Below are 115343 nucleotides of genomic sequence, written 5' to 3'. Positions count from 1 at the left end.
CGGATGTGGCCGACGTGCATTTGCTTGGCCGTGTTGGGACCACTAAAGTCCATCACCACGGTCTTGCCGCGGTAGAGGTGGTCCAGCCCGTCAGCGAGACGGTCCGGGTCATTAAATGCTGAAGTCCATGCGGTTAGGAATGCAGGCTTCAGTCGGATGTTGATGAAGCCCGGGCCGGCGATGGTCAGGTCGAAGTGCTCCTCACTGAGGGAGGGGTGCGCCGCGATTTTCTCCATCAGGGCCGTCGCGAGCTGCCGCGGATTCGTCTTCAATTGTTTGGCCAAGGGGAGGACTCCGTTGGCTTGAAAATCGCCAAATCGTGGATCGGCGGGTCGGACGACCGGATCAAAATTTTCGGGGAAGTCGGGCAATTCCTGCGCGCTTTCCTGGATCCATGTCGTGATGGAGTATTGGAGATCGAATGCTGGTGTCATAATTTAAAGCTGGACAAGGATATTTGTAATTTGCTAATCTGTCAGGCTTTACGGATTCAAAAGCGTCAGCCAGAAAGCAAGAAAAAGTCATTTAATGAGAAAGAAAATCGTTTCGCCTCGAAAGTTTGTTAAGCCAAGTTATTCGGCTCTAATCGAGAAAAAGCGCGACGGGAGCGAATTTTCCGAGGAAGAAATTCGCTACATCGTGGATTCGGTCCTGGATAAGGAGATACCCGATTCCCAGCTCGCAGCCCTTTTGATGGCGGTCTACTTCCAGGGAATGTCAGCTCTGGAGACGGCGACATTTGCCGAGGAGATGATGCTCTCCGGTGAAATGATCGACCTCACCAAGTTGAGCCGCCCGAAGATTGATAAGTTCTCCACCGGTGGGGTGGGTGACAAAACCAGCATCGTCCTCGCACCGCTCGCTGCAGCTTGCGGCGTGGTCATGCCGACGATCAATGGAGTCGATGAGGAGTTGGAGATCAGCACCTTGCAGAAACTCTCTTCGATCAAGGGGTTCAAAAAGTCGATGGACTTGGAGACCTTCGTCGAGCAGTTGAACAAAGTCGGCTGCGCGATCATTGAGCAGGACAAGGAGATCGCTCCGACCGATTCGACCCTTTATTCACTTCGCCAGAAGTGCGGGAGCATCCCGAGTTTGCCGCTCATCACCGCCAGTGTTCTCAGCCGCAAGTTGGCTGCCGGTGCGGAAAGCCTTGTCGTCGATGTGAAGTGGGGGAATGGATCCTTTATCCAGGATTTGGAGCAAGCCAAGCAGTTGGCTCGTTCAATCACCCGCGTCGGTCGCTCCATGAAGCGCCGTTGCGTGGCCCTCGTCACCGACATGAATCAGCCGTTGGGTGATTCGGTCGGCACGGCTCTGGAAATTAAGGAAGCCATTGAGCTCCTAAAGGGCGAAGGTCCGGAAGATTTGAAGGAAATGGTCCTGAAGCTCGGCATGGAAGTGGTTCGCCTCTCCGGTGTCGCGGGTTCGACCCTCTCCGCCAAGCAGACGGTTCAACGCCACCTGAAGGACGGCTCGGCTCTCGAGAAGTTCAAGGAGATGGTCGGTGCTCAAGGCGGCGACGTCAGCATGATCGACGATCCCGAGAAGTTGCCGAAGGCCAAGCATTGCAAGAAGCTGCCTTCTCCGAAGCGCGGTTATGTCCACACCATCAACGCCGGCATGATTGCCCGCGGAGTGCGGATGCTCGCTCAGCGCAAGAACGGCACCCTCGATCCAGCCGTTGGTATTTCGGAAATCAAGAAGGTCGGCACCCAGATGAAACAGGGAGAGCCGCTCATGATGATCCATTACAACGACGAAGGAAACTCGGAAGCCGCCCTCGAATTCCTCAAGGGAGCCTATCGTCTCGCACCGAAGCGTCCAAATACTCCGGACCTCGTAGTCGAGCGCGTCGCTTAAGCGATCCGAGCAGAAAATTTTCCAAGCGAGTTCCCGTTTTGCGGGGACTCGCTTTTTTTGCGTCTCCAGACTCGTGTCGTTCTAAGGGCAGGGCAGTTCTCTAAAATTCGAGGATGGTGTTTTTTGGATATTCGCTGATATTAAGTGGCCGAATTCCAATCACTTACAGGATATAATAAACCAGGTTAAAAATGATTGACTCGATGCGAGGTAGCTAATGATTCACTTACTGATTAAGCATAGACTTTGCGGGCTTTGACTTGAACGATCTCCATGTCCGGGAGGATGCAGGCAGTTAGGAATCCGCCGTAGGCACAGGAGGTGTCGATGCAGAGAGCGTGGGGAGCGTAACGGACTTCTGGGTTAGGGGTGTGACCGTAGACTACGGTAGCGGGGCCTTCCCAGAGCTCAGACCAGTGGATCGAGTTGTTGCCACGGCGCTGGGCGGGAGGGATGTCTTCCGGAGAGATCCACTTGGTCTTGCAGACCGTGGAAATGGATTGGGTCCGCCATGGCTGCCCGGGGCGAAATCCTCCGTGGACGCAGACGAATTCGGAATCCTCGGTCTCGTAAAAGGCCTCCATGTGTCGAAGATAATCCCAGTCTTCGAGGTGAAGTTGCTGGAGGGTTTCGTAGTCGTAGGATTTCAGAATGGAGGGATCCCGGTGCTCGCGGTAGGTGATGAGGCGGTGCTCGTGGTTGCCCATGATGCTGCGAAAGCCGTTTTCCCTCGCAATTTTCACCACTCGGTGGCTTTCCGGGCCTCGATTGATCAGGTCGCCGAGAAGGAGAACACGGTCATGCTTCCCGGGAGAGAGCTTATCGAGAAGGTCTTCCAGTTCGTGTGCGCAACCATGGACGTCACCGATGGCGATGAGTTTACCGGACATGCGGAAGTTTTAGTGCGATGGGGAGGCGAAGGTCACCATCAAATATTTGCGAAGGTTCATTCTTTCGGAGGATTTGCTTTAAAAGGGGAGCGCCCTTATCGCTTTTCCCTCGTCAATTTAGCTCCTCGGAGCTTGAATTGGATCCGTATGCAGGAATGGAGTCTCCAGAGTGGATCCCGTAAATCTACGGGTTCCGAGCAGCCGTTTACGGACGGCCAGCAGGTGAGGTCTGTTCTTTGCATCGTGGAAAAAGAGGGGTTGATTCGGCTCGATTTTGACCCGGATGAGGAATTGAACCTGGGAGAGGCCCGCCCTATCGCTCAGTGGTTGCGGACTTTTCGGTCAAACGAGGCGGAAAAAGAAGTGGCTCGGGAAGCGGTCGAAACGGCGGATGATTTGTTTGACCAGATGATGAACGATACGCCGGAGGGAGACGAGGATCTTGAGCGCGAAGAGATTCGCGGAGTACTTTGTTTCATTCTCGCCCTTCATCTTGAGCGTAAGCGCGTGCTTCGCCCGACCGGACGAATCGCGGAGGATGGGACGCAGACCTATCGACATCCGAAGAAAGATCGCGAATACGAGGTGCGGGCGGTTGAGGTGCGTCCAGATTTGATTCAGAAAATCGAAGATCAGCTCGATTTTGTTCTCATCTAAAAACGAATGGTCATTCGGATGAACTCTTGCCTTTTTGGGGAACTCGATTCGCAATAAGGGCATACTGCTCAGTGATGAAACGATTTCTAATCAGCTCCTTTCTCGTCGGTCTTCTCACGCTTGTGGCCGGATGTCGTTCAACTACCATCGAGGATCCACATGTTCCGACGATCTACCTCGAGTCGACCAGCTCGATTCCAGGTCGGGAAGATCCTTACGTTACTCTTCCCATCAGTGAATCTCGGTATCGTCTTCCGCAGCGTCCACTTTTCGGGCCCATGGATATTATTCGAATCGAGATGGTCCAAGTGGAGCGTGGGTTGGCGGTTCGCTACCTGTTGACGCCTTCGGCTTCTCGTCAGTTGCGTCGCACTTCGGGAGACGCGATTGGGTACTCCTTTATCTTTTTTGACAATCAGAGCCCGATCGGTGCGCGCAAGATCGACGGGATGATCGATGATGGGATTCTATACACCTTCCTGGAAGTTTCGGACGAAGATATGCCGCAACTGGTGGTGGATATGAACCGTACTCTCGTCGAGTTCCGGCGCAATAACCGGTGATTCGGCGAAGGGCGAATGCGGGATCGCACCAAGGCAAGACAGCGGAATCGGGGACTTAATTGAAAGCTAGGGAAATGGTACGGAAACTCCGGGGTAGATTCCTGGGGATTGGAGCGCTTGCACTTCTTGTGATGGGAGGGGGATCATCGAGTTGGGCCGATCGTCTGCCATTGGTCTGGCCCACACCCAACCGGGCGTTTTTGGAAGGAAAGCCTCTGGAAGATTTTATCCAGCCGACTTCTTCGGGGCGGGTGGAGTCCGGGCTTTACGGTTGTGTTCGGAATGGAGGGTATCGTTTTCACGAAGCCCTCGATTTGAAGCCGGTTGAGAGGGATCGCAATGGACGCCCGCTCGATCCAGCCTTTGCGGCGATGCCCGGGGAGGTCGTTTATACCAACCAAATCGCGGGGAACTCATCCTACGGAAAATATGTCGTGATCCGACATGACTATGAGGGAATTGAGTTTTACACACTTTACGCTCACCTGAGGTCGATCGATTCGGGAGTTCGGGCGGGTGTTTTCGTCGAGCAGGGGGCGACTCTCGGGATCATGGGTTCAACGGCAGGGGGCTATACGATTCCTCGCAGTCGGTCCCATTTGCATTTCGAGATCGGAGTGCAGCTCGATTCTGATTTTGCCTGGTGGTACAATAAGCAGCGTTATGGGTCCAAAAATCAACACGGCCCGTGGAATGGAATCAATCTGAGCGGCTGGGATCCTCTCGAATATTATCGTCTGGCGCTGGCGGGCAAGATTTCCGGTCCGCGGCAATTTCTTTTGCGTCAGCCGGCCGCAGTTCGGGTTCGCGTTCCTTATTCCGGGGTTCCGGATTTAGTAAGGAGAAGCCCCGGTATGGCGGGCGACGAAATCGGGGATTCGGGAGCCGGATGGGAAGTGGATTTCTCGGAGTATGGGGTACCTCTCCGTTTTCGTCGGATCTCTGCTGAGGCGATGAAAGGATCTGGATCTGGTGCGGAGGTCATCGCCTACGATGGTGATCTCGCCTTTGCTAAGTGTAAGGATCTACTGGACAAGAAGGGTGACGGATACGTTCCGGGTTCGGATTTGCGCCGAGCCCTTGAACTTATCTTTGGGCGCTAAACCGATTCTCGGTCCTTCCGTCCTATGTGGCCTTGCGGGTGTTGAAAAAGCCGAAGATGGCCACGACGACAAAGCAGATGAGCGGGAGAATGAAAGAGGCCCGCACCCCCGCGATGATGAGCCCGCCAATTTCGATCGAACCCGCATCGATGATCCGTCCCTGAAGAGGCGGCATCAGAGCGCCCCCGACGATGGCAAAGATCAGGCCCGCGCTCCCCAGTTTGGCGTCCTGCCCCATACCCTCCAGCGAAATGCCGTAGATGGTGGGGAACATCAGGGACATGCAGATGGAGATGCCGATCAAGCAGTATAGACCCGGCATTCCCGGGATGAAAATAACCCCGAGAGTCAGGAGTACACCGAGGCAAGCGAAAATACCAAGTAGCAGTCCTGGGTTGAGAAACCGCAGGAGGAAAGTGCAGAGGAAACGGCTAGAGACGAAAAGGATCATCGCTACAATGTTGTAGTTCTGGGCCTGAGACGCGCTCATGCCGAGCGTTCCCATCGCGTAGTGAATGATGAAGGTCCAGCACATGATCTGGGCACCGACGTAGAAAACCTGAGTGAGAACCCCGAAGATGTAGTGAGGCGTGGAAACCAGCCGTTTAACGGTCCCGAAGAAGTGGAGTGTTTTGCCTTCTTCGGTGTTCTTGGGAAATCGGGAGACCGCGAAGGCTAGGAAGGTGAGAAGAACAACTCCGGCAATCGCGACGTAAGGTGCTTTGATGGTCGAAAGGTCTTCGGAGCGGAACTGCGCATGTTCCTCTGGAGAAGTCTCCGCAAAATCGTGGAGCGAGGCAGTAATCTCCGCGTCCACCTCGCCCGGAAGCATCTCGGAATACTCAGGATGGAGCTCCATCTGCTCGGTGCGAAATTCGGAGACGTTTAACTGAGCGAGAACGAGATGGCTGGCGACCACCATTCCAATCAGCGAGCCGACGGGGTTGAAGGCCTGCGCGAGATTCAGCCGTTGGGTGGCAGTTTCTGGTGGTCCCATCGAGAGAATGTAGGGATTGGCCGTTGTCTCGAGAAAAGCCAAGCCAAAGGTCAGGATGTAGAGGGCGATCAGGAAGAGGGTAAACTCCATCTCTCCAGCAGCGGGGATGAACAGGAGGGCGCCTGTAGCGTAGAGACCCAAGCCAACGAGAATCCCGGACTTGTAGCTGAACTTGCGGATGAAAAGAGCCGCAGGGATCGCCATGGTTGCGTACCCTCCGTAGAATGCAGTTTGAACTAGCCCGCTTTCTGCGGCGCTGATCAGGAAGATCTGCTGGAAAGCTTTGACTAGGGGATTTGTGACGTCGTTCGCAAATCCCCAAAGGGCGAACAGAGTTGTGACAAGGCAGAAGGGGTAGATCATCTGCCGGGCGAGAAGTGGAGTTTTCTTCATGCGGGAGTTGGGAATTGGGTCAAGTCTTTGGAAGTGGCCAGAACTTGAGGGGCGAGTCAAGTCGTGCAAGGCACTTTCGATCAGGGGCTTCCTTCGATTTATCAAAATTAAACTAAATGGCGCGTGAATATTGCATGTCCTTAGAGCGGGATGCGGTTCTTCGATATAGAGCGCCAAACGATTGAGAGCAGAGTAGGTCGATCCCGGAGGGATTTGGCCACTTTCGGAGGGTTGGGATAAGTGCAAAAAAAGCGGCTCCGGAGAGAACTTTCCCCGGAGCCGCCTGAAACAATCAAGATTAAGAATCTGCGGCCGCTTGGATCGCGGTCACGGCAATGGTGTAGATGATATCATCGACGAGAGCCCCGCGGCTGAGGTCGTTGACTGGCTTACGGAGTCCTTGAAGAACGGGGCCAATCGAGATCAGGTTCGCGCTTCGCTGAACTGCTTTGTAAGTCGTGTTTCCGGTGTTCAGGTCGGGAAATACGAAAACGTTGGCACGGCCGGCGATTTTGCTGTCCGGAGCCTTCTTTTCGGCCACATCCGGGATGGCGGCGGCATCATACTGAAGAGGGCCATCCAGGAGAAAGTCCGGGTTCATCTTCTTGGCGATTTCGGTCGCTTCGCGGACCTTTTCCACATCGACGCCTGAACCGGAGGAGCCGGTGCTGTAGCTGATGAGAGCGACCCTCGGGTCGATGCCGAACTGGCGGGAAGTCGCTGCGCTTTGTATGGCGATGTCGGCCAGCTCTTCGGCGCTTGGATCAGGATTGACCGCGCAATCTCCATAAACGAGGACCTGGTCCTGCAGGCACATGAAGAACACGGAAGAGACCAAGCGGGCATCGGGCTTGGTCTTGATCAGCTTGAGAGCGGGCCGGATTGTATTGGCGGAAGAGTGGACTGCCCCGGAGACCAGGCCGTCCACTTCGTCGAGGGCGAGCATCATGGTGCCCAGGACGACTGTGTCCTCAAGTTCTTCCCGGGCGCGTTTGACGGTCAGGCCTTTATGGCGACGTCGCTCGAGCAATGGTTCGAGATAGCGTTCGGCGATCTCGGTGGGATCGTGAATTTCCAGACTATCGGGGAGATGGAGACCTTGCGCCGTAGCGATCCGTCGAACCTCATCGGGTTTGCCGAGAAGGACACATTTGGCGATGTTGCGGTTCGTGCAGGCAATTGCCGCGGCGATGGTGCGCGGTTCTTCGCCTTCCGGAAGGACGATCTTCCGGTTGGCTTCCCGGGCGGCCCGAGTCAGCTGAAGACGGAAAGCGGCAGGGGAAACACGACGCTCGATTTCCTTTGAAAGTCGGTTGTGGAACCAATCGAAATTCAAATGGCGGGCGACGTAGTCCATGGCCTGCTCCATTCGGTCGAGGTCATCGACGGGGATGTGCGGCGAGATCCGGGAGAGCGTCGAGGCGGTGAGGAAGCTCTCGGTTTGGACGCGAAGCACTGGAAGGCCGCTTTCCTCGATTCCCGGGCGGCAGAGCTCGAGCACATTCTCGCGCATGGGCACCTTGCCAGTGATGATCAGTCCGGCAAGCGGGACTTTGTTGATCGCGGAGAGGCAAACGGCCATGATGACGTCATCCCGGTCACTCGGGGTGACGATCAGTGCCCCCGATTTGAGAGTGTGAAGGAGATTGGTCACATTCCGGGCGCAAAGGGTGATCGCGCTTACGCGGCGGGATTCTAGTTCGCCTGGAAATAGGATTTCCGCTCCCAGAAATTCAGCGACATCTCTGGTGCGTACCGATTGAAGGGCTGGATTCTCCGGTACGCATCCGAGGATATCCAAGGTCCCATCGGTAAAGATTTCCGACTCTGCCTCAATGCGCTTCTGGAAATTGGCTTTCCACTCGCTTTGTGGATCGGAGAGCCATTTGTGGGACTCGTCATCACTGCTTGCCTCATCCGTGGGGAGGCGGTTGGCAATGGCTCCAACGACATTGGCGACCGAGACACCGCCATGAATCGAGGCGGCCATCTCAATCTCCTGCGAGAATGAACGAATATCGGAGCCCACGTACCGACCGACATAAATGATCTCGGCCCCGATTGCGCGAGCCACGTCGCGGTTTAGGCGGTTCTTGAAGGTTTGGGATTCCTCGGAAAGCAGCCCTTCAATGATGAGAACGTCGGCTTTCTCGGAGAGGCTCTCGATCATTTCAACGACCTGCTCCATGAGGTCATCGACCCGGTTCTCGCGAATGTATTGTTCGGCGACGGCGAGGTCGATCGGAGCCGGAGGCTTGATGCTCAGAAGCCTTTCAGCGAAGACGATGGACGGATCGAGGTTTTTTTCGGTGACCGGTCGCTGACTGATCGGTTTACAGAAAGCGACGCGGATGCCCCGGCGATCCAGGGCTCGGGCGGCCCCGAGTGAAGTCGTTGTCAGGCCCGCGTCGGCAGACGAGGCGCAGAGATAGAATCGATGTTTAGCCATAAGAAAGTTTGGTTCTGCATGGCTCGGTCTCTGCCCCTCTGACTCATCAGAAGGGGATGTCGTCGGGCGGCTCGTCTTGCGATGCCGGCTCGATGGAGTCGGGAGCAGAGTCGCCTCCGGAGACAGAATTGACCTGCCATGCGCTTAGATTAACGAAGTAGTTGCCTTTCCACTCGCGTCCACGGATGTCGAATTTGACTTTCACAGTGTCGTCGGCAGAAACGTTATCGAGTTGCTGGATCTTGTCCTGCACGCATTCGAATTTAATATCTTGCGGGTATTTACCGTCTTCGACGGTTACCACGAATTCCCGTTTGCGGAATCCGCTCCCGAAAGTTTGCTCGTCAAAGACTTCTTTTACTTTTCCTTCCAGTTCAAACATGGACCTATACCATTGGTCGCGAAGCTGCAGTGTCAATGCATGAGGAAGCCGATTAGGAACTTCGATCCCGAACCTATTGTTGGTTCAGGAGTTCCACATCGACGCCCTTTGCAAATTCTTCCAAGGTCGCCACGTCCACGGCGTTTCCATCCACGGAAATGAAGAATCGATCACTCACGGCGGCGGTGAGGGTCCCGGAAGAAGAATCCTCATCATAGGTCACGATTCCCTCAATCCCTTCTGCTTTGAATATCTTTTGTCCCAATTGTTGGACCATCGATGGATTTTCGAGAAGCATGGAAATCTGCCCGACCAGCGGAGAGTCGCTCATAATGCGGACATTTACGGAACTGTCGCCTTTACGATAGGTCTGGGACGCGGAAGTCATCCCTCCCATGACGGAGGCGCCAACAGCCTGTATCTCGGGTTCATCCTCCGTGGTCCATCCCTCTGGTGATGTGGGGAGGGCCTTGGCCAATGAGGCGCCTGACCGTTCGCGCAGGAGTTGGGCCGCCAGCTCGAACTGAGAGGCCGCTTGGGAATATTGTTCGTCGCCGAAGGCCGCGATGCCTTCATCAATCGCAGATTGAATCTCATCGGCGGTCGCCACCTGGAGACAGGAAAGAAAAAATAGAAGCGTTAAAGCTCTCATCGCTACCCTCAGTTGAGCAAAGTTCGGGCCGTTTGGCGAGTTCGAAGCCGATTTATTCCGAGTCATTAGAAGGTACCGAGAAGGATATTAGCCTCTTTTGTTTTCTGGGGAAGGGATGGACTTTTCGATTAAGTTTCAAAAAGTTCGCCTTGTTCTTGCGGTTTTCGGCCGGACGTTTCCAATAAGCGCATGCCCGAAGAGACCAGCACCTTCTTGGATATCCTGATCGTAATCGGTATAGCGGCCGGAGTTTTCCTCGCCGCAAAGCTAATCCTGAGGATCGGATGCCATCATCTCGAGAAGGTCAGTAAGAGGACCGAGACCATTATAGACGACCAGCTTCTGGTGGCCCTGAGGAATACCAAAACGCTCTTACTGGCGCTTTTCGCCGTATGGATGGGGACGGAATGGTTAGAGTTGGGGAGGGCGGAGAAATGGCTCGACCGCGGTGGATTTTTTGTGGTCGTCCTTCAAGCTGGAATCTGGGCGACCTCGTTTCTCGTGGGATTCATTATCTTCTACGGGAAAAAACGCTCGGCGACAGGCGAATCCGGCGCAGGAATTCTATGGTTTAGCTATCTGGCCCGAGTCGTGGTCTGGTCGATCGCCTTTCTCCTAATCGTTTCAAATCTTGGCTATGATGTTACGGCGCTCATTGCCGGATTGGGGATAGGGGGAATCGCGATCGGGTTGGCGGTTCAGAGTATCCTCGGGGATCTCTTCGCATCCCTCTCGATTGTCTTGGACAAACCCTTCGAAGTGGGCGATTTCATTATCGTGGGCGACCTGTTGGGGGTTGTGGAGAAGATCGGCATCAAAACCACCCGAGTTCGTAGCCTCTCCGGGGAACAGTTGGTTTTCTCAAATAATGACCTGACCTCGAGCCGGATTCGGAATTTTAAGCGGATGTACGAACGCCGCGTCGTTTTCGGTTTCGGAGTGATCTACCAAACCACTCCGGATCAATTGGAGTCGATTCCGGGCATGGTGAAATCATTCATTGAGGAACAGGAACAAACACGTTTCGACAGAGCTCATTTTAAGGGTTTCGGAGAAAGTTCTTATGACTTCGAGGTCGTATACTATGTCTTGGACCCGGACTATAACCTCTACATGAACATCCAACAGGCCGTAAATTTGGCGATGGTGCGTGCATTTGCAGAACACGAAATCGAGTTCGCCTATCCTACTCGCACGCTTTATCTATCGAAGAGCGAGGAGGAGGAAAGCCTCGATCCAGCAGAATCCTGACCATGACGATGTCGTTTATTTCTTTAGTGAATACAGATGAAACCCAATAAAATATAACTGTTCTATTTAGGTTTGACTATCTGAGTAGATTGGAAAAAGTAGGAGCCATGGGCAGGGTCAGGCGCAAGGAATTGGATCGTTTGTCTTATCATCATCTGATGAGCCGGACAGTGAATGGAGAGGCTCTCTTTGGGGATCGGGAGAGGGAGGTTTTGCGGAAGATGATCTGGCAGGTGGCTGAGTTTTCTGGGGTTCGGGTGGTTACTTATGCGGTGATGAAGAACCATTTCCATATTTTGGTGGAGGTGCCACCAGCAGGGACAGAGGTTTCAGATGCGGAGTTGGTTCGTCGGTATCGGAAGCTTTATCCTAAGCCTACTCCCTGGAATCCAATGCCTGCGGAGGTTTTGGAGGGGCATTTGAAGGATAACTTCCTTGATGGGAGAGAGTTGCGGAAGGACCTTACCCGCCGGATGCATGATGTTTCGGAGTTTATGCGGACTCTGAAGCTTCGTTTTACGCTTTGGTTTAACCGCTCACGAGATCGGTTTGGGCCACTTTGGTCGGCTAGGTTTAAGAGTGTTTTGGTCGAAGGGGATCGTTGGGCTTTGCGGACGGTAGCGGCCTATATTGACCTGAATGCAGTTCGGGCGGGGCTGGTCTCGGATCCTAAGGATTATCGGTTTTGTGGGTATGCGGAGGCTCTTGGGGGTGGGCGACTGGCTCGGGCCGGGTTGTCTGTTGTGGATAAGGACCTAGAGGGGTATCGGCAGACTTTGTATGGGGCTGGAGATGGTGAGAAAGAAGGGAAAGCGTCTATTTCCCACGAAGAAGCGGTTCGGGTTTTGCGGGAGGAGAAGGGGAAGTTGCCTCTTTCTGTGGTTTTGCGGTGCCGGGTTCGCTATTTTTCGGATGGGATGGTGCTGGGGTCGGAGGATTTTGTGAGAAAAGCCATGGAGGGCGAACCGGATGGGAAGCGGGCGCGAAGACCTCACCCATTGCGGGGTGCCGACTGGAAGGGGCTTTCGGTTGGGACCGGGTTGCGCAAGGGGTTGTTTGGCTGATCTTGTCCCGTGCCCTTGTGGCTTAATTTCGCTCGAATAAGTTACGAAAGTTGTCTTTGGATCGAATCACTTCGATAGTGATTTAGTCTTCGTCGATTGCATCAATCAGTTCCGATGCGGTTTGGGTGGTTTGGATCATCTGGTGTCCTAAGCGGTTCCGGAGGATGAAGTAGAAGATCATGGCGGGGATTCCGATTACTAGTCCGGTCGCTGTGGTGATGAGGGCTTCTCCGATGTCTCCGGCGAGGAGTTCAGGGCGGCCCATTCCGCCTTGTCCGATGGTTTGGAAGGCGCTGATCATTCCGCTGACGGTTCCGAGGAGTCCGATCATGGGGGCGACAGCGGCTACTACGTTCAGGTAATTGACCCACTGAGAGACGCTGTTTTCTTCCGCTTCCAAGTTTTCGACCAAAAGGTTCTCGGCTTGCTCCTTGTTGAGGTTGGGGCGGTCGCTCCGAAGTTTGAGGAGGGCTGGGGCTAGGCTGCGTCCGAGGACGGTGTTGGTGGCTTTGAGCGTTTCGGAGGTTGCCTGAACATCATGATTGCTGAGTGCCTCGCGGGTTTGGGGGAGGAGGGCGTCGGGGATGAAACGGCTGCGTCGGGTTTCGAGGTAGCTGTAGATGATGAGAAAGAGCATGGCCAGAGAGCAACCCGCCAGCGGGATCATGGCCCATCCACCTTGCTGAATCATACCGAAGAGACTGGTGTTGTTTGTCGAAACAGGAGCTCCCGTATCCTGCGCGAGCAGCAGGGTCGGAATTGCGGAGATGAGGAGGCTGTAGATAATTTTCATAATAGCTCGGGAATGACGTTGAATTATTTAGAGTGGAGCAAGCTCGACGGGATTGGGCGATGGCTCGCTATCGGTTGATTTTGAATTTAGCAGATCCTCCGACTTGTCCTTTTCAATGAGGACGGGCTGTAAGAAGCCTTCGGGGTTTTTAATTTCCAGGTCTTCCAGTCCCTTTGCCGCCGAAAGAAAAGCCTGGAGCGGTTTCCACTGGAGGTCTCGTGTCCACAATTCATCGAGGAGCTTGTCCCGTTCGATCGGATCATCGAGGAGATGGGCCGAGGCGATCGCGATCGCATAGCACTGATCGAGGTAGGCCGTGGGATTGGCGCCCGAAAAGACGATGGGATTCAATGCGGTATAGAGAGCTTGCTCAATGTCGCCGTTTTCAAATTGCAGGGCAGAGAGAATAAAAAAGCCAAGAGCGGATTGATCGAATCGGCTGGTCCGGTCGATCCAGGAACGAGCGCGGGTCTCCGCTTCTTCGGTGAGACGAAGTTGGTAGTAGGCGAGGAGTTCAATGTCGTCTAGCTCGTCCTGATCTTCGGGGAGAGTTAGGTAGGGGCGGATGGCTTTGGTGTAGGCAATGGCTTGGGCCGGGTTGTCGACCGAGAGTGCGGAAAGAGGGAGCGCGCGAAAGAATGAGAGTTTTTCTGGAGGGATCAGAGGGAAGAGCGGGTAACGAGTGCCGATTATCGATTCCAGATAGGGGAGGGCTTCGCTGAGTTGGCCGGCTTGGATCATCTCAATGGTTCTCTCGACGATTTCTCTACCCGGAAAATAAATTTCCTGAACCTCTTCGAATGGAAAGGAGAGGACGACTTCTCCTCCCTCTTGAACTATCCGGAGGTAGATCCGTTGGTCTTCCATATTGGAGAGGGTTCCGGAAAACCTACGACCTCCAAGAAGGGTAACCGTAAGAGGTTTTCGCAGCTCCAGATACTCGTCTTCGGGGATAGGACCTCCGATTGGGGGAGGGAGTCCTGACATGTTTTCGAGTAGCGCGCGGGTGGTCTCCTTCGAGAGAGATGGAGAGAGAGGTTCGCTCGCATGAGTGAGGAGCGACCCGATCAAAATCGAAAAGAGGAAAAGTAGTGATCCCTTCATGACGATTCCTCCGAAGTGCGATTTTGGGTTAATTCTTCTGGCGCCTCCGGGGTCCAGGGTGGAGGCCCGTATTTTTCCAAAAGGCTGCGCCGAATATCGTTAGCCGGAGCTGCCGAAGGGGTATTCAAGAGCCGCTCGTCGGCGAGCATTTCCTCGAGCGATCGATAGGCCGCTTCAGGGCGGTCGAGTTCTTGGAAATCGATGGCGCTACGGAGATAGGCTTCTGCGACGAGATCGGGGTAGGCTCGGTAGAGTGTGTAAATCCTTTGCCAGTAGGGGATGGCTCTTTCCAGATTGCCCCGTTTCTCATTCATTTCGGCCAGTCCAGCTAGTGCGCGGGCGTGAGGGATGCCGCGGGCCTGTTTGAGTTTGAGGATGTCTTCAAAGGTCTTCTCGGCGTCATCGTAGTAGCCGAGTTCAGTCAGGATGCGTCCTCGAAGAATTTTAACGCGAGGAGAGAGTGGGTGGATGGGAATCTGGGTTTCGAATTTTCGAAGGAAGTCGTCGGACTCCTCGAGTTCCCCTTCCTCGAAGAGCATCTGTGCTTTTCCCAGCCAGGCTTCGGCCCGGGCTGGATGGGTTGGATAGTTACTGAGAATGTAGTCAAAGTAATCGTTGGCGTATTGATATCCCGCTTCGGAATAGATGAGCCCGATTTGCCCGATGACTTGGGGGTCGAGATGATCCATTGGAACCTTTTCGTCGATTTCCTGAAGGATGGTTCTCGCCATGTCTTCGTCTCCTCGGGACCGTTCCCGGTTCGCTTGAAAATACTTGAGGCGGCTCAACCACGTCAGTCGATCGGTCGATTCGGCGTCGATGATTTGAGCGTCTATCCAAGACGAGAAGTTATCGGCTTCGAGGACGGGGTGTTCGGGCAAGTTTTCGATGTCTTCCCGCAAGAGTTCGGCCCTCATGGCCTCCAGGGAGGAGAGTAGGGCTTGGATCTCGGTTGCCGAGGGATCGTTGCCATACTCCTCGAGGGCTTGGTCGAATTGGGCGAGTGCTTCCTCGGGCTTCCCTTCTTGCAGGTAGGCCCATCCGAGCCAGTAGAGAGCTTCGCTTATGCGTGGCTTTACGGTGAGATCATCCCGGTTGAGATAATCGGAAAAATGTTCGACCATGAGGTCGTAGCGTTCGAGCGCTTTGAAAATCTTGCCCCTCTGAAAGATTGCGTAGGGAAAGAGGTTGCCGGCGTCTGGGGTGACTTGGGCAAAAACCGAGGAGGCTTGGATGAGCTGTCCCTGGCCCATGAGGATGTCTCCCTTCAGAACCGTAGCTTCGGCGGCTCGCTGGTGTTGGGGATAGAGGGCGAGGAAGTTTTCGATTTCCTCGGCGGCCGTATCGTAGTCCTGAAGGGCGTAGTGTGCGGTGGCGATCCGGTAGAGTATTTCCGGATACAGGTAATGGTTCTGGGATTGTTCGGCAAGAGGGACAAGCTCCTGCAAAGCTTCTTCATAGTTTCCTTCGAATTGATGAGTGAGGCCGTGCCAGAGCCGAGCCTGGGTGGCTAAGGGGTGCTCGGGGTACAATTCGGTGAACAGGGCGAAGTTCTCGCGGCTCTCCTCATATTGTTCAAGCATGGCGAGATTGAAGCCGAGGGTGAAGCGCCATCGGGGAGCGAGGGAGTGCTCGGGAAACCGTTCGAGGAGCTCTTCATAGACCTCGATGGCTTGGCGATATTTCTGCTGCTCCTGGTGGGCTTGAGCGATGAGATAGAGTGCTTCCGGCGCGAGCTCGCTATCGGGGTAGTTTTCCTCGAATTGGAGGGCGACCGTGAGGGTGTCTTCCCACTCTTGCAAAAGAAAGTTGGCGAGGATCCATCGATAGTGGGCCTGTTGGCGGATCGGGGCGGGGAGGGTGTCGTCCTCGGTGAGGTTGCGAAAGAGAATCAAAGCCTCGCGCCCGCGGTTGTTGCTGAGAAAAGCTTGCCCGTAACGGAGGAGGTAGCCCGGAGTGTAGTTCTCCATGCTTTCCAGCGCTTCGAGCTGACTCTGAAGGCGGGCGATGAGGCTGGCGTAGTAGGAATTCCAAACCGAGGCCATGGGGGAGGCGGAGTTGCGGAGTCGGTAGTCGAGAATTCTCTGGGCGATGTCCAGTTGGCGGCGTTGTCGATTCAGGAGGGTGGCGTAAGTGGGGACGAGTCGGTAGGCTTGGAGGGCGTCGGAGAAATCCTCGGTTTGCAGGAGGGCGTCGCCGGTTTGGAGGGCGGCGAATGCAAGGACGGTGAGTTCCGGCATTTGGCGGAAGTTCCACTCCGTGTCCAAAAGGAGTTCTGAGGCTTGGGAAAAATTTTGCTGCTCAAGAGCTTGTTGAAGGGCACGCAGGCGGGCCTGGTTGCGCAACCTTTCGGGGGCGGAGGATTGGTAGAGGGATTCGGTGATGGCCGAAGCTTTCTCAGTTTCCCCGGTGCGGAAGAGAAGATCGGCTTGCTGGAGGGCGGCGAGGGAGGTCTCGGGAGAACCGGGATAGGTTTCGACAAAGGCTCCAAAATGCTGGGCGGCTTCGGCGGGGTTGTCGTTGAGTTGCTCGGCCTGGGCGAGAGTGTAGAGAACGAATCCGTGAACGGGGCTGGGCTCGGGAAACTGATCGAGGAAAGCTTTGAATTTCTCGATTGCCTTGGGGTAGTCCTGAACGGCGAACTCGGAGTATCCTTGAGCGGGAAGGAGGATTTTCTGAATGGCGGGATCCTGCAGCTCGGGTTCGCGGCCAAAACTCTGATCCAGCATGTCGAAGAGCTCCACTGCCTGTGGATAGTCTCCTCCACGGAAAGCTGCTGTGGCCCGGGCTAGAACCTCTTGGAGCCTGAGCCTCTGCACGGCGACCTCCGCCTCGGCTTGAGCCGAAGGATATCCGACTCCCAAGGCGAGGAGGAGCCCGCAGAGCAAAGTCTGGAGCACATGCGATGGATTCATGACGATTTTAGGATCATAGAGGTAGAGGACTCTATAGCAGAAGGTTTTTCGTAAGTTTGCGAAAGAGTGAACGGGTTGGTGACGGAATCGTTGCGAAGGCGAAATGGGGAAAATCCCGGTTGGGGGCTAGCTGTAATTATGCCGAATTTTGCGACCCTCCTTGGATCGGAGCAAGAGGTGAGTTGCGTTTTGCGAGTGGATTGGGAAAGCTCTTGGTTTATGTGCGGTCGATACAGCTTCCATTTGACAGAAGAGGAGGTGTCCGAATTGACGGGTTCGGTTCCTCAGCCTTTTCCCGCCGCGGTTTACAATCAATCTCCGGGAGTCGAGGTTCCGGTCCTCGGTCCGGAAGAGGAGTGGGGTCCGATGCCTTGGGGCGCGGAAATGGCAGTGGGCCCGAGTCGGAACCGACTGGTAATCAATGCCCGCTCCGAGACGGCCGAGGAGAAGCGGGCTTTTCGGGAGGCCTTCGCTGTGAGACGTTGCGTGATGCCGGCTTCGGGCTTTTTTGAATGGCATCGGGAGCCGCCCAGTGCGCAGCCCTATTACTTTTCCCCGATTTCGGGCCCGGGGATTCTCTTGGCGGGTTTGGTGCTGCTTGCAAAGCCAGATGAGAAACCGCGAGTGGTCGTGCTGACCCGCGGGGCAGACGAATGGATGGAGGCGATCCATCACCGGGCGCCGGTTCGGATTCGGCCGGACCAGTTGCGAGCGTGGTTGTCTCCCGAGCGGGGAGGGGCTGCGGCGGTGCGTGATTGTGCCTTTCCAGACGAGGAAGGCTCGTTGAAGCGGCATCCGGTATCGAGTCGAGTGAGTCGGGTCGCGGAAAATGATTCGGGAATTCTTGAACCTGTAGCCCTTGAGCCGAGTCTTTTGCAGGGAGACCTCTTTTTATGAATCGTAGAACGAACTTTTTTTCCTGTTTTTGCCTATGGGCTGGGCTGGTCCTTGGATCTGGATTGGTCCCTCTCCGTGCTCAGGAAGCGGTAGTGGACGAAAGTGTTGCCGATCAGAGGTTGATTGAGATTCTGGCCTCGGAGCGCGACTTGGTGGCGGCGGCGGTGCAGGGAGTCGGTCAGGACGGGCTCCTCGTGCGGGCGCAGGACATTGCCCGAAGCTATGAGAGTTTTTTGGCGGATAATCCGGATCATCTGTATGGATGGATTCTTTGCGGGAAGTTTCTTCGATCGGTCGGGGCCGATAACAAGGCGTTTGCTGCGTTCCGCAAAGCGAACTCCCTTCAGCCGGATTTACCGGTGGTGCAGCAGCAGATGGGGCTGGTTTTGGCCGATTTGGGTTCCTATGAGGCTGCCCTCCCGTTCCTTTTGAGGGCGGTGGAGCTCGATCCCGAGGAGCCGGGGTATCATGACGAAATTGGGATCTTTCTCATCAAATATGGATCCCAGCTGGAGGTTGACGGGGTTCTGGGAGAGGGGAGAGCCTCGGCCTTGGCCCTGGAATCGTTTGAGACCGCGTTCCGGCTCGATCCCGATAGTTTTGAGCGAGGATGGCGCTGGGCGGAGGCCCATGCGGATTTGGCGGAGCCCGATTGGGAGGCGACGGCGATGGCTTGGCAGAGAGTTCTGCCTTTGGCGCAGACGGTGCCTGAGCGGGAAGCGAGCCGATTACAGATTTCACGGGGATGGATTGAGGCTGGAAAACCCGAGCGCGCCGAGGAGTGGCTCGAGCCAGTAGAGACCGAGGCATTGCAGGCTTCCTGGGAGCAATTGCGCGCGATGGTTTCGAAGGATCCAGGGGATATTGCGCCGCAAACCTCGAGCGATTCCGGATAGGCCGAGGATGCGTTGCTTTCGGGTTGGGCGCAGCGCGAGATCCAGAGCCTTGACTCATCGCCCATCTTGGGCAGATCAAAGAGGGGTGAAATCGCTCTTTCTCTCTCTCTTCGCAATCTCAGGTCTCGTTCTTTTGTATGGGTGTTCCGATGAAGGCTCATCCCCTGAAGCCTCCTCCGAGAGTGCGGCGTCCTCGAGCAGTAAGGTTCGGGAAGGGTTTACGCTCACCGGTCCGGATTCGCTGAGCATTCGCTGCCAGACGGCTCCACGAAACATGTCCTCCCCCTCCTATGGAGAAGCCTCTTTTCAGTTGGAGATTATGGCAGGATGGATCGATACCTCCGCCGCCGCCGAAGGTGAGGCCACAAAGAGTTTCGGTCTCGGAACTCTTTTCGTCCGGTTTGATGTGGCGGAAGTCGGAACTTACAGTCTGACCCGTTTCGACTCCGAGGAAGGGGTTCGGATGCGGATTGATTCTATTCCGGATCAAGGACTTTCAGAGGACCTGAGGTCCATTTCCGGGGAATTGACTTTCGACCAGTTGGAAGTGGGCGAGAATCGTAAACCGGTGAAGGCCGCTGGGAGCTTCACGGGCGAATTCGCTCTCGGCCGGACGAAGCAGGTTTTGCCGATCTCCGGGACCTTTGCGGTCGGTCTTAAGGACTGATCGGCGTCCTTGGTCGGGATCGCTGGATCCCGATTCTGTCGTGGATCCCGTCGTCCCGGGGAATGTGGGCAAACTTCGGTCGGAGGATCCCGATCCGGAGGTGGGCTCGGATTCCCTCGTAATTGCGGAGTCGAGAGTCGGAAAAACCGAGCCCCGTCCTTCTCTGCGGGGCCTCCGCTCCTTTTTGTCGAGGATTGGGGATTGTCAGGGGCCGGGATTCCTGTTTGTTTTGGAGGTTTAATCCGATCCATTTTCACAAACCCGAAGGAACTACCTGCCAGATGGCTGACTCAAACTCTTCCCAAGCAAAAAACGATACTTACGACGCCTCAAAAATCCAGAAACTGGAGGGGCTGGAAGGGGTCCGGAAAAGACCGGACATGTATATTGGAGACACGAATGAAAGAGGTCTCCACCACTGTGTTTTCGAGATTGTCGACAACTCGATCGACGAAGCCCTCGCCGGGTATTGCTCGCGGATTTCCGTCTCGATCCACCTCGATGGCTCTTGCTCCATTGAGGACGACGGTCGCGGGATCCCGGTCGATATGCACGAAAAGCACAAGATTCCGGCGCTCGAACTGGTTTTGACCAACCTCCACGCTGGCGGAAAGTTCGGCAAGGGCGCTTATCAAGTGTCCGGGGGGCTGCACGGGGTTGGAGCCAAGTGCGTAAACGCCGTCTCGGAGTGGTTCAAGGCGGAGGTCCGCCGCGATGGGAAAGTCCACTCCATGGCCTTTGAGCGTGGTAAGACGACCCAGCAACTTCAGGTCGTGGGCGACACCAAGCGCACCGGGACGAAGATTACCTTCAAGCCGGACGCTGAGATCTTTTCAGTTCTCGACTTCAAGTACGACATCCTCGCCAAGCGCATTCGCGAGCTGGCCTTCCTCAACCCTGGTATCGAGATCGCCCTTCGCGATGAAATTGCCAAGAAGGAAGAGAGCTTCAAGTTCGAGAACGGGATCGCCGAGTACGTCAGCTTCCTCAACCGGAGCAAGACTCTCATCCACCCCGACCCGATTGTTTTCCACGGTTCCGCTCCAGCGGTAAACAGCGAGGCGGAAGTCGTCGTCGACGTCGCCCTCCAGTACAACGACGGTTTTAACGACCAGATTTACGCCTACGCGAACTCGATTCACAACATCGAGGGGGGGACGCACCTGTCCGGTTTCCGCACGGCCCTGACTCGTGTTATTAACAATTACGCCAAGGCGAACAATCTGGTGAAGGACAAGGATCCTTCGATCACCGGAGATGACGTCCGCGAAGGATTGACTGCAGTGGTCTCGGTGAAGGTGCCGGAGCCCCGCTTTGAAGGTCAGACCAAAACCAAGCTCTCCAACAGTGAAGTGGACGGGATCGTCCAGAAGATCGTCGGGGAAGAGCTGAAGTATCTTTTCGAAACGACCCCGGCCATCGCCAAGAAGGTGATCGACAAGGGGCTCAATGCTGCCCGTGCCCGTGAAGCAGCCCGCAAGGCTCGCGACACTGTCCGCAAGAGTGCGCTCGTTTCGGGCGGACTTCCCGGGAAGCTGGCCGACTGTTCCGAGAAAGATCCGGCCGTCTGTGAGCTCTATATCGTTGAGGGTGACTCCGCTGGAGGTTCTGCCAAGCAGGGCCGTGACCGTCGTTACCAAGCGATTCTCCCGATCCGCGGTAAGCTTCTCAACGTTGAGAAGGCCCGTTTGGACAAGATCCTCAACAACAACGAAATCCGCACCCTGATCACCGCCACCGGAACGGGAATCGGTGACCATGAGGGCGACGGCGCTTTCGACGCGGCCAAGTCCCGTTACCACAAAGTCATCATCATGACCGATGCGGACGTGGACGGCTCTCACATCCGAACCCTTCTCTTGACCTTCATCTTCCGTCACATGAAGGGTCTGATCGAGAACGGCTACGTCTACATCGCGCAGCCGCCACTCTATAAGATCAAGCGCCGGACCAAAGAGCGTTACATTGATAACGACCAAGAGATGAGTCGCATTCTTCTCGAGCTCGGGAGTGAAGGCGTGACCTTGGTCCGCATGCGTGACGAGCATCAATTTGAATCCTCGCAGATCGACAAGATTGTCGAGAAGCTCGCCCGCTTGGAGACCCTCGGGGGCGGAGTTTCGCGTTACGGTTGTGATTTTAACACCTATCTCGACCAGCACGATGGGGAAACCCGCGAACTCCCGCGCTATCTGGCCCGGGTGCGGACTGGAAATGTTGAAGAATTCCGCTACCTGAAGTCCGAAGACGAGCGCTCCAAATTCTACGTGGAGATGGACCTCACCGAGGACCTCTACGAGAACATGGTCACCCGCGACGTCGAGGTGAACGGAGCGAAGCTGGTGCAGCGGGTTTCGGTTCACGAGATCTTCGAAGCGACCGAGATGACCAAGCTCCTTCGCGAGCTCGCAAAGATCGGTCTGGACGTGAATCAATTCTCCCCTTCCGAAGAGCCGCGCTATCACCTGATCGAGAATCAGGGCGACGAAAACAAGGAGAACGTTATCGAGCTCCGTTCGATCTTCGAAATCATCGAGAACATCCGCGTTCTCGGTCGCAAGGGGCTGAGCATCCAGCGCTACAAAGGTCTCGGTGAAATGAATCCGAAACAGCTCTACGAAACCACGATGGATCCCGAGCGTCGCAAGCTGCTCAAGGTGGACATCGAGGATGCCGCGGCCGCCGACCAAATGTTCTCCATGCTGATGGGGGAGGATGTTGCCTCCCGGAGAATGTTCATCGAGGACAACGCTCTGAACGTTTCCTATCTCGACGTGTAATTCCGAAGCGGACGAAAAGGACTGAACGATTAAAAAGAGAGTGAGGAGGGCCGCTTCACCGCGAAGGGCATTTCTCCCAAAACTCTCATTCCCCTAAGCCGAATATCTAAATGTATACCGATAAGGAAAAACTCATTCCGACCAACATCACCGAGATTATGTCGACGGCCTACATCGACTACTCGATGTCCGTGATTGTCTCCCGCGCACTGCCGGATGCACGTGATGGCTTGAAGCCAGTGCAGCGCCGCATCCTCTACGCGATGTTGCGTGAAGGTCTTCTGCGCAGCCGCAGCTTTGACAAATGCGCCGGTGTGGTCGGGGAAGTCCTGAAGAACTATCACCCGCACGGTGACTCTTCGGTCTATGATACCCTCGTCCGTTTGGCTCAGAAGTGGGTGATGCGCTATCCGCTCATCGATCCGCAGGGCAACTTTGGTTCGCTCGACGGGGATCCGCCCGCCGCTTATCGTTATACCGAGTGCCGTCTCGAGCGCATTGCGGAAGAACTGCTGCGCGGAATCGACGAAGATACTGTCGACTTTGCGCCTAACTATAAGGAAAGCACCACCGAGCCGAAGGTGCTTCCGGCGGCTCTTCCTCACCTTTTGATGAATGGTTCGACGGGGATCGCCGTCGGGATGACGACCAACATCCCGCCGCACAACCTCGGCGAACTCATCGAAGCCACCTGTCTCCTGATCGACGAGCCAACGGCCACCATCGATCAGATCATGAAAGTTCTCCCGGGGCCCGACTTCCCAGGTGGAGGGATGATCAACGGCACGAAGGGGATTGAGAGTTACATGAGGACCGGGCGTGGAATCGTCCGGATGCGGGGCACCGCCCACTCTGAGCAGCTCAAGAATGGCAAGGAACAGATCGTCATCACCGAGATTCCCTACAATGTGAATCGCGCGAATCTGGTTCTCAAGATTGCCGAACTCATTTCCGACAAAGTCATTCCGGGCGTCAGCGACCTCCGCGATGAGTCCGACGAAAATACCCGTATCGTCGTCGAACTGAAGCGGGGAGAAATCCCACGGGTGACGATGAACAAGCTGTTCCGTCATACCCCGCTCGAATCCAGCTTTGGGGTGATCCTGCTCGCTCTGGACGATAGCCGTCCGAAGCAGATGAACATTAAGGAGATGCTCAATTGCTACATTGAGCACCGCCGCGAGGTGATTCTCCGTCGCACACGTTTCCAACTCCGCAAGGCTTTGGATCGCGCTCACATCCTCGAAGGGTACAAGATCGCTCTCGATAACCTTGACGACTTTGTGAAGATCATCCGGTCCTCGCAAAACCGCGACGAGGCTCGGACCAAGTTGATGGCGAAGTATCCGCTGACCGAGCGTCAGACGAACGCAATTCTCGAACTGCGTCTCTACCAGTTGACTGGTCTTGAGCGCGAAAAGATCGAAGCAGAATACATCGAACTCATGAAGTTGATTGCGTATCTCGAAGAGATTCTCGGGTCGGAAGCCCGCCTCCTCGAAGTGATCAAGGGTGAGCTTCGCGAGACTGCGGAAAAGTACATCGACGACCGCCGCACCAAGATTTCTCCCGAAGAGGGTGAGTTCCGGATGGAAGATGTCATCGCCAACGAGGGGTGCATCATCACCGTTTCGCACCACGGCTTTATCAAGCGTACCAGTGTCAGCTCCTACCGTTCGCAAAAGCGTGGCGGTAAGGGAGTGATCGGCGCCGGCCAGCACGACGACGACTTTGTGGAGCATCTCTTCACGGCCAGCACCCACGACTTCATCATGTTCTTTACGAATAGGGGTCGGGTCTTTGTGGAGAAGGTTTACGAGATTCCCGAAGGTACGCGGATTTCCAAAGGACGTTCGCTCGCCAACGTATTGGAGATTTCCAAGGACGAGCACATTTCCTCGATGATTTGTGTGAAGGATTTCGACGAAGCGCTTCACCTCGTGATGTGCACTCGGAAGGGCGTCGTGAAGAAGACTAACCTCAAGGAGTATCGCAACTACCGGAAGGGTGGATTGATCGGCATCAATATCGATGACGATGACCAGTTGGTGAACGTGAAGTTGACCAAGGGAGAGAACGAACTCGTGATCATCACCCACGCCGGTATGTCGATCCGCTTCAAGGAGACCGATCTTCGCGACCAGGGTCGTGCGACCCGCGGCGTGAAGGGCGTGACTCTGAAGAAGGATAACGACTATGTTGAAACGATAGAAGTGGTGGACGAGAATGCCGCTCTTCTGATCTGTGGTGAAAACGGTCAGGGCAAGCGCACGAATTTCGATGAATATCGACTTCAAAGTCGCGGTGGCAGTGGTATCATCGCCATCAAGACCGAAGGCGTTGCCGGCGCATTGAGCGTTCATGAGGACGACGAGATCATGATGTTCACCAAGAACGGGCAAGCAGTGCGTTCTCCTGTGAAGGATATCCGTGTCATCGGCCGTACGACTCAAGGCGTCCGCTGCATCAATCTGGGCGAAAAGGATAAGCTGGTGGGAATCAGCCGGATCGTTCAGGTCGACGCCGACGAAGCTTAATCGAGCAGGAGCATCTGTGATGTCAAAATCGTTTACGACAGACCCAAACCCGGACCTGACCTACTTTGCTCCCAGCGGTGAGATTGACCGCGGGAGCGCTCTCGTTGTTTTCCCGGGTGGAGGCTATAGCCATCGGGCCGAGCACGAGGGCAAGGGCTATGCGGAGTTCTTCGCCGCAGAGGGATTTCACGTATTCGTTTGTGCCTACCGCACCGGTGAACTGGAGCCCACGTTGGCCCCCGCTCCTCTTGAAGATGCTCTCAGCGCGGTTTCGATTGTGCGCAAGCGCGCCGAAGAGTTGGGATACTCTCCGAATCGGATCGGGGTGATTGGCTCCTCCGCCGGGGGGCATCTCGCGGCTCACGTTTCGACAGTATCCTCGTCGTGGGGGGCAGAGTATCGTCCGGACTGGACCATCCTTTGCTACCCAGTGATCGCATTCTTCGGGCCGGCTGCTCATATGGGGTCACGCCGAAACTTACTCGGTGAATCTGCGGATGACGAAGTTGCCAAGCAGTTCTCCCCTCATTCTCTGGTCGACGGGGATACGCCTCCAGCCTTCCTCTGGCATACTCTTGAGGACGCCGGTGTTCTCATGGAGAATTCTTTGCTGTATGCCGAAAGTCTCCGCCGCAACGGGATTCCCTTCGAGCTTCATGTCTCGGAAAAGGGAGGGCATGGTCTCGGCCGTGGAGCAGATTTTGGTTGGGCAGAGCGAGCGGTCGCCTGGTTGGAGCTGACTGGACGAGTCGGTTCGGCCGAAGTGGTTGCTTAGGGCGCCCGCTTTAGCGGGCTTGGAAGACGACGCAGGTCTGGTCGTCAACGCGTGGTGCGCGCCCGGCGAATTGATGAATCTTGTTCAGCAAGAATTCCGGGACATTTTCCGCGCGCTCGTTCCGGCTCTCATGGACGGCGGCCTTGAGTCGATCGATTCCAAATTCTTCACCATTTTCACTCAAAGCCTCTTCCAGACCGTCGGTGAAGAGGATGACGCGATCGCCGCGGGAAAGGTGGAATTCTTTGCACGCGAAACTGGATCCCGGCAGGAGTCCGAGTCCAGGAGCATTGTCGAGGCGGATGGTCTCGAGCTCTTCGGATTCTCGGTGGATAAAGAAGGTCGGGTGAGCCGCGTGGGAAATTTGCAGGCGAATCGTTCCCTCGTTTGTGAGGTGAAAGATACCAGACATAGCCGTGACGAAACGGTTGGGGAGGACGTCCTTCAAACTTTCGTTCATGCGGGAAAGGACAGACTGGGGTCGATCATCCTTCGCGCGGGAAAGACGATCCGCCGCGTATTTGATCAGCAAGGTGTAGAGTCCGGCCGAAACTCCATGTCCGCAGACGTCGCCCATGAAGAAACGCACATCCGGTTCATCGGGTCGGGGAAAAGTGATGACATCGCCACTGACAGAATGCGAGGGATCATAGCCTACGGCGATGCGGAGAAAGGAACTCTTCCGTTCCTTTCCGGGGATGAGGACAGACTGGATCAAGCGGGCGCTCTCCAGATCGGCCCGCATGGTATCGTTCTGTTTTTTGAGAAGCCGATCATGTCGCTCAAGCGCGTCATGCGCTAGCTTCTCACGGGTGACATCCCGTGAGATTCCGATGATCCCGATCGGGGTCCCATCTTCGAGGAGAATAGGCGCTTTGATACTGGAAGCCCAAGTGACGGATCCGTCCGGCCAGGTTTCTTTTTCGGCTTCGCGAATGGAGGGGACTCCACTCTCCAGGACTTGCTGCTCGTCGTCGTAGGCTTGTTGAGCGTGTTCGGCACTGAAAAAATCGAAATCGGTCTTTCCCACTAGGTCGGCGACCGACCCCACCTTGAAGTTTTTCACCATGCTCTGGCTGATCACGACGAAGCGGCTCTGCGAATCCTTGAAGTAGATCTTGTCGGGCGAACGCGAAAGGAGAGATTCGAACAACACCTGATAGGAGAGTCCTAGCTTTTCCAAAGCCTCGTCCGACATATTCATAGGAGGAGAGCGTAGTCGGAAATTAGAACGATGCAACGACGCGTTGGGCTCGGATGCCCAAAATCTATCTCAGGACGATTCTTGTCTCCACAGGTGACGATCTGCGGAGAGCTTGGATGAGCCCGAATTGGGCTAAGAGGGGTCGACCCACTTCCCGTGGGAGCGGATCAGATCGATCAGGCGATCAACAGCTTTCTTTTGGGGGATTCCGATCTCCACGCATTCTTTGCCGACGTAGAGGTTGATCTTGCCCGGAGCTCCTCCGACATACCCGAAATCCGCATCAGCCATTTCGCCGGGACCATTCACTATGCAGCCCATGACCGCGATCGTTACACCCTTCAGGTGGTCGGTCTTTTCACGGATCTTGGCAGTGGTCGATTGGAGGTCGAAAAGGGTGCGTCCGCAACTCGGGCAGGCCACGTATTCCGTCCGGGTGATCCGGGTGCGAGAGCCTTGGAGAATGTTAAAGGCCATCGCCGTCCCCATGGCCGCGTCCGGAAAAATTTCGCAGCTGAGGAGATCTCCGACTCCATCGCAGAGGAGAGGTCCGGCGAGCATGCTTGCTTCGACGATTCGAGCGGAGGTGTAATCGGAGGGGAGGATGCTGTTTTCGTCTGTCGAACGAATCCAAATGGGATGACGAATCCCGGCCTGCTTGCAGGCATGCGAAAGTTTGCGATAGGCACCGAGGCGATGGCTGATCTCTCGGTCCGAAGGGGCGAGGGTGAGTATGGTCGAAGGCAGGTCGTCTCGGTTTTGAAGAATCGAGAGGTCCTCCGGTTCGGCTAGCTCGGCGAAGAGAGTCGAGCCGGATGCGATGCAGGCCGAGATGGCTTCGTTTGCAGATTCGATTTTCTTGCCGGAGATCGGGGCGAGGATTCCCCAGCGGATATCGGATGGGAGAAGGGAAGGCTTTAACTCTCCTGCGGGTATCTGTGAGCCGTCGATGACGATGAGTGGCAGTACCGTATGGAGCGCCTCGCCGAGGGGAGCGAGCTGAACCAGTTCGTCAGAAGTCGTCGGGGTGACGATGAGGCCTTCGATCTTTGCATCCTTGAAGCGGGTTTGGATGCCGCATACTTCTCGGATGATCGCTTGCTCGTCGGTGAGAGGCAGGCGAGTCCGCACGAGGACGGCTGGGGGCTGCGTTCCACCGACGGTAAGATTCTCGCCAAAAGAAACCTCCTTCGCTTCGCGGCGGGTGAATTCGTAAGGGTGGATTCCGTCTTCCGGGAGAGATGTAGGTGGGGTGTCCTTCGAAGGGCTCCAGAGACTCATTGCCCGGGAAGCGAGCTCTTGGCCTACCGGGACCTCGTGGACGGGATCTTCGGTGAGGGAGACTCGTATGGTGTCTCCGATTCCATCATACAAAAGGCTTCCGATCCCGATGGCGCTTTTGACGCGGCCATCTTCGCCCCCTCCAGCCTCGGTGACTCCGAGGTGTAGTGGGTAGTTCATGCCATGTTCGCGCATGCGCGCGACAGCAAGGCGATAGGCCGCAATCATGACCTTCGGGTTGCTCGCCTTCATGGAGAGGATGATGTCGCGGAAATCGTGAGACTCGGCGATTCGGATGAATTCGAGGGCGGATTGGACCATGCCTTCGGGGGTGTCCCCGAAATGGTTCATGATCCGGTCTGAGAGCGAACCGTGATTGGTCCCGATGCGCATCGCTTTCCCCCGGTTTTTGCACTCGAGGACGATGGGAGAGAAAGCATCGTAAAGTCGCTGAAGTTCGCTGTCGTATTCGTTGTCAGAATACTCGCGGACGGCGAACTTTTTGCGATCGGCGTAGTTGCCGGGATTGATTCGAACCTTGTCCACATGCTTGACCGCCTCCATCGCCGCTTTGGGGGCGAAGTGGATGTCGGCAACCAGAGGATTTTCGAATCCGGCCGCGCGGAATTTTTTGTGAATGTCGGCGAGACAGCGGGCCGCCTTGGTCGTGGGGGCGGTGATGCGGATGATCTCGCAACCGGCTTCGGCGAGCTGAATGGATTGGCGGACCGTGGCGTCTACGTCATCGGTCAGCGTCGTCGTCATCGACTGGACGCGGATGGGATTGTCGCCGCCCACCCCGACGTTGCCCACCATGACTTCGCGGGTTTTCCAGCGAACGGTGCGGAACCGGGATTCGCAGTAGGGGAGGTCGGCTGAGGGCACCTCCCCAATCGCCGGATGAGCGGGCGGCTTCGAGAGTGTCTCTGAGCTCACGGTGCGTCTTCCTTGGGCGAGGAGGCAGGAGCTGCCTCGGGGGAATGATCGTGGTTTTCCTGAACCGTTTCAGCGGGGGCGGATTCTTCGCCAATGCCCAGATCATGCCCAATGCGTCCGACGTCGTAGAAGGTTACGTAGAGCATGAAGGAGAGGAAGAGGACGATAAATGCTCCCTGTGTCGTTTCCATAAAGCGCCGGGGAATTGGTCGCCCGGAGATCTTCGCAATCGTTGCGAAAAGCATGTGCCCGCCGTCGAGCACGGGCACCGGCATGAGGTTGAGCATCGCCAGGTTGACGTTGATGAAAGCGAGAAGCCAGATGACGTGGGTGAATCCGTAGTGGCTGAGGGTGGAGATGACGTGAACGATCCCCACCGGCCCATTCATATTGCGGACTTTGACGTCAGATCCTTGGTGGAGAAGGGCGACGAGAGTCCGCTTTACGGTATCCGCCATGATCGCGATCTGCTGGATCGGATTGCGGTGAACGATCTCGGTCTTTGCTTGGTATCCATATTGGAAGCCGAAGAGCTTCCGATCGAGGTCGGGAAAAAATTTGGGCTCCATTGAGAAGGTGATCTCTTCTCCATCGCGGAGAACCGTCAGGTCGATGGGACCTTCTTCGTGTTGAGCGAGCGAGGCTTGGAGGAGGGCGGAGGAGTGAATGGGTTCGCCGTCGAGCTTGAGGAGAAGGTCGCCGGGCTGGATTCCTGCCTCAAAGGCGGGCATTTCTTCATAAACTCCGGTGATTCTCAGGTCTCCCGCAGGACGCATCCCGATGTCGCGAGCATTCTCTCGGGTGATGAGGACGGGATTGACGACGAAGGTCAGTTCTTCTCCGTTCCGTTCAACGGTGATATCGACCTCTGGTTTTCCCTCTCCATTTCGGCCGAGGCCAGTGAGGATGGCATTATTTAATTCCATCCAATCGTCGATGGGATCTCCGTCAACAGCAACAACCCGGTCCCCTGAATGAATTCCAGCCTCGTAGGCGGGGCCAGGAACCATATCGCCGTCGGATGTATAGACTTCTTCGGCCACGGAATCGATCTCCGTGGTGACAATCACTTCTTGGCCCACGATCCAGAGAATGCAGGAGAGAATCAGGGCAAAAATCAGGTTAAAGACCGCACCCATGACGGATACGATCATCTTGTCCGCATACGAAATCGGCGGCAGTTTTTCCGCCTCCGAACTCTCTCCACCTTCGATGGAGGCCATATCCGCCAACTGGGGCAGGGCCACATATCCACCGAATGGAATCCACGAGATCCGATACTCCACCTCATTGCGGGTCCATCGAACGATTGGAGGTCCGAAACCGATCGAAAATCGCTCGACCTTCAATCCCCGCCGCCGCGCCGCGAGGAAGTGCCCGAGTTCATGGATAAAAACACAGAACCCCAGTAGGAAGATTCCGAGGAGAACGTAGGCGACGTTGGGAAAGAGTGATGGCATAGATCTGGGATGCGTTCAGTTCGGTTATTGGTAGGGCAGGAAGGAAGAAAGATCAAATCCGATAGTTGGACCGTTTGCAGTGCTATTGATAGCCGGAATGAATCAAGAGAACTGTTCTAAAATAGTTGACGCCGTCTTGATTTTTAAGTGGTTAAATATCAGGTAGTTGTGGAGGGGTCCGGATGATGTCCGGGGTTTTGCAATAAACCAGACGAAAAATATGCGACGACCGGCCGGGTCACATTTTTGTTTCAGAACCTACCGGAGACTAGCCCGCTTGGCGGTCGCGTTGGCGTTTCATCCAGTGGGGGCGATCGTCGATTTCCCGGGGTTCGGTGACGGAGAGGCGGATGCCGACGACTGCGGGATGCTCGCGGAGTTTTTGGATTCTCGGCCAGTGGGGAGGGATGCGGAGAGTTTGGGAGACTTCGGCGCGATAGGCTCGGTCGCCGTCGGCCATGACCACGACCGTAATCGGGAGACCTGACTCGTCGAAGGTCATGGAGTTTCGGAGTTCCTTGAGGAATCGGGTGCCATCGTCATTTCCGCGGATGACCCAGGTCATTTTGCGAATGAGTTGGGAGAGGGAATTGTGGAGGGGGCGAATGGCGAGCCCGTGGAGGTCGACTCCTTCATCGCGGCGGGCGACTCGGCCTTCGACGACGACGATATTGTTCATCCCGATAAAGTTCCGATTTTTCTCGAAGCTTTTTGGGAAGACGGTGATCGGGAGGCTTTTGGTGCGGGTGAGGAGGTTAAATTTGGCCCAGGGGTCACCCGTCTTCCGAGTCATCCGCTGCTCGAGTCCGGAGATGACTCCGGTGAAGCGGAAGGTTTCCTCGTCTTCGAGTTCTTCGTATTCGGCTGGATCGTCGGAGAGGAGGCAGTCGGCGAGCATCCCGTAATCGTCGAGAGGGTGGCCGGAGAGATAGAATCCGAGAAGCTCTTTTTCATGGGTGAGCTTTTCTTTGCGTCCCATGGGATCGACTTCGATACGGGTCGTGCCGTCGTTCGGCGCTTCATCTTCTGTACTCTCCTCCATGAGGTCGAAGAGAGAGCCCTGGCCGGATTCGCGGTCCTTGCGCTCGGCCATCGCGGCGCTGAGGAGGGCGTCGAGATTGGCGAGCAGACTGGCCCGGTCTTCGCCAAAGGAGTCGAAGGTGCCGGTGCGGATTAAGTTTTCGAGGGTTCGCCGGTTCACGGCTTTCATGTCCGTGCGGGCGACGAAGTCGGTGAAATCCGTATAGTGGCCGTTGTTGTCGCGCTCTTCGATGATCTTGGCGGTGGCGGAGTCGCCCACACCCTTAATCGCGCTCATTCCAAAACGGATGCGGCCTTTGTCGCCTTCGTTTTCGGCGGGCACGGGGGTGAAGTTGTGCCGCGATTCGTTGATGTCCGGGCCGAGGACGGGGATGCCGAGGGCGATGGCTTCGGAGACGTAGTTGGCGACCTTGTCGGCGTTTCCGAGTTCAGCGGAGAGGAGGCCAGCCATGAACTCGACCGGATAGTTCGCCTTGAGGTAGGCGGTCCGGTAGCTGACCATGGCGTAGGCGGCGGAGTGCGACTTATTGAAGCCGTATTCCGCAAACTTTTCCAGAATTCCAAAAATTTCCTCCGCTTCTCTGCGAGCAATATTGTTCGTTTCTTTGGCGCCTTTGACGAAGATAGCCTTTTGCTCGGCCATGACGTCTTTCTTCTTCTTCCCCATGGCGCGGCGGAGAATATCCGCATTACCGAGAGTGAATCCGGCGATGATCCGTGCCGATTGCATCACCTGCTCTTGGTAGACCAGAACCCCGTAGGTTTCTTCCACCAGTTCTTTCAGGAGCGGGTGGGGGACGTGAATTTTCGACCGGTCTTTCTTTCCTTCAATGAACTGGGGGATGAACTGCATCGGGCCCGGACGGTAAAGGGCGATCAACGCGATGATCTCTTCAAAACTGCTCAGGCCGATCTGACGGGAGAGGGCCTGCATCCCGTCCGACTCCAGCTGGAAGACTCCGACGGTCCTGCCCTCGTTGAGGAGGTCGAAGGTGGCTTGGTCTTCGAGGGAGATGTCCTCAATCCGGAAGTCCGGTTTGTTGTGGGAGGTGCGGATGAAGCTCTCGGCGTCGGAGATGACGGTCAAGTTCTTCAGTCCCAGAAAGTCCATCTTCAGCAGGCCGAGGTCTTCAACGGGGCCTTTGGCGTACTGGGTCGTCAAATCTCCTTCTTGAAGGCAAACGGGAACCAGGTCGGTCAACTTGCGGTCGGCGATGATAATCCCGCAGGCGTGCTTGCCGGTGTTGCGGACCATGCCTTCGATGACCTTACCTTGGTCGACGATCTTGCGGGCGATCGGGTCGGTCTTGATGGCTTCGCGGAGGTCTTGGGATTTCTCGATGGCACCGGCCATGGAAATTCCGAGATCGTCGGGAACCATTTTGGCGAGACGATCGGCGTCCTTGTACTCGAGCCCGTTGACGCGGGCGAGGTCGCGGACCACCATTTTGGGACCAAAGGTTCCGTAGGTGACAATGTTGGCCACGGAGTCCGCGCCGTATTTTTCGCGGACGTAGCTCACCACCTCGTCGCGGCGGCGCATGCAGAAGTCGACGTCGAAATCCGGCGGCGAAACACGTTCGAGGTTCAGCATTCGCTCGAAGAGCAGGCCGAAGCGCAGGGGATCGATGTCGGTGATCTTGAGGACGTAGGCGACGAGACAGCCAGCACCGGAACCGCGACCGGGGCCCACGGGAATCCCTTGGCGGCGGGCCCAGTCAATAAAGTCCCAGACGATGAGGAAGTAATCGACGAAGCCAGTTCCCGAAATGATCGCCAACTCGTATTCGAGCTGGTCGCAAACGCGCTTCGCATAACCCTCGTCCTGCTTGGGCCCGGGAACAAATTTCTCTGGATGGTCGTAGTCGACTCCGTATCGCTCCAGAACTCCCTTTTTGCAGAGGTCGAAGAGAACCCGGCCGTTTCCTTTCAGGAGTTCACGCTTTTCGTCGGTGAGGATGATTCCGTCCTCGACGCCGTTCTGCTTGTTCACCTTCTTCTGCTCCTCGATGTAGATGTCGAGGATCTTGTCGAACTCGTCCGAACGGGTCTGAATCTCAATCGTTTCCGGCTTCTGGAAAACGGGGTAGTGGCTGACGCCAAACTCGAGCTTCAGGTCGACCCGCTCTGCGACTTCGAGAGTGTTGGTAACACTCTCGGGGATCTCCTTAAAGACCTGCGCCATTTCGGCTTCGCTCTTGAGGTAGAACTGCCGGGAGGGGTAGCGCATTCGCTGCTCATCGGCGATGACCTTCCCGGTTTGAATGCACAGGAGGGCGTCGTGGGTTTCCCAATCCTCCTTGCGGACGTAGTGCACGTCGTTGGCGCAGACCACTTTGAGGTCGAACTCTTTGGCGAGCTTGACCAAGCCGGGGATGATGCGCCGTTGGGCGGGCATTCCGTGGTCTTGAATCTCGATGAAGTAATTATCCTTCCCGAATATGTCGATGAACTGGGCCGTCGCCTCCCGCGCCTTTTGATAGTCTGAATAAATCAGGTATTGGGAGGCGACCCCGTTGATGCAGCCGGAGAGGCCGATGATCCCTTCCGAGTGCTTGGCCAGCTGCTCCATATCCGTCCGCGGACGGTAATACATCCCGTTGGTATGGGCATCGGAGACGAGCTTCACCAGATTCTGATACCCTGTGAAATCCTTGGCGATGAGGGTCTTGTGGTGGATCTGGTTTTTCGGGAAATTTTCAGGGCCGAGTTCTTCTACAGGGACATCGACCATGTCGTCGGAGCGCTTTCGTTCGCGCTTGGGCCGCTCGTCCATCATGTGGTCGTGAACGAGGTAGATTTCGCACCCGATGAGCGGTTTGATTCCGCGCTTGGTCATCTGTCGGTAGAACTCAATCGCCCCGAACAGATTCCCGTGGTCGGTCATAGCGAGCGCCGGCATGCCGAGCTCGGCGGCGCGGTCGGCCAGGAGGTCAATTCGGCAGCATCCATCCAGCAGACTGCGGTCCGTGTGGACGTGGAGATGGACGAAAGGATTGTGGCTGCCCGACATGGGTTCAGATTCGGTCGAAAGCCCCTGACGTGCAAGAACCGATCGATGGAATCTGGATGTCGATTCGGTCTACTTTCTCGGAACTGGTTTTACCTCTGGGACTTGCGCGGTCGCGGGCAAATCGAGATTTTTTAGCTGGCCAGCGAGATGGGCGAGGCCGGGCAGTTGAGCCTCGTTCGCGCTGCTCTGAAGAAGTGCGAGAGCCACGGGGATTTTCGTCTGGAAAAACTCGACCCTACCACCGAGGCCAAATCGGCCATAGGCGCCGAGGGCCTGCATGAGACGTTGGCAGCAGGCGGAAGAGAAATCCTTTTGCTCCTCTTGGGGAGAAAGCGAGGAGAGCTGACAGAAATCTTCGAAGTTCTGCTGGCGCTCGTCGGCAGGGAGGTTGACGTAAGGGTCGCAGAGGAGGCTCGCCAGATCGTAATACCTGTGGCCCCGGCGGATTCCTTGGAAGTCGACCACGCGAATCCGCCCCTCAAGATCGATCATCAGGTTTTTACTTTGAAAATCCCGATGCACCCAAGTGGTCGGTTTGCTGATGAGGCGTGTCTCGAGCTCTTTCATTTCGACCTCAAGAGTGGCCGGAATGGGAAAATTGGGAGCGAGCCGGTCAACTAGTTCGTGCCGGAAATAGCGCTGCTCGAACTGGTAAAGCTCTTGGTCGAAGCCGGGGAGAGTCTCGATGTCTCGGTCGGCGAAAAGGTCTTCGGGAAGTTGCTGGATCCGGTGGAGGGTTTCAAGGGCCTGGTCGTAGTAGAGAAGCCGTTCAGATTTTTCCTCGCGGGCGGAGTAGAGGTCCCTTTCCCCGAGATCCTCGAGCCAGACCCATCCGCGTTCGCGGTTTTCGGATAAAATCTTGGGCACCGGAATTTTTTCAGCGCGCAGAGCGTGGCCGATGGCACTGAACAATAGGTTCTCGTGCGGCTCCGGAGGATAGGCCATGAGGACGCGGGTTTGCTCGCCGCGGAGGATCCGGAAAAAGCGCCTCCCCGAGGCTCCCGAAGCGATCGGAATGGCTTCGCCCGGGAATGGATCCGCGGGGAATGCCTCCAAATCGGCCGCGAGAGCTTCGGGGATGGAAATCTTAGCAGCGGGGAGGGTCACAGGTTCTCCGAAGCCGTGCCAGCGGGGTTGCTGAGAGAGAGCGCCTCGTGATTGAGGCCGGATTCGCGAACGGATTCGTAGGCGTTTAAGGTCCCGACATCCTGCCAGCGTCCTTCCGTAATTTCACAGACACGGACGGATTCCCGGTCTTCCTCGAGGGCACGGGTCCAGCCGTGGATGAGGGATTCGGGAGAGTCTTTTTGGAGATAACGCAGGAATCCGGGCTCAATCACCGAGATCCCGAGGAATTGATGACGTCCTTCGGTGTCTCCTTTTTCTGAGCGATCGACCTTCAGGAGGCGGCCGTTTCCATCGGTGAGGAGGTGTAAGTCCTTGCCTGCGAGGGAGGAGGCGAGGGTTACCAGCGGTCTGCCGGACTCTTCGTGCTTCTGGAGGAGGTGATCGAGAGGCAGGTCGGTAAGGATGTCGCTGTTATAGATGAGAACCGATTCGGAAGGGTCGAGAAGGGGCTCGATGTTTTTCAAACCCGCGCCCGTCTCCAATCGAATTGGCTCGTGGACGAACTCCAGGGGAAAACCGTTCCACTCGTGATCCGGGAAAGCGACTTCGAAGGCCTCGGGAAGATGGCTGGTGTTGATGATGAATCGCTCAACCCCCGCCCTCGCACAATGGCGCATGACGTGATGGATGATCGGTTCGCCCGCGACGGGCAGCAGAGGCTTCGGGATCCGTGCGGTCATCGGACGAAGGCGTTTGCCCAAGCCTGCGGAAGGGAGGAAGGCGGTGCGCATCAGCGTAGATTCTGTGGAAAAAAGGCGGTCTTATTCTGGAACATGGCCATCAGTGTATCAGGGAGGTGAAGCCCCTTCCTCAGATCTGGAAATCTTGGCCGCCCGTCAACTCGTGAAGTCCGCACTCGCGCTTGCGGCCACCGAAGCGAGTCTCTTCCTCGGTCATTCCTTCGGTCAATTTCTGCGTGCTGTGCCAGTCACCCATAGAGACGTAGCCCTGCTCCCAAAGAGGATGATAGGGGAGGTCATGTTTCGTCAGATATTGGTAAATCTCGCGATTCGACCAATCCAGGATTGGATAGATCTTATAGGTCTTGTTCTGGAGCTCGATGAATTCCCGTTCGCTCCGGGAGCTGCCCTGGGATCGTCGCAGGCCGGAGATCCAGGCCCGGGCGCCGAGTTCCCCAAGTGCGCGATTCATCGGTTCGACCTTATTATCCCGATTGTAGTCCCCGAGATCGTCGAGGCTTCCCTCCCAGCGCTTTCCGTAGAGAGCTTCCTGGCGGGCAGCCGTCATGCGGGGATTGTAAACGCGGAGGTCCAAGTCGAGGTCGCGGGTCAAACGATCCGCGAAACGATAGGTCTCTGGAAATAGATAGCCGGTATCGACAAAAATCACCGGGATCTTCGGTTTGCGGGTGCCCACCATGTGAAGAAGTACGGCCGATTGAATGCCGAAGCTGGTCGAAAGGACGAGCTCGCCGGAAAATTGTTCGACAGCCCAGTCTACCCGCTCTTCCGCGGGGATCTCCGCGAAGCTACGGTTGGTGTCGTCGATGGTGAAAGAATCTTTCATGATCGTTGTGAGGATGCACCGTAACCGATGGCGCGCAACTTTCGGTTGCATTGAGTCGCTCAATTTTAGTCCCGCCGAATCGACGGCCGATGCGGGCTGCTCCCGCCATGGGTCTGAGGATTCCAGCAAATTGTGAAATCGTTATACATTAATGGATCTAATTTCAGTCGGTAGCGGGATGATTGTTCCTGGCGAAGAGGGGTTCTTTCGCGGGTCACTTCCTTAGTTGGCATGGCACATGCTTTACAGCTCGGGTTCGTTAAAAAAATCCGGACCGGCTCGGGGTTCCCGCCTCGAGTTCGTTTCTTCTACAAAACAACTCAAACAGAACTATGAAAAATAAACTCAAGAAACTAGGACTCTCCTGGATGTCTGCCGTGATTTTCGCGGGGATCGTCGGGTTCGGTGGCATGGCAGCCGCCCAAGATGAGTCAGTCGATGTTGAGGAAACCACCGTGGAATTTGCAGATGCTTACGGCGCTTTTATGAGCGACATCGGAGCCTCCTCTTTCTTCACGGTCAGTAACCTTTGGCTCCTGATTTCCGCGGCGTTGGTCTTTACCATGCACCTCGGTTTCTCGACCCTCGAATCCGGTCTGACTCAGTCGAAAAACACGGTTAACGTCCTCTTTAAGAATGTCTTTATCGTAACGATGGGGATTCTGACGTACGCGTTCTGGGGATTCAACAGTATGTATCCGGGAGACTTTAACGGATATTTCGCTGCTGGATCCTGGTTCGACGTCGATCCTACCATGGAATTGATGTCGTCTGCATACGCCGATTACACTTGGTATACTGACTTCATCTTCCAGGCGATGTTTGCTGCGACTGCGGCGACGATCGTTTCAGGTGCGGTTGCTGAACGTGTGAAGCTCCCGAGCTTCATGATTTTCGCGACTCTCCTCGTAACCTTTGCCTATCCGGTGACCGGTTCTTGGGAATGGGGCGGTGGCTGGCTCAACAACTTCGCCGCTGGTGAGTTTGTTGACTTCGCTGGTTCCTCGCTCGTTCACGGATTTGGTGGATTCGCGGCTCTGGCCTGCGTTCTTCTTCTCGGTGCTCGTCGCGGCAAGTATGTCGATGGCAAGATCAAGCCGATCGTCGGTCACAGCATGCCTTTGGCTACCATCGGGGTCTTCCTTCTCTTCTTGGGTTGGTTCGGATTTAACGGTGGTTCGGTTCTCAACGCCGATCCTTACCTGGTCTCTTTCGTCTTCGTGACCACCGCTCTGGCAGCTGCTGCAGGTGCGATGGGTGCGATCTTCCTTTCCTGGATCCTCCTCCGCAAGCCTGACCTTTCGATGGCTCTGAACGGAATTCTGGCCGGTCTCGTGGGGATTACCGCGGGTGCCGACAGCATCTCTCCGGCAATGTCCATCGTTGTGGGTCTGATCGCTGGTATGATCGTGGTCGTTTCCATCATCTTCTTCGACAAGATCAAGGTCGACGATCCAGTGGGTGCGGTTTCCGTTCACGGTGTATGTGGTGTCTTCGGAACTTTGGCTGTCGCTCTCTTCGGAGATGCAGCTCCCTTCAGCTCACAGCTGATCGGCACGGTTTCGATCTGCCTCTTCGCCTTCGTCTTCTCGATCATCGTCTTCGGCATCCTGAAGGTTACCTTGGGTATCCGGGTTTCTGAAGAAGAAGAAGCGGAAGGGCTCGACATTGGCGAGCATGGTCAAGAAGCTTACTCAATCCGGCCAAGCTGATTGCGGATCTTTCTTGAATAGACGGATTCTAATCCAGTAACCTAATCAAAAGGCAAAAATTATGAAACTCATTAAAGCCATCATCAAGCCCTTCAAACTTGAAGAAGTGAAGGAGGCTCTGGCCGAAATCGGTATCGAAGGTATGACCGTCACCGAAGTAAAAGGCTTCGGTCGACAGAAAGGTCACACCGAGATCTACCGCGGCAGTGAATACACGGTGGACTTCCTTCCAAAGGTTGAGCTCGAAGTAGCGGTTTCCGCTGAGCTCGCTCAGAAGACGGTCGAAACCATCGTCAAAGCCGCCAAGACCGGCAAGATCGGAGACGGAAAAGTCTTTGTTCTTCCGATCGAAGAGTGCGTTCGTATTCGGACCGACGAGTCCGGCGAAGCTGCCCTCTAAGCGGATCCAGAAAGGATTTCATTCCAGCGCCTCCCGGGAAACCGGGAGGCGCTTTTTTTTGTCTGTCTTTGTCTAGCGAGCGGCTCTCTTTTGCCGGTGAATGACGATCTCCTCAGCCGTGAAAGGCCGCTTCGAGGGCATATCCTTAGACACCAATTCCTAGGCTAGCGTTTTCCTGTAAGATCTTCGAGTTGTCCTGTAGGAATACGCCTAAAACGGAGCGCGGAATTCATTCCGCCCCGTCAGATTGCCTGCGTATGAAAAGTTTCCCTCAAAATCTAAGGCGAAAGGCCTGAGTGGCATGCGGGGCAGAATGAACTCCGCGCTCCCATGTTTTTGCGTTTGCGGGACCGTCCAGAGCCATAGGCTTGTGTGTAAGGATATGTTCGAGGGGGAGGTCGATCCGAGCTCTGCTCACTGAACGGACTTCAATCGGGTGGAGTCCAGATTGGCACTGCCAAGATCAAGGCTCTCTCCATATCGGAAAAAGAGGGGATCCGGGGAGATGGGGTCGAAGCCGCGTTGGATGCGGCTGGCGTTGATGGCGGCGAGGGCGTACCGATCGATAAGAAGTGGATCGGCGCTGAGAATTACTTCCGGTCGTGATTGGGTGTAGTAGGAATTGAAGCGAGGTCCTCCGATGATCTGATAGGCTTCCAGGCTCATGATGGAGAAAAGCCAGGATCGCTGGAGTTCCGGGATGGCGGCAATCTCCACAGTCGAACTGGCGGCGCTGACCGGGCGGCTGAAAAATCGGGATTGATTGCTCACCGACCAGACTCCCGCATTCGCGGTAGCTCCACTCATCCCCAGGATTGGGTGATGAAAGGCCACTGGAAGATTGATCCAGAAATCGAGGTTAAACAGGAGCGGGGCTGGAAGGAAGCTCTTACGGTCTTCGTCCCCCTCGAGAAGCTCCAGATTTTTTCCCTCCTCGGCTCCTTTGAGGAGGGGATGCGGGGGGAGCGGGCTCTCGTAGAACCAGTCCTTAAGATGATATTTGGGGTTGTCCAGAGAGATGACCGGCATCCCGTGGAAGGTTGCACCTCCATCGCTCAAGGCCGGAAGATAGCCGGAAGCTCTCAGCCGGCGGGTGTCGAGATCGGCGATAGTAATGTTCTCCCGCGCAAATCCCCGCTCCACCAGAGCATCGGCCAAGGCGAGAACGAGGCCGGGGGGCGTGCGCAGTCCCATGCCGGAATTCGTGTAGACTTTGAGGACAACCCGTCCCGTCGACCCAGGACGGATGGGTTGGTAAGCCGCCTCCCATTCTGCGAGAAGGAGGGGAATTACCTTTTGATAATCAGGAGTGGTATGAGCATCGGGCGAAGCATAGATAAAGGCCGGCTCCTCTGTTTTGAGGGGTTGGGCTTGAGACACGGCAAACCCCAACAAGAGAAGGAGGGTAAAGGCGATACTCAGTTTTCGGTGGCTCACGGTCTTTTCCGTAGCAGGGGATTGGGGTTCTGTCGATTCTTGGGAGCACTTTCCCGCCGATGATAGGTATACATATCTAGCGGATCAAATATCGACCGCTCTGCCACAGTGCATAAAAGTCAATTTATTTTACCTCTGTTCTCAAATGAAGGTCCAAGCGAAGTCCATATGCCGAAGGAGGGGCGGGTATTATTGATGATGGGTATATTGAAAAGGGGATGCTTGCAAAGGACCGCCAAGGTAACAAGATACGCGATTATGGCTCGCCCTTCCCGCAGCGTCCTTCGTTGGTTTTTCCCGCTATTCTTCTCACTTTTCTTCCTCACTGCCTGCAGTGATCCCGAGGCGAAGTTTGAGGAACAGCTGGCGGAAGCGAGTGCCCTGATTGATCAGGGTCAATACGATCAGGCGATCGAGTTGTTGAATCAATTGGATGAGAAATATCCAGACCGGGGGGTTGTTCTTCAGGAGTTGGGTCGTGCTTATGAGGAGTCCGATGTGGGCCTATTTGCCGGGGTTTTCTACGAAAAGGCGGCGCAAGCTGATGCGGAATTTTCCGAATTACTCTTTCCGGCAGCTCGATTTTTTGCAGAGGAAGGAGATCGGAACCGCGCTTTGTCGACGATCGATGATTATTTGGAACTTTATCCCGATGATGCCGAGGCGTGGCGTTTTTCGGCGGAGCTTCTTGCCGAAAATCAACGCTTCCAGTCGGCGTTGAGTGCTCATCTTCGGGCGGAGCGGTTGGATGGTCCATCCCGCAATCCCGAGTATGCGGCGACGATGGGTGAGCTTTACATGCAGGCGGGGAATATCCCTCAAGCCGAGATTCATTTTCAAACCGCACTGAGTGAAGCCCCGGACGATCGCTTTCGGGCGCTGATGGGTTTACTGGGAGCGAGTTACCGTGCGGAGAATTTTCCGCAGGCCGAAGAAATTCTTGCGACATTGAATGAAGAGTTTCCCGGGGCGGTGGAATCGAGTCAGTGGGCGGGTGCTCAGGATGACGTCAAAGCTTGGAGGGTTCGTCAGGATACCTTGGCAGCCGAGATTGCCGCATTGGAAGAACGTAGGAAACTCGCTGAAGCGGAAGCCGAAGAGAGTGAGGAAGCCGAGACCTCGACCGATGATGAGAATCGTGTCGGTCATGGAACCGTTCTGGCGCACAACCCGCAGCAGGGTGGTGGAAAAATGGCGGTTCTTGAGGATCCCCAGTCTACGATCGACGGAAAACTCGCGGGAGTGGGGGAGATGGAAATTTTAGAAATGGAGGTCGAGCCTGAGCCCGAACCCGAGCCGTTGCCTCCACCGCCTCCACCGGAGCCCACAACCTTGGACTATGCCCTAGAGGCGCGCGAAGAGAGAGACTTTGACCGGGCTATTCCTCTATTCTGGAAAGCTGTTCAGGAGGATTCCGACAATCCTGAGGTGTGGGCTGAGCTCTCGAAGACTTACATGATGGAAGGTGATCCGGAGAACGCCGAGATCGCCATTCTGGAAGCCCGTCGACGGGATCCGGAGAGTCTCGAATATACGATGACTTACTTGAGTGTGATTGAGAAATCCCGCTCTCGGGCCCGTTACATGGAGGAGCTGGAAAGAGCCTATTCGCAGATTCCCGATAGTCCGGAACTTTCTCTGGCGATGGCCCGAGCGTATGCTCAGCCGGGAGGCAATCCGGCCAATGCTGCTTTCTTTTTCCGCGAGTTTTTGGAGCTGGCTCCAAATGATCCAAATGTCGATGCCGTTCGCCGCGAGCTAAACGCTTTGCCCTGACCGAAGATGCCAGTCATTTCGAGGCAAACGATCGACGAAGTCAGGCGTCGGGCGAATATCGTGGAGATCGCGGGCAAGTATACCGCGCTCAAGCGTGCTGGGCGCGAGTATCGCGGACTGAGTCCTTTCACTGAGGAGAAGACGCCCTCATTTTTCGTGAATCCGGAAAAGAACGTCTTTTCTTGTTTTAGCACCCAGGAGGCGGGCGACGTCTTTGGGTTTGTTCAAAAGCTTGAGCATCTCAGTTTCCAGGAGGCTGTGGAGCATTTGGCGGATCGGGTTGGCGTCCAGGTCGAGTATGAAAAAGGTGGACCCTCTCGGCAGGAGATTTCGCTTCGCAAGCAATTGTTTGAGGTCAACGCCCAGGCTGCTGCTTTCTTTGCCGGTCAATTTCAGAAGGAAGATGAGGCTGGCGCGAAGATCCGCGACTACTGGACAAATGGTCGTGGTTTCCAGATGGAAACGGCGAAGGACGTGGGCATCGGGTTTGCTCCGGTGGATCCGACCTTACTGGTCGATTTCCTGCGCAAGAAGGGCTTTGAAGAGAAGGTGTTGGACGCTTCAGGTCTCTTCTATGAAAGGCGCAGTGGACGGAGTGGTTTCTTCCCCCGTTTCCGCGGTCGTTTGATGATCCCGATTCGGGACGTTCAAGAGCGCACGATTGCCTTTACGGCGCGGGTCACTCCGCTGACTCCGGAGGACGACAAGACCAAGGACGCGAAGTATGTGAATTCTCCAGAGACGCCCCTGTTTCAGAAGAGGCGGGTCGTCTTTGGTCTCGACCGGGCGGGTTCGGTGGTCCGCGGTGGGGGGCGCTTCCTCCTTGTGGAAGGCCAGTTGGACGTCATTCGATGCTGGGAGTCGGGGATCCCTGAGGCGATTGCCCTCCAGGGAACGGCAGCCGGGGAGGAGCAATTTCTTCTCCTGAAGCGTTATTGCAACGGCGTCGATGTTCTCCTCGATGGAGATCGTGCCGGGAAGGGGGCTGCCTTCAAGTTGTTGCCCATCGGTTTTCAAACGGGGGTCGATCTTCGATTCGCTCCGCTCCCAGAAGGAACGGACCCGGATGACCTTCTGCGCGAAAAGGGAGCAGCGGCCGTCGAGGAAATCCGTAAGAATGCAGGTTCTCCGATTCATTTTGCGCTGCGCTACATGGCTCCCGAGCCCCTGGCTCTGGATGTGGCCAGTCGCAGTGCCGTCTTTGAGGAGCTTTACGGTTTGCTGCGACAGCTCGAGTCAGACGTCACGCGAAAGGACTTTTTTGATGAGGCGGCTCGCTATTTCCGTTCCGACACTCAGGCAGTCATCAACGATTACACCCGGTTCTTGAAAAAGGGGCATCCGTCTGGACAGCGTCCGCAAGAGGCGGCCGCTCCCCCATCTGATCTTCGGTTGACAGAGAACGAAGAGGTGTTACTGTTTCTAGCTTTGCAATTTCCAAAGATTCGTGAGATTTTTTCACAAACATCTATCTGTGAATGGATTACAGAAGAGTCTCCCGAGGCTCGGCTTCTTCGTCGGCTGGGCTCGGAACTCATCGAAGGTTCTTTCACAACTGTGGAAGATTTCAGGGACGAATGTGAGACAGACCAAGAGAGATCTATTTTGGCCCGCCTCGTCGTTCGAGAAGTCGATCTCGAAGATCCTGAACAGACCGCTGAAAGAGTTTTTCACGAATTGGTCCGCAAATTTGCCTCCAAGGAGATTACGCGTCTCGTAGACACTATGAATGCCCTCCCGGCAGGAGATCCTGAGCTGAGATCGCTTCAGGCTCGTCGTCGGGAACTTCGCAATCTGATCCATCAACCGCCCGTTCTAGCCAACATAGCCTAATGCCAGCGAAAGCTACTTCAGAAACTTCCACCAAAAAGGTCGCTACCAAGAAAGCAGCCAGTAAGAAAACGACAGCCAGCCGCAAGACGGCGAAGAGCAAGGCTGCTTCGAGCGAAAAGCCCAAGGTCACCGCGAAAGAGGTCAAGGCCGCAGTTGCTTCCGCTGCCGGAAAAGATGGCAAGAAGGCCGGGGTCGATACAGGTGACGTTGCCGAACGCGGTGAGCTGAATGACCGTATCCGTGAGCTGATCAGTAAGGGTCGGAGCCAGGGGTTCCTGACTTACAAGAATTTGAACGAAGGTCTGCCGGAGAGTCTCAACAATCCGGAAGAGATCGACAATGTCATCCAGATCCTCGCCAATCTGGAAATCGAGATCCTCGACAATGAGGAAGTCGAGCGTTTCAAGGAGCGTCAGGAAAAGAACGAGACCACCGAAGCCCGCGAAGCCCAGTATGATATTCTGGATGACCCGGTTCGGATGTATCTCAAGCAGATGGGGCAGGTGCCTCTTCTGACTCGTGAGCAGGAAGTGGCCATCTCGAAGCGCATCGAGAATGCCGAGCAAAAGGCACAGGATCTTCTCTTCTCGACCGGTCTCTCGAATTCCTTCCAGATCCGGATTGCCGAGCGTCTTCTCTCCCGTGAAGAGCGTTTTGACCAAGTGGTCCTCGATAAGCGGATCGATAGCCGCGAGAACTACTTCAAGGGTCTCCCCGCTTGGATCGAAAAGGCGAAAGATCTCGAGGATAAGCTCGATCGCGCTTGGATCGATTCCTTTGATGGCACTTCGCCTGCGAACTGCAAACGAGCCCGCACCCGTTTCAATAAGTACTTGGGTGAGCTCAAGCCGATCCATCGCAAGTTCTGTTTCAAGCTCAAGATCTTTGAAGAGTTTCTGAAGGACATCGATCCGGTCGTCCGCGAATCCGAGGAATTGGTCGAGAGCCTGGACATTGCGGAAAAGTCCGGAATTCGCCGTAAGAAGCCGGTTGATTCTGAAAAGGTAGAAGCTCGCCTCGAAGTCATCTCCCGCGAGCGGCGCATCGATGCGCGCGATCTCGTCACCGAGATTACCGCCGTCCGCAAGGCCGTTCGGGAAGCGCATAAGGCCAAGACCGAGATGGTGGAGGCCAACCTTCGTCTCGTCATCAGTATTGCCAAGAAATACACCAACCGTGGTCTCTCTTTCCTCGACCTGATTCAGGAAGGGAACATGGGTTTGATGAAGGCGGTTGAGAAGTTTGAGTATCGTCGCGGGTACAAATTCTCGACCTATGCCACTTGGTGGATTCGTCAGGCGATCACCCGTTCGATTGCAGACCAGGCTCGGACGATCCGGATTCCGGTTCACATGATCGAGACCCTGAACAAGGTGCTGCAGATCCAAAAGTTGCTCCTTCAGGACCTTGGCCACGAGCCGACTCCGGAAGAGGTCGCTGCGGAAATGAACATGCCGGTCGAGAAAGTTAGCCAAATTCTTAAAATGGCGCAGCAACCGGTCAGCTTGCAAAGTCCGGTCGGAGATTCGGACGATACCAATTTCGGAGATTTTATCGAGGACAAGACTGCCGAGAACCCATACGACCAGACCGCTTATTCGCTCCTCCGGGAGAAGATTGTCGACGTTTTGGACAGTCTCAGCGAGCGCGAGAAAAAGGTCCTTTCCCTCCGCTTTGGTCTCGTCGACGGCTACAGCCGGACGCTCGAGGAAGTGGGGCGTCAGTTCCAGGTGACTCGCGAACGGATTCGCCAGATCGAAGCCAAAGCTCTTCGCAAGATGCGTCACCCGACGCGTATCCGTCAGTTGCACGGATTCTTCGATTCGGACCAAGCTCAGGAAGGGGTCGGAACCAACGAGTTTCTGATGGGGGCCGAGCGGGAGAATCCCGGCAAAAAGTGACCGATATGAACCGCTCTCGCACCTGTCGAAGTGTGAAATGGCTCAGCCTGCCACTGGCGGCGAGCCTGATGATTCTGACCGGGTGCTTGAGTTCGGGTTCCGATTCGGATGCGGAAGCCCAAGCCTCGCCGATGGGCGATAAGGCAGATGGGGTCCGCTTCAATCCGAATATCCGGATTGGCGAAATCGTTTGGATCAATGATCGAGAAGATTTTGCGGTGGTGCGGATGGATGCACCGAGTCCTGCTTTTCAGCCAGCTTTTCTCCTCGCCGTCGATCCACTCGGGCAGCAGCGTCCGGCAATCCTCGTCGGAGGAGGCCAGATCGAAGGACGATCATTTGGCGCCCGTATCGTCGAAGGTCCCGTCCCCAAGGAAGCGGAAGTGCGCATTCCGGGTCCGGAGTGGACCGAGTATCTTTACAATCGCTACAACCAGACCGAACGTCTTTCGCAGTAGTTGCGGAAATCGCCAACTCGCGGAACCCCCGTCTTGTTGGTTTGCGGTCTGAGGAACCGATCGGAGAGGCCCGCAAAGATGGCTCTCCAGATTGCTATCGGCGAGTTCTCAGTATGAGGGTAAGCGGTGCTATTGGGTGGCGGTTAATCCTCTCCTAAGGGACGCCGTTGCGAACTCTCACTCGCCGCGCAACGCTCGGAGCACGATTCCCGGAGTCAACGTCTCGGGTAGCACCTCGGGCGAATCTTCTCCTGGCAGGTAAACGAGGTTTACGGGCACTGCGGCCTTTCCCAATTCGGTGAGTCGTCGAGTGATGGCTGGATCTTCATTGGTCCAGTCGGCTTTGACCAGAGCGACGTCCTGCTTCCCGATATAATCAAGGACCTCCTGATTCGAGAAGACCACCGCCTTGTTCACTTGGCAGGTTGCGCACCAGCGGGCCGTGAAATCAACATACACCGGCCGGTCTGACTCACGAAGGCTCTGGACGGTTTCGGGGGACCAGGGGATCCATTGCAACGTGTCTTTCTGCGGATAGCCGTAGGCGATCGAGATTCCGGCGAAAAGAAGGGCAGCTGCGTTGCCGAGAAGTCGTGTGCGTGGCTTCCGGTGAGGAGTGGCGTACCGCCCGTAAATCCAGGCCGCCAAGGCCAGTAGGGTAAAGGAGAGGAGGATGTGGAGAAGGTTGCTGCCATCCACTTGGCCAGCGAGCACGTAGAGGAGCCAGCCGACCGTCGCGTAGAGAGGGAAGGCCATGAACTCTTTGAGTGTCTCCATCCAGGCCCCCGGTTTGGGGAGTTTCTTCAACAGGGCCGGAAAGAGGCTGAGCAGGAGATAGGGTGCCGCCAATCCTAAGGCGATGCAGGTGAAGGTGAGGAAGGATTGAAAGGGTGGCAGGGTCAGGGCTCCAGCGAGCGCTGTGGCGAGAAAGGGAGCGGAGCAGGGAGTTGCGACCACCGTGGCAAGAATCCCCGATAGAAACGATCCACCGGCCCCTTTTTTTCGGTCGGCTTTGTTCCCGAGAGACATCAGGCCAAATCCGATTTCAAAGACACCGCTCAGGTTAAGCGCAAAGAGGAAAAGGAAGATTGCCATTCCGAAGACGAAAGGAGCCGATTGCAGTTGGAATCCCCATCCCAGCTCGGCACCGCCCGCTCGTAAAATCAAGAGCGCTCCAGCCAGAACCCAGAAGGAGACGAGGACCCCGAGGGCAAACAGGAGGCCGTGCCCGATGATCTTTCGCTTCTCGTTCCCAGCTTGTTCGACAAAGCCCATGATCTTTAGGCCCAGGACCGGAAAAACGCAGGGCATGAGGTTCAGAATCGCCCCTCCCGCGAAGGCGAGAAGGAGGAGGCCAGCAAGGTTGCCGGAAGGTGCCGAACCGGTCGTCCCCGCGAAGGAGGCGGGAGGCTGATCGGAGTGGGCCGCCTGAATGAGAAGGGCTTTCCGACCGTCGAGAGCGCTCCACCCCTCGGGGTTAACGAGGACCCCGGAAACTTCGTCGGGGATGTTCGGAGCGTATTCGGAGCGCACCAGATTCCCGACGAGCTTTTCACTTTCATTCAGCCACTCTTGATCTCCCCCGGGAGCGACAATTGGATCGATTGGGAAGAAGAAGGTGTCCGTCAGACCATCGTCTTCAAGCTCCAGACCGTCCACGATCAATTGGATCTTCTGGGCGTTGCTGCGGATCTCGGCCGATACGGTTTCCGCAGTCGCGGGCCATTCCGCGCGAACTGTTTCGAAAGCTTCCTCTTCTACTGCATCCGTTTGGGCAGTCTCGGCGACCGGCAGGTTGAAAGAGAGCTCCCCTTTCCCCGGAATGCAGATCTCTGCGCACATCAACCAGTCTACTTCCGCAGAAATGGGGAAATCTTTCCCCGTCGGCCAGTCCTCCGGGATGCGAACATCCGTATAGAGGGTGACTTCGTCGGAGTAGACGAAGTCGACCAGATGAGCGTTGCGATAAACGTGAGGGTAGGGCCAGTGCAGCTCGCCGGAGCCGACTCCTTCCGGGAGCGCCCAGGCGATGGAGGTCTCTAGTCCGGTATCGCCTGGGTTCTTCCAATAGATGTGCCAACCCTCATCGATCAGAAACCGCACGCCGACCGCAATCGTCTGACCCGGAGTAGCCGTTTCCGCAGGCGTCACCAGCTGCACCGCTACTTCCCCATCGCGAACCTCCTTGCTGGTCAGGGCGGAAAGGGAGAGCGTCGAAGCGAGGGAAAGCAGAAAAATCGTGGCCAATCGCATAGAGATTGAAGCTACTGGAGTGGATCAAGGGGTCAACGCAGAGACGCCGATTCTGCCCGATCCAGAAATCAATAGCCCAGTCTTCTCCAGGAGGCCGACGATGTCTCTGGGTTTTGGGGAGAGTGGATGTCTAGACCGACGGAAATCGAGGGCGCCGTTTTTTTTTTTTAACATTTTGCTCTGAAAATGATTACCATGTCCGGCGGTCTTGCTCTGAAATGAAACTATGGTTGGATGCCAAAACCAACGATGCCGTTTGGGTAAGGAAGAGTGTCCCCAGCTGATCACTGACCGAACTTCTATGGTTCCAAGCAGCTCCCCGAAGAGAAGTTTCAGACCTATACTTGGCATATCGAATGTCGATGGAGTGAAAAATGTCTTCGCGGAATGGATCGAAAGAAAGGGGGCTCGATTTTCAAATACCGAATCAATCCCTGTAAGAGAGGTAGTAATTTCTGACTCGAACCAGTTTGAAAATGACTACCTGAAGGGATTGCGAACCAGAGACTCACCTGTGGAGGGCTGAATCATGATCATTTTTAGAGCAGATCCGATCAGATGCACCTGTAGTGGTGCGATAGTTACGTTACAGGATCTTTACTTTAAAATGGGTGCATTCCCCATGGGGGATCGGCATGGTTCCTGCAGTTTTGAAAATCAAATTACAAAACTTAGTAAATATTAGAAATGGGATAAATTATGAAGACAAAATCAACGATACTCACATTCGTTCTTGGAGTTGGGATGCTCAGTGCCTCAACCGCAGCAACTCTAATAAGTTTTGATTTTACCAGCCCTGATTCTATCAACGGTGATGAAACTCTAGGAAGCAGTTTCAAGACGACGATGGACGGAGAAACTTCGGCCACCGTCTTTGATCTGAGTGCGTTGCTCGAAGGGCTAACTTTGACGGTTACCCCGTCTCAGAGCGACATTAGTATTACCGATACTGGTTTGGGTATTGGATCGGGAGGAACTCTTGCCGATGCAGGGGATGCACTCACCTTTTCGTTTAATAGGGATATCTCGTTTGATTTCCTAGATGTGGGTGGCTTTACGCCAGGAGGAAACGATTCAGTGATAGTGAGTTATTCGAATTCAAACCCTTCGGTGACTTTAGATGCTGGAGATTTTGATAACAATACCTCCGATACAATTACGTTTTCTTCTGAAAATTCTTTGCTGGCGGGAGAGTCATTCACTCTAGCTCGGAATGATGGAGATTTTTCGATTGAAGGATTCAACGTTTCTGTCGTCCCCGAACCGCAACTCTACGGCGCTCTTGCTGGTCTTCTCGCATTAGGTCTTACGGTGATTCGTCGCCGCCGAGACTAACCAAAACACTTTCTTTGGGGTAAAGGAGAGGTCGTCCTACGGGGCGGCCTTCTTCTTTTTTGGGGGTAGGCTTCTTCTGTTTCTCCTTCTTAGTGCCTTTTCGGACCGCAGAATTTATTCCGCCCCGCTGGAGCGGCTCTCCGTGGCAGCGTCTCACACACGAAGCGAATTCCCCCCGTCATCCTAAGTTCCATCTTCTCTCCCCTCCAATCCCGGGTTGATTTTGCCGCCGATTTCGGTGGGAATGCGGCCATGGGTACAGAAAAGCAGGTGACATGGGGTGGACGATTTTCCGGAGGTCCTTCGGAACGTATGCAGGCGTTCAGTGAATCCGTTTCTTTTGATGCGGAGTTGGCTCCCTTTGATATCACCGGTAGTCGGGCGCAGGCCGCGATGCTCGAGTCGATTGGAATTTTGACCGCTGACGAAAAGGAGCAGATTGACGCCGGGCTGGTGGAGATTTTTAACGAAATCCAAGCGGGTCAGTTTACTTGGGATCCGGCCTTGGAGGATGTCCACATGAACATTGAGCAGGCTTTGTCGGCTCGAGTGCCGGCGGCGGCCAAGTTGCATACGGCCCGGAGCCGCAATGATCAGGTGGCCACCGATGTGCGACTGTATCTACGCTGGGCTGCGGACGAACTCGACCGCAGCTTGAAGGGAGTCTTGAAGTCGCTCGTCGATTTAGCCGAAAAGCACGTGGATCTTTTGGTGCCGGGCTACACTCACTTGCAGCGGGGCCAGCCGGTATCGGTGGCGCACCACCTTCTGGCCTACGCCGAGATGTTCGGACGCGACCGGGAACGCTTTGCCCTGTTCCGCGAGCGAATCAATGTATGTCCGCTCGGTTCGGGAGCCTTGGCCGGAACGACTCTCCCGATTGACCGGGAGTTCGTCGCGCGCTGCCTCGGTTTTGTGGATGAGAACGGAGAGCCGCGGGTCTCGGCGAACAGTCTGGATGCGGTTTCGGATCGCGATGCTCCGTTGGAGTTTTGCTTCAACGCTGCATTGAGTGGACTGCACCTCTCTCGATTTGCTGAAGATTTCATCCTCTGGAACAGCTCGGAGTTTGGATTTGTGGCTTTGCCCGACGCCTACACCACGGGTTCCAGCTTGATGCCGCAGAAGAAAAATCCAGATGCGCTGGAGCTGATTCGCGGGAAGGCCGCCCGCCTTCAAGGCAATTTGGTGACCCTGCAATCCATGGTGAAAAACCTGCCGCTGACCTACAACCGGGATCTTCAGGAGGACAAACCGCCGCTCTTCGATTCTTTCCGCACCCTTCGGGATTGCTTGGATGTGTTGTCGGACTTGGTGCCGGGAATCCAGTTTCGAAAAGATCGTTGCCAAGCGGCCGTTTCGGATCCGCTTCTGCTAGCAACCGATTTGGCCGATTATCTCGTCGAACAGGGAGTTCCCTTCCGGCAGGCCCACCACCAAGTGGGTGCCTTGGTCGCGCTTTCCGAAAAGCTGGACACTCCCATCAATGAGCTTCCCGAGGAGGAGGCTCGGAAGGCCGCCGACGGATTACAGGATGACTGGCGCGAAGTCTTCAGCCTTGAGCGAGGAATGGCCCGCCGGACCGGACCCGGTATGCCCGGCCCCGAACCGGTGAGAAAAGCAATTGGCGAGTGGAAGACCAAACTCGCTGACTGATTTTGGATCGAGCGTCAGATTCCTCCAGTTGGGGATCGTCCGGTCTCGGACGCCAGTTCACCAACTCCTCCCTTGCTCGCAGGGGAGGTGCTTCCATCGGAAGCGGAGGGGTTGGGTTCGAACGGGAAACCCTGCTTAAGTTCTTTGCGGCGCGGAAAACTCCAGCGCCTCAGAGAATCTGGCCCGGACGGTAGTCTTTCCACTCTGGGTTGAGCGGGCGGAGGAACTCATTCACCTGCGTCGAGAAATCGCCGACTTGCTCCTTGGCCAGGCCGATCAAATCGGCGGCACCCGTGATCACCTTCTCAATGTCAGCGGTATCGAGCGGGAAGTCGGAGTCCGCACCGAGGCGTTCGGCAAAGTTGTTTTGAGTAATCTCGCCGCTGCGCAGATCCTTGACCGTAGAGATCGCGTGTTTCTTGATCGCCTTGTGGGCGGTTTCGCGCCCGGTTCCGGTCCGGACTGCTTCCATCAGAAGAGTCGTGGAGCTGAGGAAGGGGAAGTAGGCGGCGTTCTCCCGCGCGATGACCGCTGGGTAGACTTCCATTTGTCCGAGGACGGTGAGGAAGGTCTCGAAGAGTCCGTCGATAGAGAAAAAGGCGTCCGGGAGGGCAACGCGGCGAACGACCGAGCAGGACACATCGCCTTCATGCCATTGGTCTCCGGCCAAACCGGCTGCCATGGTCTCGTAACCGCGAAGAAGGACGAGGAAACCGTTCACTCGTTCGCAGGAACGGGAATTCATCTTGTGTGGCATTGCAGAGGAGCCTGTCTGTCCGGGAGCAAACCCTTCGGAAGCGGTTTCGTGGCCAGCCATTAAACGGAGGCTGCGCGCGAGATTAGAGGGTCCGGAAGCAATCCCGACGAGGCCAGCGATGACCTCATGATCGAGGCTGCGGGGGTAGACCTGGCCGACCGCATGGAGGGATTTTGAAAACCCGAGGTGTTTCAGGACGCTCGCCTCGAGCTGGTCCACCTTGACCTTCTCGTCGCTGAAGAGAGTTTTTAAATCCAGCTGAGTCCCAACCGCACCCTTGATCCCGCGAACGGGGTAGGAGGCTGCGATCCGAGAGAAAGTTTGTGCCGCGTGAAGGAGCTCCTCCCCATACATGGCCAGACGCTTGCCGAAAGTCGTCGGCTGCGCCGGGACGTTATGGGTGCGCCCCGGAAATACCTGGCCGACAAATTCTTCCGCCTTGGCTGCGATTTGAGCCAGAGTGGCAGCCGTCTTTTTCTGAACCACCTCGAGGGAGCGGGCCACTTGCAGCTGTTCCACATTCTCGGTCAGGTCCCGACTCGTCATTCCCCGGTGAATTTCTTCAAAGCCCGCCAAGCCACAGAATTCCTCAATCCGAGCCTTCACGTCGTGGCGGCTCTCCGCCTCCCGTTTGCGGATAGACTCCAAGTCAATCTGATCAATCACCTTCTCATAGGCCTCAATCGCCCCCGGGGAAACCGACAGGCCGAGCTCGTCTTGAGCCTTAAGGACCGCAATCCAAAGTTCACGTTCGTAGCGAACTTTTCCACTGGGGGACCAGATGTCCCGCATTTCGGAGGATGCGTAGCGTTCAGCAAGAATGTTTGGAATCATGGAAGGTTTCTTCGTTGGACAGAGAATCGATGGAGAACCGTCGAGTCTGGAGATTGCGCTCATGAGGTCCAGCCAAACCGATTCGGAGAGATTCAATACCTCTGTTCTAAAATGGTTGACGAAAAATGGGAGGTCTCATTTTTCGCGGAAATCCGATCAGAGGCGTGGGAAGATGTCAGGGCAGGAGTCTTTTTTTAGACGCAGATAAATCCGTGTGAGATAATTCTGTAATTAGCTAATTATAAGCGTTTTGCGACTTTACTTCGCTGGGTGGCGAAGCCCTCACTAGCTCATCTTATCGACAATGGGGCGGAAGACGCTGCGATAGAAGAGTTGTTCGTATGCGCGGGAACGGGCTCGGTCCAAGTTGCTCACGAATTTCCAAAATCCGTAGATTCGGGAGAGGGACATGAGGCGGGATGCATAGAGTCGCCAAGTATAGTGGGCTTCGACGCGCTCGATTCCTCCCTGCGAAACTTGATTCCAATGGTCGGGATCCTCTTGGCAGCGGGCGAAGAAGTCGGCGAGTTTTTCGGCGACATCTTCGCCGTGATTGGGATCGATGTGAAAGCCGCTTTTTCCGTCTTCAATGATCTCGAGAGGGCCGCCGAAGATGGTGGCGAAGGTGGGGAGGCCGGAGGTCATGGCTTCGATGACGGTCAGGCCAAAGGCTTCGAAGAGGGCGGGTTGGACGAAGACGCCTTTTCGGTCGGCGAGGACGCGGTAGAGTTCGCCGTTGAAGACCTTATCCGATTGCTTGGGAACCCACCGGAGTTGTCCGCGGAGGTTGTGGCGCTCGATCAGGTCGTAGAGGATCCGGATCTGTTCCTTTTCCTCGCTGTCGCTCGATTGGTCGAAATCGGTGTTGCCGCCAATGACGAAGACGTTTGCCAGTTCCCGGAGTCGATCGTTTTTGGCGTACCATTCCACGAAGCCCGTTACGTTCTTCACTTTGTCGAGGCGCGACATGAGGAAGATAATCGGTTTGTCGGGATCCTTGAATTGCGAGACGGCTCCCGGGAAATCTCCGAAAAGGAGGGTGTCGATTTCCTTTTTGAGACCGGTGATACGGTTTTCTTGATCGGTGTGGGGGAAATAGACTTCCTCATCGGCTCCGGGCGAGACGATGTTGAACTTGGGATCGAAGACGTCGATTCCCTTGGGAACCCGGAAGAGGCCGGGCATGGTGAAGGAGGAATACGACTCGTATTGGCCTACGCTGGAAGCGTTTCCGGCGATCTCCTGATAGGTGGAAGTGATGATGAAATCAGCGGCGTTCATGGCCAGGAGATCGGCCGTGAAGTGCGCGGAGAAATGGTAATCCTCTTCGTTTTCCTTCCAATAAAGGTCGGAGAAGAGGTATTTGGTCTTCTCGAGGGCGTGAGCAATGTTGCACTGGGTCACTCCGAGACGCTCAGCGAGGAGAGTGGCTACCAGGTTGCCGTCGGAATAATTGCCAATGATGAGGTCAGGCTTATTGCCCAGTTCCGCTAGAATGGCACGCTCGGAATCGATGGTAAAGCGCTCAAGGTAGGGCCATACTTTAAAGCGGGAAATCCACTGCGGAACGACTTCACCGCTCTCTTCGGTGAAAGGAACGCGAATGATGCGGGCATTCCGGGTGCCGTTAATGCTTTCTTCCTTCACATCGCAGCCGGTTTCTTTGGCGTCGGGAATCTGTCTCGTAACGACGAGAATGTCGGGTTCCGTGTCCAGCCCCTGGCTTTCCAGCCGTTCGCGCATCTCTTTTTCCAGAGCCCTGACTTGGTCGAGAATATAGACGACTTGGCCTCCGGTGTCGGGTAGGCCGAGAACATTGGATTGGCCGAAGTAGCCGTGCGGACTGAAAATCACCACGCTAAAGATCATCGGAATTCGCCCGAGGAACTCTTCAATGTCGGACGGGTTCGGGGAATCGATGATCTCGGAGAGCAGGTTCACGGTCTCACGAACCCGGGCAACGGTATCGCCCCATCCAACTTCAAGTCCCAGTGAATTGAGTTCGGCCCGGATGTCTTTCCAAAGCTTGTCGTCGGGTTGGTCGGCCAGAAACTCCTCTGCCCCCTCAATCGCTTGCTGCAGTTCGGCCGGAGTTTGGATTCGGTCCGAAAGCATCAATTGCCGTCCGCGGTGGTGGTGGATTTGCAGAAAGTCGAAGAGAGTTTGGACTCGTTTCTCGGCACTGGAGAACAGCCGGTGGGACAGAGTTCGGTTCAGGTATTCGACACCCCGCCCAATCTGCCGCTTTTCCCGCATGATCGGGACATCGTGCAGAAATGGCTGGGCGTTGAACTCGATCGGCCACTCGTCTGCAGATCCATTGTCGCAGACGAGGCTCTCGCGGAAGGCGAGGAAGTCGTTGACGGGAATCTCCTCGAAGGAAAGGTCGTCGAGGTGGAAGCGGCCATGATACCAACGTCCGATCGATTGCCGAAACTCGACGACGAGCCAAGGATCCCGGTGGGCTGCACTCATGACTCCTTTTAGGTTGGCGAGGAGTTGACTGCCTTCGGGCAAGTCATCTCCCGCTTCGGAGGAGACCTCGGAGATCAGATCCTGGATGTCCGAGTGGAGAAAAAACTGCCGCTTGGCCCCCCGGATTCGTTTGAAGAGAAGGTAGAGGAATCGTCGTTCCCCATCTTCAAAAGATTGATGCCGAGTGGTTTCCGTAGAGCGTTTTGCAGCAGTCACAGCAAACAGAGTGATCCCTGCGCCCGCGCTGTCAAGGGGCTAGGATCTAGGTATCTCCATGGCGTCTCATTATTGGGCGAGAGAGCCGAATTCTTACGATGTCAATATAAAGAGAACAGATCTATAGTGTATGGATTTTCCGGTCGCCCTCGGTGCCTAAGTTCAGGCATGGTTTGGGGCTATGGGTAAGACTCTCCTTCTCGATGGATTCAATTTGGCCTTTCGCAGCTTTTACGCCGTTCCGGAGCTGACGCGTGCGGATGGGTTTCCGACCAATGCTTTGCACGGGTGGGTGAAGACGATCTGGCGGTTGAGGGACCTTTACCCCGAAGCGGGAGTGATCGCCTTTTTCGATCTCCACGGGGATCGTGAGCGTGAGGCGCTCTTGCCGGAGTATAAAGCCAACCGGACGGAGATGCCCGAGGCCTTGCGGCAGCAGTTTCCGGAGATCCGTCGCGTGACCCGGTTGATGGGGATCGAGGTGATCGAATCCAGTGGCGTGGAGGCGGATGATCTCATCGCCTCGGCCGCGCGAAGTCTTTCTGAGAAGGGAGAAGAGTCGCTGATCGTCAGTGCGGATAAGGATCTTGCCCAATGCGTTGGGGGGAAGGTTGCCCAGCTGCTACCGCCGCCGACTGCCAATCCGCGATTGGGCTGGCGGACTCTGGATGAGGCGGCCGTTCAGGAAAAATTTGGGGTGCGGCCAGATCAGATTGCCGACTACTTGGCTCTCGTCGGGGACAATTCGGACAATATCCCGGGGTTGGCCGGAGTCGGGCCGAAGACGGCTTCGAACTGGCTCCGCTCTTACGGAACTTTGGAAGGGATCATTCAGAATTCCGGTCGCCTCAAGCCGCCGCGGTTTCAAGCCAAAGTGGGCGAAGAGAAAGAAAATCTACTCCGTAACCAGAAACTGACCCGGTTGACCGAGACGCATCCGGTCTCCCTCGATCCTGTTGAAGCCGATGTCGAGGGGCTGAAGGAATTTTTCTCCGAGATGGAGATGAAGTCCACCGCAGCCGAGGTGGAAAAGCGCTTTGGCGCTTAGCGAAGGCGAACCTTACGCGGGATTCTCGCCGTCGGGATCGTAGATGAAGCCGACGCCGTGAACGGTGCGGAAGGGTCCATCGTCGCAACCGTGACGCTTGAGGAGGTCACGGACTTTCACGATGTATTGATCCAGCGAGCGACTTTTCACATTGGCGTGTGGTCCCCAGACGGCGTGGATCATGCTTTTGCGGGGAATAATTTTCCCTTTGTTCTCTACGAGGTGGGCAAGAATACCGAGTTCCTTGCGGCCGAGAGTTTCCTTCTCCTGATCGGGAAAGATGATTTCCATCCGTGCGCCGTTAATCGTGGCGCCAAGGAAGTCGAAGGGTTTGTCCGATACCGTAAAGTTCGGAGTCAGGTTCAGGTCGTGCCGGGTGTCAGTGCGTCGAAGGACAGCCCGAATGCGGGCAACGAGCTCGCTGGCGCTGAAAGGTTTGGTGACGTAGTCGTCGGCTCCCACATCCAGTCCGCGGACTTTGGTGGTTTCAGAATTCGCACCCGTCACAAAAATCACTGGTACCTGTGTTTCACTACTTCGAATGCTGTCCAAAAGTGTGAAGCCGTCGGCGTCCGGGAGGTTGATGTCGAGGAGGACGAGGTTGACGTGATTCTTTTTGAGATACTCTTCCGCTTTCGTGACCCGGTTGAAAATTTGCGCATGCATTCCCGCTTCCACGAGATGTTCGGCGGTGACATTGGCAATGTCCTCGTCGTCTTCAACGATCAAGATAAGGGGTTTCGAAGTGGTGTCCATGAGGCGCGTCTAAATGCGAATAAGTTTCAATTTGGTGATAGATGATCGTTAAAAGCGAGCGATTTTTACAACCGTCCAGCGGTTTTTACAATAAGATACTGATTTTCTCTTGAGTCAGGGCTGGGAGTCTTATGCTGGGAGGATGAGCGAAACAAAACCCGTCCTCAACCTGGGGCTTCCAAAAGGAAGTCTTCAGGACGCGACCATCCGCCTTTTCGGAATGGCTGGATTCCGTATCCAGGTCAGCTCCCGATCCTATCGTCCGTCGATTGATGATCCGGAACTCGAAGGCAGCTTTGTCCGGGCCCAGGAGGTAAGCCGTTATGTGGAGCATGGGTTCTTCGATTGTGGTCTTACCGGTCTCGACTGGATCGAGGAAAACGGTTCGGACATCGTCGAAGTCTGTGACCTGATTTACAGCAAGGCCTCGACGGTCCGCTCCCGCTGGGTGCTCGCGGTGCCGGAGGCGTCCGATATCCACACGGTCAAGGATCTGGAAGGCAAGCGCATCGCTACCGAGGTGGTGGGGATGACCCGTAAGTTTCTCGAGAAACACGGTGTGACCGCGGATGTGGAATTCTCCTGGGGTGCCACCGAGGTCAAGGTTCCGGATTTGGTCGATGCGATTGTTGATCTTACCGAGACTGGTAGCTCGCTGCGGGCCAACAAGTTGCGCATCGTCGACACTCTCCTTTACACGAATACGAAGCTCATCGCCAACAAGACGGCTTGGGAAGATCCGGTAAAGCGCAAGAAGATCGAAGACATCGCGCTTCTGCTGACCTCCGCTCTGGAAGCCCAGAACAAAGTGGGCCTGAAGTTGAACATCGAGCGCTCGCGCTTGGAAGCACTTCTCAAAGACCTTCCTTCCCTGCGCCAGCCGACAATTTCGCCGCTGACTGCCGACGATTGGGTCGCGGTGGAGACCATTCTCGACGAGAAGGTGGTGCGTGAAATCATTCCGCAGCTGAAGGATGCCGGAGCCGAGGGGATCATCGAGTATCCGCTCAACAAGGTAATTTACTAAGGCGCTTTGACGCGTTCTGCTCGACCGGCGGAGGAATCTCTGCGCCGGTCGGGTGGGCGGCGGTCGGTTTTTGGCATCGACCGCAGCGGCGGTCCCGCGGTAAAGACTGAGGGATGTCTGCAGCTGCCCAAGTCTTTGAAAGCTTCCCCTGGTTTGGTTGGATTCTCGCCTTCGTTTTTGGATCCATCGTCGGGAGTTTTCTCAACGTTTGCATCTATCGCATTCCGGAGGGGAAGTCTGTCGTCTTCCCTGGCTCCCGTTGCGCATGCGGGAAGCCAATTGCCTGGTATGACAATATCCCGATTCTCAGTTGGCTTCTCCTTCGCGGAAAGGCTCGCTGCTGCGGGCGCAAATTCAGCATCCGCTATCCGTTTGTTGAGTTCCTGACTGCCCTCCTGTTCCTGTTGGCATGGATGAGTCAGCCGATTCCGGTGGCTCTCTGCTATTGGGCGTTCTTCGCATTGCTGGTTCCCGCGGTATTCATCGACTTGGACCATTTTATCATCCCCGACCGCTTTTCGGTCGGCGGAATGTTCCTCGGCGTTTTTCTATCGGCTTTGGTGCCGGAAATGCACGGGTTCGCGAACCCGGGGGGGATTGCGACTTTCTCGGGGATTTCCTCCGCAGTCGTGGGTGCCTTGGTGGGGTCCTCGGTTCTTTATTGGTTCGGAGCCTTGGCGGAAATCGTATTCCGCAAGGAGGCACTGGGCCAGGGGGATGTGAAGTTGGCTGGATGCTTCGGGGCTTTTTGCGGTTGGCAGGGCGCGGTGTTTTCACTCTTTGCAGGGGCCTTGATCGGAACGGTCCTCCTGCTACCCATCTTGATTTGGCAGCGAATGAAAGGGGAGGCACCCCAGGTTCCGGCTGCCGAAAAATCAGAGCCTGGTGAAGAAACGCCGGTCGGCGAGGACGATGGTGAAGAAGGGCCGATTGGATTCGGCACTGCGGTGCCCTTTGGGCCGATGCTCTGCGCGGCGATTGGCCTCTATGTTCTCTGGCTCGAACAACCGGTTCGGGATTGGTTCGCAGAAGTGGGAGATTTATTGCGCCAAGTGATTTAGGCGGTCTGATCATTCATGCATCCCGACGTTGATGAGAGGGGGATTTGCCCTCACCTTATTTTGCTCTAAGACTCTCTCTGTGCGCTTCCGAAAAATCATCGTAATCTTTCTGCTGGTCTTTGTGATCGGTCAGCTGACCTTCCTGTATCTACGCGCACCACACTTGGATGGGGTCTTTACCCTGTCTTTTTGGCGAAACATGGGGAAAGTCGGCTACGTGATGCTTCTCGCGGAGGAAAGCTATGTAAGCGAGGACAAGTCGGGCTTTGATCAGCTCGGGGACAATGCCCTGCACGGCCTGATTGGGGGGCTCGATTCCTACTCGACCTATCTCTCGGGAAATGAATTTGAGGATTACTCGATCCCGACCCGGCAATCCTATGCGGGCATCGGGGCAGAGGTCCGCGAGATTGATGGCCGGGTCTTCGTCATGGACCTGAATCCTGACGGAGCGGCTCGCGAAGCCGGGATCCTGCCCGGGGACTGGATTGTCGAGGTCGATGGAGAGGACGTTGAGGAAGCCGGTGTAGGGGAGATCGTGAATCAACTGCGTGGCGAGGCGGGAACGGAAGTCGAGGTCGGGGTTCGGCGTGCTGGCGAGGAAGATGTGATTCAGAAGACGATCGAGCGTCGACTCCTTTCCTTTGAAAGTGTGCGGGACATTGAAATGCTTCCGGATCACATCGGTTATCTCTCCGTAGGAGTTTTTGGGCAACGAACGGCGGTCGAATTGGAACAGGCGATTCAAGGGCTGCTCAGTGAGGGCATGGAAGGCCTCGTCATCGATCTGCGCAACAACCCGGGTGGTTTGCTCGACGCGGCTCGTGGCAATATTGAATTATTTGTCCCGGCGGGCGTGGAATTTCTCACCGTGCGCGGTCGCGGCCTCGGAGTGATTGAAGAGTTTTATACCGAGCAGCCGGCGATGGTTCCGGAGGATCTCCCCGTCGTCCTGTTGCAAAACCGCTTCAGCGCCTCCGCTTCGGAGATTATGGCTGGAGTCTTGCAGGCTTTGGGGAGAGCCAAGGTGGTCGGTGAAGTTTCCTATGGTAAGGGATCGGTCCAATCGGTGTATCAGTTCAGTGGTGGCGACGGAGTTTCGATGACCACAGCCCGTTACATCCTCCCGGACGGGAGAGCCATCGAAGGGGTGGGACTCGAACCGGATGAGTTGGTCGAAATCGACGAAGAAGACATATTGCGCCTTTCCATTCAATCCCAGCACGACTTCGGATTGTCCGATGAGGCCTTCGAAGATAAGTTCGGGTTTTCCCCCATCCCCGACGAGGCCTTGGAGAAAGCGATCGAGTTGTTGCGGTCGGAAATGAATTCGGAAGCCGAGATCGACGAAGGAGAGTCATGATTCTCGGAGTCGAAAGTTCGTGTGACGAGTCGGCTTTGGCCCTCTTTGATCCTGCGAAAGGGCTAGAGTGTTCGCTGATTCACAGCCAGCTGGTGCTGCATCGTGAGTTTGGAGGTGTGGTGCCGGATCTGGCTGCCCGTGAGCACCTCGAACATTTTCCCCGGCTCTTCGAATCCCTGCGAGAAAAGGTGGACTTCGCTTCGATTGATCAAGTGGCAGTCACCCGGGGTCCTGGGCTTGCAGGTTGCCTCGCTATCGGGATTGCCGCGGCCAAGGGGTTTTCGCTGTATCATGACTGTCCCTTGGTCGGAGTGAATCATCTCGCGGGCCACGCTTGGTCACCCTTTATCCCCGTTCACGCGGAGGACCCGGATTCGTTTGAGGAGCGACTGGCGAATCTGCTTCCTCACCTCGGACTCCTTGTCAGCGGCGGAAATACCATCCTGTTTCGGTTGGAGCGGGACCGCTCAATCGAGATTCTGGCGGAGACCCGTGATGATGCGGCCGGAGAGGCTTTGGATAAGGGTGCAAAATTGATGGGACTCCCGTATCCGGGTGGCCCGGAGATTGAACGCCGGGCGGAGGGCGGTGACGTCAGTGCCTTTCGTTTTCCACGGGCCTTTGCGGATCCCAAGGAGCGCGCCTTCAGTTTCAGCGGCTTGAAGACCAGTTTGCGTTACCGATTGGAAAAGATGGCTCCTGAGGAGATCCGGGACTCGTTCGGGAATCTCTGTGCTTCCTATCAAGAAGCGGTAGTGGACGCGTTAGTACGGAAAATGAGGCAGGTGCTGAAGTCGGAAAGTGGAATCCGGAGCCTGGGCTTGTCCGGCGGGGTGGCCAACAACAAGGCCCTGCGAGAACGCTTTTCTGCATTGGCGGGGAAGACTCGATTGCCGGGACTAGTGGCCGAGCCGAAGGTCACGGGGGACAATGCGGCCATGATTGCTTTTGCTGCCTATGCAAATCCGGGGACGGTTTCCCTAGCCGGGGATCGCCTGGGATTTGAGCCTTCTCTGCCTCTGACCGACTAGGTTTCACAGGTTTTGCAAAAAACGTCTGGCTCGATTGGCGTGTAATTTACATGGTGAAGAGAAATGGCCAATCGTCACATGAATATACTGGTGATCAACTGCGGAAGTTCTTCTGTAAAGTACAAGCTCATTTCCATGCCGGAGAGAGAAGTCCACGCCACGGGGCTGATCGAGCGAATCGGAGAGGAAAAGCCAAAAGGGCATCAGGAGACGGTTCGGGGAAAGATTGATGCAGATGTTTCCGCGAAAGATCATCAGGAGGCGTTGCAATCAATTCTAGCCTTCCTTGCGGATGATGAGAAAGGAGCGGTATCGGATCTGTCGGAGATAGACGGATTTGGTCACCGGGTCGTGCACGGGGGCGAGAAATACTCAGATAGTGTTGTGGTTGATGATCAGGTGATGGAGGGGATTCGCGCCTGCAGCGATCTCGCTCCCCTTCACAATCCCCCGAATCTGATCGGGATCGAGGCCGCCCGCGCGATCGCTCCCGAACGTCCTCAAGTGGTCTGCTTCGATACGGCCTTTCACCAGACGATACCTGCTGAAGCCTATCGCTACGCTCTGCCGGAGAAACTCTACAAGGAGGAGAAAATTCGGCGTTATGGATTTCACGGAACGTCGCATCGCTTTGTGGCGCGACGCGCGGCTGAGCTCACCGGAAAAGACCCTTTGGCGAGCCGTTGGATTACCTGTCACCTGGGAAATGGATGCTCAATGGCGGCGATTGAAAATGGCCGCTGTCTCGACACTTCGATGGGCCTAACGCCGTTAGAAGGAATGGTAATGGGAACGAGAAGTGGTGATCTTGATCCGGCGATTCTTTTGCATCTAGGTCGATCTGGATGGTCCTTCGAAGACATCGACCGACTCATTAATCGGGAGTCCGGGCTTCTTGGTTTGTCCGGTATTTCCAATGACATGCGAGAGTTGGAGAAGCACGCTGCCGAAGGTAGCGAATCTGCCCAGTTGGCAATTGATGTCTTTTGCTATCGCATCCGTAAATATATCGGCAGCTTCCTCGCCGTTTTGAACGGTTGTGACGGAATTGTCTTCACGGGAGGGATCGGTGAGTATGGCTCGAACATCCGGGCCAAGAGCACCGAGCGGTTGTCGGAGCTAGGCGTCGAAATCGATCCGGACCGCAATCAGAACATTCGCGGAGTCGAGGGCTTGATTGGTGCGGCTAATGCGAAGATCGAGATCTTGGTGATTCCGACCGATGAAGAAGGGGAAATCGCCCGGGATGCCTACCGCCTCCTTGGCGATTGATCGGCGCTACTCGCTGAGAAGCGGAAACGACTCGACCACGGAATAAAAATGCCGTGGCCCCCGCCGTTCGGAGGAGAGCAGACTGAACTGATCGACACGGGCTGGAGCGGTCTCGAACTCGGCGTGCCTTTTCTCGAACTGGCGGACAGTCTCGGGGGAGACTCCACTGCAGCGGGCAAGAGTGATGTGGGGCTTCCACGCGCGGTCGCCCGGATCGAACCCAAGATTGAAGAGTAGGTCCGTCAGATGATGCTGAAGTTGGAAAAGGTGAGGGTGTCCGCTGCCAATTCCCGCCCAGAGGACACTCGGTTGCCCACGGGGCGGGAAATGCCCGACTCCTCCGATCGGAAGGATGAAGGAGTGGACTTGGATCTGTCGAATGGCCGCACGAATCGCCGGGGTGTGCAAAGGATCTACCTCACCGAGGAAGAAGAGGGTCAGGTGATAATTCTCCGGCAGAGACCAGCGGATTCCTCGGGTTGGCTCCTGGAGAGCCGCCAAGGCCTGATTGACGTAATCGGGTAGGCCGATTGCGACGAAGAGTCTCTCCATCGGATCGGGCCGTTATTCCTTCTTCATCCGCTGGGCGTATTGGGCGACGGAATGGAAGAGTTTTTGGGCGAAGGAGCCGACTGTCACCAAGATGAGCTGGAGCTCGCGGTCGGTGAAGAAGATCTTATCGCCTTCCCGGAAGACCTTCCGTTCTTCAATCATGGAGGGCTGGATCGGCGCGAGGTCCTTGTCGATGATAGATTCGGGGTCGACGGCCTTCAATTCCACAACCAGCTCTCCATTATCGTCCGTCTGGGAGGCTTCGACTTGGGTCTTCTGACGCATGAAGCCCTGGGCGATGAATCCGAGCGAGATGAGGCTGTCCTCGAGGTCGCAGCGAATATCGTAGTCCTTCTCCAGTCGGTCGAATTTCTGGTCGAGCGGAGCCTGGACAAAAGTCTTCTGGGACTCTTGGGCCTGTTGCTGGATCTGCTGTTGGTCGCCGTCTAGGTCGTGGTGCGCCTTGCCGAGGGCAAGGAAGAGGTGGGAATTGTTGAGGCAGGTGACGGCCAGGTTCATGGAATCCCCGACGACCTGCCGGATGAGCAGGTCGCGGGCGTAGGCCTGGGTCTGCTCAAAATTCTGATGCGCCCGGGACGCTGGCATGATGTAGACCGATTTGGAGATCCGGTCATAGTCCTCCTCCGAGGCTTTTTCGCGCGAGGCGAGGTTGAAGGCCAGCATGTCGAAATGCCTTTGCAGGCCGCCCATAAACTGGTTGACGAGATCCTGGAGGTTGATCTGACGGCTTTGGCCGCCCTCCGGTGCGGGATTATTGCTCATGCCGACTACAGTTGGCTTCGAAATCGATCCATGCAAAACCTTTCTATTCCCCTCTCGCCCTTGCACTGAGGCGAGGCTCTCCTATACTGAATTCCTATGGATACTCACACGCAGACAAAAACCCAAGTAGTTGACGCACTCCGGCAGGTTGTAGCGGATAGCTATGCTCTTATGGGGCATACCCACCTCTGCCACTGGAATGTCGAAGGTCCGAATTTCTTCGCGCTCCATAACGCTTTCGAAGAGCAATACACCGAGCTCTTCTCGGCGATTGACGATATCGCGGAGCGGATCCGCGCATTAGGCGCCTATTCGCCCGGAGGACTTTCGTCGCTCGCTCGCATGGCCGGTTTTCAAGAGCTGGAAGAAGACGCCGGTTCCAAGAAAATGGTCGAGAGCCTCGTCAATCTGAACGAGATCCTCATTCGCCACGCAGGTGAGGCCCGGGATGCCGCCGCTGAAGCCGATGACAAGGAGACCGAGGATATGATGATCGCTCGGATTCAGGTCCACGAAAAGACCTGCTGGATGCTCCGCAGCTTCCTGAAGAGCTAAATTTTGATTTTTCCAGCCACCCGTTTCCGGCCTGTCGGAATCGGGTGGCTTTTTTTGTGTCTTGAAAGAAGCGGGTGCCTTTCGGGCTCGGGGGCCAAGCCTCGGTCTATTTTCCGAAAAAAGGGCCGTGCTTCACGCTGGGGTTCGCGCGAAGGGCGCTGTATCCGTTGTCACGGAAGAACTTGGAGATGCGGCTGGCTTCGTCGGGAGGGGATCCAGCCGCTTCCAGGACGATCTCCCCGAGGCGCAAGCTGGATTCGAGAGTGTCGGGGATGGCCAAGGTGGCTCCGGCCTTCACGAACTCGTCGGCTTCGGAGAGAAAGCGGGCGCGGGCGAAAACTCGGAGGTCTTTGTAGGTATTGTGAACCGCTTCGAGTATCTTTTCGGTAGAATGGGAGTCTTGGGCGGTGATGACCATGCAGCTCGCCTTGCCGATTCCGCCCGAGGAGAGCACTAGCTCGTCCCCGACGTCGCCGTAGAAGACATTGAGCCCCTTTTCGCGGGCCCGCTGGACTCGCATCGGATCGAGGTCGAAGGCGATGAAGGGAATCTTTGCCTCGGTGAGCATCCGGCCGATCGTGGTGCCGACTCGACCGTACCCGGCGAGAATGACATGGTTTGTCTCCTCAGGCGGGACTGCCTCGCGGTGCTCCTTCGATAGGTTGGGCCCCACCAACTCCGGAGTAAGCTTGATTCCGGCCCAGTTGGAAATCCGCGCGAGAAACGGGGTGAGTACCATTGTTAGCGAGATAATCAAGACTGCCCGGTTAAATCCGGCGTCGAGCATAAGCCCATGAGCAAATGCCGCCCCGAAAAGGACGAATCCAAACTCTCCCGATTGCCCCAGGAGAATCGCGACGCGAGCAGAGACCGCCCGACCCTGACCGAGAATCAAGGAGATGAAGAAAAGCACCAATATCTTCCCAGCGATCAATAGTAGGGCGACAGCGACGATCCCGACCGGATCCTCAAAAAAGAGGTTGATGTCCATCGACATCCCAACGGCGATGAAGAAGAGGGCGAGAAGAAATCCTTTGAAGGGATCGACGATGGCCTCAATCTGGTGGCGGTATTCTGAGGCGGAGAGGAGCATGCCGAGGAGAAACGTGCCTAAGGCCATGGAGAGACCTACCGAATCCATGAGATAGGCACTCCCAAAAACCGAAAACATGACGAGGCCGGCGAAAGCTTTGCGGTTGCGATGCCGGGTGAGAAGACCCAGAAGTCGCGGGATGATATAGCGGGCGGTAAAGACGAGGAAGAGGAGGGCCATCGTTGCCTCGCCGACTGCGAAAAGGATTTCTTCACCGCTTTCCGATGAGGTGGTGTGGCTTCTCGATGCGATGAGGGGGACGATCGCAAGCAGCGGGACGATCGCGAGATCCTGAAACAGCAATACGCCGAAGGCAGCTCTTCCGTGAGGAGATTGCAACTCACCCTTTTCGCCGAGAATGGGCAGGACAAAGGCGGTCGAGGAAAGGGCGAGTCCCATTCCCCCGATGAGAGCGGCATTCCACGGAGATCCAACGGCTCCCAGAACGCCTGCGAGCGCTAGCCCCGTGATGACGACCTGCATGGCCCCCAGTCCGAAAACGAGCCTTCGCATGGACCAGAGTTTTCGTGGCTGCATTTCGAGGCCAATGGTGAAGAGGAGGAGTACGACGCCGAGTTCGGCGAATTCCCGGAGCTCGCTCCCTTCCGAGCTAATGGAGAGGACGGAGGGTCCGACGAAAATCCCCGCTGCGATGAAGCCGATGATTGCCCCAAACCCGATATGAGAGGTGAAGGAGATCGCCAATACCGCGATCCCGAGAAGGATCGTCGTGAAGTAAACGAAACCGTGGATGTCCATGGACTAGGTCTGCTGTGCGGCCGGTAGCGGTATTTTTATTACGGCCGAAATCTGTGTTTTAGCTCGCGGGCGAGGATTCAGGCTTCGGTTCCTCATCCGATGCGGAATCGGTTTTCTCGGGGGCAGTGACCAGTCCGGTCCAAGCTGCACGATTGCCACGGGCGTCGGCGGCTTCGATATGGAGGGTGGCGCCTGGCTCTTGGGCTTCCTCGGGGAGTTTGAATGTTTTCTTCTTACTGTCGAAAATACCGTCGGTGGGAAGGAGCGCCCGGGATTCCGAGCCTTCGAGGCGGAAGGTGACCGACGAGATAATGCTGAAGTTGTCCGAGACGGTAAACTGCAGAGGATTTTCGGGAGTGGGCGGGATGATCGTCGGCGGTTGGTTGTCGATGAGGATCAAGTTGCCACGCGTCTCGGATGTCTTGGCGAGGTTGGGGGGATTGCTCATCCGATCGCTGGCCTGAATGCGGGGCTCGTAAAATCCAGGATCGAATCCGGCGATGTTGAGCGAGAAAAAGGGATCCTTGAGGTCTTCGGCGAGGAGGAACCAGTCCTCTTGGTCGAGCCGACGAAGATAGACGCGGTAGCGCAGCTCGTCGTCATTCGGGTCGACTGCCTCCCAGACGATCGAGAGCCAGCCGCTGTCTTCATGGATGACAAATGGCTGTGGCATTGAAGGGGAGGACTTGTCGTTGTCGTTTTGGCTAAAGAGTTGTGGTAGGGTTGATCTCGGGGGAGCTTGTGGCGGCATGGGAAGGCTTTCGAGTCGAAGGGGAATGCCCTCCACTCGTCGGAAAATCGGGGCTTCGTTGGGAAGTTGGTAGAAGAGTTCGATGCGTCTCACGACTGCCTCGGGAGTTTCGAAGTTGGCCCGATATTGAAAGAACCGTCCGGGTTGGCTGGCGACTTTTTGTTCTTTCAGTGCCTCCCACTCGCTCCACGAATCGTCGGGTCGGCTCCGGTTGCCCGTGCGGGTTTCCCACTGGATGGAATCCAGCTGAATGCCGACGGGAATCAGAGTTCCCCAGCGAACTTTCTGGCCCGCGTCGTAAACTTCGCTGATGAAGACGCCCTTGGCGGTCGGGTCGTAGCTGAGACGATGAATGGTGGCGGGATTGCTGGTGGCGACCCAGGCATTCTTGTCATCGATGGCTTCAATTTTTGAAACTTCACCGCCGTCTTCGCTCTCGGCGAGTAGGCTCCAGTCGAACCGATCCTGGAAACGGTAGACTCGGCCCCGCGAGTCACTGCCGATGAGGAGCTCGTTGTCGAGAAGAGTGGCTGAGAAGATTTTCTCGTCGGAGCCCGCGAGGAGAATCTCGACAAAACCGTCTGAGCCGACGTCGAAGATCCCCGAGGGCAGTCCATCTGGGGAGGCGCTGTCGCTATCATTGTCGCTTGAGTTGGAACTGGAACTCGTGTCGGAACTGTCGGAGCGATAGACGGCGATGCGGACGCTGCCGTCGTCTTTGGGGAAGATCTCCCGCACTTCGCCCTGTCCAAGTTCGACGAGAGTTTCCGGTTTTCCGCCAGAGCGTTTTCGGAGAAGGTGGCCTCCGGGGCCGGTGGCGTAGTAGAGTGTCCCGTCGGGAGAAAAGGCGAAGGTCGAGACGTGGACGGCGTTCGTATCCAGAACGATCTCGGGCTCGTCGCCTGGGGCGAAGTCCTTCGGCAGGCGATAGATACGCCCGGGGGCGCCAGCGGCGATCAGGAGAGCGCCTTCATTCTCCGGATCGTCTTCGATCGACCAGATGTAGAGCGATTCAAGATCCGCGTAGATTTCGGGAAATCCGTCGTCTGCATTGACCCGGTAGACTCGTCCTTCGGGAGAGGTTCCCGCGTAGAGGTTTCCGTCGGCGTCGACGTGGATGGCGCGGAGAAGCGGTTCGTCCGGATCGAGAACTTTCTTCATTTCGCCGCTCGCGATTTCCATCTTGTAGACGGCTCCGGGCCCGCCGGTAGCGATGTATAGGAATCCGTCTTCCGTTTGGGCGAGATCCCAAATAACTGCTCCTTGGGGTGGGCGGATGCCTTCGTCGAGCGAGGGACCGACCCCGATGCCTCCGTCCCAGTGAACGGCGACTCCCTGCAGCTCTCCGTCGGAGAGTGTCGGATACCCCTCGAAGACGTGGCTGTCAGTCTTGACGCCGAAGAGGCTGGTCGATGAGAGGAGGAAGGAGAGTAAAAAGCTTCGCTTCATGGTTTAGGGTTCCGTGGTAAATTGGATGCGGGAGCTGCCGGAGAATTCTCCCGGCACGGGAATGGCGGTTTCCCAGACGATGCTTTCCCTGAGCATCTTTTCGCCGGGTTTCTCAAGTGAAGATTGATAAAGTCGGAGGACTGACGGTGGGAGTTCCTCGAGGTTGCGTCCGTCGAGGCGGAGGCCGGGAGAAGGGCGGAGGAGCTGCACATAGATCGATCCGTTGTCCTTGATCTGCCGTAGCTCCGTGATGAGTTGGTCTAGGGAGCGGGTCGGGTTGTAGGTGGCAATCTGGTCGAAGGAGCGCAGAGTGTCCGCATCGGCGACGAATAGGGAAAAAGAGGAGCCGTCGGGGGCGTCGGGGAGGGGGACTTCGACGGTGTGGTGGGCGAGCTCGCCGTTTCGCTTGCGGGTGACGATGGTCAGCTCGACGGGTTTGTCGGCCTGAATGCGGGAGCTCTCGAGGCGGATGCTGTGGAGAAGCTGCCTTTTTTCTTCGTTCTCCGTTTTGAAATCGTAGGAGATATTTTTGAGGCGGGGGAATTCCTGAGAGCCTTTGACTACGGCGTTGAGGTAGTCGGAAAAGGTGAAGAGCAGATCGATGGCTCCAGTGAAGCCAACGCCGACGCGGGAGAACTCGAGTGGCTCGTCGTAGCCGTCGATATCGATAGAAAGCTGGCCGCGGACGGTTGCTTCGTCGGGTCCCTCGCGGGATGTTAGGATTCCCTCGGCGGCATAGGTGAGCGCCATCGAAGGAGTGAGATCGCGGTGTTCCGCCAACTTGCCCTCGATCGGATTCTTGATCGCAGCGTCCGAATGGATCGTGATCGGGATCATGTAGGGGATCCGGCCCAGCTCAGCCTGGATTCCAGTGGTGCTGTCTTGCCAGAGAGTTCCGGCGACTTCCCCGATATTGGAAAGTTTAAAACTAATGCGATAGCTCGAGACGACATCGACGACCTCCGCGCTGCCGATGGGAAGCTCCACAGAGCCGGCGCTGAGCATCGGGTGGCCAAAGGCGATGACGCGGTCTCCTTCGCGGCGGGTGATCGTGCCGACCCCGCCGAGGGTGAGATCCCCCGAGGCCAAAATTACAGCGAGGGGGGAGCCCGCTTCGAAGTCGGCGTCGGTTTTCTGGGTGCGCCCTCCGGCGCCGGCCGTGACGAAGAGATTATTCTTTTCAAGCCAGGGCTGAATCGCATCGAGGGTCTTCGCCGAGATCCCGGAGGCGAGTAGGGGAATCGGAAGGGGACGCGGCGAGGTGGTGGATTCCGTGCTGGTCCGGATGGAGGCAAAATTGTTGGGAAGACCGAGGGACGCGGTTGTTTCCGAGTTCGCGATGGGGGCGTTGAGAGCGTCGCGATAGGGGATGTCGGGGTAGTTGAAGAGGGGCTCCATCTTTCCGATGGGCGTGACCCCGATGAGGGTCTTATCCTTGGACCATGGGAATCCGTAGGCGTAGGCTCCCGCTAGGCGGCCCTTGATGTAGACGGGGCTGCCGCTCATTCCGGAGACGGGTCCGGTGGCGGTATTGATCGAATCACTGGCCCGACAGAGGATGACGGGGACACCCGCGCCCGCGAAGGAGTCGAGAATGCCCACGACGGTGAGCGGGAAGCTTTCGACCTCCGATCCGGAAACCACGGTTCTCCATTCTCCCGAATCGCCGGGTTGGATTTCCTCGAGAGGGATGGTCTCTTCGGCGTAGGTTTGGGTGAGACTAGCGGCGACCGCCAGTAGCAGGAATAGGAGAGAGAGTTTCCGGGTCATTAGGGAAGAGCTTCAATGGCAGATTCGACTTCGTTGGCCGCGGCCTCGAATCCGCCGGTCTGCGAAACACTGGAGAAAATGATAAAGGCGGCGTAGAGAGCGATGAGGAGCCCTCCTTCCATACGGGAAACTTTGCGCTGAGAGACCACAAACCAGGCAAATATCCCGGTGAAGACGATCAGCATTGGTATCTCGAGTCGCATGAGCATTGGGTCGACCGGGAAGGGAAGCGCAGTTCCGACGACTCCGCAAATCAGCATGAGATTAAAAAGATTCGAGCCGATGATATTGCCGACGATGATACCGCTCTGCTTGCGGACGGCGGCTGCGATAGTCGCTCCGAGCTCGGGGAGGCTGGTGCCGATCGCGACGACGGTGATCCCGACGAGGGTTTCGCTCACTCCCATGCGGAGGGCAGATTCCGTGGCCGCATCGACCAAGAGGTCGGCTCCGAGCCAAAGAAAAAAGGTTCCGACGACAATTAGGCCGGCGCAGAGCCAGATGCTCTGGATCGGTGAGGGGATCTCTTCTTCGATCTCTTTCTCAATCCGAGAGCCTTTCGAGGTCTGAACGATGAAGATGAGGTAGCCCGCCGTTACGCAGAGGAGGATGATTCCTCCGACCCGGGTGATCCCCGAACCGAGGTAGACCAGAACGGCGAAAAGAACGGTGACCCCAAGAAGAATGGGAATTTCCCAGCGGATCAACCGGTAGTGGACGCTGATGGGGGTGATGAGGGCTGCCGCTCCGAGAATTAGCCCCATGTTGGCCGCGTTGCTGCCGAGGACGTTTCCGATCGCAAGGCCGGGCTGGTCGCGGACGACTCCGACGAGGGCGGTAAAAAGTTCCGGGGTGGAGGTGGCGATCGAGACGACGGTGAGGCCGACGACCACGGGAGCCACGTTCAGCCGGATCGCCAAACTGGCGGAGCCGCGACAAAGCCAGTCTCCGCCTACCATGAGGAAGCAGAGGCCTCCGATGATAATAAGGGCGAGAACCAATCCGGGAAGGTTGGCGACGTTGATGACGGCAGATAAGGTGGTCATGTGTGAGAAAGAGGGCTCATCGTTCCTGAGCCAGACCATGAAAGCAAGAGATTCTGCAAGACGGAATGTGACCCTTATCGAAAGCGCGACCTTGACTGCGAACCCGAAAGCTCCAAACTCTCGCGCCTTTCGCCCGAACCAAGTGGACCGTGAATTCCCTCAAAGATACGCTAAACCTTCCTAAAACCGACTTTCCCATGCGAGCTGGTCTCGTCAAGCGTGAGCCGGAACGAATCCAACACTGGAAAAAGATCGATTTGTACGGAAGGATGCAGGAGTCGAACGCCGCCTCCGAAGAAGAATTCCTTCTCCACGACGGTCCTCCGTTCACCAACGGAGACGTCCATATCGGCACCGCCCTCAACAAGATCCTGAAGGATACGATCGTCCGATTCCAGTCGATGAAGGGCCGCCGTTCCCCCTACATCCCAGGCTGGGATTGCCACGGTCTGCCGATCGAGCACAAGGTCGCCCGCCAGATGAAGGACGAGGGTCGCGAGTTGACTCCGGTCGAAATGCGCAAGGCGTGCGAGGAGTTCAGCAAGAGCTTTATCGAAAAACAGCGCGGGCAGTTTGAGCGCCTGGGGGTTCAGGCCGATTGGGAGCACGAGTATCGGACGATGAATCCGAATTACGAGGCAGCTATCCTTCGGACCTTTGCGGAGTTTGTCGCCAACGATCTCGTCTACCGCAGCAAGAAGCCGGTATATTGGTCGATTCCCTGCCAGACCGCTCTTGCGGAGGCGGAGATCGAATACCAGGAGCACACGAGCCCCTCGATCTATGTCGCATTCCCGCTGGGAGAGGCCGAATCGGTAGTGATCTGGACGACGACCCCCTGGACTTTGCCGGCCAACCTGGCGGTCGCGGTGCACCCTCGACTCCGCTACGCGAAGGTCGTCTCCGGAGGACATGCTTACTGGATCGCGGAAACCCGCGTCGAAGAGGTTGCCGAGAAGTGCGCTCTCACCGATTACTCGATTGAAGAAACGATCGACGGGGCCGAGTTTGCCGGACGCGAGGCTCGCCATCCATTTATCGACCGCCCATCGCCCATCATCGCCGCTGAATATGTCACGGCCACGACCGGAACGGGGTGCGTCCACACCGCTCCTGGGCACGGGATCGACGACTATGTTTCCGGCCTCCAGAACGGCCTGGAGATTTATTGCCCGCTGGATGACAACGGCTGCTACGTCGATGATGGTCGGGTGCCAGCAGATCTGGTCGGGCTCTCCGTTCTTGAGAAAAAAGGAAAGTCGCCGGCCAACAGTGCTGTCTTGGAGATTTTAAAAGAGAAGGGCGTGCTGCTCGCTAAAGAGCCCTACGTTCACTCCTATCCTCATTGCTGGCGGTCCAAGACTCCGGTCGTTTTCCGGGCGATGGACCAGTGGTTTGTCTCGCTCGACAAGGGTGGACTCCGCGAGAGAGCCCTCGAAGCGATCGGGTCCGTCAAGTGGGAGCCGACTTGGGGAGAGAACCGCATCCGTGGTGCGGTGGAATCCCGCCCCGACTGGTGCATCAGCCGCCAACGGACCTGGGGCGTGCCGATCCCGGCCTTCTTCAATGAGGATGGGGAAGCCTTCATCGATCCCGCGGTGATCCGTGGCCTTGCCGATAAGGTTGAATCCGAAGGGTGCAGTCTCTGGTTCCAGCATTCGGCTTCCGAGCTCTTGGAAGGAATCGACCTCCCTGAGGGATGGAGTCCCGAGGCCCTGCGGCCCGGCACCGATACGTTGGATGTCTGGATCGATTCCGGCTGCAGTCACCGTGCAGTTCTGAAGCAGCGGGACATGTCCTGGCCGGCGGACCTCTATATCGAGGGAAGCGATCAGCATCGCGGATGGTTCCAGTCTTCGCTTTGGACAGGGATGATTGCCGATGGGCAGCCACCCTATAAGAAAATTCTCACCCACGGGTTTGTCGTCGGGCAGGATGGACGGAAAATTTCCAAGAGCGATGGCAAACCGCAGACCGCGGACAGCTTTGTTCAGGAATTTGGCGCCGACATCGTCCGCCTCTGGATCAGCTCCGAGGATTATCGCAATGACATTCCGGTCTCGGGGGAAATTCTCAAAAACGTTTCCCAGACCTATCGGAATGTCCGCAACACCCTGCGCTTCCAGATCGGGAATCTCTACGATTTCGATCCGAAGACGAATACTGTCGCTGACGAGGATCTGGATCCGCTCGATCAGTGGGCTCTCGCCCGCCTCGCGGAATTGATTGAGACTGTGGACGATGCCTATGAGTGCTTCGCGTTCCACCGCGTCTATCAGGAAATCAGTCGTTTCTGTGCGCAGACCTTGTCGGCCAGTTACCACGATATCCTCAAGGACCGCTTGTATACGCTGGCACCGAATGATGCCCGCCGTCGCTCCTCGCAGACCGTTCTTTTCCGGATCTGTGATTCCCTCTGCCGGATCCTGAATCCGATTCTCTCTTTCACGGCCGACGAATCGTACGCCTATCTGCATGACGGTCAGGAATACGGGGGAAAGCCGGTCCAGCTGGCGGGTTGGCCGGAAGCGCCATCAGCCTTCCTTCACAGTGCAGCTGCAGTCGATGTTGATAAAATTCTCCGCTGGAAGGCAGAGAATGTGAACGATGCGCTCGAAGAAAAGCGGAAGCAGAAGGAGATTGCCTCGAGCCTCGACGCCAAGGTGAAGATCTCGGGAGACGCCGGAAGTGATGAATTTAAACTTCTTGAATCCTATCGGGAATGGCTTCCGGAGTTCTTTATCGTCTCTGCAGTTGAATTGGAAGCTGGAGAAGGCTCATTGACAGTTGAAGCATCTCATGCTGATGGTGTGCGTTGTCCGCGCACTTGGCGCTGGGTGCCGAGTCTTGTTCAGACGGATGAATGGGGTGAGGTCTCAGAGCGTTGTGCTGAGGCTCTCCGCAAAACCAAACAAACAGCCTAGAAATTTTTCGAAATAACTCTCATCTCTTTTGATTAATATGCCTGCCAAAAAGAAAGCCACGGGTAAGACGGCAAAGAAAGCCGCACGCAAATCGACTTCGAAAGCGAAGAGCACGTCGAAGGCCTCCTCAGAATCGGAAGCTTCCACCGAAAAGAAGGTCGGCGTTGCTGCAGAAGAGGTGACCCGGCGGGTGACGGAAGCTCTCCGCAAGCGGGGCCGCAAGCGCGAAGAAGAAGATTCCCGCAAAGGACAGCCGGTGGTCTTCAGCATGAAGGACCTCCGGGATTATCTGAAAACCCGGAAGACGGCTCCGAGTGAGCCCGTAGTCGCTCCAAAGAAACCAGCGCCTGCACCCGAGACCGCGAAAGCTCCAGAACCCACTCCACAGGCACCAGCCCGCCCGAAGCAGAGCTTTGGTGCCGCCTCCGTTGCGGACCTTCTTGGTTTTGATCCAACCGCTTCGAACGAAGAAGATAAGGCGGACAAGTCCAGCGAGGAAGATATCCCGAAAAAGTTCCTTCCCTATTTTCGCGCTCTCGTCGAGTTGCACCAAGAGGTTTACGAAGGTCTTCATCGTCACTCCGAGGAGACTCTGCACCGATCAAATAAGGAAGATTCGGGAGACCTTTCGAGCTACGGACAGCACATGGCGGACGCCGGAACCGACAGTTTCGACCGTGATTTTGCCCTGAGCATGGTCTCGAGTGAGCAGGAAGCCCTTTACGAAATCGACGAAGCCATTCGCCGGATTCGTGACGGCTCGTATGGGATTTGCGAAATTACCGGGAAACCGATCAGCCGTGAGAGACTGCGCGCCGTTCCCTTCACCCGTTATTCGGTAGAAGGGCAAATGGAAGTGGAGCGCGGTCGCAAGCGCACCGTGCAGAAAGCCGGGATCCAAGGTTTCGATGGGGAAGACACTCCCGTCCTTTCTGACGACGATTCAGATGAGTAGTCTCGCCGAATCCACCTCCGATGCCGGTTAGGGCGTCCGGAGGTTTTCGGGCCTATCGCCTCTTTTGGGGAATGGCTCTGGGAGTCCTGCTTCTGGACCAAGGCACGAAGCTGTGGATCGATGCGATTCTTCCCTTCGGAACTTATTTCCCTAGCCGGGGCCCCGGGGAAGTTTCTCCGGTCGTGGTCATTCCGGACTTTTTCCAACTAGTCCACATCGGAAACCAGGGCGCGGCATGGGGGATCCTCAGCGGCTACCGCATTGTCTTGGTCCTGGTGGCAGTTGTTGCCCTCACCGCGATTTATTTCTATCGTGGTGCCTTGGAACTGAAACGCGGACCGATGCAGTTCAGCTTTGGAATGATCGTCGGCGGCATCCTCGGCAATCTCCTCGATCGGATGATTTATGGGCATGTGGTCGATTTTCTCGATTTCCACCTACCCGGAATTTCCGCTTTGGGGATCGAACCCTACCGCTGGCCTGCCTTCAACGTAGCCGACATGGGGATCACCTGTGGAGTGGGCATTTACATCGTGATCTGTTTCTTTCCCGCGAAAAAGGCGGAGAAGGATGTGAATGATGGCCAAGTATCTTGAGCCGATCCAAAGCCCGGCGAACCCAAAAGTTCGCGGATGGGTAAAATTGCACGTTGGAAAGCGTCGGAGGGAGACCGGCCGATTCCTGATTGATGGAGCCTACGAAATTGAGCAAGCCGTGGAGGGCGGAGTGGATTTTGAAGAGATCCTCATCTCAGAGAGTCTGGAGGATGACACTCTCGCTCAATGGGAAAAGGTCAGCATGGAGAGTGACATCCCGCTCCGACTCCTTTCCAAGACAGCTTTCCAGAAAGTTTCGGTGCGCGAAAAGCCGGACGGAGTCATCGGAGTAGGGATCTGCCCCAACCGCAATCTGGCTCTTCCCGAGACTTGCACCGGCCCGATCCTCGTCACCAACCGACTCGAAAAGCCGGGAAATTTAGGTGCCCTAATCCGCACCGCCTTCGCCGTCGGCGCCGAGGGAATCATCCTCTGCGACCCAGCGGTAGATTTCGAAAATCCCCAAGTAATCCGAGCCTCCCGAGGATTAGTCTTCCGCCTCCCCGGATGGACCGCGTCTCCAGCAGAAGCGATGGAAACTTTTCGCCAAAGAAATCTAACCGTAATCGCCGCAGACAAAGGGGGAGAAGGCAACCTCTGGACCTCATCATGGTCAAACCCGCCAGTCATTGTCCTCGGCGAAGAACACGCCGGCCTCCCCAAAGAATGGGATTTACCCGAAGTCGAAAGAGTGAGTATTCCCATGGAGGAAGGCATCGATTCCCTGAATGTATCAGTTTCTGGAGCCTTGCTGCTCTATGAGTGGCGTCGACGGGTAGGGGTAGAAACCTAATTTCGTATCTCGGTTAGCTATCTTTAGCGTATTTTATATAACTGTTCTAAAAGTATTTGACTAACCTAGATTGGTGGTTGAATTTAGCCCTATGGGCAGACGCAGACTCAAGGAATCGAATCAATTGTCATATCACCATCTGATGAGCCGGACAGTGAATGGAGAGGCTCTCTTTGGGGATCGGGAGAGGGAGGTGTTGCGGAAGATGATCTGGCAGGTAGCTGAGTTTTCCGGGGTTCGGGTGGTTACTTATGCGGTGATGAAGAACCATTTCCATATTTTGGTGGAGGTGCCACCGGCGGGGACTGAGGTTTCGGATGCTGAGTTGGTTCGTCGGTATCGGAAGCTTTATCCTAAGCCTACTCCCTGGAATCCAATGCCTGCCGAAGTTTTAGAGGGGCATCTGAAGGATAACTTTCTTGATGGGAGGGAGTTGCGCAAGGAGCTTACTCGGCGGATGCATGATGTTTCGGAGTTTATGCGGACTTTGAAGCTTCGGTATACACTTTGGTTTAACCGTTCTAGGGATCGGTTTGGGCCGCTTTGGTCGGCTCGATTTAAGAGTGTTTTGGTCGAAGGGGATCGTTGGGCTCTGCGGACCGTGGCGGCCTATATTGACCTGAATGCAGTTCGGGCGGGGTTGGTTTCGGATCCTAAGGATTATCGGTTTTGTGGGTATGCTGAGGCTCTTGGGGGTGGGCGACTGGCTCGAGCCGGGCTCTCTGCTGTGGATAAGGATCTGGCTGGGTATCGGCAGACTTTGTATGGGGCTGGCGATGGAGAGAAAGAGGGGAAAGCATCTATTTCCCACGAAGAAGCGGTTCGGGTTTTGCAGGAGGAGAAGGGGAAGTTGCCTCTTTCGGTGGTTTTGCGGTGCCGGGTGAGGTATTTTTCGGACGGGATGGTGCTGGGATCAGAGGACTTTGTGAACAAGTTCCTAGAACACGAAACGGAAGGGAAGCGGACGCGAAGACCTCACCCATTGCGGGGGAGCGACTGGAAGGGGCTCGCCGTGGGGACTGGATTACGCCAAAGACTCTTTGAATAAAAAAATGAAACTTGGGGAATTCCGTTCTGGCAGATTTTGTTCTGGTGCGGGATGATTCTTCCCGCATGCCGAGTAATCAGATGATCCCTCTCCTCGCGTTGCAGTCGCGTGATCTTGATCTTCGCAAGGCTGTTCTCAGCCTTCAGTCATTCCCACAGGAGCGTGCTCGGGTGGAGAAGGAGATGGCTGAGGAGCAGCAACAGCTCGAGGCGGCTCGGAATCAGGTCCGGGAGTCGGAGGTGCTTCGCGAGCGGATGGAGTCAGACGCTGAGGCGGCACAAGAGAAGATCGTCAAGCTGAAGAACCAACAGTTGGAGGTTCGTAAGAATGAGGAGTACCAAGCGCTCAATCACGAGATCGATTCGCTGAAAGCCAAGATCGACGAAATCGAAGAGAAGGAAATTCTACTTCTCGACCAAATCGAAGAGGAGAAGGCGGCTTTTGCAAAGAATGAAGCGGAAGTGGATAAGCTGATGGAGGGGCACCGGAAAACTCTAGCGCGGATCGATGCCGATGAGGTGAGATTTCGCGATCAACTTTCTGGGATGGAGGAAGATATTCAGAGTCGGCGCAGTGAGGTGGATGCCGGGCTTCTCGCCCAGTATGATGCTCTCTGGAAGCAGATCAAGCGTCCTCCGGTAGTGGTGCCTCTTGCGGACCACACTTGTGGCGGGTGTCATTTGCGAGTGAGCAATGATGTCGATGCCGCGGTCCAGGCATTTAAGGTGGTCACCTGTGATTCCTGCGGTCGCATGCTGTATCTCGAGTGAGTGAAATCTCTGTGGTCGGTTGGATTGATTCTTCTAACCTGACCGAGAGCGGTCCCTGAAAATGAGAGAATGCTCCGTTTTTCGGGTGTTGATTGTAGTCTTGAACCCTGCCCGGTTCTCGTCCATTTTGTTCGGTTTTCCATGTTAAAAGAACCGCACAAGAAGTATCGCCCGTTCGAGGCGATTGACTTGCCAGACCGGCAGTGGCCGGATCGGAGGATCGAACATGCCCCGATCTGGTGCTCCGTGGACTTGCGCGATGGGAATCAGGCACTCGCGATTCCCATGAGCGTGACCGAAAAGCTTAGGATGTTCGAACTTCTTGTGGAGATTGGTTTCAAAGAGATTGAAGTTGGTTTTCCAGCGGCCTCTCAGGTGGAATACGATTTCATGCGGAAGTTGATCGATGAGGATCGCATCCCCGACGATGTGACCATTCAAGTTTTGGTCCAAGCGCGGGATCACCTGATCGATAAGACCTTTGAATCCTTGCGGGGAGTGAATCGGGCGGTCCTGCACTTGTATAATTCCGTCTCTCCTTCCCAGCGCCGGATTACTTTTAATCTCTCGAAGGAAGAGGTGAAAGCCATTGCGATTAACGGAGCTAAACGGGTCAGTGGTTGGCTGCCCAGAATGCAGGGTTCGGATATCCGGGTTCAGTATTCGCCGGAGAGTTTCTCCAGCACCGAGATGGACTACGCTTTGGAGGTTTGTGAGGCGGTTTGTGATGTGATTCAGCCGACCCCTGAACGGAAGATGATTTTGAATCTCCCGGGGACAGTCGAAGTGGCCACTCCGAATATCCATGCCGACCAAATTGAATGGTTTTGCCGGAATATTTCCCGCCGTGATTCCGTGATCATCAGCTTGCACACCCACAACGACCGGGGAACCGGGGTTGCGGCGACGGAGCTGGGGCTGATGGCTGGTGCGGAACGTGTTGAAGGCACGCTTTTTGGAAACGGGGAGCGTACCGGAAACCTCGACATCGTGACCGTTGCTTTGAATCTCTATTCGCAGGGCGTGGTTCCGCAATTGAATTTAGAGGATCTCGATCGCATTCGGGAGGTCTATGAAGCCAATACCCGGATGGAGGTTCATCCTCGTCATCCCTACGGAGGTGACTTGGTGTTCACCGCTTTTTCCGGCTCGCACCAAGATGCCATCAAGAAAGGTTTCGACCTGCGGGACAAATCGGAAAACCCGGATGAAATGATTTGGGACGTTCCTTACCTCACCATCGATCCGCACGATATCGGGCGGAATTACGAGGCGATCATTCGGATCAACAGCCAAAGCGGGAAGGGGGGCGTGGCCCACGTGCTCTCCCGTGATTTTGGTTTCAAGTTGCCGAAGCCCATGCAGCCAGAGGTGGGCGCGCGGGTGAACCATATTGCCGACTCGCGAGGCGTGGAGTTAGCCGGGCAGGACATTTACGACATCTTCCGCGAGGAATTTGTCAACGTCGAGTCGCCTCTTCGTCTGGTCTCGCACGAAATTACTCGTTCGGGGGCGGAGAAGAGCCGCTACCAGTATGTCGGCGTCGTCAGTGAGGATGGTCAGGAAGTCTCCCTCAAAGGAGAGGGAAATGGGCCGATCAACGCCTTTGTTCACGCAATGGAGAATCAGGGGTGGAAAGATTTCCGCCTTCAGGATTACGAACAGCACGCAATTGGGCACGGTTCGGCGACCTCTTCTGCCGCCTATATCGTCCTTGAGCGGCAAGACGGACAGCGGTTTTATGGCTGCGGACTCGATACAAATATCGAAGAAGCGGGTCTTCTGGCTTTGCTGAGTGCGGTAAATCGCGCTCGGAAAGCAGTTTAGACGAAAACTCACAATCGTCTAAATTCTATTGCATGGACCCATGGTCTGAATATCTTGTTGTGGTAATGAGTTTGATCTCTGGCAACCGGCCGGTCTTGGCCTTTTGCGATTCTTCCGGCCTCTTTATTGGGGCCATCTCCACACAAACAAGGGAGGGAGTCGAATGAACGACGATTTTTCGGATTTCTACGACGATAATGACTGGGAAGACGTCCCGGAGCCCGTGTGGAAGGAGTTTGACTGGCAGCGTTATCTGAACGAATCGGACGGTGAAATCGAACGTTTCGTGCAGCTGTATGTGGGCGCGAAACCGAGTTATGACCGTCTGGATCAGGTTGCCCGGCATATGGGTTGGGACAGCGGAGATTGGTCAATCGAGGACTCCTCTTTCGCAGCGGAATCCCAACCGGATATTCCCGAATCAGAGAAGCGGGGTTCGTCCGACTTTGATCCCTTTACCGTTCACCAGCACCCAGTATTCTTGGCGACCCGGGGTCTGTATCTGATCATCCGCCGGGAGTGGGAGTCACTCTTGAATGCGGGCTTGGCTCCGACGGACCCGCAAATTTCCTGGATGCTCGGGCGCACTCTTCACGAGGGTGAATTGGCCGCGATTCTCGCGACCCAAGCCGTCGAGATGGGGGATGTAGAGTTGGCTGTTTGCCACTTCAAAGCCATGCTTTGCGAAATCAATCGCTCTCTTTCCATTCTTCCTGAGCCCGAGGGAGGGCGCTCGCGCAAAGTTCGCGCGATCGACCGGATCCTTCGAGGGGCTCTTTTTGATCTTCGTGAAATCGCCCTCCGGGTGATTTACGAGTGCCGGGATGAGGCACGCCGACGCCCAACTGATCGGGAGTAGGCAGCTCTTGTTCTGAACTCCAAACCATCTATTGCTGATGAATTCTGATATACGCAGATCGTACACCCGCGCCCGTTCCGGCTCTGAGGAAGATTACCTAGCGGTGATCAAGCGCTACGAGGCGCTGGTCTTTGGGTATTTCCGAGTTTCGGCTCCGCTCCAAGTCACGGAAGCGATGAATGCGACGCAACAAGTGTTCTTCCGCCTTTGGGAAGACCTGGGATCGTATTCGAAGATCGGAGAATTTGAAGCCGCCTTGGTGGAAACCTTGGTCTCTCGAGACCTCGGTGCAGGGTTGCTCTCGCCGGATCCGCGAATTGCGGCGCTGGGGCAATTGTCCGCACAGGATCGAGTGATCGCCCTTGCCGTTGAGATTGGCAACTGGTCGGTGGAATCGGCGGCGAAAGCTTTTGGCGTTTCCCGGTCAGTAATGGCCCGCGATCTTCTTCGTATCCGTTGCGATTTGATCGGTCTCCATTTCATCAACCTAACGGAAGATGAGAAAAAGGTGCTTCGTGAAGTCAGCACGCATCTCTGCCGAGACCTTTCGAAGAAACAGCGCCAGAAAATGGCGGAGGCCACTTGTCGTTCGCCGGAGTTGAGGGATTTCAAAGCACGTTGTTTGGAAAAGCGTTGCGAGATGGTTGAACTCTGGCTCGATTTCCGCCTGACGCCAGAGGAGCAGGCTTGGCTTCTCGAAGGGATTCTCGATCTCATCCGCCGCGAGCGGGAAAAGAAGGCCGCTCTCCGTTCGCATGGATTGCGCTGGATGCTTCCACTGCGACGCCGGAAAAAAGCCCTGCTGAATTAATTAGTTTGCGGCGAAGAACGGGTAGCCTGCCGGGAGTCACAGGGAACCTGTTAGCCAATGTTGTTTTTCGCATTAGAACGGAGCTTATTTTCCAACCGTGAGTTGAAAGGTTCCGTTTCCTAGGCTACCTCAAGATGATGGGAGAGTCGCCAGGTTCGGGAAAAGCAATCGTTATCGGTAGTGGTTTTGGGGGATTGGCTGCGGCCATCCGGACACAGGCGAAAGGGTATGACGTGACCCTCCTGGAGATGCGGGATAAGCCCGGTGGGCGAGCCTATGTTTACGAGGATCAAGGGTTTACCTATGATGCTGGACCCACCATCGTCACCGTTCCCTTTGTTTTGGATGAATTGGCCGAGGTCGCGGGGAAATCGATCCAGGACTATGTGACCCTCGTCCCCTGCGACCCTTTTTATCGGATCTATTTTGCGGATGGAGGGGTCTTTGACTACCGGGGGGAACAGGAGAAGCTGGAAGCGGAGATTGCGAAGTTCTCTCCGGAGGACGTAGAAGGCTACCGTCGGTTTCGGGATTACAGCGCGAAAGTCTTTGATCGGGCCTTCACGGATCTCGCTGACCATTCCTTTGATCGTTTTTCCGAAATGATTAAAGTGGCCCCGGATCTGATACGGCTCAGGGCTGATCAATCGGTCTTCAAAAGGGTCTCTTCCTTTATCCGGCATCCTCAGTTGCGGCAGGTATTTTCCTTCGAGCCGCTCTTAATTGGTGGGAATCCGCTGCGTTCCAGTGCGATCTATTCGATGATCCACTACCTGGAAAAGACCTGGGGGGTTCATTTCGCCATGGGAGGAACGGGCGCTCTTGTGCAGGGGTTGGTGCGACTGTTCGAGGACATCGGAGGGAAGGTCGAGCTCAATGCCAGAGTGGATGAGATTCTGGTTGAGTCTGGTAAGGCAACAGGAGTCCGCTTGGAAGACGACCGTGAATTCTCTGCCGAGGTCGTCATTTCGAATGGTGATGTCGCCAACACCTATCGAAAGTTGATTCATCCTCGGCATCGCCGGAAGTGGACGGATCGCAAGCTCGAGAAAATGAACTACGCGATGTCCCTCTTCGTCATCTACTTTGGAACGGATCGGACCTATGAACATCTGCCGCACCATTCGATCGTTCTGGGGCCGCGGTATGAGGGGCTTCTCGAAGATATTTTTGATCGGAAGATCGTGGCCGAAGATTTTTCGCTCTACCTTCACGCCCCGACGAGAACGGATGCCTCTTTAGCCCCTCCGGGGTGTGAGTGTTTTTACGTTTTGAGTCCGGTCCCGAATTTGCGAGGGGGTCAGGATTGGGATGATATTAAGGAAGAATATGCTGATCGGATTCTGGCTTCTTTGGAAAAAGACCATTTGGTCCCTGATCTCCGAAAGCACCTGAAATCGCGCTTAATATTCACTCCCAAGGACTTCGAGACGGAACTGGATGCTTACACTGGCTCGGCATTTCAATTTGAGCCAACGCTGACTCAGAGTGCCTGGTTCCGACCCCACAATAAGAGCGAGGATGTGGAGAGCCTCTATTTTGTGGGGGCTGGAACCCATCCAGGTGCCGGTCTACCAGGGGTGATCAGCAGTGCTAAAGTTCTCGATCAATTTATTCATCCGATTGAGGCCCAACGTTGAAAGTTGGGCGGATTTGGGATTAATTGATGTATGGATAATACACCACGTATTCTGGTTTTCGCGGGGAGTGCGCGAAAAGAGTCTCTAAACCGGAAACTGGCTGCGGCAGCCCACCAAATGATTCAAGATGCGGGAGGAGTCTCGACGCTTTTGGATGCGGCGGAGGTGAGTTTGCCGCTCTACAATCAGGACCTCGAGGAAAATGGATTGCCCGAGGAGGCTCTGAGATTGAAGAAAATCTTCGCCGAGCACGACGCGCTTCTCATTGCCAGTCCGGAGTATAACTCCTCGATCACTCCATTCCTGAAGAACCTGATCGATTGGGTTTCGCGGCCAACCGAAGGAGAGGAGATGACGGCGCAGTTTCGCGGTAAAGTTGCGGGATTGGTCTCGGCCTCTCCCAGTGGTCTCGGTGGGATGCGAGCGCTGGTCCACGTTCGCGATATTCTCGGGAATATAGGAGTTCTGGTCATTCCCGAGCAGAAAGCTATTCCGAATGCCTTCGATGTGTTTGACGAAGAGGGCAAAATTCAGGACGAGAACGTCGTCAAAGGGGTCCGAACCGTAGTCGAGAGTCTGGTCGCTTCGACTCAGAAGCTGAAAGGCTAATTCTCGATTCTAGTATAAGCCTAGTCTTTTTCCGCTGGTAATCGAGGCGGGAAAGTATTTGATGAAGGGATGGTTTTTGAAACAGGAGACACTCTTCTTTTTATCGGAGATTCGATTACGGATTGCGGCCAAGCCCGCCCAGTAGGCGAACGAGAGGGTTTGGGAGCGGGGTATGTATCCCTCGTGAATTCTGCTCTGGGAGCTCGCTTTCCGGAGACCGTAGTTTCGGTCTTGAACGCCGGGATCAGCGGGAACCGGGTCACCGATCTTGAGGCGAGGTGGAAGTCGGATGTCACCGACCTCAAGCCGGACTGGGTTTCGATCATGATTGGGATCAATGATGTCTGGCGCCAGTTTGACCGGGAGGAGCTTGAGGATCAGGTGGGTCCGGAGCAATTTCAGTCGATTTTGGCGAAGTTGGTCGAGGAGACTGCAAAGGAGGTCAAAGGGATCTTCCTGATGACTCCTTTCTTCCTCGAGACACACCTGCAGGATCCGATGAGGGCGAAGATGGATCAGTATGGTGCGATCGTTCGAGAGATTGCCGAGAAGTCCGGAGCGCGCTTTGTGGATACCCAGGCGGCTTTCGATAAGTATCTGGCAAAAAGACCGACGCAGAGTCTTTGCGGCGATCGCGTGCATCCGAATCTAGTCGGACACCAGATTCTCGCGGACGCCTTTCTTGCGGCAATCTAAGCTCCTTGGGGCCGGTTCGATTCGGCACGCCAATCCTTCCGGATTTGCGAAAACCAACAACACCGGACCTCTGCCGAGATCGCTGGACTAGAGGACGGAGCTGTCGTCGCGAGGAATTGACCGGAAGTCAGCGCCCAGCTCTTGGTCGAGGCGGCGCATCAACTCCAACGCTGGTTTTGATCGGTTGAGAATGTAGAGGTGGAAGCCCGGCGCACCAGCTTGCAAGAGTTCGATGACCTGATTTTTCGCCCAGTTGATGCCGACCTCAGCTTCTGCTTCAGAATCTCCGGCCGCTTCCTCGAGCTGGGAGGCGAGTGCGGGAGGGATCCTCGAGCCGCACATGTCGCAGAAGCGGGATACTTGCTTCCACGAAACGGCAGTGAGAATTCCGGGAAGAATGGGGACAGTGATGCCGGCCGCCCGGCATCTTTCGACAAAGCGAAAGTAATCCTGATTCTCGAAAAAGAGCTGGGTCGTGATGAAGTCTCCCCCGGCTGAGACCTTGCTGACCAGATGCCGCAGATCTTCGTCTGCGTTCGGGGATTCAGGATGCTTCTCGGGGTATCCCGCGACTCCGGTAGCAAAGGAGGGATGGGTTTCGCGGATAAATTGAACTAGATCGGAGGCATAACGGAGTCCATCCGGGTGTGGCTTGAACTCGGTGAGCCCTTGGGGCGGGTCTCCCCGGAGAGCCATGATCCCCTGAAATCCTGATTCCTCGAAATCGTCCAAAATAGACCGCATTTCGTCTCGAGAGTGACCTACGCAAGTGAGGTGAGGGAGCACCTCGTAGCCGAAATTTTCCCTCAACTGCAGACCAAACCCGATCGAACGATCCCGGCTGCTGCCGCCGGCACCATAGGTCATCGACACAAAATCGGGACGATAAGCCTTGAGTCGCTCGGCTGTCAGATGGAACTGTTTTTCGGTCTCCTGATTCTTTGGAGGGAAAAACTCTACGGAGCATACCGGGCGACCGGAGCTCCAAATTTCGCGGAAAAAATTCATTACCCATCAACAAATCAGGATATGTTGATGTTTCAACAAAAATCGTGGGCGGTTTCGAAGATCTCAGGAGGACAATGGTGAGGTTTATGATCTGTCTTTATCGGATGAAATCGGAGGCCCAACCGTTCCTGTCCTGAGAATAAAAATAGGAGCTCGATAATATGGAACGAGTCTTGGCAATCTGGGGCTTGCTTTCGGGAAATTCATAGCGAATGCTTGGCAACTTATGGCAGGAGTAGGAAAACTTTTGAAGCAGGCGGCCAAAATGCAAAAGCAGATGGAGGCCATGCAGGAAGAACTCGCAGAGAAGGTAATCGAGGTCTCCAGTGGTGGAGGCGCGGTGACCGTTAAGATCAACGGGCAGGGCATCGTTCAGGATGTCGATTTTGACCCCGAGTTCCTCAAGGAAGAAGTCAGTTTTGTGCGCGAAACGCTTCTCGAAGCGATCCAAGAAGCTCAAGAGAAGGCTAAGTCGGAGAGCGACGAAGCGATGTCGTCAATCTCCGGGGGAATGAATTTCCCTGGTTTGATGTAGGCCTGCACCTTTCCTCTCTTTCGGGAGAGGAGTCTGCGACGATTATCCCTTGGGGGCCTCGGAGTGTTTCCGCTGGGTTGAGATAAACTGAGCGAGTTGAGAGAGGCCCACCTTTTGGGCTTCGCTGTAGGGAGAACCCGGGATCCAGTCCCGAGCTTCGTCGAAGCACGCGTCAACCTCTCGATGCATGGTCGCGAGGGTTTGGGTCGAATGGATCAGCTCGTGAAGGCGGGTGAGTGCAGAGCGGTCTTGCTGGCACCGGTTTAGGACGCTGATCAGCTCATCCTGAAGAGGTGGGCGTAGGTCGTCATACAGTCTGCGGAGAAAGAGGGTTTTTACTCCGGTTTGGAAATCGTAGGCAAGGCGCTCGAATTTCTCTAGGGGCAGCGAGGCCTCGTGGAGATCATTCTCCATCTGAAAACCGAGCCCGATGGGTCGGGCAAATTCGGTCAATGCACTCAACTCTTCCGCAGGAATCCCCGCTGCGCGAGCTCCCAGCCAAAGAGGGGCCTCGATCGTGTAGCGTGTGGTTTTCAGAAAATAGACCTCGGAGATATCATCGAGAGTCACTTCGCCGAGTGGTTTGTCGAGAAAGGTGAGCTCGCGAGCTTCGCCAAGACCAGTGTCTTCGGTCACAGTCGCCAAATACTGTTGTAGAGGTCCGATCAGGCCATGATCGATATCGGGACTGCTGAGAAGATTGATGGCGTAGCCGAAGAGGATGTCTCCGAGAACGATGGCTAAATGACCAGCAGTCGAGTGCGGCACATTCAGATCTTTCTCGATGCGGCAGTGAAGGGTGGGCCTATTACGCCGCTGGGGCGAAGCATCGATCACATCATCGTGGATGAGCACGAAGCTGTGGAATACTTCAAGAGCATGAGCCGCAGCAAGGCACTCACGATTGGGAACGTTGCCTCCGGAAAAAACGAAATGGGAGGCCAGCGTCAGGGCGGGCCGCAGGTGCTTTCCTTCGTGAGAAAGCTCTGCGGTGAGATGATCAACCAGAGTGGAATTTCCGGCGCGCTCCTGCAGGCGTTCGCCGAGTTTCGCGTTTTCTGCGGCGGCAAACTCGCGATAGGTCTCGAGGGCGGCCTGCAGGGAGTCGGCGCCGGAAAAAGGCATTTCCGGAATTAGACCAGCATCAATGCGGGTGCCTCGAGGATTTCCTTGAGGGCCGCGAGATACTGGGCGGCGATGGCTCCATCCACGACTCGGTGATCGGCGCTGATGCCGATATTCATCCGTTGTCCGACTACGATCTGACCGTTCTTATCGACGACCGGCTTAGAGACGGTTGATCCGACAGAGAGAATGGCGGCGTTCGGTGGGTTGATGATCCCGAAGAAAGCGTTGATGCCAAACATGCCGAGGTTGGTGACCGTGAAGGTGCTGCCGGACATTTCGTCGGGCTTGAGCTTCTTTTTCTTCGCTTTGATGGCGAGCTCTTTGGCTTCGGCAGAGATCTGGCGAAGAGTCTTCGCATGGGCATCGCGAACGACTGGAGTGACGAGCCCTTCTTCGACCGCAACCGCAAAGGCGAGATGCACTCCACCGTGGCGAATGATCTTTGTTTCGCCCCAGGAAGCGTTTACCGCCGGGACTCGGCGCAAGGCTTCGGCGCTGGCTTTGAGGATCAAGTCATTGACGGAGAACTTCGCACCACCTGCTTCGGGAGCCAGATCGGCAAGCCCTTCGTTGACGCTCTTGCGCAGAGCGATGAGAGGAGCCATGTCGACCTCGATCTCCAAGTAGAAATGGGGGATCGTGGTCTTGGACTCAAGAAGGCGGCGGGCAATCGCCGAGCGCATGCCGGAGAGTTTGACCTCTTCGCCTTCGGGGAAGGATCCACTGGCGGGAGCTCCGAAGGAGGCTGCGGCTGCTGCTGGCGCTTCGGATTGCTGGGCGCTACCCGATTCCATGGCTTTCAGAACGTCGGCCTTCACCACTCGGCCACGGGGGCCACTGCCCTCGACTGCACCGAGTTTAACGCCGTTTTCCTTGGCGATTTTGCGGGCTAGAGGAGAGGCCTTGATGCGCGTGTCGTCGTCGGATTCGTCCGACTCAGGTGCGGATTCCTGGCTTTCTTCCTTTTCTTCTTCAGCGGGAGCCTCGTCCTTTTCGTCGGAGCTTTCATCTTTCGACTCTTCCTCTTTGGACTCGCTCTTGGAGCTGCCTCCGGAGGAGCTTCCTTCCACTTCCGGGGCGTCTTCACCTTTCTCGCCGATGGCGCAGACAGGGGCTCCGACTTCGACCTGATCCCCTTCGGAGACGTAGCACTTCAGGATTACGCCTTCGTCGAAGTTCTCCAGCTCCATCGTAGCTTTGTCCGTCTCGACTTCAGCGAGCTTGTCGCCGTTGGTAACGGTCTCTCCCTCTTTCTTCAACCATTTGACCAGGGTGCCGGTCGTCATGGTATCGCTGAGTTTGGGCATTTCGATGATTTCAGCCATGGGAATTATTCTGTGTTTTCAGGTTTTGGTGGGATGGAGGGCAGTCGCGTAGTTAGGAGACTTGGTCAAGGATCGCACGAGCCGCTTTTTCGACGCGGGCGGCATTGGGCAGCTGTTCCTTTTCCAATGGGTCCGAGTAAATGGCCGGCGCATCGATCGATGTGACTCGCTGAATCGGAGCGTCGAGATAGTCGAAGGCCTCCAGTTGAATCATGTGAGAGATCTGCGAGCTCGTAGCACAGAACGGTTTGTTCTCATCGACGAGGAGGACTCGGTTGGTCTTGCGGACCGATTCGAGCACGGTGTCGATGTCGAGCGGACGAATTGAGCGGAGGTCGACGACTTCCACCTCGATACCGTCTTCGGCGAGGGCCTTAGCCGCTTCGAGGGACGTGATGACCGAACGACCGTGCGAGACGATCGTCAAGTCGGTGCCTTCCCGCTTGATGTCGGCTTTTCCGAGAGGGATTACGTATTCCTCTTCGGGGACTTCCCATTTTTGTCCATAGAGAAGAGTGTTTTCCATGACGTAGACCGGGTCGTTGTCGCGGATAGCGCTCTTCATGAGACCTTTGGCATCGTAGGCGTTTGACGGGCAAACCACCTTCAGACCGGGCGTGTAAGCGATGAAGTTTTCCGGTGTGTGGGAGTGTGTAGCCCCCACATTCGTGCCTCCGTTAGCGGGGCCGCGGATGACGATCGGTACGTTGATCAGTCCTCCGGACATGTAGCGGACCATGGCCGCATTGTTGACGATCTGGTCGAAGGCCACGTAGGAAAAGCTCCAGAACATGAGCTCCATCACCGGGCGCATACCGAGCATGGAGGCACCGATTCCCAGACCGATGAATCCGGCCTCGCTGATCGGGGTGTCGATGATGCGTTTGTCTCCAAATTGGTCATAAAGACCTTCGGTGACCTTGTAGGCTCCGTTGTATTGAGCGACTTCCTCGCCCATTACGACGACTTTGTCGTCTCGCTCCAGTTCCTCAATGAGGGCCTGCTTGACGGCTTCGCGATAAGTTATTTCTGGCATGACGAAAGTGAGAAAAGTGGATTAGGAGTGGAAGAACATGCGGCCTTCGCTCTCGCGCTGGTCCGGATTGTCGGTTTCCCAGTAGACGTTTTCAGTGATGGTTTCGACACCGGGGAATTCGCTCTCGTCGGCGAACTTCGCAGCCGCATTGGCCTCCTCCTTGGCGTTTTTCTCGATTTCCTTCACCTTCTCGTCGTCGATGACTCCCTCTTCGGTCAGGGTTTTGCGGAAGACGTTGATGGGATCCATCGTTTCCTGATATTTCTGGATCTCTTCCTTCGTCCGGTATTTTTCCGAATTCGCGTCGGCCACGGAGTGCCCGCGGTAGCGGTAAGTCTTGAGTTCCAAGAGAACCGGACGGGACTTTTCTTTGGCGTAGCGGACCCAGCGGTCGGTAGTTTCGCGGACCACGTAGACGTGATTGGCGACCACACTCTCCCAAGCCATATCGTAGGCTTCGGCCCGTTTGGCCAAGCTGTCGGTAAATTTACTGGAACGCGCTTCGCTGGTTCCCATCGAGTAACCGTTGTTCTCGATGATGTAGACAATCGGAATATCCCAGAGAGAAGCGAGGTTCAGAGATTCGTGGAAAACGCCTTGGTTGACGGCACCATCTCCGAGGTAGCAGAGAGCGCAACCGTCGATACCTTGATACTTCAGCGCGTAGGCGAGGCCGAGGCCGAGAGGAGTTTGGCCAGCGACAATTCCGTGTCCTCCCCAGTAATTCTTGTCAGGAGCGAAGAAGTGCATCGAACCACCCTTACCGCGCGAGCATCCAGTTGCCTTCCCGTAGAGCTCGGCCATGCACTCGTTCATCGACATTCCGCAAGCAAGAGCGTGACCGTGATCACGATAGGCGGTAATGAAGTGATCGTTCTTGTCCAAAACGGACAGGCTGCCGGTCGCAACAGATTCCTGCCCGATATATAGGTGGAGGAATCCCCCGATTTTACCCTGCTGATATGAGCGGAGAGATCGTTCCTCAAACCGGCGTACGCGAATCATTTCCTCCAAGAGTTTGATCTTCTCCTCGTCTGAGAGAGACGAGTTGATCTTAGCCTTGGCGGCTTTCTCGACTGGACCGGAGGGTGAGCGAGTTGTCTTTTTGGTGGCCATGGAAGTTTTTACGAAATGGCAAAATATCCGTCCGTTCAACACTAATACCGTTTTCCCGCAAATCCCTCGGGCCTGCTATTAGCGCTTCTTCCAAGCGTTTCGCGATCCAGTGAACAAAACTTTCGCAGGGCGGGAACGAAATACCATCATTTCGGTTTCTCCCGTAGATCACTTGTGTATAAGATCTCTGTTCTAAAAAACGTTGACACCGTGGATGAGCAGAGTTGAAGGAGAAAGATGATATACCGATGACATTTGTCTTCGTGATGAAATGCCCGGTTGAAGGTGCCGGGAGCCTAAGCTGACGCTGTTTGGAGCGAACAGGTTTGCATCCTGGGTGCGGGATGGGAACACTTAGAAGAACTTATGCGCTGGCAAACTCTATACGAGGGTCGATGGATATTCGGTCTTCTCTTTCTCTTCACCGTAGTCTCGTTCCTATTTTTCCCTTGGGTCGGACCGCTTTTTATCGGGTTGATCGTTTTCTCCCTCTACTTTTTCCGGGATCCAAAGCGGGAGATTCCGGGGGATCCGCTGGCGATTGTTTCGGCCGCCGATGGAGTGGTGGCTGACATTGTCGAGCAGACGGAGGGTCCTTATGAGGATCTGCCGATTCGGATCGGGGTGTTTCTTTCGGTATTTAATGTCCACGTAAATCGGACACCGATTGAAGGGGAGGTTATTTTTACTGAGGAAAAGAACGGCAAGTATCTTGATGCCCGTCATCCGGATGCCTCTTCGTTGAATGCATTTCGGGCTTGGTTAATTCAAGGTCCGGAACGAAAAGTCGCGGTTCGGCAAATTACCGGGGCAATTGCACGCCGGATTGTTGCCTGGTCCAAGCCGGGCGATTCTCTGAAGAAGGGCGATCGATTCGGAATGATCCGGTTCGGCTCGCGGACGGAGGTTTTCTTGCCAGCAGGCACCCGAGTGCTGGTTTCGAAAGGAGATAAAGTTGAGGGAGGTATTACCGTAATCGCGGAATTTCCGCAAAAGGAGGAACAATCATGAGCAAGAACGAGCCGAAGATCTATCTGCTGCCGAATTTGATGACGGCAGGAAATTTATTCTGCGGTTTCGCAGCCATCCTGAGTATTCTCGAGGGGGCCTTGCAGCAGAAAACGGGTTTTCCTTCCTCAGGGTTTTATCACCGAGCGATTCTTTTCATCCTGGGAGCGTTTCTTTTTGATCTGCTCGACGGCAGGGTCGCTCGACTGGGAGGGTTCGAGAGTCCTTTCGGGCGAGAGTTCGACTCCTTGGCGGATTTAATTTCGTTTGGGATTGCTCCGGCTCTTCTGGTCTTCCAGATCGTGTTGGCAGAGTTCGATCGGGCCGGGTGGATGGTGGCCTTTGTTTATCTGGCCTGTGGAGCGTTGCGTTTGGCGCGCTTCAACTGTGTCGCGGCTGAGGATAAAGGAGCGGCGAGTCGCAGCTTTGAAGGATTTCCGATACCAGCAGCGGCCGGTCTGACCGCGTCGTTGACCTTGATGATGCTTTGGCTTCAGGAGGGTGATGTCCGGATTGGAGCGTGGAAATATGCGCTTCCGGTCTTGATGCTCTTCCTCTCCTTTATGATGTTCAGCCGGGTGAGCTATCCGAGCTTCAAAGCGGTGAACTGGAGGATGGAGCATTCGATGGCCCGTTTTCTCGTGGTGATCGTGGTGATCGTTTTCACTCTGATGAATTGGCAGTGGATGCCGGCGGTCCTCTTCACGGGATACTTGACTTATGGGCTGTTGAAGGGCCGGAGGAAAAAGGATGCCGACGCACCGGAGATCGAATTAGAACCAACCCAAGCCTCATCCGATCCCGAGGAAAACAAGGAGAAGGAGAGTGGCGTCGAGTGATGTTTCTATCGGTTGGACGACGGTTTCCTCTGTCTCGGATGCGGAAGCGCTAGCCGGGCGTCTGCTGGAGGAGAATCTTGCGGCCTGCGTTCAGATGGACCCGGGAGTGAGGTCTGTTTTTCGCTGGAAAGGGGAGATTTGTTCCGAGGAGGAAGTTCGATTGTGGGTGAAAACCACGGAGTCGGGGGCGCACGAAGTGGAATCATTTTTCAAAAATGCTCATCCCTATGAAACTCCGCAGTGGGTTTGGGTAACGGCGACAGGGGCGGCAGGTGACTACGCGAAGTGGGTTTTCGCGGAGGTGAAGCTTTATGGAGAAAATTGACGACTTTCTGTATTTCGCCGCCGTAATCGCGGCGGGGATGGGGGGATGGTTTCTTCTTACGACCATTCTTACTCGGACTGAGCGGAAGAGGGCGGCCCGAATCCAGCGTCTGAAACGGTTCGAACCTCTCCGTTCGGAAGCTCCCCAGAAGAATCATACGGAGGACTCTCGCGATCAGGCGCTTGAGAGCCTCGGTTATCGCTTTTCTATTATCCGAAGAACGCTTCTTTCGGTTTTGGTCCTTGTCTGGTTGGGACTGGCCTCAGCGCCTTTCCTCGACGGGTTTTCGACGGGACTCATTTCGGTGTTCGGTGCGGCTGGTGCGGTTCTTGTCGGGATCGCGGCTCGTCCCTTTCTTGAGAATGTGATCGCCGGCTATGTGGTGACGTTTTCCAAGCAATTTCGCACTGGGGATACCATTCTTCTCGATGAGCAATATGGGACGATTGAGGATATTACCCCGACTCACACGATCATCAAGTTGTGGGATTGGCGCCGATACGTTGTGCCCAATAGCTCCATGTTGACGAAAGAGGTGATCAACTACAGCAATCGGGAGAATTTGATCTGGGCGAAGATTCAGTTCTACGTTTCTTATCAATCCGATATGAAGCTGGTTCGCGAGGTGGCGATTCAGGCTGGTCGCAAGAGCCATTTGCTCGTGGGGGACGATGATCCCAAATTCTGGATCATGGAAATGGAGAAGGAGTCGATTCAGTGCTGGCTGGCGATGTGGACCCATACTCCGGCCGATGCCTGGAATCTCAAAGTTGAGGTAGCGGGCCGGATTATCGAAGAATTGGCGGCACGGGGGATCCGCACTCATTCCTATGAGTTGCATACCTCCCCGGGGGCCCGGACCTCATAGCCACTTTTTTTTGCGGAAATAGATCACCATCGCGATTGCGAAGAGGAACATCCCCGCCATGCAGATCGGGTATCCCCAGTAGTTGTCGAGCAAGGGCATATTCCAAGGACTTGTCTGTGGGTTGAAGTTCATCCCGTAGACTCCGGCCACAAAGGTGAGGGGGACGAAGATCGTTCCAATGACCGTCAGTAGCTGCATGGTTCGGTTGATGCGGTTGTCCTGTCTTGCGGAGTGGAAATCTTGGAGGTCATGGAGCATGCCTCTTGCGTGCTCGACGCGCTCGGCGGCCCGGCGTGCATGATCGAGAAGGTCGCGGAGGTAGATTCCGAGTGAGGAATCCAGGATTTCCGAGGAAAGATCGTGGAGGTCGTGAATGGCGTCGCGCAAAGGAAAGGCGATGCGGTTGAGGCGAAGAACTTGCCTTTTACGACGGTAGATTTCGCCGATGGGAATCGGGTCGTCGGTGGCGCTTTCGCCGAGCATTTGTTCCTCCATGTCGACCACGATTTCTTCGACGGCCTCGGTGAGAATGAGGAGCCGGTCGACGAGGGTGTCGATCAAGGAATAGGCGAGAAAGGAGGCACCCGAGGAGCGAATGCGGCTGTTCGGGATTTGGAGGCGGGCGATGACGGAGCGAAAGAGTTCCTCCTCGTTTTCGGAGAAGGAAACAAGCAGATCTTCCCGGAGAACGATCGAGATCTGCTGGCTTTTCGGGTGGGAAGTTTCTGAATCAATATTGACCGCCTTTCCGGTGAAAAAGAGTTCCTTTTTGTTGATGTCGACACGTGGTCGTGCCCATAGATTCATGACGTCTTCTACGGTGAGAGGATGGAGGTCAAGGAGCTCTCCAAGTTTTTGCAGTTTCTCGACAGCGTGAACGCCACTGACGTGAATCCAGGTCGCCATCCCTTCGCTGTCTTCGAGAAGCTTTTTTGTCTCGAATGGATCGTCGGTGCGGTCTTCCCGCAGCTCGTTTGCAGAGAAACGCCTTACGTCGAAGACCGTATGACATTGTCGATCAAAGGCGCTGTCGATTGTGGGCAGATCTTCTCCGGGTGGCAGGCCCGCCCGCTCTAATCTTTCGTGTAGTTCGGCGCGCGATTTTCCTGCGGAAGGACGATTGTGTGCTTTCTTTTTCCCAGCGATCGATTCTTCTTTCCCCATCTGACTAAGAGTATGGGAAATGCCGAAATCGGCAAGGGGGAGAAGCGTAACAAGTACGTTGCGGGAGCCGTATTTTCCCCGACTCGATATGGCTTTTGTGAAAAGCGTTTTAGGACTGGAATTCCTGAACAGGGACAAGTAGTGATGTCCTATGAAAAATCGGATAACCTCAAAAACACTCTTTTTTATTACGGCCGCGGCGGTTGCGAGCCAGGTGCCTTTGTCGGGTATTGGTGTAGGAATCATGGCGGGGGATCCGACAGGCATCAGCATAAAGAGCTGGATCAATGATAAAACGGCGATTGACGGCGGAGTGGGTTGGTCCTTCTCCGGGGAAGATTCCTTCCAAATGCATGCGGATTACCTTTTCCACAATTTTGAGATCCTTGAGACCGCGACCATGAAGGGTTCGCTTCCGCTCTACTACGGCATCGGAGGGCGTTTTCGCTACGAAGAAGACGATGGAGGAGGTGATTCGGTTTTCGGAGTCCGCGTTCCAATCGGTGTTTCCTACATTTTCCCCGAGAGCCCGATCGACGTTTTCGCCGAAATTGTTCCGATCCTTGACCTCATTCCCGATACGGAAATTGAGCTGAATGCAGCCGTCGGGATTCGGTATTATTTCTAAGCCTCGCGGCTGATGTTTTTTTACGACGGCGTCCCGATTCGGGGCGCCGTTTTTATTGGTGGGTTTCGGATTCTTGCGAATCCTCCGATTCGGGAGGAGTCTTTTTCTCCAGTTCTATGGTCTGGGTCGGGAATGCAAATTCGATGTCGTTTTCCGCGAAGGCACGCAGGATTCGCTGGTTCACGAGGGTACAGTGATCCAGGTAGCTGAACCATCCTCGATCGTTTCGGCGATCGAGCTCTTCTCCCGTTTCGCCAATGAAGTACCAGTAGTAGACTTGTAGATTGAGGTAATAGGAGCCGTATTCGCTGAAAGAAACGTGGGGGGAGGGGTTCTTTGACGGATCGTCCTTGGCCACGAAACGGCCATTTTGGGCAATCTCATCGTCTTCCAGAATTCCCTTTAGCACCTCGATCGCTTTCTCAACTTTGTCAGGGGGTGTGCCGTAGGGAAGGCTTAGATTCATCTCGCGCCGGATGTAGGGGCGCATGGAAAGATTATCAACTTCCTTGGAAATGAACTGCATGTTGGGGACGATTTTCATCTCCCCCGAAAGGATGCGAATCCGGGTCGCCTGCATCCTCACGTCGACCACTTCCCCAATGTCTCCCCGGAATCGGACCCAATCGCCGACCGCGAAAGGCCGGTTGATAAAAATTGAAATAGCGCCAAAGAGATTCTGTGCCGTTTCCTTCCCCGCGAGAGAAATCGCTAGTCCGATGATTCCGATTCCGGTGATGAGCGCACCGATGTGAAAACCGAGGACGTTCTCGAGCAGGAATATGATCAGAATGACGAAGATGAAGGATCGGACGACTCTCTGAATAATCGTGACCGTCATCTCTCCGTATTCCGGATTCTTTGATCCGATCTTCTTGCGGATGAGAGTCGCAACGATGTCGGTGATGCCGAGGAGCAGAAAGACGAGGGCGACGAGAAGAATCGCCCGGACGAAGTCCCAATACAGACCGGAAAGGGCAGGGGACAGCTCGATGAAAGAGCCGCCGATGACAAATATGATGGTTCCGACAATGATCGCAGAGGCGGAGGCTACACTCCGGAACATTGACCCGATCAGAGGGCGTGTCTTTTTCTCGATCCGGTCTCCTAAATGAAGGACTCCTTTCCGTGTCAGTTTTCCGATGAAAAAGGCGGGTGGAATCGAAATAGCCATGACGAGCCAACTCCACCAGGGGGAATTGTTGAGCATGGGGACGAAGACCCTCTCAATGAGCTCGGTTTCACCCGAGTGGTTAAAAACGGGCGGAATGTTGCGTAGTGATTGCAGGAGCGCGGGGGCGTTGACGAGAGTCTCTTCGGAAAACCTCCACCCCGAGTCGGTTTTGCTGAGCTCAATGCGGTGCTCCGGAGCTTCGCTGAGAATCTGCCAGATCCATTCATGATCAACGGCGTAGGGGAAGACCTCGAACGAATCGAGGGATGAGTCGACCAGATTACTCGCGTCAGGGAAGTCCACTTTGTCCAGCGTGCCCAATCGGTCGAATACTCGTTTCAGGGCAATGCTCTCCGGTCCGAGCGGAGGAAATCCTGGCGGGAGGGTCTGCTGAACTCGTTCGGTATTTTCGCTCCCGCCATAGATGAGAGCGTTCATTCCTTCAACGTAGGTGAAAATGGTGGCGCGCGGACTCTCGTTGGAATCCCATTCGGCCAGGTTTCCGGTCGCACCGAAAAGATCACGGACTCTCTGGGAAAGATAGCGCCCGGAAGAATCCAGAAGATCCGTGAATCCCGGTTCTTGTTGCCTTTGCTCGGGAGGATTGGTGGGACTGCTGTTTCCGCCGAGTGCGCTGGAAAGCGATTGTGCAGGAAGAAGAGCCGCCAGGGAAAAGGTGGCTGCGAAAACTGTTAGGAATGTTCGGATAGGGGTAATTTACTGGGCAAATTGCTTGGTGGTCAAACCAGAGTCTGAAGTCTCCGAAGTCGGATTTCTCTTATATTTGCTCGGCGAGCTCCACTTCTTTGCGGTGTTGCCTGTAGAAGCGTTTCGTTTGCTCCTCTCCCCCCATGAAGAAACGGAGGGTTTTCTCATCGGTCTCCAAGAGGTCGACGACCATGAGGCCGTCGAGAACATCGGAGAAATCCGCATCGACGTTGAAGCTCAGGAAACGGGCATTCAACTTTACGTAGTGTCTCAGTAATGTGGGCACTCCCTTTTGGTCGGGCTCGATCTCGGCAATCAGGGCCGAAACGTCGTCGATGTCTTTGACCCCGCGCGCGATCGCGGCTTTTTCCTCTTTGCTGAGAAGACGACTTTTTTCGGGCGGGGTTTTTGCCTTTACCTTTCCGGAGAGCAACGGATCGAAGTTGTTGCCGCGCAGGAAGTGAATGATCAGGTCCTTGGAGATGGTTTCATACTCGCAGTTGATGCTGACCGGGCCGAAAAGGTAGCGATAGCGGGGGTTCGCTGAGATGAAGGCTCCGATCCCCTGCCAGAGTAAAGAGAGGGTCGCAAACTTGCGCTGGTAGGATGGGATGATGAAGGAGCGGCCAAGTTCCATGGCCGGGTCCATGCTTTCAAGGAAAGCGGTGCGGAACCGGAAGAGCGTACTGGTGTAGAAGCCACGTTTTCGCTTCTTCGGGAGGATGGCATCGGTTTGGCCCATCCGGTAGCCGCCGACGATTTCTTGTTCTTCGGCGTTCCAGAGAAAGAGTTGAAGGTAGTCCAGGTCGAAGTGGTCGGTATCGTAGGGCTTTCCGGTGCCCTCGCTGACGTCGCGGAAGGTGAGCTCCCGCAAACGACCAATCTCGAGGAGGATGTTGGGAGCGTCCGAGCCTTTTACGACGTAGACGCGGAATTGCTTGCGCTCGAAAATGAGGCTGCCTTCGGCGAGGCGTTCGATTTCACCCACCAGTTTTTTCTTGGGAACTGGTTCGATCAATGGGTCGTGGTCGGGGTCTACTGGCTTTTGCTTTTGGGGAATCGCCAAGCGAATATTGGGTCGAATACGAAGTGGTCCCCGCGGGCGCCTCTCGGATCCTCCCAGTAGATAGGTGCGCAGCCGCAGAAAATCGAGGAGGTCCTTTTCGTCGGTGAACTTTGCAATCTTGCCAGCCGAAATGGGGGAGCCGATCTTTAGAGAAACTTCGCGCCCGCGTTTATTCGTCAGTTCTCGGGCCAGGAGCAACGTTCTCAGGCGGGGATGGATCGTCCCCATAAGGTTAAAGAAAAAGCTGTTGCCCCCGTAGAAGAAGATGGGGACGACGCAGGCGCCGGATTTTTGGATCAACTTCGCGGAAACGGGATTCCAATCGGAGTCTGTGACCCGCTTCTGCTTGAGGCGGAAGTGGGAGACTTCGCCGGCGGGGAAGGTGGCGAGGAGGTGTCCATCCCGGACCCAGCGCAGCGATTCTTTCACCGAGCGGGCATTGTAGCGGGCAGCTTTTGTCCCGCCGAAAGGATCGATTCCGTAGACGAGGGGCTCCATCTCACTCATTCGCAAGAGAAGATAGTTTGCGAGGAGCTTACTGTCTTTGCGGATGGATTGGAGGAAGTCGCCGAGGATGATCCCGTCCAACCCGCCGAAAGGATGGTTGGAGATGACGAAGACGGGACCGTCGGGAGGGATGCGAGCGGCTTCCTGTTCGCTAAACCGATAGCTGACTCCCAAGCTTCGGAGGGTGTTTTGGAAAAAGGTCTCCGGGGAGCTCCGCCGGCTGCTGTCGTAGAGCTGGTTGACGGCGCGGATGCCGATTAATCGCTCAAGCATTGGCGAGACCAGACCATACCCTTTACGCGCAAGGGGATTCTGGATGCTCTTTTCGAGTTCGATCAGTGATTCGTCGTCCGTGCAGGGCTTCATGCCGAATCGTTTGGGTTTTCGAGGGAAGGAAGGTTGAATCTATGCCGAGACTGGCATTGGCAGGCTTAGAAGATTTAAGATCTAAATTTTCTTCTTATTAAAGAAGGTGGGGCCGTTTTTTTTTGATTCGGGGTGGGGGGCATCCTTTTCCTCGGATTCGCTCTCAGCGTTTTTCTCCGGAGGCGGTGCGGAAGGGTCCGGTTTCACGATCGCGGCCACTTCCTTTTTCTGAGTGGAAGGGTCCGGGACTACTTCTGCATGAGGTTTTGGAGTCGGCTCTTCTTCGGTGTGAGAAACTGCCGGTTGTGGGGATGCTTCCGATGGTTCGGGCGCGGACTCCACCTTTTGAGGTCGATCTTTTTGCGGTTCGGATTTTTCTTTGCGAGCGCTCTCGTTGAGATCGACCTTGGGGCTGGACCCATTGCGGATCCCCGTGACTAGAATCTCAATTTTCCCGACCTTCTGGATTCCCAAATTGTTTTCCAGTGAGTCCTTGAGGTGGGCCTGTAGGAATGAAGCTGTATCCCGTAGATAAGCTTTGCTTTCGAGTCGAATGCGAACCGTGATGCTCAGTTTCCGGCGAACCTTGATTTTGATCGAGGATTTGTACACTTCCGGCATCTGCTCGCATGCAGAACGAACCAGTTCGTGGATGGCATGGCGGGAAATGTCCACCCGGCCCGTTTCCCCTCGGAAGGCGCGGATCCGACGTCCGGGGCGGTACCGAATTATGAGGAGGATGATAAGGAGCGCCAGAGCGGCCCCCACGATAAACTGGAACTCTCTCTGCGCCAGAAACTGGAAGTCGGTGCCCACCAACTCGGTGAACCAGCTTTTGATTTTTTCCTCCATGGCTTATGGTTTTAGCCAGTCCACTGTCCCGATTCTTGCTTTGGTTCTTCAGGAACATGGACGCCGTCGATGGTAATATCTACCCGAGCGACATCTTTGCTCGTCATCTTCGAAACTTCTTCGCGAACGGTCTGCTGGATCTGTCCGCCCGTGCGGGCCAGCTCAACTCCGAAATCCAGAATGACGCGGATGTCGATCTCGTAGGTCCCGCCTTCGTCTTCGCTGACGCGCACACCCCGTTCGCCTTCACGCTTGGCAAACATCTCGGTAATGCCCTCGAATCGGCCACCGCCCACGGAGTGAACTCCAGGGACGCTCAGGGTCGCGATTCGAACGATGTTGGCGACGACGCTATGGTTGATCCGAATCTCGCCAAGAGTCGAACTCTCCTCGGAGACAAATGGGACAGTGGATTCGTTATCGGATGAGTTCGGTTGTTCCATAGCGTTTATACTTTATCGGGTTGAGTGGGAGAGAGAAGGTACCGAGGAGTCCGGGCCAGGAATTCTTCCACGTAGCGGGTCGTCGTTTGCCCCTGGCGGAATACCGGGTCGCTGACAATTGCTTGGAGGAAGGGAATGTTGGTGTTGATGCCGCGGATCAGATATTCCTTCAGTGCCCGGTTCATGTGGACAATTGCCTCCTCACGAGTTTCTCCGTACGTGATCAGTTTTCCGATCATGGAGTCGTAATGAGGGGGGACCGGATAGCCGGAATACACATGAGAATCTACGCGAACCCCAGGGCCACCGGGAGGGAAGTAGAGTTTGATCTCACCCGGTGAAGGGGCAAAATTACGGGACGGATCTTCGGCGCAAATACGGCACTCAATGGCGTGTTTGCCACTGATGCGGACCTGCTTCTGTTCGATTCCGAGGGGCTCGCCCGAAGCGATTTGAATCTGCTTCTTGATCAGGTCGATTCCAGTGACGATTTCCGTAACTGGATGCTCCACCTGAATCCGGGTGTTCATCTCGATGAAGTAGAAATCTCCGTTTTTATCGACGAGGAACTCGATTGTACCAGCATTCTGGTAGTTCGCCGCTTCAGCAGCCTTGACCGCGGCCCGGCCCATCTTGCGACGGAGGTCGGAAGAGAGGAAAGGAGAAGGAGCCTCTTCGATCACCTTTTGGTGACGGCGTTGCACAGAGCAATCGCGCTCACCGAGGTGGACGATCTTGCCGTGCTCGTCGGCGAGAATCTGAAACTCGATGTGGCGCGGATCCTGAATGAACTTCTCGACGTAGACGGAAGCGTCCCCGAAAGCCTTTTCGGCTTCGTTGCGGGCACTTTCGAATTCCCGTTGAAAGGCGACGGCATTGTGAGCCACGCGCATTCCGCGTCCACCCCCACCGGAAACGGCTTTAATGATAACCGGAAATCCGATCTCTTTGGCCAATTTCAGCGCCTCCTTGTCGTCCTGAATCGCCCCAGCACTCCCCGGAACGGTCGGAACCTTGGCAGCCTTCACGGTTTCCCGGGCCAAGGCCTTGTCGCCCATGATCCGGATCGTGTTGGAGGAAGGCCCGATGAACTTGATGTTGCAGCTTTCGCACTGTTCGGCGAAATCAGCATTCTCGGACAGGAATCCGTACCCAGGGTGAATCGCGTCGACGTTGGCGAGCTCGGCCGCACTGAGGATCCGGTCGGCCTTCAGATAGCTCTCGGAACTGGCGGCCGGTCCGATGCAGATAGCATCGTCAGCCACCTGACAGTGGATCGACTGTTCGTCGGCTTCAGAGTAAACCGCGAGAGTCTCAATGCCCAGCTCTCGGCAGGCACGAATCACTCGAAGGGCAATTTCCCCGCGGTTGGCGATGAGGATTTTTTTTAGCATACCTCGGCGATTAGCCTTCCTTTACCTTCATCAGGGCCTGTCCAAATTCGACAGGTTCGCCGTTCTCCACGAGAATCTCGACGATCTTTCCACTCACTTCGGATTGGATTTCGTTCATGACTTTCATCGCTTCGATAATGCAAACGACGGAGTCGGCTTTAACCTTACCACCCTCTTCCGCAAAGGGAGGGCTGTCCGGCGAAGGAGCACGGTAGAAAGTTCCCACCATGGGAGATTTCACGTAAACAATTCCCTTTTCCTCGGGCTCGGGAGCAGAAGCTCCTCCAGCAGCAGCCGGAGCACTGGTAGCCGGGCTCGGCAGAGGTGCGGGAGCACTTGCGCCACCACCACCGTGTACGGCGATGATTTCTTTCTCGCGAGCGAGACGAATACGAAAGGTCTCCTCTTCGATTTCCATGGAAGACAGGTCACTGTCCTTCATGAGTTCGACGAGTTTTTCGATCTGATCGATGTCCAAAGCGTTTCCTTTGTTGGGTTTATTGAATTGTTTAATGGTTCGGCAAATCGCTGCAAAGGTGGATAGTAGGAGGCTTCCGTCCTTATCTGCAACCCTTTAGAGAATTTGAACCGGCCATGGTTTTTGGACGCCGGAATGAGGGATGTCGATAAAAGATTCGATTGTCGGAATGATTCGAATTTATATAACTGTTCTAAATATGTTTGACGGTGCTCAGTGGGCGGGGTTGGTTTGGGGATGGGCAAATTAAGACGCAGAGAATCGGATCGGTTGTCGTATCATCATCTAATGAGTCGGACGGTGAATGGGGAGGCTCTCTTTGGCGACCGGGAGCGGGAGGTTTTGCGGAAAATGATATGGCAGGTTGCTGAGTTTTCCGGGGTTCGGGTGGTTACTTATGCGGTGATGAAGAACCATTTTCATATTTTGGTGGAGGTGCCACCAGCAGGGACGGAGGTTCCGGATGCGGAGTTGGTTCGTCGGTATCGCAAGCTGTATCCTAAGCCTACTCCTTGGAATCCAATGCCTGCTGAGGTTTTGGAGGGGCATTTGAAGGATAACTTTCTTGATGGGAGGGAGTTGCGTAAGGAACTGACCCGCCGGATGCATGATGTTTCGGAGTTTATGCGGACTCTGAAGCTCCGTTTTACGCTTTGGTTCAATCGGTCGCGGGATCGGTTTGGGCCGCTTTGGTCGGCACGTTTTAAGAGTGTGCTGGTGGAAGGGGGTCGGTGGGCACTCAGAACGGTAGCGGCCTATATCGACTTGAACGCGGTTCGGGCGGGGTTGGTTGCGGATCCTAAGGATTATCGATTTTGTGGGTATGCGGAGGCGCTTGGGGGCGGGCGGTTGGCTCGGGCCGGGCTTTCTGTTGTGGATAAGGACCTGGCGGGGTATCGGCAGACTTTGTATGGGGCTGGTGATGGTGAGAAAGAAGGGAAAGCATCGATTTCCCACGAAGAAGCGGTGCGGGTTTTGCAAGAGGAGAAGGGGAAGTTGCCTCTTTCGGTGGTTTTGCGGTGCCGGGTTCGCTATTTTTCGGACGGGATGGTGCTGGGATCGGAAGACTTTGTGAACAAGTTTCTAGAAAACGAACCGGAAGGGAAGCGAGCGCGAAGACCTCATCCGTTGCGTGGGAGTGACTGGAAAGGGCTGTCTATTGGTACTGGCTTGCGCAAGGGGTTGTTTGGGTGACGGCTCTGTTTTCGTGTCTTCTCGAAAAGAGTTTGGAATAACTGAAATTTCCGGGGCCGCGCCCCGTGGGGCCTACTTGATCGAGATTAGTTCTGGCTCTCGAAGTCTTGTAGGGTGGTCGCTCCAATTCGGATTGATCCTGACCTTGCTGGGGGGCGGAGGATGAGAAGAGTCCTGCTGTCTTTCCAGAGTGGCATACTTTTGCGGTAGACGAGGTGGACTGAATCCGAGGTCGCCGCGGCGAATAGGACGTCCACCTTCCCTGGGCGTTGAATCGAGAATGCGTCGGTCCATTGGCCCGGGGCGATGTTCTCGGTTTGTTTGTCGATGCTTCCTCCCAGCGGAATCGAGGTCAAGTTGATGACTCGAAGACTGCCGAAAGGGAATTCCTCTTCATCATCCTCCGCTGGATAGACTTTTAGCATTTCGGATTGAGGAGGATCTGTGAAAAGAAGAAGCACTTCCGACCAGGACGGGTTGGGGGTGATCTCTGCTACAGTTTGGAAATAGCCTTCTCCTCCGTCATCAATAATCCTGAAGAAGCGAAGTGGTTGAACGGGGAAGTCTGCCCGAAAGTGATAGAAGACCGATCTCTGTCTCCTATCAAACTGGAGTGCTTCTGGGTCGCCGTCAGGATTTAGGTAGTAAATACCTTTGTAATTCCCCGGATGAAGTCCAAAGACTCGGAATTCGAACTCATAGCTCCCTTCCTGAGCTGTGCTAGTCAGGGAAAATGCACAGATCCCTAGGAGAAATAGGGGTAGGATCCAGAATGATGAGCGAGGAATCATAGTTTCTCAGCGGGTTTGGGGATCCAATGAAAAGAGAGGATTTTGAATTTTCGGCCAAACGGCCCGCCATTGTCATCGATCTCCTCTATCTCCCTCTGGACTATGGCTTCGCAGTAGAATGCGTTTTCTCCAGATCGGTCATGTGAAATATTGGCCCCGTAAGATCGTACTGTGAAGGTGTCAGAGCGGACTTGAGAATATTCTCCGATCTGTGAAATCAGACTTCCCTGGTTGATACTGGCGGGGGAGTATCGGGGAATACGATCATACCCGTTTTCCCGATCATTGATGGTCGGAACTTGATCAATAGCTTCTTGGAGAATTCCTTCATTGAGAAATTCGGCCATACTTAATGGAGGTCGGTTCTGAGTGGCTGCAAAACGCCGTAGTGCTTCTACGACCTCGATCCCGAGATCTTCCAGATCGTCGTCTTTCATTTCTCTGAGACCCTGAATGAACGCCGGGTGCTGTCGGTCAGTGTTGAGTTCACGGGATTTTGTGCTGAAAGCAGAGGGATAGTCGTCTTGCGTGTCCAATGTGAGCAACTCATACCGTGGGTTGTCGGGCCTTTCGATTGAGTTGAACGGGGCCGACTGTGCATATGAGAAAATGACGTTCTGGAGAGGTTGATTCAAGGTCCCCCACGGTGGGTCATCGGCCCAATTCGCACTGTCGGGACTCTCGTATCGAAAGTTGAACGTTCCGGATTCGAATGAGCGCCCGGTTATGGCTGCTGTCCAAGCCTCGGGCGACGTTGAGTTGAGGTTGAATCCGTTATGGAGGAGCAGGTTTTCGGCAGTGTTTGGATCGATAAGAGATGGAGTTCCGTTGTGTTGTTTGATTCTAGGATTTCTTAAGGGCGAATCTCCATCCCACATTGCTGTCGAGGGATCTGGTAAGTTGGAAAGAAAAAATGCATCAAAAAACTGATTCAAGTCGTCTCCCCATGGATTTCCAACGGCGTTGCTTGCGTAACCATCAAACTCAATGAGTCGCAGTTCACTGATGGAGGATATTCCGGATATCGGAATCTCGTAAACTCGAGCGATCCGGTCTTGTCGTCCGCTCCCCCCGTAGTAGAAAAATTCATCACTTTTGAATCCGTATGAGGGCTCGAAGTAACCAGGATCCACTTCTTGGTAGCTACTGGTAAAGTCGTAGGGGACTGCGTCTTCACCGCTCCATGCGTCGCCAATATCCCAGGTATTCAAATCAACATCGATGACTTGGTTCCGAATGTCAGTCTCGCTGAGGATGCGCGATAGGTCATTGGAATCTCCGATACTTTCCTGTTCGTCGAGAAGTCGGAATCGGAAGCCGAAGACATAGCCATTTACCTCCAGGGATTCGTTATTCATGCCCCACGCTCCATCTTCGCTTGTGACGACTCGCTTGAACCAGCTGGATCGGTTCGTGTATGAATTGTATTTATAGTCGATCGTGAAGTTTGGGTAATTCCGAAGGGTGGCTCGGCAGAACTCGCTTTCGTTTCCATTTCCATCAATAGCGGTGAAGGTCACCTGGATCGGGTCTGATCCGAAGGAGAATCGGCCTGTGTAATCGTCGCTTCGACTTCCGTTCAATTGGACCGGTGCTTTGGTTACCGGAAACACCAACGCCTGTTGAATTGCTCCGGTAGAGTTGTCTCCTCCAGTGTCAGTCGGGAAGGTCAGGTGAAAATTCATCCCCGGCTTGAGGGTTTTGCCCGATTGAAGTTCACTCCATAGAATTGAGATATCGGGCAATGGGGTCGTTACGATGTCGGCAGTATTCTTGTTCTCGATCTTCGCAGTGGGAAGGCCTTCGACGGTGATTCGGATATCCGATGAATTAGGTTCTGCTGCGGCGATTGGATCCCCGAGTCTCATGGGGGCTGTGAAAGGATTCCAGATATCAAGATAGACTTTATATATTAGATAGAGATCGCTCGGCTGGCTCGTTGTGTTAGCCAGATTTCCACCGGCGGCAGCCACTCCGCAGGAAAGTTGAAACTCGGTAATGATAGGAGCGAAGGTAAATCGGGATGTAAGGGCACGAGTTTCGGCCAACTTGCTTTGAGGTATGATCAGTGCTTGTCCTTTAACTGCTTGGGTTAAGGAAGGATCGCTCTGGGTCTGAAAAAAATTGACTACCTGCGGAGTCAAAGGGTTGGCGGTTTTTCCAAAGTGGTTGAATATATCTGATTCTGAGATGGTCTCGGGATTAACGGTCTTTAGGTAGCTAAGGTCTTTTTTGAGTCCACCCTCGATGGGATTCGAGAGTACAAAACGGTTGCTGGTTGTTAGATCGTGGAGAGCATGAGCAGAGAGGATCTCTTTCTCGTTGTCTGTTAGGAGGTCGGCAGCGCGTAAGATTGTCTCTCTTCCCAGTTGCTTATCGATTGCTTCGAGTTCTTCGCTGGTCGCCGTGCTATATTGATAAAGTAGAGGATAGGAGAAGGTTGGATTGTGGTCTTGGCGCAGAATTCGGTTCGAATAGCGGCCGTAGTCGAGATAGGTGCCGTTAGGAGGGAGTTTTGACACTTCCTCAATGAGTTCATCTTGGATGGCGATGGAAGCTTTGGTCCCTTCATCTCCTATCCACCAAGCGAATCGAATTCCCTCCGAATCCATGATTTCGGGTTCGACGCGGACGGGATAGAAAGCTCCGGGGTCAGAATAATCTGTGGTGCCAGCCGGTAGGTATCCGGGCATTAGGAGAATATCTCTAGACGTAGTCGCACTTGACGGAGTGGGGGTGTCGCCCGAGACGAGCCAAGTGGGAGAGAGTGAGGAAGACTCGTATTGGTTCTCTCGTGTGGTATCCCAGACTCCGGTCCAGAATCGGTTCTCTGCAGCGGTCTCATTCGGAAAGGGGATGTTGCTCTGATCGCTGTAAAAGATATCGGATCGTGCAGTGACGCGTTGATCCGGGCCGGCGCTCTTCTGAAGTTCGCCCAAGGCTACCAGAAAGCCGAGTTTTGCGGATTCTTTGGCTTTGATCGTTGAGCTTGAGATAGACGCTTCAGAGAGGTGAATTTGCAATTGGCTCGATAGAACGACAAGAAGTAGAAGGACTAACGATAGCATTCCTAATGAAATGATGAGGGCAAATCCGCTTTGATCGGCGAAAGATGCTCTTTCGTCGGAAAGTGTGCTCGTCTGTAGGATTCGTCTTTTCATTTCGGGAACCGAATGCGAAGTGGGAGTCTTCGATGGGAAGGTTGCCTGAGTTTGAAGTCGATCCACGAACTGTGCCAAATTCGTAACTATCCGCTGGAATTTGGGAAGTCTGCTCGGTCTTTGGGTTTTGTGCTCCGAATATGAGCTTGTTGTGGGAGAATTTCCAGTGTTTTCTCGTCGATCTCAGATTCCACGCCCATTTCTCGAATCTACGAGAATTGATGAACTATTCTTTAGTTCTTCGGCTCTGTGGAATGGAGCGTGTTCCGTAGATCCCGAGAACGACGATTCCCCCGAACATGTACGGTGCGCCGCAGAGCCATGTTTCGATTCGGGGGCCTAGGGTGAGGAGGAAGGCGAGGAGAAGGGCGCAGCCGATGAGGAGTTGGACGGACCCGAGGATTCCTGAATTGAGAAACCGGGGGTCTTTGCGGATGGCCTGGACGATGTTGATTATCGTCATCCCGAGGTTGATGAGATTGAGGATGCCGGTGATGAGCAGCAGGAGGAGCTCAGGATCCCATTGGCTGATCCATGGGAGGAGGAGCGCCGCGCCGAGGACAATGATGATGACGAGAATCTCGATCATCCAGGCCTTGGTTAGATTTGCTGGAGCCCGTCGGCTTTCTGTTGGGCGATGGCTTCGCGGAGATCTTTCACGAATCGTTCGAGGACCGCCTCCCAGGAGAGTTGGAGTCCGGTTTCGCGGGCGGCTTCGCGCATCGCTGACCAGTCTTGATCCGATGGCGTGAGGCAGTCCGCGACGGTGAGGAAGGCTTCCTCGTTCTTGAAGGGGACGATGAATCCGTTCTCTTCGTGCTGGATAAATTTACCGGGGGCAGCGTAGTCGAAGGCGAGAACGACGAGGCCGCTGGCGAGGGCTTCGGTAACGACGTTGCCAAAGGTTTCGGTAATGCTCGGGAAGAGGAAAAAGTCGGCCGAGGCGTAGTGGGCGGCCAAGTCGTCTCCTCGTCGAGCCCCGGCGAAGAGAGCGTCGGGCCAAGCCTTTTCCAGGGCTTTGCGCTCGGGGCCGTCGCCGACGATGACGAGGCGGGCGTCGGGGCGCTGGGTACGAATCTTTTCCCAGGCTCGAAATAGCAGCTGCATGTTTTTTTCCGAGGCGACCCGGCCGACGGTCAAAAATACGGGCGAGTCGGGGGGGGCTCCCCAGGATTTGCGCAACTCTTCGGATCGGCGTTCGGGGGTGAAGAGTGTGGTGTCGACGCCTCGCTCCAGGAGGCGAAGGTTGCGAAAGCCGGCTTCTTCAAGGCGGCCGAGGAGGTCCCGGGAGGGGCCGAAGGTGCGCCAAGTGGAGTTGTGTACCGTGCGTAGGTATTGCTCGGCGATCTGCTCCATCCACTGCAACTTATAGTGGCGCATATATTCGTGGAAGTTGGTGTGGAAGCCGGAGACGGGCAAGATCCCGCGGACGAGGGCGACGAGAAGGGCAGCGATCCCAAGGGGGCCTTCGGTGGCGAGGTAGACGGCGTCGGGCCGGGATTCGCGCCAGAGTTCGTCAATCTTGTGAAAGACGGGCAGGCCCATGTTCAGCTCCGAATAGCCGGGAAGGGCGATGCCAGCCACGGGGATTTCGGCAAATTCGGGGCGGGGCTCGGGTTCCTCCTTTTGCCGGGGACGGATGACCGAGACTTGGTGACCGAGGCGGGAGAGGCCGAGGGCGAGTTTTTCGAGAGTCATGGCGACTCCGTTGATCTCGGGGGGGAAGGTTTCGGTGACGAGGGTGATTTTCACTTTGGCGTGGGAAATTCGGCGGTGAGGAGAGCGCGGATGGATACGGTGGCGCTGGAACCCAGCATGAGAAGAGCCGCGGCGATGGGGTGAAGAATACCGGCCGCGGCGAGCAGGATGCCGATGATGTTGTAGATGACCGCAAAGCGAACATTGGTTTCCACGCCGCGATGAACGCGGCGGGCGAGGTCGATGCCGCGGAGGAGGGTGGTCAGATCATTGCCGAGGAGAACCGCGTCGGAAGTCCCGCGGGGTAGAGAGGCCCCTTCGCCGATCGAGACGGAGGCTGCGCCCGCGGCCATGGCGGGGGTGTCGTTGATGCCGTCGCCGACGAAAATCGGCTCCTCGCCGAGCTCGACGGATTCTTGGACCCGCGCGCGTTTTTCTTCGGGACGGAGGGATTCTTGGACGGAGATTCCGGAAATATTCTTCCAGCGGGGATTGGGGTCGCCGGAGAGGATGTCGACATTGATTCCCCGGTCGCGGAGTCCATGCAGGCATTCTTCGGTCTCGTTGCGGAGGTTTTCCTCGACCCGGATTTCAGCGGCGTCATGGCCGTCGACCTGGACGAGGATGACCTTCTCAGGAAGGGCGGGAGTTGCGGCATCGGACTTCTGGTTGCCGGGGGTGCCGATCTGCAGCGAGTAGTTGCGCCCGTTCTCGCGAACCGTCGCGGAGATTCCTTTTCCCGGGAGGATGTGGCGGTCGGTGATCTCGGCGGAAGGCTCATCGACGAGACCGGTCAGGGCCCGGGCGATGGGATGTTCCTGTCCCTTCTCGGCGCTGGCTACCCAGTTGCGGAGAGTGGCTGGGTCGGTGGGAGAATCCTCAAAAGTTTGGAAGTCGCGGACGACCAGGTGGGCCGAGCTCAGGGTCCCGGTCTTGTCGAAAAAGATACGGTGGGTGCGGGCAAAGGCGTCGAAGGCCTCGCCGTGGCGGCAGAGCAGCCCTTTTTCCGAGAGCCGGAAAAGGCCTTTCCAGATCGCGATGGGGGTGGCGAGTCCCAAGGCACAGGGGCATGACACCAGAAGGACAGCCATAGCGTTGAAGAGAGCCGCGGCCCATCCACCGGAGCCGAACAAGAACCATCCGGTAAAGGTGAGGGCCGAGATGGTCAGAACGAGCGGGAAAAACCAGCGGATGGTGTTGTCGGCCCAATGCTGAAGCCGTGACGGACGTTCGCGGGCTTGTTCGACCCAAGCGAGAATCTGGTCGATCTGGCGCTCGCCGACTGGTTTGCGGGTTTCGACGGTGAAGGTTCCGTCGACCGACCAAGAGCCCGCATGGATCGGCCCTCCGGGGCGTCCGATGATGGGGACGGGCTCACCGGTGAGCTGCGACTGTTCGAGATAGCCGGTTCCCTCCAGGATGATTCCGTCGACCGGGACCGCTTCTCCGGGGTCGATGCGGACCCGGGCACCGGGCCGAAGAAACTCGACGCGGGTAACCCGAACTTCGCCGCCCTCCAAAATCTCGCGAGCCGATTCGAAGGTTTCCCGGTAGCGGTTGATCTCCTGAAGAACTTTGTTACGCGATAGCGTTCCCGCCCGTTTCCCCACGGTGTAGACGGAGAGAACGATCGCGACCACCTCGTAGTAGACGGACCCGGTGCCAGTGATGGAGGCGAGCAGGGAGCCGATGAGGGCTCCAGCGCAGGTGACGAGAAAGAGAGCCTCGACCGTGATCTTTCCGGCGCGGAAGGCGGCCCAGGATTCGCGGCCGAGCCGCGGGCCAAGGAGGGCGATGACCACCATGGCGGAGGCGAAAAGGGCTCCGTGCAGGGTCCAATACGTGGCGGAGCCGTAGACTGGGCTGGCGATGTTGATCGCAAGGCCGAAGACCATGCTTTGGCCCGCAAGCACGAGGGAAATCCCGAGCCGGATCCAAAAGATGGAGTCCGACGATTCAGAATTCTCCTCGGGAGAGCCTGGGGCGCAGACCGAGCAGCCCACGTTCATTCGGTCGACCCTTTCGGTTCGAGAGATTCTTCAGCAGCTTTGAGGGCGACCCCGACGCATTCGTGACGGGTGCGGAGATCGTGCACGGCAGAGAGGATTTTCACATCGTCGTCGACATCGACCTCTTTCCCTTCGAAGACCATGGCCCGGATTTGGTCGAGAAGTTTGCGGGCGTCTTCCCGGCTTTTTCCGGCCAACGCTTCGACCAGCAGGGAGGAAGTCGCGGTCGAGATCGCGCATCCGGCGGTATCATGCCAGCACTGCGCGACGCCGTTCTCGGAGAGGAGGGAGTAGAACGCCACCTCGTCCCCGCAGCTGCGATTCTTCGCCCAGCCACGGATGGCCGCAGCGTCCGGCGTTTCCGTCCCTAAAGGATTGCGGAACAGTTGGAGCAGGCGCTCTTTGTAAATCGTCTGCAGCGTATCGTGCCTGTCGGTCTTTTCGGTCACCCTCCCAACATCTCGCGAGGTGGCGGCTGGCGCAACTCCGATCCGATGAGAATTAGGCAACTGGGGAATTCCCTCAATTGTGAACATTTATCAAAACGCAGGTTGACATTTTTGGAGCATCCAGCTCCGACTGAGGAACGATACGAAACTTGGTCTCAGTCTCAATTTTGCTTTTTGCTCATTTATCCGCGCAGACGAATCAATCGGCGGAAGAGTATTTTGAGGAAAATCCCGAGATCAAAGAGGACGTCCGGGAGAAATCGATCCAAATGCAACGGTCTGAGTTGGATGTGAGTTCAGTTCTCGAAGCACCCACCTTGGAAGAGAAAAAGTTGGCTGGACGGAAGATCATTTATCGAATCGTGGCGGATGGCGATCCAGTTCTCGCAACCCATGCGATCATGTTCATGTCTTACAGTCTTCCTCAAGGTCTGGAGCCGGCATTGCGAAAAAGACTTTCAAGCAGGAAGGGTGATTCCTGGGTTGGCAGTCACCTTCGTTTTAGCGCGATTCACTATCTTGTGCTTCTGGGGGATCAGGAGTCTTTCGACACGATCATCGATTTTGCGCAGTCTTCGGATCCTACCTATCGCCAACGAGCATACCGAAGCGTAAGGGATATTCATCCGGATTCGGCGACCCCCGAGCAGAAGGCGAGAATTCTCAAAATCCTCCGAAAGGCTTATCGTGAGGAGGCTGATCCGGCTGGCCGGTCGGGTGCGGTATCGGCCCTCGTGTATTGGGAATCTCCCGAGCGAGTGAACATGTATGTTCGCGAGTTGAAGAACAAAGCAAACGGTCGGGAGGACCGTGAATCGCTTCGAGCGGCGATCGAGATGGATCAACTGAGGATTTGGTCGCGCGAAGGAATGGTCGAAACCGAGCGGGTAGCCGAAGTCGAGGGAAAGGGCTTTGAGAATTCGAAGAAAGATCCGTTGGTGCGGGATCAGCTATTTCGCCAAAGACTTTACCGGATGGTTCGGGATGGGCAACACGACGAGAAAATGTTCGCGGTGGAAGCCCTTGCTCAACGGGGGGATCCACAGACCGAGCAAGTGATGGAGTTCTTTTCGTATTCGGATAAATGGCAAGAACGACTACGCAGCGCTTTTTACCTGCTGCTCACGGGAAAGTCGGAGGAAGCCTACAAACGGCTTCAGGATGAACAGCAACCATTTGTGAAACTCGCCCTTCTCTGTGCTTTTGTCGAGCAGTCCCCGATTTCAGGCGATGAATAAGATTTTTCTCATTGTTTGCTGCGTTGGCGCGTTTCCCCTTTTCGGGTCGGCGAAATTTGTTCTGGACGAAGTGGTTTCTTCGTTGGTGAGCTGTGGGTCCACCCCGACCTATAGGAACAATTGCGGAACGGAGGTTGATACGCCGGAGGCCGAGGATTCATGGGATCATTATAACGCATGTGGAGAGGGGCAGTGCGTGGAGCCTGATCCGGATGAAGTCTGTTGCCAGGGAGAGATTATGATACCCGATGAAGATCCGCCGGACGAGTGTTCGGTTTGGGACGAGGAAGAATGCGAATGGGTCGACGGCTGCGAAGAGGGCCAAGAATGCTGTCCGGGAAAGGGATGCTGGAACGAGGATTATAACTGCCAAGACTGCTTTGTTCTTTCCGAAAGCAGCGCCGAAAATGAGAACGAGTGCACGGTGTTCTTCGATAACGATTTGGAAGAATTGGAACCCGTCGACGAGTTGATCGATCCGGACGGGTTGAACATTCTCTATCAGCGAGTTTCTTTTTCGATTCCGTGCCCGGGATTCACCCCATTCTTTGTTCAAGGCAGTGAGCCGCCGGAGGAAGTGACGACTTATCTAAAAGAGACTTATACACGAAGCAAGGTTTCCGGATGCACCGACCCTACGGACGGCCTTTTCGGAAGGACGACAACGACTTATGCGGTGGCGAGTCGGGAGAGATGTGTGGCAGAAGAGGGATGGACCCATTATGCGCCT

The 115343-nt window shown here is 55.5% G+C and carries 93 protein-coding genes (1 of these 93 running past the window's edge); 48 read left to right on the top strand and 45 right to left on the bottom strand.

Annotated features, from left to right (window positions below; genetic code table 11):
• On the bottom strand, positions 1–434 hold the beginning of the coding sequence (gene argS / locus H5P30_RS02970; RefSeq protein WP_185691475.1) for an arginine--tRNA ligase. Its footprint begins 1330 nt before the window's first position; only the first 434 of its 1764 coding nucleotides appear in the window; it begins with the start codon at positions 432–434; its stop codon lies off the left edge, out of view.
• A gap of 94 nt (positions 435–528) precedes the next feature.
• Here argS and H5P30_RS02965 point away from each other — a divergent pair, with 94 nt between their 5' ends.
• Entirely contained in the window at positions 529–1863 is a 1335-nt protein-coding gene (locus H5P30_RS02965) for a thymidine phosphorylase (protein WP_185691474.1), read from the top strand.
• 233 nt (positions 1864–2096) lie between these two features.
• Here H5P30_RS02965 and H5P30_RS02960 read toward each other — a convergent pair whose 3' ends face one another.
• Complete coding sequence (locus tag H5P30_RS02960) at positions 2097–2753, bottom strand: metallophosphoesterase (RefSeq protein WP_185691473.1); 657 nt, start codon at positions 2751–2753, stop codon at positions 2097–2099.
• On the opposite strand from H5P30_RS02960, the gene H5P30_RS02955 reads away from it, so the two are divergent.
• The 3 genes from H5P30_RS02955 (at position 2718) to H5P30_RS02945 (ending at position 5076) form a co-directional block, all read left to right on the top strand.
• Positions 2718–3410 (top strand): hypothetical protein, encoded by a 693-nt coding sequence (locus H5P30_RS02955; protein WP_185691472.1) that lies wholly within the window; start codon positions 2718–2720, stop codon positions 3408–3410. The two genes, H5P30_RS02960 and H5P30_RS02955, sit on opposite strands and share 36 nt — an antisense overlap.
• Before the next feature lie 74 nt (positions 3411–3484).
• A complete protein-coding gene (locus H5P30_RS02950) occupies positions 3485–3973 on the top strand; it encodes a hypothetical protein (protein ID WP_185691471.1) in 489 nt (162 codons plus the stop codon).
• Between the two features lie 74 nt (positions 3974–4047).
• Positions 4048–5076 carry a M23 family metallopeptidase gene (locus H5P30_RS02945; RefSeq protein ID WP_185691470.1) on the top strand — a complete coding sequence of 343 codons (1029 nt, stop codon included), beginning with the start codon at positions 4048–4050 and terminating at the stop codon, positions 5074–5076.
• A gap of 22 nt (positions 5077–5098) precedes the next feature.
• On the opposite strand, the gene fucP is transcribed toward H5P30_RS02945, so the two are convergent.
• The 4 genes from fucP to H5P30_RS02925 form a co-directional block, all read right to left on the bottom strand.
• A complete protein-coding gene (gene fucP / locus H5P30_RS02940; protein WP_185691469.1) occupies positions 5099–6466 on the bottom strand; it encodes an L-fucose:H+ symporter permease in 1368 nt (455 codons plus the stop codon).
• 298 nt (positions 6467–6764) lie between these two features.
• Positions 6765–8915, bottom strand: a complete 2151-nt coding sequence (gene pta / locus H5P30_RS02935) for a phosphate acetyltransferase (RefSeq protein ID WP_185691468.1) — start codon at positions 8913–8915, stop codon at positions 6765–6767.
• Positions 8916–8961: 46 nt separating this feature from the next.
• Positions 8962–9297 carry a DUF3127 domain-containing protein gene (locus H5P30_RS02930; RefSeq protein ID WP_185691467.1) on the bottom strand — a complete coding sequence of 112 codons (336 nt, stop codon included), beginning with the start codon at positions 9295–9297 and terminating at the stop codon, positions 8962–8964.
• A 73-nt stretch (positions 9298–9370) separates the two neighbouring features.
• Complete coding sequence (locus H5P30_RS02925; RefSeq protein ID WP_185691466.1) at positions 9371–9949, bottom strand: hypothetical protein; 579 nt, start codon at positions 9947–9949, stop codon at positions 9371–9373.
• Between the two features lie 189 nt (positions 9950–10138).
• Between H5P30_RS02925 and H5P30_RS02920 the strand changes: the two genes are divergently transcribed.
• Complete coding sequence (locus H5P30_RS02920; protein ID WP_185691465.1) at positions 10139–11200, top strand: mechanosensitive ion channel family protein; 1062 nt, start codon at positions 10139–10141, stop codon at positions 11198–11200.
• A 158-nt stretch (positions 11201–11358) separates the two neighbouring features.
• Positions 11359–12264, top strand: coding sequence for a transposase (locus tag H5P30_RS02915; RefSeq protein WP_246459248.1), 906 nt, complete (start codon positions 11359–11361; stop codon positions 12262–12264).
• A gap of 82 nt (positions 12265–12346) precedes the next feature.
• Here H5P30_RS02915 and H5P30_RS02910 read toward each other — a convergent pair whose 3' ends face one another.
• From H5P30_RS02910 to H5P30_RS02900, 3 genes are read right to left on the bottom strand one after another with little or no spacing between them, the layout of a single operon-like run.
• Positions 12347–13057, bottom strand: a complete 711-nt coding sequence (locus H5P30_RS02910) for a MotA/TolQ/ExbB proton channel family protein (protein WP_185691463.1) — start codon at positions 13055–13057, stop codon at positions 12347–12349.
• A gap of 27 nt (positions 13058–13084) precedes the next feature.
• Positions 13085–14161 carry a hypothetical protein gene (locus tag H5P30_RS02905; protein ID WP_185691462.1) on the bottom strand — a complete coding sequence of 359 codons (1077 nt, stop codon included), beginning with the start codon at positions 14159–14161 and terminating at the stop codon, positions 13085–13087.
• A complete protein-coding gene (locus tag H5P30_RS02900; protein ID WP_185691461.1) occupies positions 14158–17076 on the bottom strand; it encodes a tetratricopeptide repeat protein in 2919 nt (972 codons plus the stop codon). Before H5P30_RS02900 ends, H5P30_RS02905 begins: the two co-directional genes overlap by 4 nt.
• A gap of 138 nt (positions 17077–17214) precedes the next feature.
• Here H5P30_RS02900 and H5P30_RS02895 point away from each other — a divergent pair, with 138 nt between their 5' ends.
• The 6 genes from H5P30_RS02895 to H5P30_RS02870 all read left to right on the top strand — a co-directional run bounded on the left by H5P30_RS02895 (position 17215) and on the right by H5P30_RS02870 (position 25628).
• Positions 17215–17973, top strand: a complete 759-nt coding sequence (locus tag H5P30_RS02895; RefSeq protein ID WP_185691460.1) for an SOS response-associated peptidase — start codon at positions 17215–17217, stop codon at positions 17971–17973.
• Positions 17970–18869 carry a tetratricopeptide repeat protein gene (locus H5P30_RS02890; protein ID WP_185691459.1) on the top strand — a complete coding sequence of 300 codons (900 nt, stop codon included), beginning with the start codon at positions 17970–17972 and terminating at the stop codon, positions 18867–18869. Before H5P30_RS02895 ends, H5P30_RS02890 begins: the two co-directional genes overlap by 4 nt.
• Before the next feature lie 85 nt (positions 18870–18954).
• Entirely contained in the window at positions 18955–19536 is a 582-nt protein-coding gene (locus tag H5P30_RS02885; protein ID WP_185691458.1) for a hypothetical protein, read from the top strand.
• 281 nt (positions 19537–19817) lie between these two features.
• Entirely contained in the window at positions 19818–22316 is a 2499-nt protein-coding gene (gyrB, locus tag H5P30_RS02880) for a DNA topoisomerase (ATP-hydrolyzing) subunit B (protein ID WP_185691457.1), read from the top strand.
• Positions 22317–22426: 110 nt separating this feature from the next.
• Positions 22427–24853: a DNA gyrase subunit A gene (gene gyrA, locus H5P30_RS02875; RefSeq protein WP_185691456.1), complete on the top strand. Its 2427-nt coding sequence runs from the start codon at positions 22427–22429 to the stop codon at positions 24851–24853.
• A gap of 19 nt (positions 24854–24872) precedes the next feature.
• Positions 24873–25628 carry an alpha/beta hydrolase gene (locus H5P30_RS02870; RefSeq protein WP_185691455.1) on the top strand — a complete coding sequence of 252 codons (756 nt, stop codon included), beginning with the start codon at positions 24873–24875 and terminating at the stop codon, positions 25626–25628.
• 10 nt (positions 25629–25638) lie between these two features.
• On the opposite strand, the gene H5P30_RS02865 is transcribed toward H5P30_RS02870, so the two are convergent.
• The 7 genes from H5P30_RS02865 to H5P30_RS02835 form a co-directional block, all read right to left on the bottom strand.
• The gene (locus tag H5P30_RS02865; protein WP_185691454.1) at positions 25639–26832 is read right to left on the bottom strand and encodes a SpoIIE family protein phosphatase; all 1194 of its coding nucleotides are present in this window, start codon (positions 26830–26832) and stop codon (positions 25639–25641) included.
• Between the two features lie 132 nt (positions 26833–26964).
• Complete coding sequence (gene ispG, locus H5P30_RS22385; protein ID WP_425504929.1) at positions 26965–28998, bottom strand: (E)-4-hydroxy-3-methylbut-2-enyl-diphosphate synthase; 2034 nt, start codon at positions 28996–28998, stop codon at positions 26965–26967.
• 47 nt (positions 28999–29045) lie between these two features.
• Positions 29046–30509, bottom strand: coding sequence for an RIP metalloprotease RseP (rseP, locus tag H5P30_RS02855; RefSeq protein ID WP_185691453.1), 1464 nt, complete (start codon positions 30507–30509; stop codon positions 29046–29048).
• A 268-nt stretch (positions 30510–30777) separates the two neighbouring features.
• Positions 30778–34563 carry a DNA polymerase III subunit alpha gene (dnaE, locus tag H5P30_RS02850; protein WP_185691452.1) on the bottom strand — a complete coding sequence of 1262 codons (3786 nt, stop codon included), beginning with the start codon at positions 34561–34563 and terminating at the stop codon, positions 30778–30780.
• A 69-nt stretch (positions 34564–34632) separates the two neighbouring features.
• Positions 34633–35670, bottom strand: coding sequence for a phosphotransferase (locus tag H5P30_RS02845; RefSeq protein WP_185691451.1), 1038 nt, complete (start codon positions 35668–35670; stop codon positions 34633–34635).
• Positions 35667–36422, bottom strand: a complete 756-nt coding sequence (locus H5P30_RS02840) for a nucleotidyltransferase family protein (RefSeq protein WP_185691450.1) — start codon at positions 36420–36422, stop codon at positions 35667–35669. Before H5P30_RS02840 ends, H5P30_RS02845 begins: the two co-directional genes overlap by 4 nt.
• Positions 36423–36501: 79 nt before the next feature.
• Positions 36502–37218, bottom strand: a complete 717-nt coding sequence (locus tag H5P30_RS02835) for a phosphoadenylyl-sulfate reductase (protein ID WP_185691449.1) — start codon at positions 37216–37218, stop codon at positions 36502–36504.
• Positions 37219–37550: 332 nt separating this feature from the next.
• On the opposite strand from H5P30_RS02835, the gene H5P30_RS02830 reads away from it, so the two are divergent.
• Together H5P30_RS02830 and H5P30_RS02825 are read left to right on the top strand one after the other, a co-directional pair.
• On the top strand, positions 37551–38930 hold the full coding sequence (locus tag H5P30_RS02830) for an ammonium transporter (RefSeq protein ID WP_246459245.1): 1380 nt from the start codon (positions 37551–37553) through the stop codon (positions 38928–38930).
• 61 nt (positions 38931–38991) lie between these two features.
• Entirely contained in the window at positions 38992–39330 is a 339-nt protein-coding gene (locus H5P30_RS02825; RefSeq protein ID WP_185691448.1) for a P-II family nitrogen regulator, read from the top strand.
• 414 nt (positions 39331–39744) lie between these two features.
• Here the strand turns inward: H5P30_RS02825 and H5P30_RS02820 are convergent, their stop codons facing one another.
• On the bottom strand, positions 39745–40767 hold the full coding sequence (locus H5P30_RS02820) for a DUF362 domain-containing protein (protein ID WP_185691447.1): 1023 nt from the start codon (positions 40765–40767) through the stop codon (positions 39745–39747).
• 258 nt (positions 40768–41025) lie between these two features.
• On the opposite strand from H5P30_RS02820, the gene H5P30_RS02815 reads away from it, so the two are divergent.
• The 4 genes from H5P30_RS02815 to H5P30_RS02800 are packed head-to-tail and all read left to right on the top strand — an operon-like array spanning position 41026 to position 46735.
• Positions 41026–42543, top strand: a complete 1518-nt coding sequence (locus H5P30_RS02815) for a tetratricopeptide repeat protein (RefSeq protein WP_185691446.1) — start codon at positions 41026–41028, stop codon at positions 42541–42543.
• Positions 42544–42549: 6 nt separating this feature from the next.
• On the top strand, positions 42550–44376 hold the full coding sequence (gene dnaG, locus H5P30_RS02810) for a DNA primase (protein ID WP_185691445.1): 1827 nt from the start codon (positions 42550–42552) through the stop codon (positions 44374–44376).
• On the top strand, positions 44376–46277 hold the full coding sequence (rpoD, locus tag H5P30_RS22380) for an RNA polymerase sigma factor RpoD (RefSeq protein WP_185691444.1): 1902 nt from the start codon (positions 44376–44378) through the stop codon (positions 46275–46277). The genes dnaG and rpoD overlap by 1 nt, the downstream gene beginning before the upstream one ends.
• Positions 46278–46282: 5 nt before the next feature.
• The gene (locus H5P30_RS02800) at positions 46283–46735 is read left to right on the top strand and encodes a hypothetical protein (RefSeq protein ID WP_185691443.1); all 453 of its coding nucleotides are present in this window, start codon (positions 46283–46285) and stop codon (positions 46733–46735) included.
• 177 nt (positions 46736–46912) lie between these two features.
• Here the strand turns inward: H5P30_RS02800 and H5P30_RS02795 are convergent, their stop codons facing one another.
• The gene (locus H5P30_RS02795) at positions 46913–48982 is read right to left on the bottom strand and encodes a protein-disulfide reductase DsbD family protein (protein WP_185691442.1); all 2070 of its coding nucleotides are present in this window, start codon (positions 48980–48982) and stop codon (positions 46913–46915) included.
• 705 nt (positions 48983–49687) lie between these two features.
• Between H5P30_RS02795 and H5P30_RS02790 the strand changes: the two genes are divergently transcribed.
• Positions 49688–50323: a hypothetical protein gene (locus H5P30_RS02790; protein WP_185691441.1), complete on the top strand. Its 636-nt coding sequence runs from the start codon at positions 49688–49690 to the stop codon at positions 50321–50323.
• 252 nt (positions 50324–50575) lie between these two features.
• Positions 50576–51979, top strand: coding sequence for an argininosuccinate lyase (argH, locus tag H5P30_RS02785; RefSeq protein WP_185691440.1), 1404 nt, complete (start codon positions 50576–50578; stop codon positions 51977–51979).
• 169 nt (positions 51980–52148) lie between these two features.
• On the opposite strand, the gene purB is transcribed toward argH, so the two are convergent.
• Entirely contained in the window at positions 52149–53570 is a 1422-nt protein-coding gene (gene purB / locus H5P30_RS02780) for an adenylosuccinate lyase (protein WP_185691439.1), read from the bottom strand.
• Between the two features lie 285 nt (positions 53571–53855).
• Positions 53856–56261 (bottom strand): sucrose synthase, encoded by a 2406-nt coding sequence (locus tag H5P30_RS02775; RefSeq protein ID WP_185691438.1) that lies wholly within the window; start codon positions 56259–56261, stop codon positions 53856–53858.
• 181 nt (positions 56262–56442) lie between these two features.
• Here H5P30_RS02775 and H5P30_RS02770 point away from each other — a divergent pair, with 181 nt between their 5' ends.
• On the top strand, positions 56443–57309 hold the full coding sequence (locus H5P30_RS02770; RefSeq protein WP_185691437.1) for a 5'-3' exonuclease: 867 nt from the start codon (positions 56443–56445) through the stop codon (positions 57307–57309).
• 12 nt (positions 57310–57321) lie between these two features.
• Here H5P30_RS02770 and H5P30_RS02765 read toward each other — a convergent pair whose 3' ends face one another.
• Positions 57322–58065 (bottom strand): response regulator transcription factor, encoded by a 744-nt coding sequence (locus tag H5P30_RS02765; RefSeq protein ID WP_185691436.1) that lies wholly within the window; start codon positions 58063–58065, stop codon positions 57322–57324.
• Between the two features lie 142 nt (positions 58066–58207).
• On the opposite strand from H5P30_RS02765, the gene hisG reads away from it, so the two are divergent.
• The 5 genes from hisG to H5P30_RS02740 all read left to right on the top strand — a co-directional run bounded on the left by hisG (position 58208) and on the right by H5P30_RS02740 (position 63819).
• A complete protein-coding gene (hisG, locus tag H5P30_RS02760; protein WP_185691435.1) occupies positions 58208–59092 on the top strand; it encodes an ATP phosphoribosyltransferase in 885 nt (294 codons plus the stop codon).
• Positions 59093–59205: 113 nt separating this feature from the next.
• Positions 59206–60153, top strand: a complete 948-nt coding sequence (locus tag H5P30_RS02755; protein ID WP_185691434.1) for a prepilin peptidase — start codon at positions 59206–59208, stop codon at positions 60151–60153.
• Between the two features lie 79 nt (positions 60154–60232).
• Complete coding sequence (locus H5P30_RS02750; protein WP_185691433.1) at positions 60233–61516, top strand: S41 family peptidase; 1284 nt, start codon at positions 60233–60235, stop codon at positions 61514–61516.
• Positions 61513–62547: a tRNA (adenosine(37)-N6)-threonylcarbamoyltransferase complex transferase subunit TsaD gene (tsaD, locus tag H5P30_RS02745; RefSeq protein ID WP_185691432.1), complete on the top strand. Its 1035-nt coding sequence runs from the start codon at positions 61513–61515 to the stop codon at positions 62545–62547. Before H5P30_RS02750 ends, tsaD begins: the two co-directional genes overlap by 4 nt.
• A 78-nt stretch (positions 62548–62625) precedes the next feature.
• The gene (locus tag H5P30_RS02740; RefSeq protein WP_185691431.1) at positions 62626–63819 is read left to right on the top strand and encodes an acetate/propionate family kinase; all 1194 of its coding nucleotides are present in this window, start codon (positions 62626–62628) and stop codon (positions 63817–63819) included.
• Between the two features lie 6 nt (positions 63820–63825).
• Here the strand turns inward: H5P30_RS02740 and thpR are convergent, their stop codons facing one another.
• Positions 63826–64371, bottom strand: coding sequence for an RNA 2',3'-cyclic phosphodiesterase (gene thpR / locus H5P30_RS02735; protein WP_185691430.1), 546 nt, complete (start codon positions 64369–64371; stop codon positions 63826–63828).
• A 12-nt stretch (positions 64372–64383) separates the two neighbouring features.
• Positions 64384–65154: a hypothetical protein gene (locus H5P30_RS02730; RefSeq protein ID WP_185691429.1), complete on the bottom strand. Its 771-nt coding sequence runs from the start codon at positions 65152–65154 to the stop codon at positions 64384–64386.
• A gap of 96 nt (positions 65155–65250) precedes the next feature.
• Here H5P30_RS02730 and H5P30_RS02725 point away from each other — a divergent pair, with 96 nt between their 5' ends.
• Entirely contained in the window at positions 65251–65709 is a 459-nt protein-coding gene (locus tag H5P30_RS02725) for a Dps family protein (RefSeq protein WP_185691428.1), read from the top strand.
• Between the two features lie 106 nt (positions 65710–65815).
• Here H5P30_RS02725 and H5P30_RS02720 read toward each other — a convergent pair whose 3' ends face one another.
• Genes H5P30_RS02720 through H5P30_RS02705 form a run of 4 tightly spaced genes read right to left on the bottom strand, consistent with a single transcriptional unit; the run spans position 65816 to position 72577 of the window.
• A complete protein-coding gene (locus H5P30_RS02720) occupies positions 65816–67561 on the bottom strand; it encodes a cation:proton antiporter domain-containing protein (RefSeq protein ID WP_185691427.1) in 1746 nt (581 codons plus the stop codon).
• Between the two features lie 58 nt (positions 67562–67619).
• Entirely contained in the window at positions 67620–69761 is a 2142-nt protein-coding gene (locus H5P30_RS02715) for a WD40 repeat domain-containing protein (protein ID WP_185691426.1), read from the bottom strand.
• Positions 69762–69764: 3 nt separating this feature from the next.
• A complete protein-coding gene (locus H5P30_RS02710; RefSeq protein ID WP_185691425.1) occupies positions 69765–71531 on the bottom strand; it encodes a hypothetical protein in 1767 nt (588 codons plus the stop codon).
• Positions 71531–72577 carry a calcium/sodium antiporter gene (locus tag H5P30_RS02705; protein ID WP_185691424.1) on the bottom strand — a complete coding sequence of 349 codons (1047 nt, stop codon included), beginning with the start codon at positions 72575–72577 and terminating at the stop codon, positions 71531–71533. Before H5P30_RS02705 ends, H5P30_RS02710 begins: the two co-directional genes overlap by 1 nt.
• A gap of 149 nt (positions 72578–72726) precedes the next feature.
• Between H5P30_RS02705 and ileS the strand changes: the two genes are divergently transcribed.
• The 12 genes from ileS (at position 72727) to H5P30_RS02645 (ending at position 86105) form a co-directional block, all read left to right on the top strand.
• Positions 72727–75501, top strand: coding sequence for an isoleucine--tRNA ligase (gene ileS, locus H5P30_RS02700; protein WP_185691423.1), 2775 nt, complete (start codon positions 72727–72729; stop codon positions 75499–75501).
• Between the two features lie 37 nt (positions 75502–75538).
• On the top strand, positions 75539–76456 hold the full coding sequence (locus tag H5P30_RS02695; RefSeq protein ID WP_185691422.1) for a TraR/DksA family transcriptional regulator: 918 nt from the start codon (positions 75539–75541) through the stop codon (positions 76454–76456).
• A gap of 20 nt (positions 76457–76476) precedes the next feature.
• Positions 76477–77052, top strand: a complete 576-nt coding sequence (gene lspA, locus H5P30_RS02690; RefSeq protein ID WP_185691421.1) for a signal peptidase II — start codon at positions 76477–76479, stop codon at positions 77050–77052.
• A complete protein-coding gene (locus H5P30_RS02685; RefSeq protein ID WP_185691420.1) occupies positions 77036–77845 on the top strand; it encodes a TrmH family RNA methyltransferase in 810 nt (269 codons plus the stop codon). The genes lspA and H5P30_RS02685 overlap by 17 nt, the downstream gene beginning before the upstream one ends.
• A gap of 91 nt (positions 77846–77936) precedes the next feature.
• The gene (locus tag H5P30_RS02680) at positions 77937–78893 is read left to right on the top strand and encodes a transposase (protein ID WP_185691419.1); all 957 of its coding nucleotides are present in this window, start codon (positions 77937–77939) and stop codon (positions 78891–78893) included.
• 11 nt (positions 78894–78904) lie between these two features.
• On the top strand, positions 78905–79663 hold the full coding sequence (locus H5P30_RS02675) for a zinc ribbon domain-containing protein (RefSeq protein WP_185691418.1): 759 nt from the start codon (positions 78905–78907) through the stop codon (positions 79661–79663).
• Between the two features lie 141 nt (positions 79664–79804).
• Positions 79805–81490 carry a 2-isopropylmalate synthase gene (gene leuA, locus H5P30_RS02670; protein ID WP_185691417.1) on the top strand — a complete coding sequence of 562 codons (1686 nt, stop codon included), beginning with the start codon at positions 79805–79807 and terminating at the stop codon, positions 81488–81490.
• Between the two features lie 163 nt (positions 81491–81653).
• Positions 81654–82349 (top strand): hypothetical protein, encoded by a 696-nt coding sequence (locus tag H5P30_RS02665; protein WP_185691416.1) that lies wholly within the window; start codon positions 81654–81656, stop codon positions 82347–82349.
• Positions 82350–82386: 37 nt separating this feature from the next.
• Complete coding sequence (locus H5P30_RS02660; protein ID WP_185691415.1) at positions 82387–83160, top strand: RNA polymerase sigma factor; 774 nt, start codon at positions 82387–82389, stop codon at positions 83158–83160.
• Between the two features lie 137 nt (positions 83161–83297).
• Positions 83298–84800, top strand: coding sequence for a phytoene desaturase (locus H5P30_RS02655; RefSeq protein ID WP_221774262.1), 1503 nt, complete (start codon positions 83298–83300; stop codon positions 84798–84800).
• A 30-nt stretch (positions 84801–84830) separates the two neighbouring features.
• The gene (locus H5P30_RS02650; RefSeq protein WP_185691413.1) at positions 84831–85409 is read left to right on the top strand and encodes an NADPH-dependent FMN reductase; all 579 of its coding nucleotides are present in this window, start codon (positions 84831–84833) and stop codon (positions 85407–85409) included.
• Between the two features lie 69 nt (positions 85410–85478).
• Entirely contained in the window at positions 85479–86105 is a 627-nt protein-coding gene (locus tag H5P30_RS02645) for an SGNH/GDSL hydrolase family protein (RefSeq protein WP_185691412.1), read from the top strand.
• Between the two features lie 87 nt (positions 86106–86192).
• Here the strand turns inward: H5P30_RS02645 and metF are convergent, their stop codons facing one another.
• Complete coding sequence (metF, locus tag H5P30_RS02640) at positions 86193–87113, bottom strand: methylenetetrahydrofolate reductase [NAD(P)H] (RefSeq protein ID WP_185691411.1); 921 nt, start codon at positions 87111–87113, stop codon at positions 86193–86195.
• A 226-nt stretch (positions 87114–87339) separates the two neighbouring features.
• Between metF and H5P30_RS02635 the strand changes: the two genes are divergently transcribed.
• On the top strand, positions 87340–87648 hold the full coding sequence (locus H5P30_RS02635) for a YbaB/EbfC family nucleoid-associated protein (RefSeq protein ID WP_185691410.1): 309 nt from the start codon (positions 87340–87342) through the stop codon (positions 87646–87648).
• A 42-nt stretch (positions 87649–87690) separates the two neighbouring features.
• Here the strand turns inward: H5P30_RS02635 and H5P30_RS02630 are convergent, their stop codons facing one another.
• The 4 genes from H5P30_RS02630 to pdhA are packed head-to-tail and all read right to left on the bottom strand — an operon-like array spanning position 87691 to position 92253.
• A complete protein-coding gene (locus tag H5P30_RS02630; RefSeq protein WP_185691409.1) occupies positions 87691–88773 on the bottom strand; it encodes a polyprenyl synthetase family protein in 1083 nt (360 codons plus the stop codon).
• 8 nt (positions 88774–88781) lie between these two features.
• Positions 88782–90101 carry a pyruvate dehydrogenase complex dihydrolipoamide acetyltransferase gene (locus tag H5P30_RS02625; RefSeq protein ID WP_185691408.1) on the bottom strand — a complete coding sequence of 440 codons (1320 nt, stop codon included), beginning with the start codon at positions 90099–90101 and terminating at the stop codon, positions 88782–88784.
• 52 nt (positions 90102–90153) lie between these two features.
• Positions 90154–91137, bottom strand: coding sequence for an alpha-ketoacid dehydrogenase subunit beta (locus H5P30_RS02620; protein WP_185691407.1), 984 nt, complete (start codon positions 91135–91137; stop codon positions 90154–90156).
• 21 nt (positions 91138–91158) lie between these two features.
• The gene (gene pdhA / locus H5P30_RS02615) at positions 91159–92253 is read right to left on the bottom strand and encodes a pyruvate dehydrogenase (acetyl-transferring) E1 component subunit alpha (RefSeq protein ID WP_185691406.1); all 1095 of its coding nucleotides are present in this window, start codon (positions 92251–92253) and stop codon (positions 91159–91161) included.
• Positions 92254–92619: 366 nt separating this feature from the next.
• On the opposite strand from pdhA, the gene H5P30_RS02610 reads away from it, so the two are divergent.
• The 4 genes from H5P30_RS02610 to H5P30_RS02595 are packed head-to-tail and all read left to right on the top strand — an operon-like array spanning position 92620 to position 95293.
• A complete protein-coding gene (locus H5P30_RS02610) occupies positions 92620–93264 on the top strand; it encodes a phosphatidylserine decarboxylase (protein ID WP_185691405.1) in 645 nt (214 codons plus the stop codon).
• Positions 93261–94100: a CDP-diacylglycerol--serine O-phosphatidyltransferase gene (gene pssA / locus H5P30_RS02605; protein WP_185691404.1), complete on the top strand. Its 840-nt coding sequence runs from the start codon at positions 93261–93263 to the stop codon at positions 94098–94100. The genes H5P30_RS02610 and pssA overlap by 4 nt, the downstream gene beginning before the upstream one ends.
• The gene (cutA, locus tag H5P30_RS02600) at positions 94087–94425 is read left to right on the top strand and encodes a divalent cation tolerance protein CutA (protein ID WP_185691403.1); all 339 of its coding nucleotides are present in this window, start codon (positions 94087–94089) and stop codon (positions 94423–94425) included. Before pssA ends, cutA begins: the two co-directional genes overlap by 14 nt.
• Positions 94412–95293, top strand: coding sequence for a mechanosensitive ion channel family protein (locus H5P30_RS02595; protein WP_185691402.1), 882 nt, complete (start codon positions 94412–94414; stop codon positions 95291–95293). The genes cutA and H5P30_RS02595 overlap by 14 nt, the downstream gene beginning before the upstream one ends.
• On the opposite strand, the gene corA is transcribed toward H5P30_RS02595, so the two are convergent.
• Entirely contained in the window at positions 95288–96457 is a 1170-nt protein-coding gene (corA, locus tag H5P30_RS02590; protein ID WP_185691401.1) for a magnesium/cobalt transporter CorA, read from the bottom strand. The genes H5P30_RS02595 and corA overlap by 6 nt on opposite strands.
• A 151-nt stretch (positions 96458–96608) precedes the next feature.
• Here corA and H5P30_RS02585 point away from each other — a divergent pair, with 151 nt between their 5' ends.
• On the top strand, positions 96609–97085 hold the full coding sequence (locus H5P30_RS02585) for a hypothetical protein (protein WP_185691400.1): 477 nt from the start codon (positions 96609–96611) through the stop codon (positions 97083–97085).
• Positions 97086–97137: 52 nt separating this feature from the next.
• On the opposite strand, the gene H5P30_RS02580 is transcribed toward H5P30_RS02585, so the two are convergent.
• The 6 genes from H5P30_RS02580 to accB form a co-directional block, all read right to left on the bottom strand.
• Entirely contained in the window at positions 97138–98697 is a 1560-nt protein-coding gene (locus tag H5P30_RS02580) for a mechanosensitive ion channel family protein (protein ID WP_185691399.1), read from the bottom strand.
• Between the two features lie 340 nt (positions 98698–99037).
• On the bottom strand, positions 99038–100906 hold the full coding sequence (locus H5P30_RS02575) for a bifunctional lysophospholipid acyltransferase family protein/GNAT family N-acetyltransferase (protein WP_185691398.1): 1869 nt from the start codon (positions 100904–100906) through the stop codon (positions 99038–99040).
• Positions 100907–100987: 81 nt separating this feature from the next.
• Positions 100988–101758, bottom strand: coding sequence for an alkaline shock response membrane anchor protein AmaP (amaP, locus tag H5P30_RS02570; protein WP_185691397.1), 771 nt, complete (start codon positions 101756–101758; stop codon positions 100988–100990).
• A gap of 11 nt (positions 101759–101769) precedes the next feature.
• A complete protein-coding gene (locus H5P30_RS02565; protein ID WP_185691396.1) occupies positions 101770–102201 on the bottom strand; it encodes an Asp23/Gls24 family envelope stress response protein in 432 nt (143 codons plus the stop codon).
• 5 nt (positions 102202–102206) lie between these two features.
• A complete protein-coding gene (accC, locus tag H5P30_RS02560) occupies positions 102207–103595 on the bottom strand; it encodes an acetyl-CoA carboxylase biotin carboxylase subunit (RefSeq protein ID WP_185691395.1) in 1389 nt (462 codons plus the stop codon).
• A gap of 10 nt (positions 103596–103605) precedes the next feature.
• Positions 103606–104073, bottom strand: a complete 468-nt coding sequence (accB, locus tag H5P30_RS02555; RefSeq protein WP_185691394.1) for an acetyl-CoA carboxylase biotin carboxyl carrier protein — start codon at positions 104071–104073, stop codon at positions 103606–103608.
• Between the two features lie 288 nt (positions 104074–104361).
• Here accB and H5P30_RS02550 point away from each other — a divergent pair, with 288 nt between their 5' ends.
• The gene (locus H5P30_RS02550; protein WP_246459240.1) at positions 104362–105267 is read left to right on the top strand and encodes a transposase; all 906 of its coding nucleotides are present in this window, start codon (positions 104362–104364) and stop codon (positions 105265–105267) included.
• Positions 105268–105353: 86 nt separating this feature from the next.
• On the opposite strand, the gene H5P30_RS02545 is transcribed toward H5P30_RS02550, so the two are convergent.
• The 6 genes from H5P30_RS02545 to H5P30_RS02520 all read right to left on the bottom strand — a co-directional run bounded on the left by H5P30_RS02545 (position 105354) and on the right by H5P30_RS02520 (position 113462).
• A complete protein-coding gene (locus H5P30_RS02545) occupies positions 105354–106058 on the bottom strand; it encodes a hypothetical protein (protein WP_185691392.1) in 705 nt (234 codons plus the stop codon).
• Positions 106055–109219 carry a hypothetical protein gene (locus H5P30_RS02540; protein ID WP_185691391.1) on the bottom strand — a complete coding sequence of 1055 codons (3165 nt, stop codon included), beginning with the start codon at positions 109217–109219 and terminating at the stop codon, positions 106055–106057. Before H5P30_RS02540 ends, H5P30_RS02545 begins: the two co-directional genes overlap by 4 nt.
• Before the next feature lie 226 nt (positions 109220–109445).
• Positions 109446–109808, bottom strand: coding sequence for a hypothetical protein (locus H5P30_RS02535; protein ID WP_185691390.1), 363 nt, complete (start codon positions 109806–109808; stop codon positions 109446–109448).
• 11 nt (positions 109809–109819) lie between these two features.
• Positions 109820–110971, bottom strand: a complete 1152-nt coding sequence (locus H5P30_RS22375) for a glycosyltransferase (protein WP_185691389.1) — start codon at positions 110969–110971, stop codon at positions 109820–109822.
• Entirely contained in the window at positions 110968–112926 is a 1959-nt protein-coding gene (locus H5P30_RS02525) for a heavy metal translocating P-type ATPase (RefSeq protein WP_185691388.1), read from the bottom strand. Before H5P30_RS02525 ends, H5P30_RS22375 begins: the two co-directional genes overlap by 4 nt.
• A complete protein-coding gene (locus tag H5P30_RS02520) occupies positions 112923–113462 on the bottom strand; it encodes an iron-sulfur cluster assembly scaffold protein (protein WP_185691387.1) in 540 nt (179 codons plus the stop codon). Before H5P30_RS02520 ends, H5P30_RS02525 begins: the two co-directional genes overlap by 4 nt.
• Before the next feature lie 62 nt (positions 113463–113524).
• On the opposite strand from H5P30_RS02520, the gene H5P30_RS02515 reads away from it, so the two are divergent.
• Both H5P30_RS02515 and H5P30_RS02510 read left to right on the top strand, forming a co-directional pair.
• Positions 113525–114613, top strand: coding sequence for a HEAT repeat domain-containing protein (locus tag H5P30_RS02515; protein ID WP_185691386.1), 1089 nt, complete (start codon positions 113525–113527; stop codon positions 114611–114613).
• A partial coding sequence (locus H5P30_RS02510) for a hypothetical protein (RefSeq protein ID WP_185691385.1) occupies positions 114606–115343 on the top strand: 738 nt, incomplete at its 3' end. The genes H5P30_RS02515 and H5P30_RS02510, both read left to right, overlap by 8 nt.

Source organism: Puniceicoccus vermicola (assembly GCF_014230055.1).
GTDB classification, from domain to species: Bacteria; Verrucomicrobiota; Verrucomicrobiia; order Opitutales; family Puniceicoccaceae; genus Puniceicoccus; species Puniceicoccus vermicola.
The sequence above is the reverse complement of the archived record's forward strand: the minus strand, read 5'-3'. Positions and strand labels throughout refer to the sequence as shown.

Excerpts from the sequence above, each read along its gene's own strand:
- H5P30_RS02965 (WP_185691474.1), top strand. The coding sequence starts at position 529 with ATGAGAAAGAAAATCGTTTCGCCTCGAAAGTTTGTTAAGCCAAGTTAT.
- H5P30_RS02955 (WP_185691472.1), top strand. The coding sequence starts at position 2,718 with ATGGACGTCACCGATGGCGATGAGTTTACCGGACATGCGGAAGTTTTA.
- H5P30_RS02960 (WP_185691473.1), bottom strand. The coding sequence starts at position 2,753 with ATGTCCGGTAAACTCATCGCCATCGGTGACGTCCATGGTTGCGCACAC.
- H5P30_RS02950 (WP_185691471.1), top strand. The coding sequence starts at position 3,485 with ATGAAACGATTTCTAATCAGCTCCTTTCTCGTCGGTCTTCTCACGCTT.
- H5P30_RS02945 (WP_185691470.1), top strand. The coding sequence starts at position 4,048 with ATGGTACGGAAACTCCGGGGTAGATTCCTGGGGATTGGAGCGCTTGCA.
- fucP (WP_185691469.1), bottom strand. The coding sequence starts at position 6,466 with ATGAAGAAAACTCCACTTCTCGCCCGGCAGATGATCTACCCCTTCTGC.
- pta (WP_185691468.1), bottom strand. The coding sequence starts at position 8,915 with ATGGCTAAACATCGATTCTATCTCTGCGCCTCGTCTGCCGACGCGGGC.
- H5P30_RS02930 (WP_185691467.1), bottom strand. The coding sequence starts at position 9,297 with ATGTTTGAACTGGAAGGAAAAGTAAAAGAAGTCTTTGACGAGCAAACT.
- H5P30_RS02925 (WP_185691466.1), bottom strand. The coding sequence starts at position 9,949 with ATGAGAGCTTTAACGCTTCTATTTTTTCTTTCCTGTCTCCAGGTGGCG.
- H5P30_RS02920 (WP_185691465.1), top strand. The coding sequence starts at position 10,139 with ATGCCCGAAGAGACCAGCACCTTCTTGGATATCCTGATCGTAATCGGT.
- H5P30_RS02915 (WP_246459248.1), top strand. The coding sequence starts at position 11,359 with ATGAGCCGGACAGTGAATGGAGAGGCTCTCTTTGGGGATCGGGAGAGG.
- H5P30_RS02910 (WP_185691463.1), bottom strand. The coding sequence starts at position 13,057 with ATGAAAATTATCTACAGCCTCCTCATCTCCGCAATTCCGACCCTGCTG.
- H5P30_RS02905 (WP_185691462.1), bottom strand. The coding sequence starts at position 14,161 with ATGAAGGGATCACTACTTTTCCTCTTTTCGATTTTGATCGGGTCGCTC.
- H5P30_RS02900 (WP_185691461.1), bottom strand. The coding sequence starts at position 17,076 with ATGAATCCATCGCATGTGCTCCAGACTTTGCTCTGCGGGCTCCTCCTC.
- H5P30_RS02895 (WP_185691460.1), top strand. The coding sequence starts at position 17,215 with ATGCCGAATTTTGCGACCCTCCTTGGATCGGAGCAAGAGGTGAGTTGC.
- H5P30_RS02890 (WP_185691459.1), top strand. The coding sequence starts at position 17,970 with ATGAATCGTAGAACGAACTTTTTTTCCTGTTTTTGCCTATGGGCTGGG.
- gyrB (WP_185691457.1), top strand. The coding sequence starts at position 19,818 with ATGGCTGACTCAAACTCTTCCCAAGCAAAAAACGATACTTACGACGCC.
- gyrA (WP_185691456.1), top strand. The coding sequence starts at position 22,427 with ATGTATACCGATAAGGAAAAACTCATTCCGACCAACATCACCGAGATT.
- H5P30_RS02870 (WP_185691455.1), top strand. The coding sequence starts at position 24,873 with ATGTCAAAATCGTTTACGACAGACCCAAACCCGGACCTGACCTACTTT.
- H5P30_RS02865 (WP_185691454.1), bottom strand. The coding sequence starts at position 26,832 with ATGAATATGTCGGACGAGGCTTTGGAAAAGCTAGGACTCTCCTATCAG.
- rseP (WP_185691453.1), bottom strand. The coding sequence starts at position 30,509 with ATGCCATCACTCTTTCCCAACGTCGCCTACGTTCTCCTCGGAATCTTC.
- dnaE (WP_185691452.1), bottom strand. The coding sequence starts at position 34,563 with ATGTCGGGCAGCCACAATCCTTTCGTCCATCTCCACGTCCACACGGAC.
- H5P30_RS02840 (WP_185691450.1), bottom strand. The coding sequence starts at position 36,422 with ATGCGCACCGCCTTCCTCCCTTCCGCAGGCTTGGGCAAACGCCTTCGT.
- H5P30_RS02835 (WP_185691449.1), bottom strand. The coding sequence starts at position 37,218 with ATGAAAGATTCTTTCACCATCGACGACACCAACCGTAGCTTCGCGGAG.
- H5P30_RS02830 (WP_246459245.1), top strand. The coding sequence starts at position 37,551 with ATGAAAAATAAACTCAAGAAACTAGGACTCTCCTGGATGTCTGCCGTG.
- H5P30_RS02825 (WP_185691448.1), top strand. The coding sequence starts at position 38,992 with ATGAAACTCATTAAAGCCATCATCAAGCCCTTCAAACTTGAAGAAGTG.
- H5P30_RS02815 (WP_185691446.1), top strand. The coding sequence starts at position 41,026 with ATGGCTCGCCCTTCCCGCAGCGTCCTTCGTTGGTTTTTCCCGCTATTC.
- dnaG (WP_185691445.1), top strand. The coding sequence starts at position 42,550 with ATGCCAGTCATTTCGAGGCAAACGATCGACGAAGTCAGGCGTCGGGCG.
- rpoD (WP_185691444.1), top strand. The coding sequence starts at position 44,376 with ATGCCAGCGAAAGCTACTTCAGAAACTTCCACCAAAAAGGTCGCTACC.
- H5P30_RS02800 (WP_185691443.1), top strand. The coding sequence starts at position 46,283 with ATGAACCGCTCTCGCACCTGTCGAAGTGTGAAATGGCTCAGCCTGCCA.
- H5P30_RS02790 (WP_185691441.1), top strand. The coding sequence starts at position 49,688 with ATGAAGACAAAATCAACGATACTCACATTCGTTCTTGGAGTTGGGATG.
- argH (WP_185691440.1), top strand. The coding sequence starts at position 50,576 with ATGGGTACAGAAAAGCAGGTGACATGGGGTGGACGATTTTCCGGAGGT.
- purB (WP_185691439.1), bottom strand. The coding sequence starts at position 53,570 with ATGATTCCAAACATTCTTGCTGAACGCTACGCATCCTCCGAAATGCGG.
- H5P30_RS02770 (WP_185691437.1), top strand. The coding sequence starts at position 56,443 with ATGGGTAAGACTCTCCTTCTCGATGGATTCAATTTGGCCTTTCGCAGC.
- H5P30_RS02765 (WP_185691436.1), bottom strand. The coding sequence starts at position 58,065 with ATGGACACCACTTCGAAACCCCTTATCTTGATCGTTGAAGACGACGAG.
- hisG (WP_185691435.1), top strand. The coding sequence starts at position 58,208 with ATGAGCGAAACAAAACCCGTCCTCAACCTGGGGCTTCCAAAAGGAAGT.
- H5P30_RS02755 (WP_185691434.1), top strand. The coding sequence starts at position 59,206 with ATGTCTGCAGCTGCCCAAGTCTTTGAAAGCTTCCCCTGGTTTGGTTGG.
- tsaD (WP_185691432.1), top strand. The coding sequence starts at position 61,513 with ATGATTCTCGGAGTCGAAAGTTCGTGTGACGAGTCGGCTTTGGCCCTC.
- H5P30_RS02740 (WP_185691431.1), top strand. The coding sequence starts at position 62,626 with ATGAATATACTGGTGATCAACTGCGGAAGTTCTTCTGTAAAGTACAAG.
- thpR (WP_185691430.1), bottom strand. The coding sequence starts at position 64,371 with ATGGAGAGACTCTTCGTCGCAATCGGCCTACCCGATTACGTCAATCAG.
- H5P30_RS02730 (WP_185691429.1), bottom strand. The coding sequence starts at position 65,154 with ATGAGCAATAATCCCGCACCGGAGGGCGGCCAAAGCCGTCAGATCAAC.
- H5P30_RS02725 (WP_185691428.1), top strand. The coding sequence starts at position 65,251 with ATGGATACTCACACGCAGACAAAAACCCAAGTAGTTGACGCACTCCGG.
- H5P30_RS02720 (WP_185691427.1), bottom strand. The coding sequence starts at position 67,561 with ATGGACATCCACGGTTTCGTTTACTTCACGACGATCCTTCTCGGGATC.
- H5P30_RS02715 (WP_185691426.1), bottom strand. The coding sequence starts at position 69,761 with ATGAAGCGAAGCTTTTTACTCTCCTTCCTCCTCTCATCGACCAGCCTC.
- H5P30_RS02710 (WP_185691425.1), bottom strand. The coding sequence starts at position 71,531 with ATGACCCGGAAACTCTCTCTCCTATTCCTGCTACTGGCGGTCGCCGCT.
- H5P30_RS02705 (WP_185691424.1), bottom strand. The coding sequence starts at position 72,577 with ATGACCACCTTATCTGCCGTCATCAACGTCGCCAACCTTCCCGGATTG.
- H5P30_RS02695 (WP_185691422.1), top strand. The coding sequence starts at position 75,539 with ATGCCTGCCAAAAAGAAAGCCACGGGTAAGACGGCAAAGAAAGCCGCA.
- lspA (WP_185691421.1), top strand. The coding sequence starts at position 76,477 with ATGCCGGTTAGGGCGTCCGGAGGTTTTCGGGCCTATCGCCTCTTTTGG.
- H5P30_RS02685 (WP_185691420.1), top strand. The coding sequence starts at position 77,036 with ATGGCCAAGTATCTTGAGCCGATCCAAAGCCCGGCGAACCCAAAAGTT.
- H5P30_RS02680 (WP_185691419.1), top strand. The coding sequence starts at position 77,937 with ATGGGCAGACGCAGACTCAAGGAATCGAATCAATTGTCATATCACCAT.
- leuA (WP_185691417.1), top strand. The coding sequence starts at position 79,805 with ATGTTAAAAGAACCGCACAAGAAGTATCGCCCGTTCGAGGCGATTGAC.
- H5P30_RS02665 (WP_185691416.1), top strand. The coding sequence starts at position 81,654 with ATGAACGACGATTTTTCGGATTTCTACGACGATAATGACTGGGAAGAC.
- H5P30_RS02660 (WP_185691415.1), top strand. The coding sequence starts at position 82,387 with ATGAATTCTGATATACGCAGATCGTACACCCGCGCCCGTTCCGGCTCT.
- H5P30_RS02655 (WP_221774262.1), top strand. The coding sequence starts at position 83,298 with ATGGGAGAGTCGCCAGGTTCGGGAAAAGCAATCGTTATCGGTAGTGGT.
- H5P30_RS02650 (WP_185691413.1), top strand. The coding sequence starts at position 84,831 with ATGGATAATACACCACGTATTCTGGTTTTCGCGGGGAGTGCGCGAAAA.
- H5P30_RS02645 (WP_185691412.1), top strand. The coding sequence starts at position 85,479 with ATGGTTTTTGAAACAGGAGACACTCTTCTTTTTATCGGAGATTCGATT.
- metF (WP_185691411.1), bottom strand. The coding sequence starts at position 87,113 with ATGAATTTTTTCCGCGAAATTTGGAGCTCCGGTCGCCCGGTATGCTCC.
- H5P30_RS02635 (WP_185691410.1), top strand. The coding sequence starts at position 87,340 with ATGGCAGGAGTAGGAAAACTTTTGAAGCAGGCGGCCAAAATGCAAAAG.
- H5P30_RS02630 (WP_185691409.1), bottom strand. The coding sequence starts at position 88,773 with ATGCCTTTTTCCGGCGCCGACTCCCTGCAGGCCGCCCTCGAGACCTAT.
- H5P30_RS02625 (WP_185691408.1), bottom strand. The coding sequence starts at position 90,101 with ATGGCTGAAATCATCGAAATGCCCAAACTCAGCGATACCATGACGACC.
- H5P30_RS02620 (WP_185691407.1), bottom strand. The coding sequence starts at position 91,137 with ATGCCAGAAATAACTTATCGCGAAGCCGTCAAGCAGGCCCTCATTGAG.
- pdhA (WP_185691406.1), bottom strand. The coding sequence starts at position 92,253 with ATGGCCACCAAAAAGACAACTCGCTCACCCTCCGGTCCAGTCGAGAAA.
- H5P30_RS02610 (WP_185691405.1), top strand. The coding sequence starts at position 92,620 with ATGCGCTGGCAAACTCTATACGAGGGTCGATGGATATTCGGTCTTCTC.
- pssA (WP_185691404.1), top strand. The coding sequence starts at position 93,261 with ATGAGCAAGAACGAGCCGAAGATCTATCTGCTGCCGAATTTGATGACG.
- H5P30_RS02595 (WP_185691402.1), top strand. The coding sequence starts at position 94,412 with ATGGAGAAAATTGACGACTTTCTGTATTTCGCCGCCGTAATCGCGGCG.
- corA (WP_185691401.1), bottom strand. The coding sequence starts at position 96,457 with ATGGGGAAAGAAGAATCGATCGCTGGGAAAAAGAAAGCACACAATCGT.
- H5P30_RS02585 (WP_185691400.1), top strand. The coding sequence starts at position 96,609 with ATGAAAAATCGGATAACCTCAAAAACACTCTTTTTTATTACGGCCGCG.
- H5P30_RS02580 (WP_185691399.1), bottom strand. The coding sequence starts at position 98,697 with ATGAACGCTCTCATCTATGGCGGGAGCGAAAATACCGAACGAGTTCAG.
- H5P30_RS02575 (WP_185691398.1), bottom strand. The coding sequence starts at position 100,906 with ATGAAGCCCTGCACGGACGACGAATCACTGATCGAACTCGAAAAGAGC.
- amaP (WP_185691397.1), bottom strand. The coding sequence starts at position 101,758 with ATGGAGGAAAAAATCAAAAGCTGGTTCACCGAGTTGGTGGGCACCGAC.
- H5P30_RS02565 (WP_185691396.1), bottom strand. The coding sequence starts at position 102,201 with ATGGAACAACCGAACTCATCCGATAACGAATCCACTGTCCCATTTGTC.
- accC (WP_185691395.1), bottom strand. The coding sequence starts at position 103,595 with ATGCTAAAAAAAATCCTCATCGCCAACCGCGGGGAAATTGCCCTTCGA.
- H5P30_RS02550 (WP_246459240.1), top strand. The coding sequence starts at position 104,362 with ATGAGTCGGACGGTGAATGGGGAGGCTCTCTTTGGCGACCGGGAGCGG.
- H5P30_RS02545 (WP_185691392.1), bottom strand. The coding sequence starts at position 106,058 with ATGATTCCTCGCTCATCATTCTGGATCCTACCCCTATTTCTCCTAGGG.
- H5P30_RS02540 (WP_185691391.1), bottom strand. The coding sequence starts at position 109,219 with ATGAAAAGACGAATCCTACAGACGAGCACACTTTCCGACGAAAGAGCA.
- H5P30_RS02535 (WP_185691390.1), bottom strand. The coding sequence starts at position 109,808 with ATGATCGAGATTCTCGTCATCATCATTGTCCTCGGCGCGGCGCTCCTC.
- H5P30_RS02525 (WP_185691388.1), bottom strand. The coding sequence starts at position 112,926 with ATGAACGTGGGCTGCTCGGTCTGCGCCCCAGGCTCTCCCGAGGAGAAT.
- H5P30_RS02520 (WP_185691387.1), bottom strand. The coding sequence starts at position 113,462 with ATGTTCACAATTGAGGGAATTCCCCAGTTGCCTAATTCTCATCGGATC.